Here is a 112,500-nt window from a genome sequence, read left to right on the forward strand (position 1 = left end):
CTCCGGAGTGAACAACTCGACATTCGCCAGATGCGCAACATCGAACGACGTAAATTCAGTCATGGTCTAGATCCCGCCGTCTGTGGTCGCCATCGGTGTACTCCTGTTGTGTGACGTATCGCACGCCGAGGTCGGCGAGCACGCCGCGCAGGTCGTTGCGGTCGAGGCTGAGGTCGCCGTTCAGATACGCGGCTCGAGCGGCCGCTTCTTTCTCGACCCGGGCATCCGATGCGGTCAGAGCGGTATCGGCCTCGCCGCGGGGCACGCAGAGCACGCCGTCATCGTCGGCCACCACCACGTCACCCGGCCGGATGATCGCGCCGCCGACCACGATCGGCACGTTGACCGAGCCTGCTGTGGCCTTCACCGTGCCCTGCGCGTTCTGGGCACCGGCCCACGCCGGAAAGTTCATCGCACGGAGATCGACGACGTCGCGCACACCACCGGTGGTGACGACACCGCGGACTCCGCGGTAGGTCAGTGCCGTCGCGAACAGTTCGCCGAACGAACCGTCGAGCGAGGGTGAGGTGGTGGAGACGACGAGAATGTCGCCAGCCTGGCACTGCTCGACCGCCGCATGGATCATCAGGTTGTCACCGGGCCAGCACAGCACGGTGACGGCAGAACCGGCGATGCGCGCACCCTGCTGAACCGGGTGCACCGACGGCCCGACCAGGCCGACGCGCCCCATCGCCTCATGCACGGTCGCGACACCGTGCACGGCGAGAGCATCGATCGTCGTCTGGTCGGCCCGAACGATATCGGTGACGATGACGCTGCTCATTCCAGCACCCCTGTCACCTGGGGGTAGTACCGCATGTACGCCTCGCCCATGGTCTCGTGCGGCAACCCGAGATTCGGGCCGGCGTTGCGTTTGACCTGCACCCCGCGACGAATCGCGAGCGACGTGTAGTACTCCCACATGTGCTTCTGCGCGGGCAGGCACTCCATCGCCTTGCGCTTGAGCGCAAAGGCGTCGGTGATGTCGAGCAGCACGTTCGGCTTGAAGTCGCTCTGCTCGGGCTGGTGCGGTTCGAAGAAGAACACCGGCGGAGCCCCGATGATCTCGTCGATACTGGGGTACTCGCCGTCGACGGCGACACCGATCGCTTGGGCCAGAACCCGGGCCTGCAGCGCCATACGCGCGGCGGCGGGGTGATCGCCGTTGTACGGATCTGACAACGGATGCGTCAGCACGACCGTCGGCTGAACACGGCGGTACACGTCGATGAGGCGCTCCACCGCCTCGGGCGACTCCAGCAGGGGGTAGTCGCCCAGGTCGAGGAACTCGATGTCGGCCCCGAGTTCGCCGGCGGCAGCCTCGGCCTCGTCACGGCGGATCTTCTTGATCTCTTCAAGCGGTCTGCCCTGCAGCCACTGGCTCGCCGACTCGCCTCGCTCGCCGTATGACAGGCAGGCTATCGTCGCACGTTCACCGCGCATCGTCGCCGCCGCAATCGCGCCGCCCGCGCGCCACACGAAATCTCCTGCATGGGCGCTCACCACGAGAAGCGCCGGTTGAACATCTTTCATGACTTTCCGATCTATGGGAGTTCGTTTGTGCTCGAGCTTCGGTGCTAGGCGAAAACGATGGTTTGATTCTCGTGACGCACCACTCGGTCTTCCGCGTGCCATTCGACTGCCCGTGACAGTACTGCTCGCTCGACGTAGGCTCCACGCCTCTGCAGGTGAGCCGTGCTGTGCGTATGGTCGACCCGTGCAACGTCTTGCTCGATGATCGGGCCCTCGTCGAGCTCTGCTGTGACGTAGTGCGCGGTCGCTCCGATGAGCTTCACTCCGCGCTCCTTGGCCTTCCGGTAGGGAGCTGCGCCGATGAACGCCGGCAGAAACGAGTGGTGGATGTTGATCACAGGCACGCCGACGGAGTTCAAGAACTCCGTCGACAGAATCTGCATGTACCGGGCGAGCACGATGAAGTCGACCTTGTCGGAGAGCAGCTTCAGAATGGTCGCCTCGGCTGCCGACTTGTCTGGCCCGGTCGACTCGACCAGGTGGAAGGGTATGCCGAATGAGCGAACGTCGGCGCTCGTCGTCGAATGGTTGGCGATGACCATGGGTATCTCGACGGGCAGCTCTCCACGCCGATGGCGCCACAGCAGTTCGAGAAGACAGTGGTCGGCCGTCGACGCGAGTATCGCCATGCGCTTTGGTTTCGATCGATCAGTCAGCCGCCACTGCATCCCCAGAGGTTCGAGCGTCTGCTCGAGATCTGCCTCGATCTCGGGCAACGCCCCGACCAAGAATGGTCGATCGAAGACGACGCGCTGAAAGAAATGCCCGCCCTCCGGATTGTCGGTGTATTGATCGAGCGACACGATATTGCCGCCGTTGCGCGAGATGAGGGTGGCGACGGATGCGACGATGCCGGGTTGGTCTGGCCCGCTCACGATGAGACACGCCTGGTCGCGCATGCTCTGCAGCACGTCGCTCATCGTGCCTTCTCGCTCACATAATCGGCCGCCCATGCTGCGGTCGCCGCGAGACCGCCGAAGGCGTAGAAGTGCAACCGCACATCGCCGGACTGCGGCCGTTCGGCCAGCGCCGTGGCCAGGTCAGACACGAATCGGTCGGGGCCGGCCGTTCCCATCAGGTTCGTCAGCGAGAAGCCGTACTTCTTCACGATCATCGCATTCGCGCCGATGCCGAACCTGCGGGCGAACGTCAGCAGTCGCTTGACGCCTGCCGGGCCGGGGGTTCCGATGCGAATGGGCGCCAGGATGCCCCGCGAACGAACCTCGTCGATCCAGTCCACGACCGGTGCGCTGTCGAACGCGAACTGCGTCAGGATGACGCACTCCAGGCCCTGTTCTGCGAGCAGTGCCGTCTTGTCTTCGAGCGCACCCCACAACCGATCGCTCGAGATAGCGGGATGCCCCTCTGGATATCCCGCTATGGCGACCTCACGAACACTGTGAGGCGCGAGCCGTCCCGTCGCGATCACGCCCAACGAGTCGTCGAAAGGACCGTCGGGGCTCGTCGGATCGCCGCCGACGGCGAAGACGTGCTCTGACGCGCCCGCAGCCTCCAGCTGTGTCACGAACTCCTCGAGTTCGGCAAGCGAGCGGAGCCGGCGCGCGGAGATGTGCGGAACCGGAATGAAGCCGTGAGAGATCACAGCCCGCGCGGCGGTCAGCCGCATGGGCAGGTCCTCGGTTCCGAGGAACGTCACATTGACTCGAGTGCCGGGCGGAATGCGCGCCGCCGCCTCGTCGAGCTGACCGAGGTCTTTTCCGGTCATTTCGATCGAATAGTCGGTGACCAGTTCGCGGGCAGCCGCTGTGGGCTGTTCGGTGATGTGTGCCATGCGATTCGCCGGCTCAGTTCTTGCGGTAGTTCTCGCGGGCGAACGCCGAATAGGGAGCCGGTTCGACTGTTGCCCGAATCCCGATCTGGCGGTGCTCCTCGACAGCCGGCTTGGTCGAATTGGGCTGCTCGCCCCACACCACGACCACCTCGGTGCCAGGAGCCGCATAGTCGAGGTCGATGCTGGCCAGCGACACGAAGGCGTGCTCGTTGCTGATGTAGCCCACGTCGTGCGAGATACCGACATCCGTGCCATCGACGACCACGCGGTCCATCTGGTAGAGACCGTATCGGGCCTTCGGGAACTCGATGAACTTGGCCGGAACACCGGGCTCATACAGCGTGCGCTGCGCCGCGGCGACGTCTTCGGGCTGCCACACGAGCGTGACCTTCTGACGGTTCTGCACCTTCTCACGCTGCTCGAGCGCCTCGCGACCAATGAAATCGTGGTCGAAGGCGACCACTCGCCCGTATCCGATGTCGTACGGAGTCAGGTAGTAGTTCTCGATATTGTCTGCCGAGTAGCTTCCGGCCAGCGACCCGATGCGTTCTGCCGGCAGCCAGGCGAGATATTCCTCGGTCTGCTTTCCTGTGAAGACGGCGGGGATCGGCGAAGGAACCCACGCAGATTCAAGGTTCGCCGTCGAGTAGGCGCGGGAGCCGGCCAGAACCAAGCCGAACTCTTCGCCGTTGCGAACGATCGCCTCGCGTACCGTGAGCCGTTCGTTCCATGGCCCGAACAGCTCGAACCCGGGCTGGCCGGCCATGCCGTGCCGAAGCGAACGCACGGTCACGCCGTCGATCTCGAACGTCGCCATTCCGAAGAACTTGGTCGGCGGCACTTCATGCCCGATGATCTTCTCCACGAGCGCCAGCGCGCGCGGCCCTTGAATCTCGTAGCGGTAGAGCTTGGGGTCTTCACCGTTGCGCATCAGGGAGTTGGCGTCGCGCTCGAAAGTCACGTCGTAGCCGCCGGTCTCGCCGATGAACTGCACCCAATCGAGCACCATGTACCAGCCGACGAGATCGAACGAGTTCTCGTCGAGGTAGAACAGCACGGCGTCGCCGATGAGGTAGCCCTCGTGATTCACCCCGACGAACTGCTTGGCTTCGTCGACACGAAAGTTCGCGAAGCTGTTCACTCCGGTGTCAGAGAGGAGCTTCAGGGCGTCGGGGCCTGAGATGAACAGATCGGTCATGTGGTGCGATTGATCGAGAAGGGCCACCGAGTCCCGCCATGCGCGCTGCTCAGAGCGCCAGTTCGTGAACTCCGGGGTGACCGGAAAGATGGCCGGCTTGGCCGTCGAGTTGCGAAGGGCAGCGACGACGCTGCCGACGCGAGAAATAGCTTGCGCTGCTGACTCAGACATGAAACTCCTTCGTTCGATGCTCGGGCGTGAGCGAGTCGGATCGACATTCATGCTACTTAGATCAGTGACAACAGGAGATGAAAGCATCTAATATCGTTCTAGCAATCTTCCTTATGAGTCAGGCAGAACGATGGACATGAATCTCGTGCGCGTCTTCGTCACCATCTATGAGACGCAGAACCTCACGGCGGCGAGCGAGCGGCTCTTCGTGACGCAGTCTGCGGTGAGTCAGGCTCTCGCGCGCCTTCGAGACGAGCTGCACGATCCGCTTTTTGAGAGAACGGGCAGAGGTGTTCGCCCGACTTCCGTCGCCGACGCGATATTTCCGCGATTCAGGGAGAGTCTGGGTGGAATCGACCGCGTGCTCGACAACGTGCGCGCGTTCGACCCCATGACGACAGAGCGCACCTTTCGTCTCGCACTGTCTGAACTGGGTGAGATCGGATGGCTGCCCAGAATCTTCGACACCATGCATGCGCAAGCGCCGAATGCCCGTGTCGAGGTCGTGCATCTCGAGTCGGAGGAGCTTCCACGGTGGCTGTCGCGAGGCACTGTCGATCTCGCCATCACCGCGGCGAACCTCCCCACCGAGTTCGAAAGAACGCTCGTGAAGGTCGAGGGATACCGCGTCGTGATGTCGGCGTCGAATCCGCTCGCCGACCAGGCGATGACTCAGGATGCCTACAGACGCGCTCCGCGCGTCGCCGTCGGTGGGGACTCAGGAGCTGAGCTGCTCGAGGCCGCGCATCGCCGAGCCGACGCAATGCCAGAGCCCCTGCTCAGCGTGCAGCATTTCGCCACCCTTCCGGCGCTGCTGGTGCGAAGTGGCGACCTGATCGCCACGATCCCCGAGACCATCGCGGCGGGCTGGTCAGCATCCTGGCCCATCGTGGTGAAGGACGTTCCACTCGACATGCCGCCGATCGAACTGAACCTGTATCACCGGAGTGCCCCGCATCATGCGAGCGACGTGGACTGGTTCCTGACTGCCGTGTCGGATGCCGTCACCGCTACGCCAGGCGAGTTCTCGGCGATTCATGGCGAAGTGTCCGTTCAAGCCGCCGAATGACGAACGAAAACGCCGGATCCCCTCTGATTGGCGGTTTCCGGCCGTAGAGTTCACTGTTTGGCTCGTGTCATGACGGTTTTCGACGGAGAAAGAGATCGAGGCGTTCGGCCGCCGGTCGACGGTGAGCTCGCGGCCGTGCTCAACTCGTTTCCCGCTGACGCCCTGAAGTCGGTTCTTCCTGAGGCGATAGAAGGGCTGCGTCGAACCATCGCAGCCAAGTGCCCGACTCCGCGCGACCTGCAGAGAATGGGCGTCATCGTGCATGACGTGCAGGCGCCGGCGCGGCATGGTGAGGGGGTGGTCCCCCTCACCATCCTCCAGTCGCCGCACGCAACTGGGCCCCGCCCGTGCGTGTACCTCATCCACGGCGGGGGCATGATCGCGGGAACGCGGATGCTGCGCCTCGACGCGCTCGCCGAGTGGGTGCTCGAGTTCGGTGTCACAGTGGTTTCGGTCGACTACCGCCTCGCGCCCGAGCATCCATTCCCTGCCGGAATCGATGACTGCTACGCCGGCCTGACCTGGATTCACGACAACGCAGCAGCATTCTCGATCGACACCGACTTCGTGATCGTCAATGGCGCCAGCGCCGGAGGGGGCCTTGCCTTCGCCGTCGCGCTCATGGCTCGCGACCTCGGCGCGCCCGCGATCAGTCACCTCATCGTGCAATGCCCGATGCTCGACGACCGCAACGAATCGCCGTCGAGTTGGGAACTCGACGGCGATGGGCCGTGGGATCGCCGTTCCAACCTCACAGCGTGGCACGCTCTTCTCGGGGACGCCGCCGGAGGGCCCGATACCTCCCCCTACGCTGCTCCAGCACGAGCGCATGACCTCGGGGGCCTGCCGCCCACCTACCTCGACGTGGGCCAAGTCGAGACCTTCAGAGATGAGACCCTTCAGTTCGCCACTCGGTTGTCGCAGGCCGGTGTCGTGCTGGAATTCCATCTGTGGCCCGGCGCGTGGCACGGGTTCGACTATTCGGCGCCGCATGCGGCCGTGTCACAGCTGTCGAACACGACGCGCGCCGCCTACCTGTCGCGTGCCATAGACCCGTCTCGCGCGGGCCTGGAGAACCTCACGCACAGCCAGAACTGATCCGCCAAGTGGTGAAATCCGCCCTCGAATCCGAGGTGATTGGCGGTCGTGAGCGCGACCGTGGTTCGACATCGTTAGCAGAGGGCATTCCTTTCGATGTTGACAAGCCCTATCCGATGGAGGATGACAAGTGACCTATCCGGCACGTTCACGAGCGGTAGCCGTCGTTGACTACGAGTCGCCGCTGCAGGTCATAGAACTCGATGTTCCGGCGCTGATAGACGACGCGATGCTCGTTCAGATCGAGGCCGCCACAGCCTGCGGTACCGATATGCACATCGCGAATGGCGACATGCGCGACGTTCCCACCTGCAGAGTGCCCCTGGTGCTCGGCCACGAGATGGTGGGCAGAGTCGTGGCACTGGGCAAGGGCCGCCGCACTGATTCGCTCGGCCGCCCCTTGACCGAGGGCGATCTCGTGGCCTGGGCCTCGCCGTGGTGCGACCGGTGCTACTGGTGTACCGTCGCCAAGCAGCCCACCCTCTGCGTGAACGCGAACCTGAACGGCTTCGGGCCACTGACCTCGTTCCCCTACCTGACGGGCGGATTCGCGGAGTACTGCTATGTTCCGCCCCGCTCGCGCGCGGTCTTAGTGCCTGAGGGTCTCTCGCCGGCCCTCGCTTCGTCTGCGACCTGTGCGTTCCGCACAGTGGTGCACGCCTTCGAGACGGTGGGCAGGCTGAAGCCCACCGACACCATAGTGATTCAAGGCTCGGGAGCCGTCGGTCTCTACGCAACGGCCTACGCCAAGATCATGGGCATTCCGCAGATCGTCGTCATCGGGGCGCCGGCAGACCGCCTGCACGTCGCCCGCCGCTGGGGCGCTACGACGGTGATCGACGTGATGTCGACGACCGTCGAGGAGCGCCGCGACACGGTGCTCTCCCTCACAGATGGCAGGGGCGCCGACATCATCGCCGAGTGCAGCGGGGTCGCACCGGCGTTCACCGAGAGTCTGTCGCTGGCGCGACGCGGGGGGCACGTCTTGGTCGTGGGCGCATCCGACCCGCGCCCGAGCCAGGTGCACGCCACGAACTTCAACATGCGGCAGATCTCGGTCTCCGGCAGCGTTTCCGCCGACATCTCCCACTTCTGGCGGGCGTTCCAGATTCTCAAGCATCACTCTTCGGAATTCGACTTCGAGGCCGTGCTCGGTGACGAGTTCACTCTCGACTCGGTCGGGGATGCTCTCGCGGCCATAGCCGCAGGCTCCATGAAGCCCGTGATTCGGCCGCACACCTCCACACCTGCCCACGACACGAAAGAACTGAGCGAAGCGCGATGAGCACACTGACACGAGCCGAAGCGATGGCGGCAGATCCGCGCATCGTCATCATCGGCGCCGGCCTGGGCGGCATTGCGGTTGCTCGCGAGCTCTTGGAGCGCGGCATCGACGACTTCGTCATGGTCGACAGGCAGGCAGGCTTCGGGGGCACCTGGCTTCGGCACCACTATCCCAACGTCGCCTGCGACACTCCCGTACAGCTCTACAGTTTCGAGTTCGCACCGAACCCTGATTGGTCTTCCAATTTCGCGCCGGGAGCCGAGATTCTGGAGTACATCGAGAAGGTGGCCGATGAGGCGGCCCTCACCTCGCACCTGCTCGCCGATACGGCTGTCGTCTCCTGCGTCTGGGATGAAGCGGATGCACGGTGGGAGGTTCGCACTGCGGGTGACATCACCTGGACGCCGCAGTACGTCATCGCCGCTGTCGGGCGTTTCTCTCAGCCCGACACTCGGCCGATCCCGGGTGCCGAGCACTTCACGGGGAGCGTCTTCCACGCCGCCGACTGGCCAGACGATCTGGATGTGACCGGGCAGCGAGTCGCCGTTGTCGGCGGGGGCGCCACATCCATTCAGGTCGTGCCCTGGGCGGTGCAGAACGCTGCCGAGGTCGTCGCTTTCATTCCCACGCCCTCTCACGTGCTGCACAAACCCGAGCAGGTCTACGGTGCCGAAGACCACCAGCGTTTCCGGGATTCTCCCGAGGTGCTGGAGGCGATGAGAGAAGAGTGGCACGAGTACTACGACGTCGCCGCGCGCAGCCGCTTTCCGTTCGACGCCGCCGCCAACGCCACTGCGGTAGCAGCTTGGCGTAAGGAGTTCGAGGCGATCGTCACGCAACCGGCCCTGCGTGAGATTCTCACCCCCGACTATGCTCTGGGATGCCGCCGCCTGCTGTTCAGCAACGATTACTACCAGTCCCTGATTCAGCCGCAGGTGACCGTCGTCGGAGAACGTCTGGCCGCGCTCCGGCCGCATGCCGCCGTGGACTCAGATGGAACCGAGTACCCCGTGGACACCGTGATTCTCGCCACGGGCTATCAGACGAACGCGTGGCTTTCCGACGTCGAGGTCGTCGGGGCAGACGGCCGTACCCTCCGAGACGAATGGGCCGAAGGCCCGTCAGCATATCTCGGCATGATGGTCAACGGATTCCCGAACATGTTCCTCGTCGACGGGCCGAACGTGCAGATCCCCTTCATCACCGAAGTGCTGACCGCCCACGCCCGTTACATCGCAACCTGTGTGCAGGAGGCGGGTCGGGTAGACGCGGATCTCATCGAGGTGCGCAGATCGAGCGAAGACGAGTTCAATCGGCAGCTCGACGTGCGGCTGGACCGCAGCGTGCTGGCTCGCTGCGACAGCTATTACCGCGTCGGCCACAACGGCCGTATCACCAGCCACTGGCCGGGGACCCCGACGGAAATCGGGGAGATCCTGGCACACATCGACCATTCCGCCATCGACTACCGCTCAGCCGGGATGGCGAAAGAAGAGAGGGACTCTGCTCATGCTTGAAACTACAGCACCGTCGATCCCGGGTTCAGACGCGCCTGCTGTCGGCGAGTACGAGCGAAACCTCAAGCGCGTGTCGACGCTTCTCGACCGGAACTGGCGAATGCTCATCGACGGCGAGCTCGTCGATGCGACGGGCGAAGCGACGTTTCAGATCTCGTCGCCGGCGACGGAGCAGGTGATAGCCCGTGCACCACGGGCTTCGGGCGACGACGTCGAACGTGCGGTCGCCGCGGCTGTGCGTGCCTTCCCCGCCTGGTCGCAGGTCGATCCGACGGAGCGGGCGGAGCGGGTTCGTCGCATCGGAGACATCATCGAGGAGCACAAGAGCGACCTCGCGCTGCTCGACGCCGTCGATGGGGGTGCCCCGATCGGGGTGATGGCCTCTGATGTCGAGCATTCCGCTCGCGTGTGCCGCTACTTCGCAGGTCTCGCCCTCGAGATGAAGGGGTACAGCCTCCCGGTCTCGACCGGTACGCACTTCACGGTACGTGAACCCTTCGGAGTGGTGGCGGCCATCGTTCCGTTCAACCACCCGATCTTGTTCGCCGTCACAAAGCTGGCTGCTCCTCTCGTCGCCGGGAATTGCGTCATCTTGAAGCCCGCCGACGTCACCCCGCTCTCCGCGCTGTACCTCGCCGAACTCATCGCCACTCTGTTCCCCCCGGGGGTGGTGCAGATCCTGACCTCAGAGGGGCCGGATGTTCCCCGCGCCCTCGTGCGGCATTCCGACGTGGCTCGCATCGCCTTCACCGGTAGCGAGAAGACGGGTCGCTCGATTCTGCGCGATGCCGCCGATACGGGCGTCAAAGAGGTGACCCTCGAGCTCGGCGGAAAGAACGCGCTGATCGCCTATCCCGACGCCGACCCTGTCGAAGTCGGCTCCGCCGCGGTGCGCGGCATGAACTTCGCCTGGTCGGGCCAGTCGTGCGGATCGACCTCCCGACTTCTCGTGCACGACTCGATAGCCGACGACGTCATCACGACCATCCGTCGCTCTCTTCAGGGTAGGAAGATCGGCTCTCCCCTCGATCCGGCGAGTGCGCAGGGCCCGCTGGTCAATGGCCTTCAATACACGCGCGTTCTCGACTACATCCAGTCCGCCCAGGCCGACGGGGCAGAGGTCGTGGCCGGTGGGGGCCGCCCGGCCGGCCAGCCCACCGGCTACTTCATCGAACCGACCATTCTCGATCGGGTCGACAAGGCCGCTCGCGTCGCCACGGAGGAGATCTTCGGCCCCGTTCTCTCGATCATCCGCTGGAGCGACAGCGACGATCCCGTGGCCATCGCCAACAGCCTGCCCTACGGGCTTACGGCGAGTGTGTTCACCAACGACGTGCGCCGGGCCCTTTCTGTGGCCAGAGCCCTACGGGCTGGATACGTGTGGGTGAACGGGGTAGGCCAACACTTCATCGGCATGCCCTTCGGGGGCTACAAGTCTTCGGGCCAGGGCCGGGAGGAGTCTATAGAAGAACTCCTGAGCTACACCGAGACCAAGTCCATTCACATCGTCGATCAGCGCCGTTAGGTGTACGACTCGGGTCGTCACCCGAAGGAGAGGCCATGCAGGAACTGCTGGGACGACTCCGCGAACTCGATTCGAGTGCAGCCGATGCCGTCAGCGTCATCACGTACTTCGACTCGCTCATCGAGAGTAAAGCCGGTATCCAGGCTTTCGTACGGGGAGCAGCCGCGCTCTCGCACTGCGTCGTCGGGCTCGAAGACGAGTCTCGCCATCTGCTGGTGCGCGTCTCACCGCACGGCGTAGCGCTTGATCCTCGCCCCCGCGGCCCATGGCAGAGCACGACGATCGGCTCGTCGGGTACGGCGCACGTGTGGCTGGAACGATCCGGCGTCGCGGAGCCGTCAGACAAGATGATCCTCGAAAGACTCAGCGCTGGGGTGCGGCCGGTGCTCGAGCGAACGAGGCACACCGACACACATGATACCGCCAGCGTCGAAGTTCTGCTCGACCCGACAACCAGCGAAGCCGACCAGCTCGGTGCAGCGCGACGGATCGGACTCGACCCCTCCCGTTCGGCGCGCGTGATTGCAGTGCTGGGCGCGGCAGGCTCGAGCGACGCGCAGAACCCACGGCGACCGCCACGCGCCATGCGCGTCGGCAACGTTCTTGCGCAGATCGTGCAAAACGATGGGCTCGACGCAGCAGAATACGCTCGAGCAGGCATCGGGCCCGAAAGAGAGCTGGCCACCCTCGCCGAATCCTGGCGACTGGCCCTTCTGGCGCTGCGCTTCACAGGTGATGGAACACCCGATAATCCTGGTCCGATGCGGATTGCGTACGAGAGTCTCGGAACTCTCGCAGCGTTAGCCGAGGTGACTCCCGACGCAGGCGCGGCGCAGAGCGACATCGCGAGGCTCACCGAGCTGGAAGAGAGCCAGCCCGGTACCCTGCTGATTCTGCAGACGCTCGTCGAGTGCGAGAGCCTTCGGCAGGCTGCATCGAAACTGCACATTCATCACTCGACACTGCAAGCACGCGTTCCCCGGCTCGAATCAGCACTCGGCTATGTCTTAGACCCCATCGGCAGGTCTCGTCTGTTCGCATCGCTCACCGTCAGGCGCATCCGCCTGAACGACTCCCTGTAAGGAGAACTCACATGTCATCTCTGCCCGTTGGCGAAACAACCACGTCGGAGGCACTCAACCCGCGAGCGTTTCGCAGGATCGTCGCGCTTGTCACGATCGGAAACGTGCTGGAGTGGTTCGACTTCTCGGTCTACGCCGTCGTCGCCGTGTATATCGCGGCCACCTTCTTCAACACCAGCGACCCCATCGCAGCTCTGCTGCCGACGTTCGCCATTTTCGGCGCAGCGTTCCTGGCACGGCCTCTCGGTGCGGTGGTTCTCGGCCGTCTGATGGACCGTCGTGGCCGCAAGTCGGTCATGTTGATCTCCATGTTCCTCATGGCAGGTGGCAGTGTACTGATCGGCGTCGCTCCGGGGTACGCCGCGATCGGTGTGGCCGGTGCGGTCATCGTCGTGATAGGTCGCCTGCTGCAGGGATTCTCGGCGGGCGGAGAGTTCGGCAGCTCCGCCGTCTTCCTTTCAGAATCCGCAAATCGCGGCCGTCGGGGGTTCTACACCAGCTTCAGCCAGGTGGCCACGAGCGCGGGACTCATTCTGGGGCTGCTCTTCGCGTTCGCGCTCACCGCGCTGCTCGGAGCAGGCAGTATGGCTGCGTGGGGGTGGCGCGTGCCTTTCGTCTTCGGCGGAATCCTCGCCGTCGTCGTCTTCGTTCTTCGTCGCAGAATGGGAGAGTCGCCGGCCTTTGTCGCCCTGCAGGCGCGAGGCGAAGGGGCAGCCACTCAGGAGCCCGATGCCGCGAAAGACTCTGGCGACGTGCGAAGCTTCCTCCTCAATCTCGGCGTCGTCTGCCTCTGGACGATGGCCGCCTTCATCACCCTCAACTACATGCCGACCTATGCGGTGACGTTCGCGAAGGCAGACCAGCAGTCCGCTCTCATTGCGACCCTCTTCGGTGCTGCTCTCACGGTGGTGCTCATTCCTGTCGCCGGAATGCTCTCCGACAGGTTCGGCCGTCGTCCGCTGTTGATCATCGGCGCCGTCGGATACGTGGTGCTGGCATATCCCGCGTTCTCTCTGCTTCTCTCCATGCAGTCGCTCATCGGACTCATTGTCTTCCAGCTCATCATGGCGCCGTTGTATGCCATCGTGGCCGGCGTCGGGCCGGCTACCATCACCGAACTCTACGGAACACGGCGTCGGGGATCACTGGTATCGACCGCCTCCGCTGTGGCGACCGCCCTGGCGGGCGGCTTCGCGCCCTACATCTCAACCTGGCTCATCCAGGTGACAGGCAACACCATCGCGCCTGCCTTCTACCTGATCGCGGGCGCGCTCGTGTCGCTCGTTGCCGCTGTCTTCCTGCCCAAGCGCATCGGCCTTGACGACCTCAGAGAGTGAGTTGACGATGGCCTTGAACGATCCAACCCTATGAAGACAGGAATCAGCGTGTCTGGCAGCGACGAACGAAGCGAGCTTGCGCTTGCCAACAGAATCCTCTATTCGAAGCACGTTCTCGATGCTTTCGGACACGTGAGCGTTCGGAGTGCGGCTCGACCAGACCGCTTCCTACTGGCGCGAAACCGAGCGCCGGCGCTCGTGGAGGAGTCCGACGTTCAAGAGTTCGACCTTGTCGGCGTGACAGAAGATCCACGCCCTGTCTACCTCGAACGGTTCATCCATGCCGCCGTGTATGCGCGACGGCCTGACGTCGGCGCCATCGTACACAGTCACGCGCCGGTGGTCATTCCCTTCACCGCACCCGAAGTCCAGCTCAAGCCGATGACGCACGTCGCGGGATTCCTCTCCAGAGGTGTCAGTAAATTCGATATTCGCAGCGTCGCGGGAGACGGAACTGATCTCCTCATCCGCGACCTCGGGCTCGGCGAGTCGCTCGCTGACACGCTTGATTCGTCGTCTCTGGTTCTGATGCGCGGACACGGATTCGTGACGGTGGCACCCGATCTGCGGCAGGCGGTCTTCCAATCCGTGCAGCTTCAGGTGAACGCGCAGATTCAACTTGCGGCGGCCGCCTTGGGCGCGGATTCATCGCTCTCGATCAACGAAGGGCTTGCGGCAGCGAACTCGAATGCGACACAGGTCTTCCGAGCGTGGGAGCTGTGGGCCAGGGAAGCTGGCGCGGGTCAATGAGAGGCGACCTGGGGGGCGGCGCTCGAGGATCGAAGAACGTCGACGAATGCCGCAAGGCCGTTCTCCCGCGACCTGGGCACCTCGATGCCGAGTGCTTGAACCGCCCGGGTCGCGTCGATCGGTTCATCTCTTCCAGGAGGGGACATGCCCTGCGAGCTGTCATCGACGCGAACACTGACCTCGGGAAACAGTTTTCGAAGTGTCTCTGCCAGCTCGTCGGCCGTCGTCGTCTGCTGCGATCCCAGAATGAACCGCTCGAACGATGCGGCGAGCTGAACCGACGCTGCGGCTGCAAGCGCTGCGGCGGCGTCATCGACGTAGAGCAGTTCGGTCTGAGACAGCAGATTCCGTGGAATGACAACGTCTCGTCCGCCCAACGCCTCGATCACGATCGTCTCGATCGCCTGGCTGCCGAGCGCTCCTCCGAGATGAGGCCCGTACCCGTACATCACCGAAGGGCGGACGATGACGACCTCGAGGTCGGTGGCTGCCTCCACTGCCCCCAACAGCTCCTCCATCGCCATCTTCGTTGCTCCGTAGTAGGTGAGATGCTGTGAGACGATCGCAGAGTCCTCGTCGAACGGCCCTCGGGCATCCATGTCGTGTACGCCCCAGGTGCTGACCGCAATGAACCGTCGGGCCCCGACGCCCGCGGCCCACAGCGCGAGTCGGAAGGTGGCACGGACGTTTATGTCCAGTGCCGCCAGTGGATCGCTCTGCGCCCTGGCGGCGATGAGCGCGGCGGTATGGATCACGACCTCGGGCTCAGGCAGAGTCGCCCACACGCTCTCTGAAAGCAGATCCCCTTCGATGAGGGTGAGCCTCGACGAATGACCGACGACGTCTGCCAGGTAGGTGCGATGAAGCGTGCGATCGACGAGCACGACCTCCCAGCCCGCATCCAGCAGACGTCGTGCTGTGTGGGCACCGAGCATCCCGGCGCCGGTGATCAGGGCGATTCGATTGTTCACGCGGGCGATCCCTTCCATCTGTCCGAATGAACTTTCGCAGTACTCGGCCACCCACAGAACCGCCGCGTGCCGGGACTTCGGTGATGGCGCCAACCAATTGGCGGAAGTGCCCGAGCGTCATTCCGATACTCCGAGCAGTTCGAATCTCACGCTCTCCGCTGTTTTTCCCGGAGTAAAGGGAGCAGTGCGTCGTCGACCAGACGTTCCAGCGTGTGTCGGTCCAGGCCGCCGCCCAGAAGGAGGGTCTCGGTGAAGAGGGCGGAGAAGGCGAGATCGAGAACGGCGTCGGAGCGGGTGGGGTCGAGCTCCTCGCCGCGAGTCACGGCGCGAGCGCAGATGACGCGCCCGACGTCGTGGCCGCGTTCTCGCACCTGCCCGCGGATGATCTCGCGCAGCGTGTCATCGTCACGGATGGCTTCGATCATGCCGATCAACGACGGCCCGGATGGCCTGACGAGTGTCTGCTGGATCTGCTCGACCGTGGCGAGAAGGTCTCCTCGCAGTGAGCCGGTATCGGGTACCTCGGCGTCTGCGCTCTCGGCTCGGCGGCGGAGTGCATCGGCGACGAGCTCAGCCTTACCGGGCCAGCGACGATACATCGTGGTCTTCGACGAGCGAGCCCGAGCAGCGATGGCATCGACCGTCACTTTCTCATAGCCGAGTTCTCCGATCAACTCGCTCGCGGCATCCAGAATCGCCTGCTCGCGGGCGGCACCCCGCCGAGGCGAGGGAATCCCCGTCATGTCAGCAGTGCAAATGTGCTGCGGATGTCGTCGACCAGCGTCGCCGGCTGCTCGAGAGCGAAGAAATGACCGCCCTCAGCGGGCTCGTTGAAGAACACGATGTCAGCGTAGCGCCGCTCGAGCTGGCGGCGGGACTTCCGCACGGCTTCTTCGGGTGGCATGGTGAAGCCCACCGGCACGGTGAGAGGATGCTCGATCGACGCGGGCGACGACCATCCCGATTGCGTCATCTCCCAGTACAGCCGGGCAGATGAGGCGCCGGAGTTGGGCAGCCAATACATCATGATGTCGTCGAGCATCTCATCGAGGGTGAACGAACCCTCGGCGTCACCCGGCGTTCCGCAGGTGTCTTGGAACATCGTATAGATCCAGGCAGCCTGACCCACCGGTGAGTCGGCCAGCGAGTAGCCGATCGTCTCGGGGCGGGTCTGCTGTTCTTTGGCGTAGCCAGAGAGGTTGTCCCAGAAGTACTTCGCGTCGCGGAGGGCCTTCTGCTCCTGCTCGGTCGCATCGGCGATCTCGTCGGGGGTGGGCCCGAACATCGCGAAGTTCAGGTGCGTGCCGATCAGGCCGGCCGGGTTCAGCCTGGCGATCTCGTCAGTGACCGCGCAGCCGAGATCGCCGCCCTGTGCGCCCCAGCGGTCGTAGCCGAGGCGGTGCATCAGCGCGATCCATGCCTCCGCGATGCGGGGGGTGGTCCATCCGGTGGCACCGGGCTTCGCCGAGAACCCGAAACCAGGCAGGCTCGGAATGACCAGATGGAAGGCGCGCCGGGGGTCGCCGCCGTGCGCTCCAGGATCCGTGAGCGGCCCGATCACCTTGCGAAATTCGAGAATCGATCCCGGCCACCCGTGGGTCATCACGAGAGGCAGCGCGTCTGCCTCGGGGGAGCGGATGTGCAGGAAGTCGATGTCGAGCCCGTCGATCGTCGTGCGAAACATCCCCCACGCGTTCAACTCGGCCTCCACGTTCCGCCAGTCGTAGCCGTTGCGCCAGCGTTCGGTCAACGCCTGCATCTTCCCGAGGGTGGGTCCTTGGCTGGTGTCTGAGACAGTCTGACCAGCCGGCCAGCGGACGGCATCGAGACGTCTCCTGAGGTCGTCCAGCTGTACCTGTGGAACCTCGATCGTGATGGATTCGATCGCCTCGGTCATGAGTCAGCCTCTCGTAAGTGTACGAAACAGTATCGTACACTTGCTGCAGGCCGAAAGTGGTCTCAGCCTGGATCGGGACCGCGGATGCGTTGGCCCGATCATCCAGCGGCGGGGGAGACGAATGCTGAGATCTGTGCCGCTGCGTTGTTGCCGACCGTCAGACTGGTCGCGGTTCTGCCTACGCGAGCCTGGCTCGCAGCGATCTTGACCGTTACGACAACCGATGCGCCGTTGTAGAAGAGATTGCCGTTCACGGTCGTGACGGATCCGTCGGCGTTCACTGCCGTTACGAGGCCGACGTGGTCTGCCGATGAACCACCGCGATAGTTGTAGACGACCGCATCACCGACTTGCGGCACATAACCCCCGTCTGTGTGCACAACAGAGCCGTTCTGCCCGGCAGCCGAGATGAAGGTACCCGACGCAGCGCTGAGGCCATCGGTGCGAAAGCCTGAGTTGGCCCAGACCCATTTGGCGAAGTCGGCACACCAGGCTTCGCCGCAGCTGGTGTAGTAGCCGGCTCCTCCCATCGAATTCGTTTGGCAGGCCGTTCGGCCGAGGTTCGCGTTCGCGAGGGATGCGATCGCAGCAGTGTTACCGCCGCCGCCGCCGCCCCCGCCGCCCCCGCCGCCGCCTGCGCACTGCGGCTCGCCGGGTAACGGTCCGTTCACGCCCGTTTCGAGGTCGACGTCGGGTACGAAGTTGGTGTCGATCAGCTGGTGCCACATGTTGCCTTGGCCGAAGTAGCCGGTGACGGTTTGTCCGTAGGTGTAGCAGGTCAGCCCGAGTACCTTGCCTGCAGGGTAGGTTGCGCGCTGGGTCGATTGGAGAGTTGCGGATGACATGCCTTGGGTGCCGCCGGCCGGCTTGACCGTTGCGAACCCGACCACGGATCGAGACCAGAGGGGCGTCGACCCTTGGTAGACCACGAGGTTGGAGTCGTCTTGGAGGGCGAGGATGGCGGTAGCACCGATCGAGGTGTTGCTCGACCACGCCGCTCCGCCTCCGTTGTGGTAGACGACCAGGTTCCCATCGGTTTGCATGGACACGAAGTTGTCGCCGGAAGTTCCGGTCGACCACAGCGCGGTGCCGCCGTTGTACTCGACGAGGTTGCCATCCGTCTGCATCACCAACTGATACTGGGCATTCGGGGATTGGAGGTACTGTGCGGCACGCAATTCTTCACCGGGATTGAGCTGGGTCGCTCCGAGCACCGCGCTCGTCGCCGCTGATGTTGTCCCTGCGTCGAAATATCCCGTCTTGGTGCCGGTCACCGTCACGGTGATCGTGGAGCCGAGTTGGCTGGAGGTCGGAGTGAACGTCGATGCCGTCGCTCCGCTGACGGCACTCCCGTTGCTGCTCCATTGATAGCTGAAGGAGTCTGGTGTGGGCGACCATGAGCCGGGGTCAGCGGTCAGAGTGACACCGACTCGAGCTGAGCCGACGATACCGGGGGTCGGTGTGCTGCTGAAGGTCAATGTGGAGATCACGGCACCGGTGGCGGCGCTGGTCTTCGTCACCGACTGGTAGCCGGCCTTGGTGGCGGTGATTGTCACAGCGATGGTCTTGCCTCCGTCGGCGACGACGGGCACGTACGTCGAGTTCTTGGCGCCGATGATGACGGTTCCGGAGGCTTTCCACTGGTAGCTGAACGTGACTGGTGCGGGTGACCAGGTGCCTGTGATGGCGGTCAGGGTCTGCCCGACGACTGGACTTCCGATGATGGTCGGTTGAGGCGTCGAGGTGAGAACTCCTGCGAGCACGGCTGCGGTGCTCGCGCTGGTTCTGCTGGTTCTTGCGTATCCCGCGTGGGTTGCGGCGACGGTGGCAGTGATGGTCTTTCCGACATCGGCTGGCACGGGCGCATAGGTGGCGCTGGTTGCGCCGGTGATCGGGATGCCTCCTGCTTTCCACTGGTAGGTGAAGGCGGCCGTCGGCTTCCAGGTGCCGGTGCTGAGCGTCAGGGTCTGACCGACTTGCGGCGTCCCGGTCACGGTCGGCGTGGGGGTCGTGGAGAAGGCCGCACCGAGAACCGTGGCGGTCGGAACGCTTGTTCTGGAAGCGGGTAGGTATCCGGTCTTCGTGCCGGTGATGGTGACGGTGATGGTCTTACCGATGTCGGCGGCGACGGGAGTGTAGCTCGACGTGTTCGCTCCGCTGACGGCTACGCCTGCAACTCTCCACTGGTAAGCGAAGGTCACCGGAGAAGGTGCCCAGGTTCCGGTCGATGCGGTCAGCTGCACGCCGGCGCGGGCGACACCCGAGATGACGGGGGCTGAAGTCGCGGTGAGCAACGACAGCACGGGGCTCGTGGCTGTACTGGTGTGGGTCTGGCTGAGGTATCCATCCACTGCGCCGGTGACGGTGACGGTGATCGTCTTCCCGGCATCGGTCGCCTGAGGTAAGTAGGAGGAGTGTGTGGCGCCGGTGATCGCGGAGCCTGCGAGCCGCCATTGATAGGTGAATGTCACTGGCCCGGGCGCCCAGGTTCCGGCGACCGCGGTCAGCGTCTGACCAACGACAGGCGATCCTGCAATGGTCGGGCTGGGCGCGGCGCTGAGCACGCCCGCCCCGATGGTAGCCGTCGGCGCACTCGCTTTCGTGATGGTGGTGTAACCCGACTTCGTGCCACTGACGGCGACGGTGACGGTGTTGCCGCGAGCCAGCACGGGGAGCACGAAGGTGGCGCTGGTGGCGCCTGCGACGGGAGTGCCGCTGATCATCCACTGGTACGACAACGTGGCGGCGGGTGCCCAGGTGCCGGTCGCGACCGTCAACGTCTGCCCGACTTTCGCGTTACCACTGATGGTGGGAACCGGCGCTGTCGTGAACGGGATCGTGGCGACGGTTGCGGTGGCCGAGCTGGATTTGACGACCGACAAGTAGCCGCTTCTAGCTGCCGTCACGCGCACGGTGATCGCCTTCCCGGCGTCGGCAGCTGTCGGTGTGTAGGTGCTCGCGGTTGCACCGCTGAGAGCGACTCCGCCGGCCAACCATTGATACGTCAGCGTCGTCGGTGTGGGGTTCCACGTACCGGCTTTCGCGGTGAGCTGCAGACCGACTCTGCCGGTGCCAACGACCGTCGGGGTCGGTGTGCTGGCGAATACTGAGAGAACCGCACCGGTCGCGGCGCTGGTCTTGGTCTGGCTGAGGTAGCCTGCGGTCGAGCCAGTCACCGCGACGGTGATCGTTTTGCCCGCGTCGGCGGCGACTGGCGAGTACGTCGCAGCTGTTGCGCCGGCGACGGTGACGCCACCGATCTTCCACGCATATGAGAAGGTGACCGGGCCGGGCGTCCAGGTGCCGGGGATCACGGTGAGCTTCTGCCCCACGGCCGGAGAGCCGGTGATCGTCGGCGACGGTGCTGCGGTGAGCACCCCCGAACCCACGGTCGTGGTAGCGACGGACGTCTTCGATGTGGTGGTGTAACCCGACTTCGACCCGGTCACCGTGACAGTGATCGTCTTTCCGACCGCGCTCGGCGGCGTCACGAACGTCGAAGAGGTCGCGCCGCTCACCGGGCTGCCAGAGATTTTCCACTGGTACGCGAGCGTTGCGGTCGGTGACCAGGCGCCGGGCGTTGCGGTCAGGGTCTGACCGACCTTGACGGTGCCGGCGATCGTCGGCACTGGAGCGGCCGTGAAGGCCGTCTTATCGCTGTAGGTGAATCCGGCGGCGCTGAGGTTGAGGGTGGGGGTGGTGTATTTCAGGCCGGTGGGGTTTGCGTAGACGGTGCCGTCGGCGAGGTAGGAGATCTGGCCGTTTGCTGCAGCGACCTCGACTTCGGTGATGGTGATCGGTCCGGGTGCCCAGGTTGCCGGATCCATGGTCGCTGTTGCGGTTCCTGAGAGAGCGCCGGTTCCACCCCATTGGATCAGGTGTTGGGCGCCGAGGGTGTCGACGGCGTAGACGTAGACGCCGGTCGCGGGGGTGTCTTTCACCGTCCACGCGTAGCTGACGGTCGCGTTGCTCGCCACCGTCGCCGGCGACGTGCGGCTGACGCTGACCAATGACGACGCCACCGAAATATCCGGTTGACCGGGTGTTGCGGTGAGGGTGAATCCGGCGGCGCTGAGGTTGAGGGTGGGGGTGGTGTATTTCAGGCCGGTGGGGTTTGCGTAGACGGTGCCGTCGGCGAGGTAGGAGATCTGGCCGTTTGCTGCAGCGACCTCGACTTCGGTGATGGTGATCGGTCCGGGTGCCCAGGTTGCCGGATCCATGGTCGCTGTTGCGGTTCCTGAGAGAGCGCCGGTTCCACCCCATTGGATCAGGTGTTGGGCGCCGAGGGTGTCGACGGCGTAGACGTAGACGCCGGTCGCGGGGGTGTCTTTCACCGTCCACGCGTAGCTGACGGTCGCGTTGCTCGCCACCGTCGCCGGCGACGTGCGGGCAACACTGACCAACGACGACGCCACCGAAATATCCGCAGCAGAAGCGGAGGCCAGACTCAGCGGTGCAAGCGCCGACATAGCCAGAGCGACCAAAGCGACTGCCGAAGGCAGCGCGAGGCCGCGACGACTAGCGAACATGATGATTCCCCTCAGCACTGATTTGCTACAGGCTAGTGGTGAGGCGGGGAACCTGGATATCACCCGAATGAGGGCCGAGAATGGTCTAAGGGACTCGGAGGCTTCCCCACCATGACAGGTGAATGAGGCTTATCGGTTGAAGATTCCGCCTACCGGGCGGGAGCATCCGGGTGCTGCGCGTCGTAGGTCGCGCTGTCGACCGCAACCCGGGAATCGTCGGTCGGGTCGACGCGTACCGGGATGCTCAACCCCACCTCGCCGAGCCGTCGCCGCCTCTCGTCGGAGCGGAACCCGACACGGGTCTGCGCCTCGTACGTGCTGCCGTCTGCGCGGGTCACGGTGAGACTGAGATCCCAGAGCGAGGCGTCGGCGCCGGGGAGCATCGCCTGGGGAACGTCGACACGGGCCGCAGCGCGTATGGTCGCCTCCGCGGGTGTGCCGGTGCGCTGCAGTTCGGCGGCCTCGGCAGACGAGAGGTGGCCGCCCCCACCCACGGTCATGTGTTTCTTCACCCCGTTTTCGTCGACATCGACAGAGATCGGTGTGCCCAGGGCTGCCGCGACCTGCTCGGCGATGGTGCCCGACGCCGTCGGGTCGGTGAAGGCGATGCCGACAGCATCCGTCTCTCCTGCGACGTGGTTCGCCAGGCCGGTGGTCATCAGCTGCTGCACGACTTGGGCGTCAGCGTCACCCCGTACGGCTGCGACCTTCTGTTGCGTTGCGGGGGTGCCCCACTGCACCCGAACCGTGAGTGGATCGCGCGAAGTGATCTCTGCGGGCACGACCTCGCCGACCTGCGGAGGAGCGTCCATTCCGAAGGTCTGCTCGACGCTCATCGCCACCGGAGGAACACCATCTGCCTGCACGATGCCTGCGATGTGCATCCGCACCCGCGGCATACCATTCAGCACAAGCCGGCCGACACCGTCGACCCGCGTCACGCTCGTCACGCGGAACGTTCCGGTCGCCAGGGGCTTTCTCGAGAACCACCTCATCGTCTGCCAGCCTACGCGCACCGCGACCCTGGCCGACGGATGCTGCGGTCGCCCTCTGAGCGCCGGCTCACGATGAGGCCCGCTGACGCCGGCGCGGGTTCACGCGTGCAGGTGCACCTGGTCGAATGCGGCCCGGGTGTCAGCGACGAGGGTCTGCGGGTTGTTCGCGCGACGTCGTGCGGTCTGGGCGCAGGCCAGAGCGATCTGGGCGGCGAAGATGGCGACGGATTCTTCTGTTCCCCGGGCGATGAGAAGGTCGCTCAACCGATCGGCGATGAGTTGCGTCTTGAGTGCGTCGCGCGCCCGGAGTTCGAGGTGTTTCGCGATCAGCTCGTAGTGCAGCGTGCATCCGGCGGGGTCGGCACTCGCGCTCCTGCACAGTTCGAGCACGATGGGCCTCAGCTGGTCGAGGGCGTCGGCGGCGGTGTGAGCAGGTTCGACCGAGTCACTCGTCGCACGTTCGGTGATCAGGTCGAGCATCCGTTGTTCCTGAGCGAAGACGACTTCGGCCTTGTCGCCGAAATAGCGGAAGAACGTCGTGCGGCCGACCTCTGCTCGCGAGGCGATGTCGGTGACCGAAACGTTCTCGAAGCCGTGGGCGCGGAAGAGTTCGTCGGCGGCCTCGACAATGCTCTGCTGAGCACGACGTTTCTTGCGCACGGTCAGCGGCTCAGCTGCGGCAACGGTGTCAGACATGGCCCCAGCCTACATCGACAGGTACGCATACCCGTAAGGTACTCAGTGTGTTACGGTACGCAGTACCACTTACGAACTGAGGATACGATCATGCTGAACACAGACGACCGCTACGAGATCACCGAGACCCTCGCGCTGCACGCCCACATCTCAGACGAGAACCAGCTGGAGCGCCTCGACGAACTGTTCACCCCCGACGCGGTCTACGACATGACCGCGTCAGGCATGGGAGCGTTCGCGGGGATGGATGCCATTCGCACTGCAGCGGCAGGACTGGCCCAGAGCGGCCATGCCCCTCTGGCGCATTTCGTGACGAACATCGTCATCACCGGCAGTGACGAGAACGAGGCTGCTGCGCTCTCCAAGGGCCTGATGATCATGGCCGACGGCTCGCCGCATGCCGTCACCTACGCCGACACCCTCCGGCGTTACGACGGCCGCTGGCGGATCAGCCACCGCATCATCACTCCGGCACGCGCACCTCAGCGGTGACCCACGATACGCGCGGCCCGGGCGTTCGTGCGTAGCCCTCTCATGCATACCCGCGCACGAGCGCCGGGGTTCGACCAGCCAGTAGGTTAGAGCCACGCCTCACTTCACCGAGGAGTGGGAGTGCCGAGTAGTCGCGCCGGCTCAGCCTGGTTCGACATGACTGAGGAGGTTCGATCATGCCTTTTGTGACCACAGAAGACGGCGTAGAGATCTACTACAAAGACTGGGGCAGCCCCGACGCCCAGCCCATCGTGTTCCATCACGGCTGGCCCCTCTCTGCAGACGACTGGGATGCCCAGATGCTCTTCTTCCTTTCGAAGGGGTACCGGGTCATCGCCAGCGACCGACGTGGGCACGGGCGTTCGTCGCAGGTCGGCACGGGGCACGACATGGACCACTACGCGAGCGACGTCGACGCCGTGGTGCAGCACCTCGACCTGCAGAACGCGATCCACATCGGCCACTCCACCGGAGGCGGCCAGGTCGCTCGTTACGTCGCGAAGTTCGGTGAGCCTCAGGGCCGGGTCGCGAAAGCGATCCTCGTGTCGTCGGTGCCCCCGCTGATGGTGAAGACCGACAGCAACCCCGAGGGCACCCCCATCTCGGTCTTCGACGATTTCCGGAGTGCGCTGGCGGCGAATCGTGCCGAGTTCTTCCAGGCCGTGGCGTCGGGACCGTTCTACGGCTTCAACCGCGAGGGCGTCACCCCCTCTGAGCCTGTCATCGCGAACTGGTGGCGGCAGGGCATGACCGGCAGTGCCCTTGCGCACTATGAAGGAATCAAGGCGTTCTCTGAGACCGACCAGACAGAAGACCTGAAGGCGATCTCGGTTCCGGTGCTGGTGACCCAGGGCGACGACGACCAGATCGTGCCCTACAAGGATGCCTCACTGAAGCAGCACGAACTGCTCAGCAACTCGACCCTCAAGATCTACGAGGGCTACCCGCACGGCATGCTGACCACTCACGCCGACGTCATCAATCCCGACCTTCTCGCCTTCATCGAGCAGTAGGAGAGCGCGCAGACGAATCGCGGAAGGCGCATCCCGAGTTCATCGGGGTGCGCTTGCCGCTCGGTCGCTGAATGAGCACGACGACCGGATGCACGAGCTGCCGTGCGACGGCGTCACGACGTGCGCGGGTCGTCGCCCCTTCCGGCCGCCGCCATGTGTTCGGTCAGCCGTTCGGTGGCCTCCCGCAGAACGCGAATCGCCGTGCGCGTGTCGGCGTCAGACGTCGGCCCGAATGCGATGGCGCGGATCTCTGCGATCGGATCGGGCAGTTTCGCCCAGAGTTCGGTGCCCGCAGCAGTCAGCTCGAGCATCCGTTGTCGGCGGTCTCCGGCACCCTCGACCTGATCGACGAGGTTCTTGCGCACCAGCGTGGTGACGATCCCGCTCAGGGTCGCGCGCTCGAGGTGGAGGAGCTGCGCGAGGTCGCGTTGCATGGTCGGGCCGTCGTTCGCGAGCTGGTAGAGCACGTACCACTGGGTTGAACCGAGCCCGAACGGGCGCAAGGCTGACTCGAGCGCTTCGCGGTTGGTGAAGTAGTACCGCTTCGCCCAGGCGCCCACGCCCTCGTGCTGGCCTGCCTCGTGTTGGCTCGCCTCGGGCTGGCTCACCACGGGATGGCCGCGTTCTCCCAGCGGGTGAACGTGCCCGAGGGGCCGTCGGGGCCGAGAAGGACGACCCGGATGACCTCGCGTGAGCCGTCTTCGACCGACTCCGTGCCGGCGAAGTTGTTGAGGTTCGTGGCGGTGAACGCCGGCGAGACCAGGTTGACCTTGATGTCGGTGTTCTCGAGTTCGATCATGATCGCCAGGGTCACGGCGTTCTCGGCGGCCTTCGAGGCCGGGTAGATGACGCCGAACATCGAGTGGTACGGGTAGGCCGGATCAGCGTTGGCCGTCAGCGAGCCGACCCCGCTCGAGACGTTGACGATGCGGGCATCCACCCCGCGCCGCAGCAGGGGGAGCATCGCCTGGTAGACCGCCAGCGTTCCGAACACATTGACATCCCAGACCGCCCGCATCTCGTCGAGTGACGCCCGGCTGGCCAGACCGGCCTGCGTGTACTCCTCGAAGAAGGCCGGATCGGCGAGCTGCTCAGTAGAGGCCGCCGCCCGGCGGGTGTTCGAGATGCCTGCGTTGTTGACGAGGAGGTCGAGCCGACCCTGCTCTGCGCCGATCCGCTCGGCGGCCGCGGCGATCGACTCGGCGTCTGTGATGTCGATCTGGAGGGGGATCGCGCCTTCGCCGATCTCGGCCGCCGCTGCTCGGCCGCGGTCGAAGTCGCGCGAGCCGAGGTAGACGGTTGCCCCACTCTCGGCGAGGGCCTTGGCTACCTGATAGCCCACGCCCTGGTTCGCCCCGGTCACCAATGCGATGCATGATGTGGCCATGTTGCACTCCTCAGTTTGTTCGTTACCTGACGATTATCGTCTGGAAGCTAACGATAATCAAGAGCGACCCCAATAGCCGCCAGAGCGAACCGGCGGGGCCTCGTAGTGCCGCGTCACTCGGCGTATCGTTCCTTCATGACCGAATCTGCTGCGATCACCATCACGCCCATCGAGGTCGGCGAGCTGCGGGCGGCGGGCGACGGCATGCCGATCTACGTGCACGTCATCGACCACCCGCAGGGTCGCGTGCTGGTCGACACCGGCCTGACACAGCTGCATCCCGCGGTGGAAGACCTCGATCCGCACCTGCGACCGCTCGACGAGCAGGGCTTCGACCTCGACAGCATCGACGTCGTGGTCAACACCCACCTGCACTTCGACCACTGCGGCGGCAATCACCTGTTCGCCGGCACGCCGATCTACGTGCAACGCACCGAGCTCGACGACGCTCGCACCGAGAGCGACTACACGATCGTCGAGTGGGTGGATGCGCCCGGGGTGCAGTACGCGCCCGTCGACGGCGAGTTCGAGTTGCTGCCCAGGATACGCCTCCTCCCGGCGCCCGGCCACACCCGCGGAACGCAGATCGTCGTCGTCGAGCAGGGCGCGCACCCCGTGGTCATCGCGGGTGATGCGGCGGTCTGGCCCGGCGAACTCGACGAGCCGACCACCGAGGGCCAGCTGCTGATCCGCTCCCTCGAACCCGAGGCGGTCTGGATGTCGCATGCGCACGAGCCGTGGAGGCCGTAACCCGGTTGCCTTTTCGGCGGCGGCTCTGAGATAGTTGGGGTACTGACAATATCCTGCATTGAGCAAGGGAGCCCGCATGCAGTTCTATCTCGACGGTTACCGCCCCGGCGATCCGACAGTTCGTGCTGCCGCCGCAGACCCGTACATCGCCGGCACCCCGCTTCCTGACGAGGTCGACGTTCTGATCGTCGGAACGGGGCCCGCGGGATGCGTTCTGGGAGCCCAGCTCGCAGCCTTCCCCGACATCAGGGTGCGCATCGTCGAGCGTCGCGACGGCCCGCTCACCCGAGGGCGGGCCGATGGGGTGGCCTGTCGTACGGTCGAGATGTTCCAGGCGTTCGGGCTCGCGAACACCTTGCTCGACGAGGCGTACTGGGTCAATGAGAGCGTCTTCTGGGGCCCGGGCGAGGTCGAGCCGTCGGGGATCGTGCGCACGGGACGCGTGCGCGACACCGAGGAGGGCCTGTCTGAGATGCCGCACGTCATCGTGAACCAGGCGCGCCTGCAGCAGTACCTGCTCGACACGATGCTGAAGTCGCCGAGCAGGCTCGAGCCCGACTACGGCGTCGAATTCGTCTCGCTCGACGTCGAACCCGAGGGCGATCATCCGGTGCTCGTCACCCTCAGCGCGAACGGCCGACACTTTCAGGTGCGCGCCACCTACGTCGTCGGCGCCGACGGCGCCCGAAGCGGGGTACGCGCGGCCATCGGCCGAACCCTGCACGGCGACACCGCCAATCACGCCTGGGGCGTGCTCGACATTCTCGCCGTGACCGACTTTCCCGACTGGCGGCTGAAGTCGCTCATCCAGTCGGCGCACGCAGGCAACATTCTGCTCATTCCCCGCGAGGGTGGAAACCTGGTGCGCCTCTACGTCGACCTCGGCGAGGTCGACGACCGCGAGACGGTGAAACAGATCACGGCCGAGCAGGTCATCGAGACCGCGCGGCGCGTGCTGCATCCGTACACGCTCGATGTTCGCGAGACGGTGTGGTTCTCGGTGTACGAGGTGGGCCAGCGCCTGGCCGACACATTCGACGATGTTTCGGCCGACGAGCTGGGCGGGCGCCTGCCGCACGTCTTCATCGCGGGCGATGCCTGCCACACCCACAGCGCGAAGGCCGGCCAGGGCATGAACGTCTCGATGCAAGACGGCTTCAACCTCGGCTGGAAGCTGGCTGCGGTGCTCGAGGGCCGCAGCGCCCCCGAACTGCTGCGCACGTACTCGGCCGAGCGCCACGCGATCGCGCACGATCTCATCGAGTTCGACAAGCGGTGGTCGGCGACGATCGCCGAGCCGCCACTCGACCCCGAGCATCCCGAACGGGGCGGCATCGGGCCCGGCGAGCTGCAGGTGGCCTTCGTCGAGTCTGGGCGGTACACGGCCGGCCTCGCGACCCGGTACGAGCCGTCGCTGCTCACCGGTTCGGCAGAACACCAGTCGCTCGCGACCGGCTTTCCGATCGGAATGCGCTTTCACTCGGCCCCGGTGCGTCGGGTGGCCGACGCGAAGCCGTTACAGCTCGGGCACACCCACGAAGCGGATGGCCGGTGGCGCCTCTATGCGTTCGCCGATGCATCCGGCGCACGCGCTGCGGCCCTGTTCGACCACCTCGAGCGGGTCGTCGTGCCGAGGTTCACGCCAGCAGGCGCGGATGCGGATTCGGTGCTCGACGTGCGCGCCGTCTTCCAGGGCGCCCACACCGAGGTCAGCATCGCCGACCTGCCCGAGCTGCTGCGACCGCTGAAGGGCAGCCTGCGTCTGCGCGACTACGAGAAGGTGTTCGCCGCCGACGCCGAGCGCCTGGCGGATGCCGGGGTGGGCGGGGCCCCCGGCATCGGCGACATCTTCGACGAGCGGGGCATCGACCGGGCGGCAGGTACTCTTGTGCTCGTGCGCCCCGATCAATACGTTGCGACTGTGCTGCCGCTCGACGCGTTCGATGAGCTCGACGCGTTTCTCGGCGGCATCCTGCTCGAGGCCCGATGACCGACGAAGAAGAACCGCTTCGCCACACCGGGCACCTCATTCGCCGCGCACAGCAGCGGCACGCCGCACTGTGGCAGGAGCACGTCTCTGCCCAGGTCTCGAGCGTGCAGTACGCGGCGCTCGCCGTGCTCGAGCGGATGCCCGGCGCGAGCCAGAGCGAACTCGGCGCCGCTCTCGACCTCGACCGCTCGACCATCGCCGACATCGTCGTGCGCCTCGAGCGACGGGGGGTGCTCGAGCGGCGGCCGCACGAGAGCGACGGGCGACGCTACTCGTTGCACCTCACGGCGACCGGGGTCTCAGAGGTCGACCTGCTGCGCCCGCGCGTCTTCGAGGCGAACGTGATGCTCACCGAGAGCCTGAGCTCTGACGAGGTCGAGACTCTGCGCAGGCTGTTGAAGCGCATGCTCGAGATCTAGTCGGCCTGCGTGCCCAGCTCGTCGGTGAGGTGCCGGTTCGGCACGGTTCTCGACGCAACCGCGCGCATCCGCTCGCTGTAGAGGGGAACGTCGAGACCGAACAGGTTCCACCGGGGCAGGTATGACAGCAGAAAATCGTTGCAGCCCAGCAGCGAGAGCTCGCCGACCTCTCCCGCGAGCAGCAGTTCGCGCTCCTCGGCCGTGAGGTCGAAGAGGTCGAGTGCGGCCTCGGGTGCCTCGATCGCGAGATCGCGCACGTCGCTGTTCATGAGGCAGCTGCGACAGAACTTCGCCACCTGGTATGTGCTCATGCGAGCCTCCAAAAACCGTATCCGTGTCCGAACTGAGTGTGAATGTCGAGGGTCGTCGGTGCGCCGCCGCCGATCGCTCCGAGCATGGCGATCCAGTTGAGCAGCTCTCCGCCGACGTTGCCGGCCGCTGCCATCTGCGCCCGGCTGGCGTTGGCGACCAGCGACTCGTGGTCGCCCGCCTCGAGAAAGCGCGCCACCTGTCCGACCCATTCCGGAGCTGGTACGCCGAAGATCTTCTGCGGCTCGATGTAATGGCCGCCCACATCGAGCGAGAAGCTGCCGCTGCCCAAGACCGCGACCCGGGCATCCTCGGGCCAGCTCGCGATCGTCGCGCCGACCGTTCTGCCGAGCGACAGCGCCCGCCTGGCCGTGGGGATCGGCGGAATGTGACTGTTGACGAAGATCGGCACGATGGCGAGGTCGGCGGCGGGCCGGATGAACTGCAGCGGTACGAGCCACGAGTGGTCGAGCGTGAACTCCTGGGTCTGCGAGACGTCGAAGTCGGCGATGGTGGTGTCGATGCGGATGCTCTCGGCCAGGTCGCGACAAACCGGCAGTTCGACGTGTCTGAGGCCCGGGGTGCCGTCGTTCGGGCCGCTGGTCTGGGTGGCCACCCCCACACTCAGGGCGGGGTAGTTGTCGAGGAAGAACGTGTTGAGATGATCAGTCGAGAACATCACCACGATATCGGCGTCGACGGCGTCGAGCTGCTCTGCGATGCGCGCGTATGCCACGGCGGTCTCGTCGTCGGGATCGCCGGCCGTCACATTGGCGGCGAAGGCCGGTGTATGGGGTACGCCGATTCCGGCGACGATCGTGGCCATGTCTCTCACCTTCTGGAGCAACTGCGCTGTCTGAATATCTTTATAGCAGAAATGCATTCTGTTGTAGAGATTCATGAAGATGCCGAGTGTTTCAATACAAGAGCTGATTTGGCGTATATTTCTGCTGTGCAGAAAATTTCCCAGAAGCGCGCCGATGTCACGGCGCCGGCGGTTCCGCAGTATCCCATCGACTCGGTCGACAACGCGCTGAAGCTCATTCTGCTGCTCGGTGAGCAGCCGGAGATTCGCCTGACCGATGCCAGCACCTATCTCGAGGTGGCGTCGTCGACCGCCCACCGGCTGCTGGCGATGCTGCAGTATCGCGGATTCGTGCGGCAGGATGCGCAGACCAAGGCGTACGGCCCGGGCCCCGCTCTCACCGGGGTCGCCTTCTCGGTGATCGGCCGCATGAACATCAATCAGCTCGGTCGCCCGTTTCTGCAGGAGCTCAACGACCTTCTCGACGAGACGATCCACCTCGGAATGCTCGAAGGCGCCAATGTGCGCTTCATGGACGGCATCGAGAGCCGCAAGGCGGTTCGCGTGGCGTCGCGCCTGGGCAAATCTCTGCCCGCGCACGTCACGTCGATCGGCAAGGCCATGCTGGCCGAGCTCGATCCGGCCGAGCTGCGGCGACTGTATCCCGAGGACGTTCTTCCCCGGGTGACAGACAAGTCGATCACCACGTTCGACCGTCTCGAGAAGCAGCTGGCGATGACGAAGAGCTCGGGTTACGCCACGAATCGCGAGGAGAGCGAGGAGGGCGTGGCCTCGGTCTCGGTGGCGGTGCCGACGAGCGTTCCCGGGCTGCGGCTCGCGCTGAGCGTCTCGGCGCCGGTGAACCGCCTGCCGGCCAAGGCGGCACGGGACATGGCCGCGATTCTGATTCCCGTCGCCAGGCGGTTCGGCGAGGCGCTCGGCTGAGTGCCACCGCAACGGCTTCCGGCAGGGCCCTCGCCGATCCGTCTTCTTGACGGGTGCCGGACAACGGCCTAAAGTCTGCAGAATGGACTTCTGCAGAACAGATAATGACGTCTCGAGCCCTCCATCCTCCGTCGTCGACCGGCCCTGGCGCATCCTCGCCGGCGGCGACCCCGTCGAGACGGTGGCGACGTACGAGATCGAGAACCCCAGCACCGGTAGGAAGCTCGCGGATGCGCCGGATGCCAGCGCCGAGGAGGTCGACCGGGCGGTGCGCGCCGCAGCGCTGGCCCAGCCGGCGTGGGCGGCGCTGACTCCGCGCGAGCGAGCCGGCAGGGTGCGGCGACTCGGGGCGCTGATGATCGAGCACCGCGAAGAGCTCGCGACGCTCGATTCGCTCGACATGGGGGCGCCGCTGCGCTCGACGCGGCTCGATGTCGACGGCGCAGTCGAACTCATGAACATCTTCGCCGACTATGCCCTCGAACTCGGCGGCCGCACCATTCCGGTCAGCGCCAATCTGCACTACACGACGAGCGAGCCGTACGGAGTCGTCGCGCGCATCGGAGCGTTCAATCATCCGTTGTTCTTCGCTGCGTCGAAGGCCGCCGCACCACTCATCGCGGGCAACGCCGTCATTCTGAAGGCACCCGACCAGGCTCCGCTGTCGACACTGCGGTTCGCCGAGCTGGCGGCCGAGGTGCTTCCTCCCGATGTGCTGATCGCGATCTCGGGCAGGGGAGGGGTGAGTGGTCGCGCCATCGTGGCTCACCCGCTCATCCGCCGCATCGGCTTCATCGGCTCGGCCGCGACCGGGCGCAGCATCCAGAAGGATGCCGCCGACGCGGGCGTCAAGCATGTCACCCTCGAACTAGGCGGCAAGAACGCTCAGATCGTGCTTGCTGATGCCGACCTGGCCGCCGCCGCGGCAGGGGTCGTGGCGGGCATGAACTTCACCATGTCGGCAGGGCAGAGCTGTGGCTCCACAAGCCGACTGTTGCTGCACGAGTCGGTCGCAGAGGAGGTGCAGACGCGCGTCGCGGCCATTCTCGACGCCATCCGCGTCGGCGACCCGATCGACGAGAGCAACGACATGGGCAGCCTGGTCTCGAAGGCCCAGTACGACAAATCCCTGCACTACATCGACGTGGGTGTCGCAGAGGGGGGCACGGTGTTGTCGGGAGGCGGTCGGCCGAGCACGGTGGGCCCCGAGGGCTGGTTCGTGTCACCGACCCTCATCACGCAGGTCGCCCCCGACAGCACGCTCGGCCAGCAGGAGGTCTTCGGCCCGGTGCTCGCGGCGATGACCTTCAGTACGGTGAGCGAGGCGATCGAGATCACGAATGCTGTGGAGTACGGCCTCACCGCGTCGGTGTACACCTCTGACCTGACCACGGCGCACCGGATAGCGCGCGACCTCAAGGTGGGCCATGTGCTCATCAACAGCCCGAGCCGGCACTTCTGGGGCCTTCCGTTCGGAGGAACGAAATCGTCGGGCTTCGGTCGCGAAGAGTGCCTCGAAGAACTGCTCTCGTACGCCGAGACCAAGACGACGACGGTGATGCTGCCATGAGCGCGGGCGAACCGGAGTGGGGCAGCGATGTCGTCGCCGACTTCCTACGCCAGGCCGATGTACGATATCTCTCGCTGAATCCCGGCGCGAGCTACCGCGGTCTGCACGACAGCCTGGTCAACTATCTCGGCGCCGAAGACCCGTCGATTCTGATGTGCCTGCACGAAGAGCATGCCGTCGCGCTCGCACACGGCTATGCCAAGGTCACCGGCTCGCCGATGGCGGTGGCGCTGCACAGCAACGTGGGGCTGATGCACGCGAGCATGGCGATCTACAACGCCTGGGCAGACCGTGTGCCGGTGTTCATCATCGGCGCGAACGGCCCGATGGATGCCTCCCGCCGGCGCCCGTGGATCGATTGGATCCATTCGTCGGCCGATCAGGCCGCGCTCGTTCGCAACTACGTGAAGTGGGACGACCAGCCGGTCTCGGTGCAGGCGACGCTCGACTCGCTGGTGCGGGCGTGGGAGATCGTGCGAACCCCTCCCCACGCTCCGACGTATGTGGTGCTCGACACCACGATGCAGGAGTCGAAGCTCGAGCGGCCGGTGCCGATTCCCGAGCTCGCCGAGATGCCCGTCGTCGCGCCGCAGGTCGCTCCGGCCGACGCCATCGAGCAGGTCACCGGGGCGCTGCTGTCGGCGACGTCGCCCGTGCTGCTGATGGGCAGGATGAGTAAGAACCTCGATGACTGGAACAGGCGGGTGAAGCTCGCAGAGGCCGTCGGCGCCCGGGTCATCACCGATCTGAAGGCGGGCGCGTCTTTTCCCATGACGCATGCGGCCCACGTGGCCGGCCCGTCGTTCTTTCTGACCGGCGAGGGTGCCCGCGTGCTGCGAGCCGCCGACGTCGTGGTGGCCTTCGACTGGATCGATCTCGGCGGCACCCTGGCGCAGGCCCCCGCCGACGCAGAGCGACTGGTGGTGAACGTGAGCCAGGATGCCCAACTGCACAACGGCTGGAGCAAAGACCACTTCATGCGCATCCCGGCCGACCTCACGCTGCCGATCGGCCCCGACACCGGCGTGGCCCAACTGGTGGCGGCGCTGCCCGAGGGCACAGCGGTCGACGCCGAGGCTCCGGATGCCGCGCCCGCGCCCGAGGCGACGTCGAACCGCATCACCCTCCCGCTGCTCGCGTGGACCGTGCGCGACATCATGCGTGATGAGCAGGTCACTCTGGCGCGCCTGCCGCTCGGCTGGGACGGCGACTTCTGGCCGTTCGAGCATCCACTCGACAGTCTCGGCTACGACGGCGGCGGCGGCATCGGATCGGGCCCCGGCATGCTCGTGGGGGCCGCGCTCGCGCTGCGCGGGTCCGACCGCATTCCGATCGGCGTGCTCGGCGACGGCGACTACCTGATGGGCGTGCAGGCGCTCTGGACTGCAGCGCGCTACTCGATACCGCTGATCGCCGTCGTCTCGAACAACCGCTCGTATTTCAACGACGAGGTGCACCAGCAGAAGGTCGCCGAGACGCGCGGGCGCGACGTCTCGCGCAAGTGGATCGGCCAGCGCATCGACGACCCCGCTCCTGATCTCGCCGGTCTCGCCAGGGCGCAGGGGCTCGAGGGAATCGGCCCGGTCACCGAGCCGGCTGAGCTGAGACGCGCTCTGACCGAGGCGCTGCGCCTCTACCGTGAGGGCCGCGCGGTCGTGGTCGACGTCGTCGTCGAGACCGGCTACAGCCCGGCGATGGCTGCTGGTCTCTCGCGGGAGAGCTGACGAGACAATCGGTCGTCGACTTTCTCTGCTGAACAGATAAGAGTTCTTGACAGTAGGACGATGGCTCACTAGTTTTGCAGAGAAGGGTTCTGCACAAAAGAGCAGCTCGATAACGGTGTCGGGCAGCAGACTGCGACAGCACCTGTGAGAAAGGACATCCAATGGCGGACGATCCGCGTGAACTGGTCGGCACAGCATCACGAATACTCGCGCGCGCCGGGCACAACGATCTCGTCTGGGGCCATGCATCAGCACGCGATTCGGCTGATCGCGGTGTGTGGCTGAAGGCGGCCACCTGGGGGCTCGACGAGATCACTCCCGACCGCGTGCATCTCGTGGGCTGGGACGGCACCCTGCTCGAGGGCGGCGGCCAACGTCACCACGAGTACCCGATCCACACCGAGATCATGGCGAGGCGGCCTGACGTCGGAGGCATCGTGCACGTGCACAGCCCCTACTCGGTCGCACTGGCTGCCTCGGGTGTCGACCTCCTGCCGGTCAGCCACTCGGCGAACTTCTTCGCACCTCTCGGTGTGCCGCGCTTCACCGAGACGACCGATCTGATTCTGACCGAGCAGCTCGGCCAGGCCGTCGCAGCGCAACTCGGCGACGCCCGGGCGATCTTTCTGGTCAACCACGGCATTGTGACGGTCGGCGCAGATGTGCGCGAGGCGACGATCGCCGCGATCCTGCTCGAGATGGCGTGCCAGCAGCAGCTCATCACCAGCGGGTTCCACTCGTGGCCGACCTGGACAGGCGACGTCGAGTCACTCGTCAAGCGCGACCACATCTACCCTCCCACCGCAGTTCGAAGCGTGTGGGACTACCTCGAGCGCGGTCTCAGCGCGCAGACGAAAGGCTGACGACACCATGGCAATCCACCACTCCGAAGGAAAGGTCGCCGTCGTGACCGGGTCGGCCCAGGGCATCGGCCGGGCCTACGCGATCCGCCTGGCCCAGGAGGGCTACGCGATCGCGCTGGCCGACATCGCCGACAGTGCAGAGACTGCCCGGCAGATCGGCGACGCCGGCGGAACGGCGCAGTCGTTCCGGGTCGACGTCAGCGACCCCACGAGCGTGTCGGAGCTCGGCGACGATGTGCTCGCCGCTCTCGGGCGTTGCGATGTACTGGTCAACAATGCCGGCATCTACCCCTTCCAGACCTGGGACGACATCGAGTTCGCCGACTGGCGACGACTCATCTCGGTCAATCTCGACTCGATGTTCCTCATGGCCAAGGCCTTCACGCCCGGCATGCGCGAACGCAACTGGGGTCGGGTGATCAACCAGGCATCCGATGTCTTCGGCATCGTCATCAAGGGTGTCGCGCACTACTCGGCGTCGAAGGGCGGAGTCATCGGCTTCACCCGCGCACTGGCGACCGAGCTGGGCGACCAGGGAGTGACCGTCAACGCCATCGCCCCCGGCCTGACCCGCACGCCGGGCACGATGTCTCGCCAGCCCGACCCGAACGCTGTCGAAGACCCCGACGAGATGGTCGAGTTCGCACAGGGACAAGCCATTCCGAGGGTCGAGCGCCCCGAAGACCTCGCAGGCGTTCTCGCCTTCCTCGCATCTGAAGACTCGAGTTTCGTGACCGGCCAGACCATCTGGGTGGACGGAGGCCTCGTTCGCGTATAACCGACCTCGCTGAACATCATTCCTCCCAATCAGAGTCGATAGGAAAACAATGAAGACCACAGCTCGCGGCGCCATACTGGTCACCGCCCTGGCGCTCGTCGCCGCCTCACTCGCCGGATGCAGCACCGACACGGCATCCACCTCGTCGTCGTCGTCATCGGGCTCGGCGGCCCCCACTCTCACCTATGACGGTGTCGAGGCCGGCCTGCCCACCTCGTACGGCGCCCCCACCGGCCTTCCCGCGAACTTCACGGTGGGCTACCAGAACATCTACTCGGCCATCCCCTCGCTGCAGGCCGGTGAGGCCGCGTCGAAGGCCGAAGTCGAGAAGATGGGCGGCACGTTCATCTCGAAGGACGACCAGCTCGACGTCACGACCCAGGTCAACAACTGCAACACGTTCATCGCCCAGCACGTCAACGCCATTCTGATCTACCCCCTCGACCCGTCGTCGCTCACGCCCTGCTTCGCGGAGGCGGCTGCGGCCGGCATCATCGTGATTCCGCAGAACGCCCCAGTGGCCGCAGACCAGCCGCTGATCGCCGGGCTGCCGACAGACATCATCCAGGGCTTCGACTATGACGCGTTCCTGCGCGCACAGGCGGTCGCCCAGGCCGACCCCGGCAGCTCGTATGCCGTCATCGGGCTCGCCGCTCCCGTCGCCGGTCTGACGTATTTCGCGAAACAGCAGCAGTACTGGGCAGACAAGTTCGGTCTCACCTTCCTCGGCGAGATCGACGCGCAGACCGACAACGCCGCAGGTGCCGCGACAGCCACCACCTCGCTGCTCGCCAAGTACCCCACAGTGAAGACGATCTTCGCGTACAACGACAACACCGGTCTCGCCGCAGCGTCGACGGTGCGCGGCACCGGTCAGACGGGCATCCGTATTGTGGCCAGCGACGGCCAGCCCGACGCGATCGCAGGGGTCAAGAGCGGGTTGCTCTGGGGCGTCACCGAGATCGACTTCACGACCATCGGCACGAACCAGGCGGATGCCGCGATGACCCTCATCGCGAACCCCAAAGCCACTCTGCCGACCTTCGTCACCACCCCGGCCAAGTTCATCACGATGGACAACGTCGACTCGGCCGGATTCTGACACCGACGATGACCGACACAGTGACGCCTTCTCCGCTGCTCGTGATGGAGGGCATCGAGAAGAACTACGGCGGGGTGCGCGCGCTCCGGGATGGTCGGCTGACCATCGGGCGACCGGGCACAGTTCACGGACTCATCGGTGAGAACGGTTCTGGCAAGTCGACCATCCTGGGCATCCTGTCGGGGCAGATCCGCCCCGACGGCGGCGCGCTTCTCGTCGAAGGGCGGTCGGTGAGCTTCTCGTCGCCCGTCGATGCGTTGCGCAGCGGAATCGCAATGGTCTCGCAGGAGACCGCACTCGCGCCACTGCTGTCGGTCACCGAGAACATCCTTCTCGGCCGCAGGCTCGTGCGTGGCCGCGCGGGAATCGACTGGAAGCGTTCGCACGAACGCGCCCGCTCGGTTCTCGACCGGCTCGGGCTCAGCTACGACCCGCGTGCTCCGGTCGGCAGCCTGCGGCCCGACCAGCGGCAGATGGTCGAGATCGCCCGGGCCCTGTCGCTCGACTCTCGCGTTCTGATTCTCGATGAGCCGACGAGTTCGCTCAGCGAAGACGAGGTGGCGTCGATCTTCCAGGTCATCCGCAACCTCAGTTCGGCGGGCGTCTCGACCATTCTCGTGACGCACCGGCTCAGCGAACTCTTCGAGATCTGCGACGAGATCACCGTGCTGCGCGACGGCCGCACGGTCGCCTCGGGCACGGCGGAATCCTTCAGTCCGGCGACGCTCGTCGCGGCGATGGTCGGCGACACGGCCGCCGAGACGCGGGTGAGGGGGGAGCGCGCACCGCTCTCCCAGGCGATGCTGGATGCACCCCCGGTGCTGACCGCCCTGAACGTGTCATCCGAACCCGACCTGCACGACGTGGAGCTCTCACTGCGACCCGGCGAGATCGTCGGTCTTGCCGGCCTTGTCGGAGCGGGGCGCAGCGACCTGCTCGAAGCCATCTTCGGGGCCCGCCCCCGGTCGGGCGACGTGCTGGTCGAGAATGTGCCGCTGGCGCCCGGCCGCCCGTCGGCCGCCATCACCAGCGGAATCGGCTATGTACCACCCGACCGCAAGACAGAGGGCGTGGTGCTCGGCATGAGCGTGGTCGACAACGCGATGATGGTCGCCAGCAGCGGCCGCTTTCGCCTCCGGCCCCCGCGAACCCGGCGCGACGTGCAGGCGGTGAGCGACATCGGTGCGTCGATCCGCATCCGCACCCGCGATCTCGGGGTGGCGGTCAGCACCCTGAGCGGCGGCAACCAGCAGAAGGTCGCCCTCAGCAAGTGGCTCATCGATCCGCCTCGAGTGCTGTTGCTCGATGAGCCGACCCGCGGCGTCGACGTCGCCGCCAAGGCCGAGATCCACCAGATCCTCGTCGACCTCGCCGACCGGGGAGTAGCCCTGCTCGTGAGTTCGTCGGAGAACGACGAACTGCTGAACATCTGCGACCGGATCGTGGTAATGCTCCGCGGCCGCGTCGTCGCCACCGTAGCGAGAAAAGACGCCGATGAGGCCAGGCTCTCGCGCCTATCAGGAGGACACCTTGACGACTGAACACTTCACCCAGCCCTCGATCGGGGCGCGCCTGTGGAAGGGATCGCGCCCATTCCGCCCGGTCTTCGTGGTGCTCGTCGTGGTCTTCGTGGTTCTCGCGATCGCGCAGCCGGTCTTCGCGTCGGCGCAGAACCTGCAGAATCTGCTGACGTCGATCTCGGTTCTCTGGATCGTCGCGATGGGCATGACGCTGGTGCTGATCACGGCCGGCGCAGACCTCTCGGTCGCTCCGATCGGGGCGCTGGCGGGCATCCTGCTGGCGAAGCTGCTGCAGGCCGGCGTGCCGGTGTGGCTCGCGATCATCATCAGCCTGCTCGGCGGCGCGGCTCTGGGCGGCTTCGTCAACGGCACCCTGATCGGCCGCTTCAACGTCTCGTTCTTCGTCGTGACGCTCGGTACCCTCACGGCCTTCACGGGAATCGTGAACCTCTGGTCGAACACCGAGTCGATTCCCGTGACCGAACCGGCGATCATCAATCTGGCCGTGACCCGGTTTCTCGGCCTCTCGGGGCCGGTCTGGATCATGATCATCATCTTCGTCGTGACCCTGTTCATTCAGCAGCGCACCTTCTTCGGCCGCGACGTCTACGCGGTGGGCGGCAGCATCAGCGCGGCGCGGCTCTCGGGCATCCGCGTGCCGCGAACCATCATCATGGTCTATGCGTTCTCGGGGCTCTGCGCGGCGATCGCTGGAATCGTCGCGATCTCGCGCATCGGTGTCGCCTCACCGCAGGTCGACGCGAACCTGCCGCTGCAGGCGATCGCGGCGGTGCTGCTCGGTGGAACGGCACTCAGCGGCGGTACCGGCGGCGTCGTCGGAACCGCCTTCGGCGTGCTCTTCATCGGCGTGCTGTCGAACGGCCTGAGCATCGCCGGGGTGCCGAGCTTCTGGCAGCAGATCGTCACCGGCGTGATTCTCGTGGTCGCCGTGCTCGCCGACCGCATCGGGCTGCGGCGCCGCACGAAGGCAACCGCAGAGACGGGATCGACACCACCGCCGGAGTCGACGCCTGTGCACCCCGAGACCGCAGCCAAGACCTCGCACTAGAACCGCCCGACGCAGCACCCGCTCGTGACACTCCACGACCCCGCCACTCCAACAGAAAAGGAACGCATCGCATGCAAGGACTACAAGACAAAATCATCATCGTCGCCGGTGGGGCGACCGGCATCGGCGCGGCGGTCGCCGACCGCCTGTCGCGGGAGGGCGCGAAGGTCGTGATCGGCGACGTGAACATCGAGAAGGCCGAGGCGACGGCGAAGCGACTCAGCGACGCCGGCGGTGCTGTCACCGCCACCGCATTCGACATCACCGACGACGAGTCTGTCGCGGCGCTCATCGAGAGCGTGATGCAGCAGCACGGGCGCCTCGACGGCCTGCATGCCAACGCCGCAGACCTGTCGGCCCGCACCTTCGGGCGCGACGACAACGCCACGAACACGCCCGACGACGTATGGGATCGCACCCTCGACGTCGCGCTCAAGGGTCACTTCTACCTCGTGCGGCACGCCGTTCCCGCGATGCTGGCGAACGGCGGCGGCGCGATTGTGCACACGTCATCGACGGCGGCGTTCATGGGTGAGCCGACGAAGGTCGCCTACGGCGTCGCGAAGGCGGGGGTGACCGCGCTGATGCGTCACACCTCTGCCCGGTGGGGTAAAGAGGGCATCCGCTCGAACGCCGTGGCTCCCGGCCTCACCCGCACCGAGATCGTGCTGGCCGAGGCGTCAGAGCGACCCGAGTGGCACGAGAAGGTGCGCAACACGATCCACTCGGATCGGCTCGGGCTGCCCGAAGACATCGCGTCGGCCGTCTCCTTCCTGCTCTCTGAAGACGCCTCCTGGATCACGGGCCAGGTCTACAGCGTCGACGGCGGCCAGCTGCTGCGCTGACGAACCGATTCAGGAGGAGCACCAGATGGATCTCGGACTCGACGGCAGAGTCGTTCTCGTGACCGGCGCCGCCCGCGGAATCGGGCACGCGATCGTCAGGGCGTTCGCGGCGGAGGGCGCCCAGGTGGTGGCCGGCGACCTGAATGAACCCGTCGAGACGGTCGCCGCGGCACGCCCGCCGGTCTTCACGAGCCTCGATTTCACCGACCCGCAACAGATCGACTCGTGGGTGGCCGACGCCGTCGGGCGGTTCGGCGCAATCGACGTGCTGGTCAACAACGTCGGGCTCGCACCGTATCGCGACGGCTTCCTGAGCGTCACCGACGCCGACTGGAAGGGGCTGCTCGAGATCAACCTGTTCGCCATGATCCGCACGAGTCGCGCGGTGATCCCGCACATGATCGAGGCCGGCGGTGGCGCGATCGTCAACCTGGCCAGCGACGCGGGCCGTCAGCCCGATCCGTTCTTCGTCGACTACGCGGTGACGAAGTCGGCGGTGCTGAGCCTGTCGAAGTCGCTGTCGATCGAGTTCGGGCCGGCGGGCATCCGTTCGAACTGCATCTCGCCCGGGCCCACAGCCACCCCGGCCATGGACGACTTTCTGGTCAGCATGTCGAACGAACTGGGTCTGACCTTCGACGAGACGAAGACGCACTTCGCGCGCGACATGCGACAGCTTCCGCTCGGCCGGATGAACGAACCCGACGATGTGGCTGCGGTCGCGGTCTTTCTCGCTTCGGCCCCCGCCCGCCAGATCACCGGAGCGGCCTACCCGGTCGACGCCGGGTCGCACCGCTACGTCTGACACCACCCCGATAGGAGAATCGCATGGCCCACCTGGCGAAATTCGTCTACCTGAAACTCCGGCCCGAGCGCCGTGACGACTTCATGGCTCTCATCGAAGCGAACCGTCTGCACACTCAGAACGAACCGGGCACCCTCGATTGGACCCTGCTCAGCGTGGTCGGCGAGCCCGACAGCATCGCGATGTACGAGATCTACGACGGGCAACAGGGCTCAGACGAGCACGACGAGTCACCGGCTCTGGCCGCGGTGCTGGCCGCGCTCGGCGACAGCGTGACCAGCGAGCCCGTGATCATGAACCTGGTCGTCGACCGCTACCAGAACGACACCTGGCCCGCGCCAGGCGCAGCCTGAGGTCTGACGCGTCAGTACCCGCTCTCGTCGAGGGCGGCATGCGGTTCGGCGGTGCGTCGGGCCGCACGCCGCGCGAGCTGGCGCGGCAGTTGCGAGATGGTCGCGACTCCGACGATCACGACCGCGCCCCCGAGCAGCTCGGCGGGGATCGGGCGCTCGCCGAGCCAGACCCAGGCGATGAACACGGCGACCGGCGGCACGAGGTACAGCAGTGACGTCGACGCGGCCACGGGCATCCGTGCCACCGCATATGCCCAGAGCACGAACCCCGCCGCCGACGGCAGCAGCCCGAGGTAGATCGCCGCCAGCCACGGCGCCGGCCCCGCGCCGAGAAGACCGCCCACGTCGAACGGCATGAGCGGCAGCGTCATCATGGTGCCGGCGATCATGGCGTAGCAGGCCACCTCGACGCTGGTGTACCGCTTCAGCAGCGGCCTCTGCAGCGGGTGGTAGATGCCCTGCACCACCATGGCGGCGACGACGAGCCCAACCGCCCCCGACAGCGAGACGCCCGCCCGCGACAGGCAGACGATCGCGACGCCACCGAGGGCGACCGCGCTGCCCACCATGGTGGCCCACGACACGCGCTCAGAGAAGAGGATGCGCGCGACCGCCACCGAGACGAGAGGCGCAGCGGCGACGATGATGCTCGCGGTGCCGGCCGGCACCGTCAACTCGCCGGCGTTCAGCAGCAGCTGGTAGGCGGCCATGCCGAAGAAGCCGCACGACGCGATCCAGCCGAGGTCGCGAAGACGGGGCAGCCTCGCCCCCACCATCAGGGCGATGACGACCAGAGCCACGGTCGCCACGGCCAGTCGCACGAACGACAACCCGATCACCCCCATCGCTGGCGCGGCCACCCGGATGGCCGGAAAGGCGGACGCCCACAGGATGACGACGCCAAGGCCGGCGAGAAGTGGTTTGTTGACGCTCATGGTGCGATCATGCCAAGCTGAGGGAATCATCACCACTGACGGGTTATTATTGTACCCATAAGCGCTGTTTACTGATGGAGACGACGTGATCGACGTGCGCAAGCTGCGACTGCTCGTCGCGCTGCAGCGGCTCGGCACGATTGCCGCCGTTGCCGACGAGCTGCACCTCAGCGCCCCCGGCGTCTCGATGCAGTTGTCGGCGCTCGAGCGAGAGCTCGGCCTGCGGCTGACCCAGCGCCAGGGGCGCGGCGTCGTGCTGACGGCCGCCGGCGCTGCGCTCGCCGCCCACGGGCGCGACATTCTCGACCGGCTGTCGCTCGCCGAACTCGAGCTCGACTCTCTGCGCACCGGAACCGTCGGGCGCTACACCCTGACCGCGTTCCCCTCTGCGGCGCGAACCTTCGTGGCAGACGCGTGCCGCGAGATCAGGCTGCCGGGCCACGGGGTGGCCCTCGACCTGCGACTCACCACGCTCGAGCCCGGAGGCGCCATCGAAGCCCTCTCGTCGGGTGCCGCCGATCTCGCGGTCATCCACTCGTACTCGAATGTGCCGCGAGACCTGCCGCCCGGCATCCAGGCCCGGCCCCTCGGCAGTGAACCGGTGTGGCTGGCGGTGCCGACTGGCGGGGCGGGCGCGGGTGCGGCGGCGGGCGCAGGTGCGGCGTCGGGAGCGGGTGTGGGTGCGGCGGCGGGTGTGGTGGATGCGGCGGCGGGTCTGGCAGGCGCGGCGACGGCGACGGCGGTGTCGCTCGCCGACTACGAGACGACCCCGTGGATCGCGCCGACGGCCGACGCGACCTGCTTCGCGATGATGGAGCGGGCCTGCGGTCTCGCCGGATTCCGCCCGCAGATCGTGGCACAGTCGATGGACTTCGCCGTGCAACTCGAGCTCGTCGCTGCCGGTGTCGGCGTCGCTCTCGTTCCGGCGCTGACGATCGCCCAGCTGCCGGCCGGGGTGGCGCTGCTCGAGCTCGCCGCCCCCGTGCGGCGCGCCATCCACCTCGCCGCCCGTGCCCCTGACTTCGCTGACCCGGGCATCCTGACCCTCGCCGGCGTGCTCACCGAGGCCGCGTCTGCCCGCCTTTCGGCCCAGTTCGTTTCGGCCGGCTGAGGGGAGCCCTCCGGGGCGCGGCAGCGGCTCAGGCGGCGAGTCGATGCGACGACGGTTCAGGCGGCGAGCGGATGCGACGACGGTTCGAGGCGAGCCAGCACTTCGCCGAGGTCGGGGTGCCCGATGATGAGGGCGGTGGTCATGGGTAGAACACGTCGAGACCCTCGACTCTCGAATAGCGGTGATGCGTCTGCTGAACAGCGCCCCCGTCATCGACGGCGTCATCACCGAGACGCTCGACGACGGCGCGCTGTGCCGACTTCGCGACGACCTGCACCGCGTCATCCGCAATGAGGCCGAGCCGTCGATTCTGGGTTCGTACCTGAAGGGTTTCGCCGAGCATCCGTCGATCGACGACGGCGGTGTGAGCTGGGCGCTGGTCGGCCCGGCAGATCGACACGCCGCTCGCCGAGATGGTGCTCGAGTGGTCACCTGTGCACACCGACCTGCCCGGCCGGCTGCGCACCTGCGGCAACCCGGAGTGCAACAAGTTCTTGATCGACCACAGCAAGCCGAACACGGCCCGGTGGTGCTCGATGGCCTCGTGCGGCAACCGCATGAAGGCGCGGCGTTTTCAGGCCCGGCGGGCCGGCGTGGGCGCAGACGCGGGCGCAGGGTCGGGCGCAGACACGGGTGCTGCGAGCGACGCGAGCAAAGCAAGCTTCTCGGCGCTGCCGGTGCCGGGTGCGGCGTGGTAGACGACCAGCACCAGCCCATCGTCGCCCCCGATCGCAAGACGCTCCTTGTGCAGCGTCAGGTCGCCCACGAGCGGGTGGTGCATCGGAGTCTCTGACCCTTCGCGCACCTGAACATCATGCCGTGCCCACAGCCGGCGAAAGCTCTCGCTGGCGATCGAGAGCTCGCCGACGAGCTCGACGAAGCGCGGGTCGTCGGTGTCGGCGCCCACCGACTGCCGGAACGCCGCGACCATATGCGCCATAGCCAGCTCGTAGTTCGGGCAGAGCGCCTGTTCGGCCGGGTCGAGAAAGATGGCGCGCAGGCGGTTCACGCCCACCTGAAGGTTGGGCGAGAACGCGAGCGCCAGGTCGTTCGCCGCCAGCACGTCGAAGTACCGGCCCTCGACGAACGCCGGCACGCTCAGGGTGTCGAGCAGGTGCAGGATGCCCGGCGGCACGGTCTGCGTGCGCCGGCGCCGCACCCGGCGGGCGGTCTGCGGCGCAGCCAATCCGATGAGATACGCCGTGGCGGTCTCGTCGAGTCGCAGCACCCGCGCCAGCGACTCGAGCACCTGCACAGAGGGGTTGTGGTCGCGCCCCTGTTCGAGTCGCAGGTAGTAGTCAGAGCTGATTCCCGCCAGCAGCGCCACTTCTTCGCGTCGCAGGCCGGCCACCCGCCGTTGCCCGAGCGTCGGCAGCCCGATGTCTTCGGGGCGCACGAGCTCACGCCTGGCCCTCAGGTAGGCGCCGATGCGGTTGTCGGTGGTCATGGTCTTCACGGTACTCCGGATGCCCGGGGTGCTGACTGGGGCTGCTGATCCCAGGATGCCCGGGGCACTGCCGGGCCGGCCGCCCGACGGCGCAGTCTTGCCGCATGACAGACACATCACTTCCCGGCGGAACCTTCGCGCTCGCGCCAGACCTCGTGGTCACCCGATTCGGTTACGGTGCGATGCAGCTGGCCGGCCCCGGCGTGATGGGGCCGCCCGCCGACCACGCCGAAGCACTCCGAGTGCTGCGCGAGGCGGTCTCGCTCGGCATCACGCACATCGACACCAGCGACGCCTACGGCCCGCACGTGACGAATGCCCTCATCAGGGAGGCGCTGCATCCCTACGCCCGGTCGCTGCACGTCATCACGAAGGTGGGCGCGCTGCGTGACGCTGAGGGCGGCTGGCCCCCGGCGCGCTCACCGGCGCAGCTGCGGGCATCCGTTCACTCGAATCTGACGGGCCTCGGGCTCGACGTGCTCGACATGGTGAACCTGCGCGCCGGCGGCCCGATGGGACCGGTCGCCGGCTCGGTCGAAGAGGCCTTCACGACGCTGGTCGAGCTGCAGGGCGAGGGACTGATTCGCCACCTCGGTGTCAGCAACATGCTGCCCGACCAGGTCGCCGAGGCACGGTCGATCGCCCCGATCGTCAGCGTGCAGAACTTCTACAACCTGGCGAACCGGTACGACGACGAGCTGATCGACGCGCTCGCGGCCGACGGCGTCGCGTATGTGCCGTTCTTTCCGCTCGGCGGGTTCTCTCCGCTGCAATCCGACGTGCTGAGCGCGGTGGCGACCAGACTCGAGGCGACGCCTGCGGCGGTCGCACTGGCCTGGCTGTTGCGGCGCTCGCCGAACATCCTGCTGATTGCGGGCACGTCGTCGGTCGCACACCTGCGCGAGAATGTCGCGGGCGCTGGGCTGGTGCTGTCAGACACCGACTTCGCCGAGCTCAGCGCCATCGCGGGCGCGTGAAACTTCTACTGAGGTGTAGGTATGGAATAGGGTTTGGAGATCACACGCCACGAGCTGGGGAGATCTATGACCGTCTACTCGACCGCTGCGCCCGATCGGCGCCAGCGTCGCTGGCACGACGTGCACGACCGGCTGTACGACGCAGCGTGTGAGCTCTTTCTCGAGTCGGGCTACGTCGGAACGTCGATGGATGAGATCGCCGACCGGGCAGACGTCGTTCGCAAGACGGCGTTCAACCACTTTCCACGCAAGCGTGACTTCATCGGCGAGTGGGGAAGCCGCCGGCGGCAGCAGGTGCTGGCGGCCCTGTCGCCTGTACTGATGGCCGATCCGAAGCTCGAGGTGGTACTGCGGCACTATTTCGCCGAGCTGGCTTCGATCAACGCCGAGCAACGGGCTCTCACGATCAGCATGTCGCTGGGCTGGCGAGAACAGGGTGGTCCGTTCGACGCCGACCCCCACGAGCTTATGGATGTCTTCCAGGGGTTTCTGCGCGACGCCGTCGATCGCGGCGAGATCTCGAGGAACGTCGATGTCGAGCGGATGGCGACCGTGCTGTACAGCAGCTACTTCGGGCTGCTCTACGACTGGTGCAAGGGGCCGGATGACGTGCCCCCGTTCGACCTGAACACGGCCTTCACCCACTTTCTCGACGTGGTTCTGGCGGGGCTGCGCACCGTCTGAACGTTTGGCGTTGACACCGCTTCGGCACAGACGGTACAACTAATTTACATCCTAGTGTAAATATGTGGTCGCTCAGGTCGACCGCCGAACGGAGGAGGTCTGAGCATGACGACACTCGTATGCGGCGTGGGAGGTATCACCGGCGACACGGTTGTGGCCTTTCTCGCTGAGCAGGGGTTCCCGGTGCGTGCCCTGGTGCATCGGGAGGCGCGGCGAGAGGCGGCAGTCGCGCGGGGCGCTGAGAGCGTCGTCGTGGGCGACTATGACGATGCTGAAGCGCTGACGGCGGCCATGAGCGGCGTGCGCGAGGTGTTCTTCGTGGCCCCGTCGTACCAGGAGGCAGAACCGCGATGGGTATCCGCCGCGCTGGCCGCGGCCGAGGCCGCAGGTGTTGATCGTTTCGTCTACCAATCGGTGCTGCATTCCTTCACGCCCTCGATGCCCCACCACCTGCGAAAGGCGCAGTCGGAGGTCGCAGTTCGAGCGTCGCGGCTCGCGTGGAGCATCCTGCAGCCCGCTATGTACGCGCAGACCGTGTTGCGGGTGAGGCAACGATCTGCCGAGGGGCTGATCAGTGTGCCGTATGACCCGGATGCCCGGTTCGCCGTGGTCGACGTTCGCGACGTCGCGGCGTGTGTGGGCGCCGTTCTGGCGGATGATCGACACGTCTTCGGGGGCTACGAGATCGTCGGTACCGAAGTGCAGAGCCTGCGCGAGCTGGCCCAGACGATGAACCGCGTTCTGGGCGAAGAGCGCGACGTCGTTCACGTCGACCCCGGCTCGCTGCCTCTCCCGCCGACGTGGGGGCCGCGGCAGCGAGAGGAGTACGCGCTGATGTGCCGAGAGTATGGCGCGCACGGACTGTTGGGCTCGAACAGCACGACGGCCGCTCTGCTGGGGCGCGCCCCTACCTCGTTCGCGGAGGTTGTGGCCCGCGAGATGCTCGGGGCTGGAGCGGGCACTCGCACAGACTGACGGCATCCACCACTTGACACGGACACGCTCGAACCGCATTATTTACATTGCAGTGTAAATACGACCCTCAATGAGGAGGAACCATGAGCTTTGGAAAGACCATTCGTTACCCGGCACTGGGCTCGATGCTCATCGCCGCCACGCTGATCATGGCCGGGTGCGCAGGCACCGACGGCACCAGCGCCGGCTCCACATCGTCGGCTTCCGGCGTCGACGTGGCACAGGCGAAAACCGACCTCGACACGGTCATCAACGAGTCTTCGACAATCGACGTGCCGCCCATCACCGGAACGATTCCCAAGAACCAGACCATCGACTACCTCGCGTGCGCCCTGGCAGTCTGCACGAACGTGGGCATCGGCGTGAAAGACGCGGCGACCGCTCTCGGCTGGAATGTGAACGTCGTCTCGAGCGACTCGACGACGGCGGGCTACCAGGATGCCTGGAACCAGATCGCGCAGAACCCCGGCGAGGGCGTCGTCAACTCGAGCCCGGTGTTGCCGTACTCATCGATCGCCGCCCAGACGGAGAAGGCAAACGTTCCGATCGTCTCGTCGACGTCACCCGACCCCGTCGGCGGCCATCTGATCGGTGTCGTCGCCAGCACTGACGACATCAAACGCCAGGGCGGCACCGAGGCGAACTGGGTGATCGAAGATGCTGCGGCTCCGGTGAATTCGGTGTTCGTCTACGACCCCTCCATTCCGGCGCTGGCCAGCGCGCTGCCCGGTTATCAGGAGGCCATGGCGAAGAACTGCTCGGCCTGCCATGTCGACGTGCTCGAGGTGAGTGCTTCGCAGATCGGCCCGGCGCTCGCGCAGCAGATCGTCAGTTACCTTCAGGCGAACCCCGACACGAAGTACGTGGCATTCGGTCTGGGTGACCTCGCCACCGGCGTGCCGGCTGCCATCCAGACGTCGGGGCTCCAGAACCAGGTCAAGCTCACGACACGCGCCGCGACCCCGACGAATCTCGCCGACGTACAGAGTGGTGGCATGGCTTCGGCCTTCACTGCAGAGCTCTTCGAGTCGGGCTGGCGCTCGATCGACATGCTGCTGCGTCAGCTGACCGGTACGCCGATCACCGACCAGTACCCCCTGGGGCTGACCCGGCTGATCACCAAAGACGATCTGCCGTCAGATCTCACGGTTCCGTACAGCGTTCCCGACTACCAGGCGCCGTTCGAGGCGGCCTGGGGCGTCAAGTGACCTCTGAGTTAGCACCGCCGCGGCTGGTCGTGGAAGGTCTGTCGAAGACCTTCCCCGGCCAGCGGGCCCTCGAAGACGCGTCGCTGACGGTGGCTGCCGGCGAGGTGCACGCGCTGCTCGGCCAGAACGGTTCGGGCAAGTCGACGCTGATCAAGGTTCTGGCCGGCTACCACCAGCCCGACCCGGGTGCCACGGCGGCGATGGATGGGCAGCCGCTCGAGCTCGGTAGCGCTGCGGCAGCCCACGCCGCGGGGATCCGCTTCATCCATCAGGATCTGGCGCTGATCGCCGACCTGAGTGTCACCGACAATCTCGCGCTGGGAGGCAGCTACCGGTCGAAGGGTTGGATCAGCGACCGCCGGGAGACCGCCGCCGCACAGCAGCTGCTCGACGAGTGGGGTGTGAGTGTCGACGCAAAGGCGCCCCTGCGCACCCTGGGCCAGGCCGATCGCACGATGGTGGCTATCGTGCGCGCGGTACGCGACGGCGTGCAGGGCGGCGGCATGGTGGTGCTCGATGAACCGACCGCGTCACTGCCGAGCCACGAAGTCGAATACGTCTCTTCGCTGGTGCGTCAGCTGCGCGACCGGGGCACGTCGATTCTCTATGTGACGCACCGGCTCAGTGAGGTCTTTCAGCTCGCCGACACCGTGACGGTGCTGCGAGACGGCCGGGTGACGGGGTCACGCGCGGTGGCGGGAATGGATCACGACGGGCTCGTCGCCATGATCATCGGACGGTCGCTCGGCAATATCTATCCTGAGGTGCCCCAGCCGCTGGAGAATGCGGTGCTGACCGTCGAGAACATTCGCGGCGCATCCGTTCGCCACCTCTCGCTGCAGGTTCGAGAGCGCGAGATCGTTGGCATCGCCGGTCTCACCGGGTCGGGTCGCGAGGCAGTGACCGATCTGGTCTTCGGCATGCAGAGCCGCGACGAGGGCACCGTGCGCGTCAGCGACGCCATCGTGCCTGCCGACAGCCCGAAGCGCTCGATCGCCGCCGGCCTCGCCCTGCTGCCCGCCGACCGGAAGGGTCTCGGGTCGATACCGGAACTGACGGTCAGAGAGAATGTGACGCTGCCGGGAATCAGCACCGGGCCCGGGTTCTGGTTGAGCACCCGGGCCGAGAGCCGCGAGGTCGGCGACTGGCTCAAGAAGCTGGGCGTCGTGCCGGGCGACCCGGAGCGGCCGCTGGCTACGCTCAGCGGCGGAAACCAGCAGCGCGCGCTCATCACCCGGTGGTTGCGCTGCAAGTCGAAGGTCTTTCTGATGGACGAGCCCACCCAAGGCGTCGACATCCAGGCCAAAGTTGCGATCTACGGCGCCATCCGCGACGCCGCACACGACGGAGCGAGCGTGCTCGTCGCCTCGACCGACAACGACGAGCTGGCCGCGATCTGCGACCGCGTCATTGTGATGCGCGACGGTCTGGCGGCGATCACGCTCACCGGGGATCGGCTCACGTCTGAGGCGATTCTCGAGCACAGCATCGAACGCGCGCTAATCAAGGAGGGCAAGTAATGAACCGGCTAGTCTCACGGCTCGGAGTCGAGCGCTACAGCGGAATCTATGTGTTCGTGGTCTTCGTCGTCGTGTATTCGATCTGGCTGCCGCACACCTTTCCCACTGTCACGACCGCCCAGAACATTGCGAGCAACCAGGCGATCACAGGCGTGGCCGCGCTCGGTCTCGTCTGCGCGCTCGCGGTGGGTGCTTTCGATCTCTCGATCGCCGCAGTGCTCGGGCTGAGTTCCACGCTGGCAGCGGCGCTGATGGTGCGATTCAACCTCTCGCCCACGCTGTCGATCGTGCTTGTGCTGCTCATGGGGGTCATCGTCGGACTTGTGAACGGGCTTCTCGTGGTGCGCTTCCGCATACCGAGCGTCGTCGCGACCCTCGGTATGAGTTCGATTCTCGCGGCCTTCGACCTGTTCATCACCAACGGGCAGTTCATCACCCCGCTTCCGACGTCGTTCACCGATCTCACCCGTGGGGCACCCGCCGGCATCCCGATCTCGTTCATCGTGCTGATCGTCATCGCGCTGGTCACCTGGTACGTGCTCGAGCACACCCCCCTAGGTCGCAGGATGACGGCGACGGGGGCCGGTGCAGATGCCGCACGCCTGGCAGGCACGAACACCGGTCAGGCGGTGGTGGTCGGGCTGGTCATCTCGAGCACCCTTGGAAGCCTGGCTGGGCTGATGCTCGTCTCGACCGTCGGGTCGGCTGCGCCGAACTCTGGCCCGGCGTACCTGCTGCCGCTGTTCGCGGCTGTCTATCTCGGTTCGACCCAGATCAAACCGGGTCGATTCAACATCTGGGGCACCATCATCGCCCTCTTCGTGCTGGCGACGGGAGTGAAGGGGTTGCAGTTGGCCGGCGGGCAGCTCTGGGTCTCGTACCTGTTCAACGGCGCGGCCCTGATTCTCGCTGTCGGCGTCGCGATCTCGGCGCAGAGCCGTCGTCGTTCGACATCGCGGCGGGTCAGATCGCGCGGTGGAGGGGCAGCAGTCGCGTCGGGCGGTGACAGCTCATCTACGGTCGAGCTCGAACCCGTGCTCGAAACGGCCGATCGGCCTTCATGACAGCCGTGAGCGTGGCACGAGACGAGGCGGCCGCATCGACACTCGACGAGCTGCTGGCCGAGGCAGTGGCGCACGACGACGTTCCGTTCGTGGTGGCCATGGTAGCGAACAGCGCCGGTATCGTGTGGCAGGGCCGCGCGGGCAACGGGAATGGCACCGAGCCCGTTCAGACCGACGCCGTGTTCCGCATCTACTCGCAGACGAAGGCCATCGGTGCGGCCGCGGCGATGATCCTCGTCGACCGCGGTTTGCTCTCGCTCGACACGCCAGTGGTGTCGGTGCTGCCGGAGTTCGGGCAGCTGCCGCTGCTCGAATCAATGGGGCCGAGCGGGCCGGTACTGCGCGCCCCACGCGAGGTCTGCACGCTGCGGCACCTGCTCACCCACACGTCGGGACTTGCCTACGAAGGCATGGATGAACGCATGACGGCGTATCGCGATTTCACCGGGCATCCCGTCGTGGCGGTCTCGTCGATGGAGGTGCTGCTCAGGTACCCGCACATCTTCGAGCCGGGCACCGGGTTCGCCTACGGCGTCGGCCTCGATTGGGTGGGCCTCATGATCGAGCGCATCGATGGTCGCCGCATCGACCAGTTCTGCCGCGAGGAGCTGTTCGAACCGCTCGGGATGATCGACACGGTCTTCGAACCCGACGACCGCCGCGAACGCATCCCCGATCTGCGCTGGCGCTCGGCCGACGGCGATTTCGTCGTGGCCGACGTGGCGCCGCCACCCCATCCGGAGTTCTACGGTCTCGGCATCTGCCTCTATGGCACGGCGGGCGACTACCTTCGTTTTCTGCGCATGATTCTGAACGGCGGTGAACTCGACGGCCGTCGCGTGCTCAGCGAACGGGCCGTGCAACGGATGCTGCAGAACCAGATGCCCGAGGGCGTGAGCGTCTCGCCGATCGTGTCGAGCGACCACGGCTGGTCTCACGACATCGACTTTCTCGCCGGAACGCGAAAGACCTGGACGGCCGGGTTCCTGCGTAATGAGCAGGCGATCGAAGGGCGCCGCGCCGCCGGATCGCTTGCCTGGGCGGGCATCTTCAACAGCCACTACTGGCTCGACCCCGCCAGCGATCTTGCTGCCGTGTACATGACGCAATCGCTTCCATTCGTCGAACCTCGTGTCATGGAGCGTTTCGACGAATTCGAACGCGCAGTCTACGCGCGCTTCTCCGGCTGACTTGACACATGCCAGGCTCATCTGCATTATTTACATTGGAGTGTAAATTACTCCTCGATTGTAGAACGGACTACAACATGAAACTTGTTCGAGCAGAACGGCGAGTACCGCCGACCGACTCGTCGCAGGCGCCTCGCTTCGCCTTGCTCCACGATGACCGCCTTCATCTGTTGCCACAGACGTGGAGCTTTGCAGAGGCTCTTGCTGCACTCGCCCGTCTCGATGAAGCCTCGGTGACCGATACAGAACCGGCCGACCTCACCGACTGGCGGCTTCTCGCCCCCGTGCCCACCCCGGCCAGCCTGCGTGACTGTGTCGGATTCTTCCAGCACATTCGTAACACCCGGCGCAGCCGCGGCGAGGTCGCGCCGTTGCTGCCGGTGTGGCATGAGCGGCCCGGGTTTTACTTCGCCAACCCGAACTCCCTGCGGTCGGCCACCGACGACATCGCCATTCCGGCGGGCAGCGGAGCATTCGACTTCGAGCTCGAGATCGCTGCCGTTATCGGGAGGGGCGGCAGCGACCTCACGGCCACCGAGGCGGCCGACGCGATCGCCGGGTATGTGCTGTTCTGCGACTGGAGCGCACGAGACATCCAAGCGCAGGAGCGCACGATGCAGATCGGCCTCGGCAAAGGCAAAGACGCCGCTATTTCACTCGGCCCGTGGATTCTCTCGGCGAGCGACGCGGCGTCGATCCGCCTCCCCGACGGCCTCGACATCGCAGTCAGCGCGAAAGTCAACGGCGAGCTCGTCACCGACGAGAATGCGCGTTACACCGGCATGGACTGGACCTTCGAAGAGATCGTGGCCTACGCCTCACTCGGCGCCGAACTCGTCGCCGGCGACGTGATCGCCGTCGGTACCGTGCCCACCGGATGCCTGCTCGAGCGCAGCGCCGATGCCGACTTCCGCGGCTGGCTCACGGGTGGAGACGACGTTCGCCTTTCGGCGGGCCCCCTCGGTGACATCACCAGCCGCATCGTGACCGGCACCGCGCCGACCGACTGGCGCCGAGCATGAGCGCGTCGCACGAGCGGGAGTCAGGCCCGAGCAGCTTCACCGAGGTGGCCGCGGGCGTGTACGCGTTCATTCAGCAAGACGGTACCTGGTGGATCAACAATGCCGGCCTCGTGGTCGGCGATGATTCGGCCCTGCTGGTTGACACCTGCACAACAGAACGCCGCACGCGCGAGCTGCTGACCGCATCGGCAGCCGCGAGCGGCGGCAGGCCGCTGCAGTACGCAGTGAATACGCACCACCACGGTGACCACACGTTCGGCAACTCACTTCTGCCAGCAGGCACCTCCGTCATCGGCCATCACCGCATGCGTGAGGGGCTGCTGGCCGAGCACACCCTCGAGACTTTTCCGCCGTACTGGGAGCCGAAGCCCGACTTCGGTGACCTGACCAAGCGCGTGCCCGACCTGACCGTCGACTCTGACGCAGCCGTGCACCTGGGCGGCCGTCACGTCGAGCTGCATCACCCGGGCTATGTAGCACACACCGGGGGCGACCTCGTCGCCTGGGTACCGGATGTTCGGGTGCTCTTCGTCGGTGACCTGCTGTTCCCCGGGCACACGCCGATGATCCTCGCCGGAGCGCCGACTGGCGCGATCCGCGTGCTCGAGTGGATCGCCGCGTTCGATGCCGAGACGATCGTTCCCGGACACGGCGAGGTGATCGACTCGAGTCGCATCGCCGAGGTGCTCGCTGAGCATCGCCGGTATTACGACTTCGTGTTGGCTGCGGCGGCGAGGGGGCTTGCCGACCACGCGACCCCGCTGGAGGTCGCCCAATCGACCGATCTGGGCGAGTTCGCAGGCTGGCTCGACCCCGAGCGCTTCGTGCTCAACCTGCACAGCGCCTACGCCGAGGCCGCTGGTACCCGGGCCGACCGCGCTGCGGCCTTCATCGACGTCATGACCTTTCTCGGGTCGCCCATCCATACGAAGGTATGAGCGTGTTGCAGCGGCAGAGCCGCAAGATCAGGTCGTCGATCGCCGACGAACTCAGAGCCGTGCTGACTGACGGTGCCACCGTGGCTGTGGGCGGCTTCGGGCTGAGCGGCAGCCCGTTCGGGCTGCTCGAGGCGGTCCACGATTCGGGTGTCACAGGTCTCACGCTCATTGCCAACAATGTCGGAACCGACGGCAAGGGCCTGGGCCGGCTCATCGAGAACGGCCAGGTCGCCAAGATGATCGCGTCGTACGTCGGTGAGAACAAGACCGTGGCGCGCAAGTACCTCGACGGTGAACTCGACATCGACTTCGTGCCCCAGGGCACGCTGGCCGAGCGGCTGCGTGCCGGGGGCGCAGGCATCGCCGGGTTCTACACCCGCACGGGTGTGGGCACGGTGGTGGCCGAAGGCAAGCCGCACGAGCAGTTCGATGGGCACACCTACCTTCTCGAGCGGGGCATTGTGGCCGACATCGCGCTCGTCAAGGCGCACCGTGCCGACCCCGCAGGCAACCTCGTGTACCGCAAGACGGCACGCAACTTCAATCCGGTCGTCGCCACGGCGGGCCGAGTGACGTTCGCCGAGGTCGATCACTGCGAGGCGCAGTACCTTGACCCCGACACCGTCGGCACCCCGGGAATCTTCGTCGACTACGTTGTCGAGGCGATGCCGCGCGAACCCGAGATCGAGCACCGAACCGTGCGCGTTCGGCCTACTGTCGAAAGTGGTGACTGAGATGTGGACCCGAGACGAGATGGCCGCCCGCGCAGCCGGCGAACTGTTCGACGGCGCCTACGTGAACCTCGGCATCGGTATCCCGACCCTGGTCGTCGACCACCTGCCTGAGGGCATCACGGTCACGCTGCACAGCGAGAACGGGCTGCTCGGCATGGGGCCATTTCCCTTTGAGGGCGACGAGGATGCCGACCTGATCAACGCCGGCAAGCAGACCGTCACGGCCGTGCCGGGCGCGAGCTTCTTCGACTCCGCTGCCTCATTCGGCATGATTCGCGGCGGCCACATCGATGTCGCCATCCTCGGAGCGATGCAGGTGTCGGCCCTTGGCGACCTGGCCAACTGGACCATTCCCGGCAAGCTCGTCAAAGGAATGGGGGGCGCTATGGATCTCGTAGTGGGGGCAAAGCGCCTGCTCGTGCTGACCGACCATGTCGCCAAAGACGGCAGCCCGAAGATCGTCGACACCTGCACTCTGCCGCTCACCGGCCAGCGGGTCATCCACCGCATCATCACCGACCGAGCCGACTTCACCGTCGACGACCACGGCCTCGTGCTGACCGAGCTTGCGCCCGGTGTCGACCTTGACGACGTTGAACGACTCACGGCGGCGCCGTTCCGCGTGGCGCTGCCGACCACGAAAGTAAAGGAACTCCTTCCGTGACCTCCTCGTCACTGACAGATGTACACATCACCGGCTGGGCCCACTCGGCCTTCGGCAAGCTGCCCTCGACACTCGAAGAGCTTGTCGTCGAGGTGACCCGTAACGCCCTGGCCTCTGCAGAGGTCGATGCCACAGACATCGACGCCATCTACTACGGGCAGTACAACGCCGGGATGCACCCGCTCACCTTCGGCTCGTCTTTGCCACTGCAGGCGTCCGACGAGCTGTGGGGCGTTCCCGCCACCCGCGTCGAGAACGCCTGCGCCTCGGGTGCCGCTGCCGTTCAGCAGGGCATCCTGGCACTGAGGGCCGGAGTCGCGCGCAACGTGCTCGTCGTCGGCGTGGAGAAGATGACCCAGGCCGGTACCGAGGGGGTGCGCGAGGCACTCATCGGGGCCGACTACGAGATGGCCGGCACTCCCTATGAGACCGGATTCGCCGGCCGTTTCGCCCTCGTTGCCGACGAGTACGGCGAGCGGTACGGCGATCCTGGTGACACGCTCGCCCGCATCGCAGCGAAAAGCCACCAGAACGCCCGGGCGAACCCCTACGCTCACCTGCGTAAAGACCTCGACGTGGAGTTCTGCCGAACCGTGTCGGCCGCGAACCCGCTGGTCGCGGGCATGCTGCGCCGAACCGACTGCTCACCGGTGTCGGACGGCGCAGCTGCGCTGGTGCTCTCGGCGGGGTCCGTGCCGCACAGCAGTACTCACGAATCCGTTCGCTTTCTCGGAATCGGGCAGGCGACCGACTTCTTTCCCGAAACCAAGCGTGACCGGGTCGCCTTCGCCGCCAGCAGGCTGGCCTGGGACCGTGCGCTCGGCATGGCCGAGGTCGAGGTGGCTGACTTGTCGTTCGTCGAACTTCACGACTGCTTCACGATCGCCGAGCTCGCGCTCTACGAGACGCTCGGCCTCGCGCCGCAGGGCCAGGGCTGCCGGCTGCTCGATGACGGAACCGTCTACCGCGACGGGCGGATGCCCGTGAATCCGTCGGGTGGATTGAAGTCGAAGGGGCATCCGGTGGGCGCCACCGGGGTGAGCCAGCACGTGCTCGCCGCCATGCAGTTGACGGGTACCGCGGGTGGCATGCAAGTGCCGAACGCGAGTATCGCCGCCGTTCACAACATGGGCGGGCTGGGAATCGCGAATTATGTCAGCGTTCTGAGAGCGGGTTGAATCTATGAGTGACAGCGACGAGACACGCGACGGAGCTCTGACCAGGGGAAGCTACGAGACCATCGTCACCTCCGACCTGACGGAGCGCGAGGTGTACCGGCTCTCGACGGGCATCGTCGTGCCGCGGCCGATCGCCTGGATCACGACACGCAGCGAAGACGGCGGGGTCAATCTTGCGCCGTTCAGCGCGTTCGTCATTCTGGCCAACGACCCGATGCTGATCGGCGTCTCGATCGGTCGGCGGGGTGCGGTTCTGAAAGACACCGCACGCAACATCCTGCGCACCGGCCAGTTCGTGATCAATTCGCCGCATGTGTCGCAAGCCGAACTCGTTCACCGCAGCTCTGAAGAGCTGGCGCACGAGGTGAGCGAGGTCGAGCAGCTCGGGCTGACGACCATCCCGAGCCAGTCGATCGACGTGCCGCGCCTGGCCGACGTAGCTGTCGCGATGGAATGCGAATACGTGCAATCGATCGGATTCGGCCGCACGAAGACCGAGTTGATCGTCGGGGAGGTGAAGGTCGTGCATGTCAGGGAGGGGCTGCTCGACAATGGAAAGATCGACACCGCCGCCCTGCAGCCACTAGGCCGGGTAGCCGGCCCTCGGTACGCGGGCATCGGCTCGGTGAGCACGTTCCGCGGCCTGCAGCACACCCTCTATACCGAGCGCGAGGGTGCCTGACCGGCCGCCTCGCTTATCCCACCACCACCCGCCCGACCCACCACCTGCCCGCTCGTCTAGGACCGACCTTCCGTCTTCAGCCCACCCAGGAGATTCCCCGTGGTTTTCACCGTCGCTCAGCCCCGTCAGATGATCATCGGAGGTGGCGCTCGTCACGACATCGGTGAGCTGATCGCGTCACTCGGCGTACAGCGGCCCCTCCTCGTGACCGACTCGTTCTTGAACGGCAACGGATCTGCCGGCGGGTTGATCGACCGGATGGTCGGGGCGGGCCTGCAGCTGGCACTGTGGCCCGAGACCGTTCCTGACCCGACGACCGACTCTCTGCGAAGCGGCGTGACAGCGGTCGCCGAGCACGGCGCCGACCTCGTGATCGGCTTCGGCGGCGGCAGCCCGATCGACACCGCTAAGGCGATCGCCCTGCTCGCCGTGCAGGGGGGCGAGATGAGCGACTACAGAGCCCCACGGCGCAACGACGGCGTAGCGCTGCCCATCGTCGCGATTCCCACGACCGCCGGCAGCGGCTCCGAGGCCACCCAGTTCACCATCATCACCGACACGGCCTCTGAAGAGAAGATGCTCTGCACCGGGCCCGCCTTCCTGCCGGCTGCGGCGGTCATCGACTTCGAGCTGACACTGTCGATGCCGGCCCGCCTCACCGCAGACACGGGAGTCGACGCTCTGACCCACGCGGTCGAGGCCTATGTGAGCCACCGGGCGAACGGATTCTCCGACGGGCTCGCGCTCACCGCCATCTCGGCGATCGGCAGGCATCTGCGGCGGGTCTACGCCGACGGCGCCGACCGTGATGCGCGCGAGGCGATGATGCTCGCGGCTACGCAGGCCGGCATCGCCTTCTCGAACTCGAGTGTCGCCCTCGTGCACGGCATGAGCCGCCCTATCGGCGCTCACTTCCACGTCGCTCATGGCCTGTCGAACGCGATGCTCTTCGCGGCGGTGACGAGGTTCTCTATTCCCGCGGCAGAGTCGCGCTACGCCGACTGCGCCCGGGCGCTGGGCTGCGCCTCGGCTGCCGACGGCGACGCAGAGGCGGCCAGGATGCTCGTCGATGAGCTCGAGGCGCTCTGCCGCGACCTGGCCGTACCGACCCCCGAGTCCTTCGGCATCGCCGAGGAGGCCTGGCAGCGTGCCATTCCGGTCATGGTGGAACAGGCGCTCGCATCGGGTTCGCCGAACAACAACCCGCGCGTACCGACGCCCGACGACGTCGCCTCGATCTACACCGCCATCTTCCGATGAATGGAACACCGCACTCATGAACGAGGTAACGCCCGACTGCGTTTACGGCCTGCGCGAAGGAGGCCTCGCGCGAATCGTGCTCGACAGGCCGCGAGCCCTGAACGCCCTCACCCTGCCGATGGTGCGCCGCATCCGCGACCTGCTCGAGGGCTGGCGCCCGGAGCCTCCGCGCGTCGTCGTGATCGAGAGCTCGACCGGCGGGGTGTTCTCTGCGGGCGGCGACATCAGGCAGATCCGGCAGAACAGCCTCGATGACGCCACTGCGGCGAGCGACGAGTTCTTCGAGACCGAGTACCGCGTCGACGAACTGCTGGCCACCTATCCAGTGCCGGTCGTGGCCCTCATCGACGGTGTCTGCATGGGCGGCGGCCTCGGGCTTTCGATTCACGGAGCCTTCCGCGTTGTCACCGAGCGGGCCGTGCTCGCCATGCCTGAGACGATGATCGGATTCTTTCCGGATGTGGGGGCGTCGTACTTCCTGTCAAGGCTGCCTGGAGCGTTGGGCACCTACCTCGGGCTGACCGGCGTGCGACTAGACGACGTCGACGCCGTCGCGGTCGGCCTCGCCACCCACCGCGTGCGCTCCAAAGACCTCGCGGCCCTCGTGACTGCGCTCGCCGACGATGAGGCCGGGCCGGTGGAGGCCGTACTACGGCGGTTCGCCTCAGCGCCGGAGCGGGCATCCGCCCTCACCGAGCGGCGTCGAGCGATCGACGAGGTGTTCTCGGCTACGAGCATCGAACAGATCATCGAGCGCCTCGATACCGAGGGCGGCGTATGGGCGGCCGAGACCCACGAGGCCCTGAATAGGCGCTCGCCGCAGAGCCTCGCTCTCACCCTCGACCTGCTGTTGTGGGGCAGCCAGCGCTCGCTGCACGACTGCCTGCGGGCAGAGCGGGAGGCCGGCCACCACGTTACTCGGAGCCCGGATTTCATCGAGGGGGTGCGAGCTGCGCTCGTCGACAAAGACCGCGCTCCGGTCTGGGGCGCCTCGCGCTACCGGGGCATGTCGGCCGAAGGGGAGGTGCTCTGGAGCACCACGGGCCGGGTATCCGGCGGCTCCGGACGTTGTGAGCCCGCCGAGATCTTCGGCTCGGTCGGAGTCTGGCTGACGCGCCGGATGCCACCCGACGAGCTCATCGACGTCGCGCGCACGGCGGAGGGCCTCGGCTTCGGAACGGTGTGGATCGCCGGTGGCGGAACGCCTGGCGTGTTCGAGCAGGTGGCAGCCGTTCTCGACGCAACCGAGAGGATCGTGGTCGGCACATCGATCGCGAACATGTACAGCGAATCACCTGCCGCGGCGACGGCGGCGACGAACGAGTTCGAGTCGCGGCACCCGCGGCGCTTCTATCTCGGGGTGGGGCCGAGCCACGCCCGGGTGGTCGAACAGAATACCGACGAGACCTACGAGAAGCCGCTGGTGAAGTCTCGGGAGTACCTCGCCGCTCTCGACGAACAGAACGACCCGGTGCCGCACGACCGCATTCTGCTCTCGGCGCTCGGGCCGCTCTCCCTGCGTCTGGCCGGCAGGCGCACGCTCGGCTCCATTCCGTACCTCGGCCCGGTGGCGCACACCCGCTTCGCCCGCGATGCTCTTGGCGAGGGGCCAGCCCTCATGCCCGAGCTGACGGTGGTGCTCGAGACCGGGCCCGGGGCGGCCCGGGCCGTGGCACGCACCTTTCTGTCGCGCTACCTCGACCTGCCCAACTACACGAGCGTGTTCATCCGGGCCGGCTTCACAGATGAAGATCTCGAGAACGGCGGCAGCGGCCGACTCGTCGACGCGGTGGTAGCGACGGGCGACGCCAGTCAGTTGGGTCGTCGCATCGACGAACACCTGGCGGCGGGCGCCGACCACGTTGCGCTGCAGGTGCTGCCGTCAGCCGGCCAGCGAACCATCGACGTTCTTCGGGCCATCGCAGCAGAGCGTGGCCTCGTTCCATCTCTCGACAACCCCGCACGATAGGAAGAAAAGCCAATGCAATCGAACACAGTGCACGCCGACAGTATGGAGGACAAGCTGCGCGAGGTGGGAAACCCTGCGCTGCTCTACCGCAATCGCCCCTTCACGCGCACCCCGTTCCCGTTTCCGGCCGAGTACACCGGCTGGCCAGACGAGCAGCGCGCCTGGCGCGACGGCGTGACGCTCTTCGACCAGTCGCACATCATGACCGATGTGTTCTTCGAGGGTCCCGACGTAAAGCGGCTGTTCAGCGACTTCGGCGTCAACAGCATGGCCACCTTCGGCGCGGGACGAGCGAAGCAATACGTCGCGTGCAACCCCGACGGCATGGTCATCGGTGACGCCGTACTGTTCGCGCTGGCCGACGACCGCTACGACCTGGTCGGCAACGCCGACGGCCACATTGCGAAGTGGCTGATGTTCCAGATCGAGGCAGGCGACTACGACGTCGCCATCACGCTCGACCCGGCTTCACCGCGGCTGAGCGACCGCACGTACTTTCGTTACCAGTTGAACGGTCCACTGACGCGGAAGGTGATCGAGGCTGCGGCAAAGGGGAGCATCGACAGTATTGGTTTCTTCCGCATCGGTGAGATGACGATCGCTGGGCGTCGCGTTCATGCCCTCAACCACACGATGGCCGGTGTTCCGGGCGACGAGCTGACGGGATTGGAGCTGTTCGGCCCGGCAGAAGACGGACCCGAGGTTCTCGCCGCCCTGATCGCGGCGGGCAAGCCGTTCGATCTGCGCCTCGGCGGCTCGCGAGCCTACCCGTCGTCGGCGGCCGAATCGGGCTGGATCGCCCGCCCCGTGCCCGCAATCTACTCCGGGGAGGCAATGCGGCCCTACCGGGAGTGGCTCTCGGCCGCCGACCAGCAGGCGAACCCGTCGATGCAGGGCAGCTTCACCTCCGACGACATCGCCGACTACTACGCGACGCCGTGGGCGCTCGGGTACGGCCGCTTCATCGCGTACGACCACGACTTCGTCGGCCGCGATGCCCTCGAACGGCTGCAGGAGCGGCCCAAACGACAGAAAGTATGGCTGGTGTGGAACCAGGAGGATGTGATGCGCGTCATGCGCGACTCCCTGTTCGCCGAAGAGAGATCGCGGCCGCGCATCATCGACCTTCCGATGAGCTATCGCAACTACCACTACGACGCGGTGCTCGATCAGGCCGGTGCATCCGTCGGTCTCTCGATGTATGTGGTGTACACCGTCAACCTCGGTGATTTCGTCTCGCTCACGATGCTCGACGAATCGCTCGCGGTCGACGGCACCGAGGTCACAGTGGTGTGGGGGCAAGGCGATGGCGGCGCATCGAATCCGTTCACACTGCCCCATGTACAGACGACGGTACGGGCGACAGTGTCGACGCGCCCGCTGGTCTGACGACAGAGAGACGAAAACCTCAATGGCACACAGCACCCCCGCGCCCGACCGGCAAGCGGCCCGAGACCTGGTGGCGCACTTCTCGCTCGAGATGACAGGCAAAGACGTCGGCGCATTGCATGCGGCGCGCGACGTGATTCCGCCCGGCACCCGCATCAACGTCACCTTTCTGGGCAACGAAGACCTCCAGTTGAGAGTGGATGCCGCGGCCCTGGTGAGGCGGTTGGGCTTCGTTCCGGTACCGCACATCTCGGCTCGCCGACTCGGTTCGAGGCGGCAGCTCGAGGAGTTCCTCAGCCGGCTCCAGGAAGTGGGAGCCGCTGATTCGGTATTCGTCGTCGGCGGCGACCCCGCAGAACCCGAGGGACCTTACGCAGACACGCTCACGGTCATCCGAACCGGCGTCTTGCAGCAGTTCGGTGTAAGGCAGGTGTCGGTCGCGGGGTACCCGGAAGGGCATCCCGACATCAGCACCGACACCCTGTGGCGCCACCTCGAGGACAAGACCGCTGAACTGCGCGAGCAAGGTCTCTCTGCGGTGATCCTGACGCAGTTCGCCTTCGACACCGACCCCGTGATCGACTGGATAGCGTCGGTTCGCGCTCGCGACATCGACAGTACGATTCGCATCGGCACGCCGGGGCCCGCCGGTATTCGGCGGCTGCTCGGCTTCGCACGCCGATTCGGCATCGGCGCCAATGCAACCATTGTGAAGAAGTACGGGTTCTCGCTCGGCAACCTGATGGGAACGGCCGGACCCGATCGGTTCGTGACCGATCTGTCTGGCCGAGTAGCCGCAGACCCGTCAGCCGGCGATGTGAAGCTGCACTTCTACACGTTCGGCGGGCTGCTCGCGACGTCGCAGTGGGCGCGCGACTACGTCGCAGCGCAATCGTGAGCGGCGCGGGCGGCGTGGGCCGACGCAGGGCCGCCGTCGGGTGGCCCTCGAGTGAAGACAGAAATGATGTGCCGGAGGAGCAACAGAGATGACAGGTCAGAACACCACCCTCGACGACCGTGCCTGCCTCATCGTGCACGGCCCCGACCAGCCGGGACTGGTGGCGGCGGTGGCCGGCGTCATCTCTCGCACCGGGGGCAACATCGCCAGTCTCGACCAGTACTCCGACGACGCGAATGGGGGCGCGTTCTTCCAGCGGGTCGTGTTCCACAGGCCGGGGCTGACGGCGGCCCGGCCCGGCATCGAAGCAGAGCTTCAGAAGACGCTGGAACCATACGAGATGTCGTGGCATCTCAGCGAGCAGTCGACACCGAAACGTATGGCGATTCTGGCCTCGACCTCTGACCACTGCCTGCTCGAGCTGTTGTGGCAGCACCGCCGCGGTGAGCTGCCCGTCACCATTCCGATGGTCATCTCGAACCACACCACCACTGCAGACGACGTGCGTTCGTTCGGCGTGCCGTTCTTCCACGTTCCGTCGCAGGGCGCCGACAAGACCGCAGCAGAGGAGCGCATTCTCGAACTGCTCACAGGCAACGTCGACTTCATCGTGCTCGCTCGCTACATGCAGATTTTGTCGGAGTCGTTCATCGAGCGGGTCGGTGTGCCGGTCATCAACATCCACCACTCGTTTCTGCCGGCCTTCATCGGGGCGGGGCCCTACAAGAAGGCCAAAGAGCGCGGGGTGAAGCTGATCGGCGCCACCAGCCACTATGTGACGGCTGATCTCGACGAGGGGCCCATCATCGAACAGGATGTGACCCGGGTCGATCACTCACAGTCAGCCGCCGACCTGCAGACCCGCGGTGCCGAGGTCGAGCGGGCGGTGCTTGCCCGGGCGGTGCGGTGGCATGCCGAAGACCGCGTCATTCGATACGGCAACCAGACGATCGTCTTCTGAGACGGGCACCGGGCTTGCTGAGACTCAGGCCCCGGTCGGCCCGCTGAACGGCTCGGCCTGCCCGGTTGCCGCCCCGCCGAACGGCCCGCCGGCGCCGAAGGCGTACGCGGCGAACCGCTCGCCGATGAGGCGGTGGGTGGCCGGGTCGGGGTGCAGGTCGTCGGGCAGGGGCAGGTCGACCGAGTCGGCCTCGCCGTAGAGCTCGGTGCCGTCGAGGAAGTGCAGGTGGGCATCGGCCGACCGGCGCTCGGCGAGCGAGCGCAGTTCGCGGCGGATGACGCCCAGCGTGAGGCGCCCCTGGCTCTCGTCGCCCGGGGTACCGGTGGCGAGGAACTTCACCTGCGGCGTGCCGAGGCTCGCCGGGTCGATGCCGCCCGGGCCGGGAGTGTGCTCGTGGATGCCGCAGAAGATCGGCGAGATCAGCACCAGCGGTGTGGTCGGATGCCCGTCGCGGATGGTGTCGAGAAAGCCGTGCACGGCCGGCACGAAGGCGCGCAGGCGCATCGCGTCGAAATTCACCACGTTGATGCCGAGCTTGACGCTGATGAGGTCGGCCGGGGCATCGCGCATGACGCGGGCGAGAAACGGGTCGACCACGGCGCTGCCGCCGAGCCCGAGGTTGCGCAGCTCGACACCGCCGAGGCGTGCGGCGACGGCGGGCCAGATCTCGCTGGGGGCTGCGGCGTTCGAGCCGTGGCTGATCGAGCTGCCGTGGTGCATCCAGAGCCGCGGATGATCGGGCACCTCGCCGAGCGCGGCGTCGGAGTTCAACGCGACGACCTCGACCGTCTCGTTGTGGGGCAGCCACAGCTCGATTCGCTTCTCGTGGGCGGGCAGCCCGGCGAGCACGGTGGTGTGCGACGCACCGGAGACGGGTATGGCCGACCCGGTCTGCAGGTCGAGCTGCATCGCGTCGCCGCCCGTGAGCACGTCTCGCAGGGCGAGTCGGCCGTCGACGTAGGCGTCGATTGCGCCGCGTGGCCGGTCGGTGCCGACGTAGACGACCCGGGTGGGGTGGGTGACGAGCTCGATGCGGGTGGCCGCCGTGACGAAGGCGATGCGCACGCCGGAGGGCTGGGCCTCGGCGCCCAGCAACTGCGGGTCGGGGAACTGCTGCCGAATCCAGGTGGGAAGGCGGTGCGGGCGCACGCCGCGGTCGGTCGGCTCGAGTTCGGCGGCGCCGGAGACGAGGCCGAGGGTGAGGGGGGTGGTGATCATGCGTGCGGTTCTCTTTCTGCTTCGGCGATTGCTTCGGCTGCTTCGGTGACTGCCTCGGCTGCCTCGGCTGCCTCGGTGACGTCTCCTGGCCATGACGCGAGGGCGCCGTCGAGCACGTCGATCGCCCGCTGCCACGACACGTCGGAGTCGGGGCTGCGGTGATCGAAGGCGCCGACGCGCTCGAGCGCGAGAAAGCCGTTGATGGTTGCGCCGACCAGCCGGGTCGCGTGCACGAGTTCGCCCTCGTCGAGGTGGTAGCCCCGGAACACGGCCCAAGTCAGAGCGACGAGGCGCCGGGCATCCGCAGACTCGACGGTCGACGGCCCCGCGGGGGTCTGCAGCGCCGCCCAGCGGCCCGGTCGTTCGCGGGCGAAGTCGCGGTAGGCGCGAACGAGACCGACGAGCGCCTCGCGACCGGAACGCCCGGCGATCTCGGTACCGAGGCGGTCGGCCAGTTCGCCGAGCGCAAGCTCGTGGATGCCCTCGAGCACGGCCGCGCGGTCGCGAACGTGCGAGTACAGGCTCGCCGGCTGAACGCCCAGGTGACGGGCGAGTTCTGACACAGTGACAGCGTCGTAGCCGTCTCTGTCGGCCAGCTCGGCCGCTGCCGCGAGCACCGCTCGCCGGTTCAGATTCATCCGTGCCATGCCTCAAACCTACATGCTGTAGGCAGAAACCGATACACAGTCGGCAAGCGCCCAGCTGCAGCGGCACCGAACCGCGAGAAGAACCATCGCATTTCTCGGAATGGCAAGATCGGCCGATTCTGGCAGTTCTGAGTGGCCGAATGAGGCCGCGCTCGGCAGTGTGCGCTGTTACTGTACAGAACGGTCCTCGCCGAGATCGCGTCCAGTGCCGCATCCGGCTGCAAGTCGACCGCCCCAATCGTGCGTCGAAGGAGACCACTATGCGTATCGGTGTCGTTGCAGAGACGGCCGACGGCGAGACCCGTGTCGCCGCCACGCCGTCGACCGTCGTGCAGCTGCTGAAGCTGGGCTATGAGGTGAGTGTGCAGGCGGGCGCCGGCGAGGCGTCGGCCTACCCCGATGTTGACTACGCCGCGGCCGGCGCGGTGATCGTCGACCGCATCGATGCCTGGAGCGCCGAGGTGGTGCTGACGGTGAATGCGCCGTCGGATGCCGAACTCGCCCTGCTCGCCGAGCGTGCGACGCTCGTGTCGTGGCTCTCGTCGGGTCTGAACCCGGGTGTGGTCGAAAAGCTCGTGGCCCTGCCGATCACGGCTCTGGCGGTCGATGCGGTGCCGCGTATCTCGCGCGCGCAGTCGATGGATGTGCTGTCGTCGACCGCGAACATCTCGGGCTACCGGGCAGTGGTGGAGGCGGCGAACCGGTTCGGCCGGTTCTTCACCGGTCAGGTCACGGCGGCGGGCAAGGTGCCACCGGCGAAGGTGCTGGTCGCCGGCGCCGGTGTCGCCGGTCTGGCCGCGATCGGCGCCGCTTCGAGCATGGGCGCCATCGTTCGGGCAACGGACCCGCGCCCCGAGGTAGCCGAGCAGGTGAAGTCGATCGGCGGAACGTATCTCGCCGTCGAGGTCGCCGAGCAGACGCAATCCTCGAGCGACGGGTACGCCAAGGCCACCAGCGAGGCCTACAACGCGCGGGCTGCGGAGATCTATTCAGAGCAGGCCGCAGATGTCGACATCATCATCACCACCGCGAACATCCCGGGCCGCAGGGCGCCGGTGCTCATCACAGCGGCGGATGTCGCGGCCATGAAGTCGGGCAGCGTCATCGGCTACACCGATCTCGCCCGCCGGCTGCCCGCGCAGGCGTCGCAGCTGTACGGTCAGAACCTCGTCAACCTGCTCAAGCTGCTCACCCCGGGTAAAGACGGCCGGCTGGTCCTCGATCACAGCGATGTCGTGCAGCGCGCCATCACCGTCGCGCAGAACGGTGAGAAGCTGTGGCCACCGCCCCCCGTGCAGGTCTCGGCGGCCCCGGCCGCCGCCGCGGCATCCCCAGTTCTGACCGCGCCGGCGAAGAAGACTGGGATGTCGCGAACGGCCAAGGCTGTTCTGACGGTCGTCGGTATCGCGGTGTTGTTCGGCGTGGTCGCGGTCGCGCCGGAGCCGCTGCCGCAGCACATCACCGTGCTCGTGCTCGCGGTCGTGATCGGGTTCTACGTGATCGGCAAGGTGCACCACGCCCTGCACACCCCGCTGATGAGCGTGACGAACGCGATCTCGGGCATCGTCGTGGTCGGCGCCATGCTGCAGCTCACGATCGACGACCCGGCGACCCGTATCCTCGCGAGCGTCGCCGTGCTGCTGGCCAGCATCAACATCTTCGGCGGCTTCGCCGTCTCCCGCCGCATGCTGCGCATGTTCTCGAAGGACTGATCAATGACACCCGACTCTCTTTCAACGCTCACCCTGGCCATTTCGGGGGCGGCGTACCTCGTCGCCGCCTTGCTGTTCATCCTCAGTCTCGCCGGGCTCTCGCGGCACGAGACCGCCCGGCGCGGCCTCGGTTACGGTATCGCCGGCATGATCATCGCCCTCGTCGCCACCATCGTGCTCGTGGTGCAGAACGCGAGCGTCGCCGCGATCATCCTGCTCGTTCTCGCCCTCGTCGTGGGTGGTGCGATCGGGTTGTGGCGGGCCGCCCGGGTGCAGATGACGGGGATGCCGCAGTTCATCGCCCTGCTGCACTCGTTCGTCGGCCTCGCCGCCGTGCTCATCGGCTGGAACGGCTACCTCGAGACGGCCGACGTCGCGCCCGACCTCGTCGGCGTCCACCGCGGAGAGATCTTCGTCGGCATCTTCATCGGCGCCGTCACCTTCACCGGATCGATCATCGCGTACCTGAAGCTCTCGGCCCGCATCAAGAGCGCGCCACTCGTGCTGCCCGGCCGCAACATCTTCAACCTGGCCGCGCTGGGCCTGTTCGTCGTTCTCACGGCGTGGTTCGTGATCACCCCCGACCTCTGGCTGCTGATCGCGGTCACCGTTCTGGCGCTGCTGCTCGGCCTGCACCTCGTCGCCTCCATCGGCGGCGGCGACATGCCCGTGGTGGTCTCGATGCTGAACAGCTATTCGGGCTGGGCTGCCGCAGCGAGCGGGTTCCTGCTCAACAACGACCTGCTCATCATCACAGGCGCCCTCGTAGGCTCGTCGGGTGCGTACCTGAGCTACATCATGTGCAAAGCCATGAACCGGTCGTTCATCTCGGTCATCGCCGGTGGTTTCGGTATCGCCGCACCCAGCCAGAGCGCTGAAGAGACCGGCGAACACCACGAGATCACCGCCGACGAGACGGCCCAGCTGCTCGACGAGGCGAAGTCTGTCGTGATCACCCCGGGATTCGGCATGGCGGTCGCCCAGGCCCAGTACCCCGTCGCCGAACTCGCCCGCGCGCTGCGTGACCGAGGCGTGACCGTGCGGTTCGGCATCCACCCCGTCGCGGGCCGCCTGCCCGGGCACATGAACGTGCTGCTCGCCGAGGCCAAGGTGCCCTACGACATCGTGCTCGAGATGGACGAGATCAACGACGACCTGCCCGGCACCTCGGTCGTGCTCGTCATCGGCGCCAACGACACCGTGAACCCCGCAGCCGCCCTCGACCCTGGCAGCCCCATCGCCGGCATGCCCGTGCTGAAGGTGTGGGAGGCCGAAGAGGTCATCGTGTTCAAGCGCTCGATGGCGTCGGGCTATGCCGGTGTCGCCAACCCGCTGTTCTACCGCGACAACACCCGCATGCTCTTCGGCGACGCCAAAGACCGCGTCGAAGAGATCGTTCGCGCCCTCAGCGAGGTGCGGGCGTGAGGTGTCAGGGCGCGCTGCGGCCTGGTCGCCGTTCGGCGATCGCGTCGGGGCCCGGCCGCCGGGTCGTCGGTTGCTGGTAGTCTGAAGGTCTGACTGGCCACGTTGGCTCGTGTGGTCGAGGCTGAGAACGCCTCCGATCCGAGGCTCGAAACCTCCGGCATCCGTAAAAAGAACCCGGAGGTTTTTTTCTTGTCATCGACCCCTTCGACCGCCACCGCATCGCACCCCGTGGCGTCGCCCGCGAACCGCAACCGGTGGCGCGCCCTGTTCGTGCTCGCGCTCACCCAGCTCGTCGTCGTGCTCGACGGCACGATCGTCAACATCGCCCTGCCCCAGGCTCAGATCGACCTCGGCATGACCGACACCGAGCGGCAGTGGGTGGTGACCGCGTACGCCCTGGCGTTCGGTTCGCTGCTGCTGCTCGGCGGCCGCATCGCCGACTACTGGGGGCGCAGGCGAGCGTTCATGGTCGGCATGCTCGGGTTCGGTGCGGCATCCGTTCTCGGCGGCCTCGCCCAGAACAACACCGAGCTGATCGTCGCGCGGGGGTTGCAGGGGGCGTTCGCCGCGTTGCTCGCCCCGGCCGCGCTGGCGCTGCTCACCGTCACCTTCACGCACGGCAGAGAGCGCAACACAGCCTTCGCGGTGTTCGGCACGGTGGCCGGCGCGGGCGCCGCCGTCGGCCTCGTGCTGGGCGGGGTGCTCACCGAGTTCGCCAGCTGGCGCTGGTGCCTGCTGGTCAACGTGTTCTTCGTCATCGTGGGCCTTGTGGGCGCGCTGCTGTTCGTGACCGAGAGCAAGGCCGAGGGCGACAACCGCTACGACCTGCTCGGTGCGATCACGGTCACGCTCGGCCTCGGCTCACTGGTCTACGGCTTCAGCCTCGCCGAAGGCGGCTGGGGCACGCCGCAGACCATCGGCTTTCTGACGGCCGGTGTCATTCTGCTCGTGCTGTTCGTCGTGGTCGAGTCGAAGGTGGCGCAGCCGCTGCTGCCCCTGCGCGTGGTGGTGAACCGTGTTCGAGGTGGCGCGTTCCTGATGCAGGCCATCGCGGGCAGCGTCATGATCGGCGCGATGCTCTACCTCACGTTCCACCTGCAGATCGTGCTCGGCATGGCCCCGCTGGTGGCGGGGCTGGCCACGCTGCCCCTGCCGATCGCCATCACGGCGGTGGCCCCGGTCGCGACGAGGCTGCTCGCCTCGGTCGGCCCTCGACCGCTGATGATCGTCGGGCCAGTCATCGTGGCGGCGGGGCTGTTCTACCTGAGCTTCATCACCGCCGACGGCGGCTACGTCGCGCAGGTTCTGCCGGGAATGGTGCTGCTCGGCATCGGAATGGCGTTCATCTTCATTCCGCTGCAGAACGTCGCCCTGAGCGGCATCGCACCACACGACGCCGGTGCCGCTTCGGCGACGGTGAACGCGGCGATGCAGATCGGCGGGTCGATCGGGTTGTCGATCTTCACGGCGATCTACGTCTCGGCAAGCACGCACACGGCGGCCACGACGCCCGGGCTGCCGGCCCTCACGGCCGGGTATTCGGCCATCTTCGTCGCGGCGGCGATCGCGATGCTGGCCGCTGCGGTGATCGCCGTCGTCTTCATTCGGGGCCCGAAGGCAGAGCTGATGCCGGAGGGCGCCCCCGACCTGGTGCACATCGGCTGACCCCTGTCGTCTCGCCTGACCCGACTGACAGAATCGAGAGAAGGCAGACGACGAGTACAGGGGGTTCGGCATGTCGAACGGTGCAGACGACTCCGAGCGCGACCTCGGGCGGCTGGTCACGTTCACCGATGCGGTGGTGGCCATCGCGATCACCCTGATCGTGCTGCCGCTGGTCGAGTCGGCTCGTGAGCACGCGACCGAGCCGGCGATCGCGTACCTGCGCTCCGACGCGCTGAACATTCTGGCGGCCGCGCTGAGCTTCCTCGTGATCGCCACGTTCTGGAAGCAGCATCACCGGCTGTACAAGCACGTCGACATGCCCACCCACGGGCTGGTGAACGCCAACCTGCTGTGGGTCGCCGGCATCATCTTCCTGCCGGTGCCGTCGGTGCTGAACCTGGGCAACCCCGACGCGGATGCCCTGGGCTCGGCGATCTACATCGTCACCATCATCGTCACTCAGGTGGGCGTGCGCATCCAGGAGCTGCTGCTGGTGCGTGCGAACTGCTTCGAGCCGGGCTATGCGCCGGTGGCCCGGTACCTCTGGGCGCACTGGATCACGGTCGCCCTCACCGTGGTCGCCCTCGTGCTGACCATCGTGTTTCCGAACCTGGGGCCGCTGAGCCTCGCGGTGCTACTCTTGGCGCGCCCGATCAATCGGGCGGTGCGACGGGGCGAGACCCCGATCGAACGCAGCCAGCGCATTCTCTGAACGAAGGAGTCAGCATGCCTGACGTCACCGGCATCGGCGGCCTCTTCTTTCGCAGTCGCGACGCCGACGCGCGGGCGGCGTGGTACCGCGAACACCTCGGCGTCGACGCCGGCTACGGCGGGTGGCAGCACCAGGCGGGAACCACGGTGTTCGCACCGTTCCCCGCCGACTCCGACTATTTCGAGGCCGATCAGCCGTTCATGCTCAACCTGCGGGTGAGCGAGCTCGACGCGCTCGCCGCCCGGCTCGAGGCAGCCGGCATCGCCGTCGAGCGTCGCGACGAGTGGAACGCCGGTGAGTACGGGCGGTTCGCGCGCATCCACGACCCGGAGGGTCTGCCCATCGAGCTGTGGCAGCCGCCCGGCGCCTGACGCGCGCTCAGAGACGGTCGCGCTGGCGTTCCTGGGCCACCACGGCCGCACGGTCGGGCAGCCGGCGCAGCGCCGCATAGGGCATGCGAAGGCGCGGGTTCGACGCCAGCACCGGCTCGGTGCGGTCGAGGAACGCCCAGTATCCCGCGGTGAACGGGCAGGCATCCTCGCCGAGGCGCACCTTCGGATCGAACCGGCAGCCCCCGCAGTGATCGCTCATCGAGTGGATGTACGCGCCCCCCGACGCGTACGGCTTGGTCGCCACGATGCCCCCGTCGGCGTGCTGCGACATGCCGATCACGTTCGCCGCCATCACCCACGGGGTGCCGTCGACGAACATGTCGGCGAACCACGCGCTGAGCGCCGCCGGATCGTAGCCGCGCTGCAGCGCCCAGTTGCCGATCACCATCAGGCGCTGGATGTGGTGCGCCCAGCCGTGCTCGTGCAGCCCCTCGATGGCGTGGCTGAGGCAGTTCGCCTCGATGGCGGCGAAGTCGAGCTCGGTGAACTCGCGCGGCAGCGGAGCGGTGGCGCCGAGCGCGTTGTTCGTGGTCGTGTACTGCTCGCCGAGGTGCCAGTAGAGGTGCCAGATGTAGTCGCGCCAGCCGATGATCTGCCGCACGAACCCTTCCACGCTCGCCAGCGGTGCACGCCCTGCCTCATACTCGTGGGCGACCGCATCCACGACCTCGCGGGGGTCGAGCAGCCCCAGGTTCAGCGGAGCGCTCAGCAGCGAGTGCGCCATGGTCCAGTCGCCCGTCAGGGTGGCGTCTTCGAACGGGCCGAAGTCGTTCAGGCGGCTGCCGATGAAGTCGTCGAGCGCCAGGTTCGCCTCGGCTTCGGTGACGGCGAACCGCCGTGGGGCATCCGCCCCCACCAGCCGCACGAGCCCGGCGGCCTGCCAACGGTCGAGGTCGGCGCGCACCCCGGCGTCGATGTCGTCTTCGGTGGGCCACCACGGGTCGGGCAGTCCGAGCGTCACGGCACCCTTCGGCGGGGAGTGCCGGTTCTGGGCGTCGTAGTTCCACTCGCCGCCGGCCGGTGTCTCGCCCTGCATCAGGATGCCCGTGCGCTGCCGCACCGAGCGGTAGAAGTCTTCGAGCAGTAGCCTGCGCCCGCCGCGGCTGCCGGCCCAGAGCGCGAAGTCGGCCTCGCTGGTGACGAACCCCCGGCTGGGCAGCACAGTTGCACCGATGCGTCTGACGTAGCGCCGGGCGCGGTACGACGTGGGGTCGACGACCTCAAGGTCGGTGCGGCCCCGCACGACGTCGCCGTACCGCTCGACCTGGTGGAACTCGGCCCGGTCGCCGAGCTCGGCGGCGCGATGCCGAAGCGCCGAGAGAATCAGGTGCGCCTTCGCACGGTGCAGGGGGCGCCGGCCGAACACCGAGCGCGCCTCGATGAGCAGCACGGGGCCGCCGTCGTCGAACTGCGAACCCAGCTGACCGGCGAACAGCCAGCGACGCCTAGCCGGCATTCGGCAACAACACCTCGACCTGGCCGTCGGTGACGCGCACGTCGAACCGCGGCTGGGGGCTGGTGGCCGGGCCATGCACAACCTCGCCCGTGTCGAGCGAGAAGACGCTGCTGTGCCAGGGGCAGGTCACGCAGGCCTCGCCTCCGCCGACGTCGGTGACGGCACCGCCGTCGCCCAAGCTCAGCTCACCTTCGTCGAGCGGGCCCGACAGGTGGCTGCAGACGTTCGAGAGCACGTCGACCCGGTCGCCCCTCCGGTAGACGAGCAGCGGCTGGTCGGCCACGACGCGCCGCGCGAGCTCGTTGTCGGGAAGATCGTCGAGCGCGGCGAGCGCCTGCCAGCCGGTGGGGAAGACGTGCGGCACGTCTTCGGCGTGGTTCGCGCCGGCGGCCTGTCGGTAGCTGAGGTGCCCGCCGAGAAAACCGGCACCCGACACGGTGGCGAGGCCGGCGAGGGCGAGCAGCTTGCCGCTGCCCTGCTTGCCGCGCGAGCGCTGTACGAAGGAGGCGGTGTAGAGGCCGGTGGCGATGATGTTCGCGGCGGCGTGCACCAACCCCACGCGCATCTGCTGCTCGTGCAGCTCAGACCAGTCTGTCCAGCCCGACACCGCGGCCGGCAGTACGCTCAGCACACCGACGCCGATGAGCGCCTGTGCCGCCGTGTCGGTGCCGCGCACGGGCAGCAGGTCGAGGATCGCGGCCGAAGTGAAGGCCCCGACGGGTATCTGCACCTCGACCGGGTGCAGCGGATGCCCGAACGGCACGCCGTGCAGCAGGTCGCGCAGTGCCTGGGGCCGGATGACCGACCGCACGACGCCCTGAACGCGGCCGACGAGCGGATCGAGCGCGCTCGCATTCTCGACCGCCGTGATCGCCTTGACGAAGCGGAGCTCTTTCATCGCCGTACCTCTCTGTTGGTGGTTCTCCTGCTGGTAAATGCCGCACGGTAGCGGCGCGGAACACTCCAATGGCTGCCGAACTCGGCGTCGAACGACACCGGATCGAACGGGCTGTCGCCGCCGGCCGGGTAACTCGTCAGTTCGCCGACGACTACGCGGTCGGGCAGGTGATAGAGGTCGACCCGCACGAAGTCGGTGTCGCGGGCCAGCGTCTCGGCCAGCTCGATCATCTCCGCGAGCCGCCGCGGCCGGGGCCGCGGGGTCGCCGCCCAGGGCGGGCCACCGCTCAGCGGCAGGTGGTGCCAGTCGGGGCGGTAGAAGTCTTGCGTTCGATCGCCGAACCGCCCGGCATCCACCTGGATGTACTGGCACGTCTGGTGGAAGACGAAGAATTTGTAGTCGTCGGGAATCGACCCGTCGGGGGCGGCGAGTACCTCTTCGACGATGACGCGCGGGGTCACGCGGCTGTAGGCCCATTCATGGTTCGGGCCGCGCCCATAGAGCTTCTGCAGCCACGATGCGGCGGTGGCCACGAGCGCATCGATGTTCGCGTGCGGCGCCTGCACGTGCTGGTACACCCAGCCCCAGTCGGGTCGGGTGAGCCGCGCCGTCTCGGGAGCATCGGGCGACACCACGACGACCGCGCCGCTGCCGTGGGTGGGCTTCACGACGAAGCTCTCGGGCAGGTCGACCGTTCGCAGCCCCTCCGCGTCGTCGAGCACGGCGATGCAGCGCGGCAGGTGGTGGTCGCCGACGGCGGCCGTGACATAGTCGCGCACCGCGGCCTTGTCGGCGAAGGTGACCAGCAGGTCGCGGTGGTCGCGCAGCATCTTGTACCGCACCTTCTCGGTGAAGGTGCGCGGGTTTCTCGTACGCAGCAACTGCCACGCGCGACCGGCCATGCTTCGTCTCCCTCTGCGGCGCCGTCAGCAGAGCGACGGTTCGATCATCCTGCTCGCTTCGTCGACCTTTCGGCAGGGGTTGCGCCGGGCGGCCCGAAAGTGGCGGCCGGCGCGCGGCGCCGCTGCGCGAGGGTCGCTACACACAGAACCCCGGCGATGGCCAGCCCCTGTGGTGGGCGGATGCGCGACCTAGGCTGCTTGCGGTCACAACCGCGCCGACCGGCCGGCGACCCGCACGGCACTCGTGCACCAGCAGCACCTATCGAAGGACGCCACGTCATGCTCGGTCTCATCATCAGCCTCATCGTCATCGGACTGATCGCCGGCGCCCTTGCGCGGCTCATCATTCCCGGTCGCCAGAACATCTCCATTCCGATGACCATCCTGCTCGGCATCGTCGGTTCGTTCGTGGGCGGCTTTCTCGGCTTCCTGATCTTTCAGCACGACCCGATGGACGGCTTCTTCCAGCCCGCGGGCATCATCGGTTCGGTCATCGGCGCCGTGATCGTGCTCTTCATCTGGACACGGTTCGCCGGGCGCTCCGCGGCACACCGGTAGTCCGGTGGGCAAACTCATCTACGACGGCATGGAAGTCGAGTTCGACGACCGTGCCCTCGTGCACCTGCAGATCGTCATCGGCTCGAAGCTGCGACGCGGCGAGGGGTTCTTCTTCTCGTGGCACGACTCGAGCAGCATCGGCGACGGGCGGTCGAGCGTGTGGCTGCACGACAACATCCCGCTGTACTTCAAGTACTACGGCAGCAAGACGCCGGCGCTCAACCGTGACTGGCTCGAGGCGTTGACGAGTTCGGCGAACAGCGGCCAGGGGCTGCTGCTCATGGCCGAGCCCGTGCCGGCCGCGGGCGCGGCGCCAGACGCAGGCTCGGGGCCCGACGCGGAGTGACGGCGGCTGGCTCAGGCTGGGCGCGGGGCGGTTCGGGCCAGCAGGCCGGACCCGGCTGGCGCGGGGCTGGCTCGGGCCCCGCCACCGGTCACGAACCTCCGATGAGCTCTACAGGGTCGTCGTCGATGAAGGGCGCGTCATCTTCGAGGCGCTCGCGCGCGACAGGCGTCGCCATGCCGCCGACCGGCGGGAACTCCGGCGCCGGAAAGAGGGCCGCCTCGTCTTCGGCGCTCGACCCGTCGATGTCGGAGATGCCGAGCTGAGTCGCCGCGCTCACGATCAGTGTGTGGTTCTGCACCGTGCCGTTCGACTCGAGCACCGGAATCTCGACGGGCACCGCCGCGCTCATCCCCGCGACGTGAGTCACGTAGTGCACCAGGCCGTCGACGACATCGCTGCCGGTGACGAGCGTTTCGCCGTTGTACGTGATTCGCTTCATCCGTCGACCCTACGACTCGAATTCCTGGGCCAGTACCCCTATCGTCGGGGGTCGATGCCGGGGTAGGGGCGATCCGCGACGCCGAACGGCCGCCCCCCGCTCCCACCGCCATAACCCCAAGTGGCGGGTTTGGCTACCGCTTGTTGTAACTCTTGTGCGCGCGCACGCTCCACTGTGGGAGCCGCCCCGGCCCCGCACACCCACGAGGGAGCACCACCATGTATTTTCACGTGCAGAGCTACATCAACGAGATCGCCGCAGACGAGCCCGATCCCGGCGCCGCGAACGCACTGCAGGAAGGGCTCGGCGGCCAGTTCGGCGAGATGCGCACCATGATGCAGTACCTCTTTCAGTCGATGAACTTCCGCGGTCCGTCGGGCAAGCCGTACCGCGACCTGATCCAGGGCGTCGGCACCGAGGAGATCAGCCACGTCGAGCTGATCGGCACCACCATCTCGCGGCTGCTGGATGGGTCGCCGAAGTACACCGGCAAGCCGACCGATCCGCTCGACACCCCCGGGGCTGGCGGCGCCATCCCGCTGAACATCGCCCTCTCTGAGGGCAACATCCACCACTACCTGGTGGGTGCCCAGGGCGCGCTGCCCGTCGACTCGGTCGGCAACCCGTGGAGCGGCAGCTACGTGTACAACTCCGGCAACCTCTCACTCGACCTTCTCTACAACCTCATGCTCGAGTCGACGGGGCGCCTGCAGAAGTGCCGCGTCTACGAGATGACCGAGAACAAGACGGCACGGTCGACGCTCGCGTACCTCATCGTTCGCGACCAGGCGCACGAGAACGCCTTCGCGAAGGCGCTGGAGTCGCTCGGCGTGGCGTGGAACACCCTGCTGCCCATTCCGAAGACCAACGCCGAGAAGTTCCCCGAGGTCAAGAAGCTGCTCGACCTCGGCCTCCAGAGCAAGCAGTACAGCTTCGACCTGCGCGGGCAGTCAGAGGCCGGCAAGATCTTCCAGGGGCCGTCACCCTCGAACGACGGCACCATGCTCGACGCCAGCGAGCAGGCCCCCGAGGGTGTGCCGTCGACCATCTCTGTCGAGCGTTTCGAGGAGTTCGCACCCGGACTCGATCCTGCACTGCTCGAACTGATCCAGGCGACGGCCGACATGGAGTTGGCCGACGTCGAGAACCTCTTCGGACCGGTCGACTCGGGTGCGGCGAAGGCTCCGGCCAAGGCGCCCGCCACGGCGAAAGCTGCTGCCGCGCCGAAGACGGCGGCCCCAGCCCGGGCCCCGCGCAAGGCCGCCCCGAAGAAGGCCTGAACCGAAGGCTGCGGGCGGGCATCCTGACACACAGGCGGCGGGCGGGCATCCTGAACCGGATGCCCGCCCGCCGATCGTCGTGGTGAGGCGTTCACGCCCCGCCGTGAGACGCCCCGCCCTGAGACGCCCCGAGTGCTACGCCTCGACGTCGCCGCGCCACGCGCCGTCGGGGGTGCCCTTCGACTCGATGTACTCCTTGAAGTTCTTCAGGTCTTTCTTGATGGCGTGGTTGTCGGCTCCGAGGGTGGCGCCGACCTTCTCGAGCAGGCCCTTGGCCTCCCAGTCGATCTGCACGGTGACCCGCGTCTCGTTGTCGCTCAGCTTGTGGAACGTCACGACGCCGGCGTGGTCGACCTCGCCACCCGTGCTGGTCCACGCGACACGCTCGTCGGGGTGCTGCTCGGTGATGTTGGCTTCGAATTCGCGCTCGACGGGGCCGACCTTGACCTTCCACACCGTGAGGGTGTCGGTCGGCTGCGTGATCGACTCGACCTCGTCGAGAAACTTCGGAAACTCTTCGAACTGGGTCCACTGGTTGTAGGCCACGGAGACCGGCACGTTCACGTCGACTGTTTCGATCGCTTGAGGCATGTGAAACTCCTTCTGTTGGTGGTGACGTTACGAACGTAGGTCGGCGCCGTCGACCTGAACAGGCCTTCACACGCACCGCGAAACGCGCTAGCAGCGCACGCGCCGCCGGCCCGACGCGAAACCCGGGCCGGTCAAGCCCTGCCCGCCGTGGCCGGTGTCGGCGACACTGGCAGCATGAGAATCGTCGTCGTCGGGGCCACAGGCAATCTCGGAACAGCGACGCTCGAGCGCCTGCACGACGCCCCCGAGGTGACCGAGCTCGTCGGCGTCGCCCGGCGACTGCCCGACGACTCCCGCGCGCCGTACGCCGGGGTCGAGTGGCACGCGGTCGATGTGGGGGCTCCGGATGCCGCCGCTGAACTCCTTCCTCTCCTGGCCGGTGCCGACGCCGTCGTTCATCTGGCCTGGGCGCTGCAGCCGAACCATGACGAGGCCGCCATGTGGGCGACCAACGTCGAGGGCACGGCAGCCGTCTTCGCGGCGGCCGCGGCGGCAGGGGTGCGGCACATTCTGACCGCGTCGTCGGTCGGGGCCTACAGCCCCGGGCCGAAACACCGGCGGGTGGATGAGGCGTGGCCCACCGGCGGCATCCACACCTCGCACTACAGCAGGCAGAAGGCGGCCAACGAGCGGGCGATCGACCTGTTCGAGAGCGAGCATCCGGGCATCCTGGTCACCCGCATGCGGCCCGGACTGGTCTTTCAGCGCCGGGCGGCGGCCGAGATCGCGGGGCTGTTCCTCGGCCCGTTGCTGCCCACGGGGTGGCTGACGGTGGTGCGGCCGCCGATCGTTCCGCTGCCGTCGCAGACCATCTTTCAGGCCGTGCACGCCTCCGACGTCGCCGACGCGTTCTGGCGGGCGATCGACCGCGGGGCGCCCGGTGCGTTCAACCTGGCTGCAGAGCCGGTGCTCGACCCGCCGACCATCGCCCGGGCGATTGGCGCTCGCCGCAGCATCCCGGTGCGTGCCGGCGTTGCCCGGCTGCTGGTCGGCCTCACCTGGCGGCTGCACCTGCAGCCCACCAACCCGGGCTGGATCGACATCGCCACCACCGTTCCCCTGATGTCGACCGACCGGGCGCGCACCGTGCTCGGCTGGGTGCCGACCGTCTCGTCGACAGACGCCCTCGCCGAGATCGTCGAGGGTGTGGGCGAGCACTCGCGCCTGATCTCCTCCCCGCCGCTGCGCGGCCTCTGACCCGCCCACTCCACCCCACCCCGCTCCAGGCCACCCGCCCCCCGTTCCACTTTCATCTAGCGGGTTTCATCTAACGGGCGCCATGCCCAGCCCTGCCCCCACTCCGCCACCCACCCCATCGAATGTGCGCGAAGGCATGGAATGGCGCTGCTTAGCGTGTCTTTGCGCACAGCGGCGAAGAAGGGGCGGAGCAGCGCATGTGGTGGAGCGGCGCATGGGGGCGTGCGAGGCCGCGCCGGTGAGCGGGCGAAGGAGGGGTGCCTGTGGATAACTTCGGGGGTCACGCGCGCGGGTGAGGCACGATTGGGCCATGCGTCGACGAGAGCCCCTTCCGGCATCCCTCCGCGCCGCGGGTTTCAGCGTGGCCGAAGCCCGGGCGGTGAACGTCGGGCGCGCGCGCCTGCGAAATCACGAGCTGGTTCGCCCGTTCCACGGGGTGCGTGCCGAAGCGCACGCGCTGGTCAGCCCGATCGCGGCGTTCGCCCCACGGCTGCGGGCCGACGAGTGGTTCAGCCACGAATCCGCGGCGCGGCTCTGGCGGGTGCCGCTGCCCGAGTATGAGCATCCCACCGACGTGGTGCACGTCACCATCGCTGCCCCCGGCGCGGCGTCTCGGGCCCGCGGCGTGTGCGGCCACCAGGCCACACACGCCCACGCCCACGTCGTTCGCCGCTTCGGACTCGCCTGCAGCGACCCGGCCGACACGTGGCTGGGGCTCGCCGCGCACACTGACCTGGCCGAGCTCGTCGTCGCGGGCGACCACTTCGTGCTCGAGCCCGAGGTGCTCGATCCACTAGACCTGCGCCCCTACGTTGGCCTCGATCATTTGCGCGCCAGAACGCGGGAGTTTCACGGGCCCGGCAAGGCACGGGCATCCGCGGCTCTCGAGCTGATCAGGCCGGGAGCCGAGTCGCGCCCCGAGACCCTGCTGCGTCTTCTGGTTCAGGATGCCCGGCTGCCCGAGCCCGAGGTGAATCCGGTGATCGCCGACGGGTCGGGTCGGCGCATCGGCAGGGCCGATCTCGTGTTTCGGCAGTTTCGGGTGATCGTCGAGTACGACGGCGACCAGCACCGCACCGACAAGCAGCAGTATCGACGTGACGTCGTTCGGTGGCAGCGTTTCGCGCGCAATCGGTGGGACGTGCTGCGCTTTCACGACGTCGACCTCTTCGGGCGACCCGCCCGCACGGTGGCGCAGATCGCCGAGGCCCTCACGCTCGGCGGATGGGACGGGCGGGTCAGTGGGTGGGGCGGGGAGAGCGGCCGGGTCAGTGGGTGGGGCGTGGGGCGCGGCCGGGTCAGTGGGTGGGGCGCGGGGCGCGGCCGCGCAGAACGGCGAGGAGGCTGACGGCCGAGACAATGGCCCACACGCCCTCGAGCAGCAGGAAGCCCCACTGCTGGCCGATGACGGCGTCGACGGCGAGGATGGCCGAGCCGACCGTGTTGAGCACGAGGTAGCGCTTCGACTTCAGGTCGAGCACGCCCCACTGGGCGAGCGCGAAGCCGAGCAGCACGAGGAGCGAGCCTGCGATCTGGATGACGATGCCCATGATGACCTCCGGGAATGTGGCACCGTCGTCACACCGGGTACGCTGCCGCTCGTCCAGAGGCTGTTCGCCTTCCGAACGCCTGCGGCCAGCGTAGCAACGGCGGGTGTGCAGACGCTGTGCAACCCGGCCCCTGCGCGACGAGCCGTCGACCTCGCGGCCACCGGCTTTGCGCAGAAGCACGCCCTGCGGGCTCAGAACGTGAATCGGCGCGAACCCGGCGGAGGAGGGGGAGAGGTGGGGAGGCCGGGAGGCTCCGGGCTACTGGGTGCGCGTCGAGCGGCTCACCCGCGCCCTGAACCCACCGCTCACCTGGATGAGCGCCGGTACCTGCACGCCGAGCAGCGCGTCGAGGTGACGCAGTTGCTGCGAGATCAGCGTGGTGACGTCCTGCGGCGAGATGCCGCGTCGGCACGTTACCGAGACCTTCAGCACCGAACGCTTGGCGACGCGGTAGGTCGACACGTTCGACGTGATGAACTCGGGCCGGTCGGCGAGGGCATCCTGAAGCACCTGCTCGGCGAGGCCCGACTCGACGACGGTCTGCCCGTCGTCGGTGGCCGGCTCGGTCAGCAGCAGCGAGGTGTGCCCGCGGCCCTGCCGAGAGATGAAGACGACGAGCAGAACGGCGAGCAGCACGAGGGCCGCCAGGCCGACGAGCCAGAGCCAGCTGGTCTGCGGGCCGCCGAGCGGGGTCTGCTGCAGCCAGCCGTCGAGGGTGCGGGTCGCGGTGGCGTTGCCGTCGGCCCAGCCGTCACGGATGACCGTGGGCAGGCCGACCGCCAGGGCCACCGCGCCCAGCAGCAGAATGATGAGGCCGGTGACGCCGATGACGAGGCGGTTGGCCGCCCGGTTGGTGCTGTTCATGCTCCGACCTTTCCGCTGCGCGAGATGTGGACGGTCGCGGTCACGGCGGGCCGCAGTTCGATGGCCGCGAGCTTCGTCGTGACGACCTGGAGTACGGCCGTCGCGTCGACGGGCTGGCCCGAGGTGGGCGTGATGTCGACGCGGGCCCGGCGGTGCGTCACCGTGACCGAGGTGTTGTCGGGGTCGACGTCGGCGGCACGCGCGGCGAAGCGGGCGAGTGCCGAGGCGATGACCTCGTTGTCGACCACGACGGCGGCCCGGTCATCCACCAGCAGGTGCCGCGCACGGCGGCCGCCCGTCAGTGCGATGACGATGAGCACGATGCCGACGAGAGCGGTGATGCTGCCCACCACCAGCACGGCGCCGGTCGGGTAGGTGTCGGCCGCGCCGATCGCCGTGGCCACCTGGCTGGGGCTCGCGACGAGCGCCGGCTGGCCGAGCATGTTCAGCACGATCTCGACGCCGGCGTACACGAAGAGCAGCACGATCAGAACGGCGAGTACGATCGCCAGCAGCGACCGCGGTGAGTGCAGCTCGCGGCGCGAGATGCGCCGGTAGAGCCGCTCGGTCACCGCTGGTGAGTCGGCCGTGCCGCCGCCCGGGCGGTCAACGGCGCCCGCTGCGGTGCCGGTGCGGGCGACCGACTGAGCGTCGGTTGCGCCCGCGGTGGTTCGGGTGATGCTCATTTGACGCGCTCCTGGTGTCTGATCTCGGCGCCGTTCAGGCGGATCGTGACCGAGTGGATGCTCGACCCCGTCAGGTACTGGGCCTGTTCGCGCACGACCGACTGGGCTCGTTCGGCCCGCTCCAGAACCGTTCCGCCCGAACGCAGCACCGCATTGTCGTCGCCGCCGATCTGGTTCAGCGACACCACACGGATGGGGCTGCTGATCGACACGGCCAAGGCGCCGTCATGATCGCTGAGGCTGACCGAGACCCGGCTCGGGGCCACGTCGAGGGCGGTTGCGGCGAGGGCGGTGACGACGCGTGTCAGCGCCCTCGCCGTGACCTGGGTGCGGCCGCGGCCGGCGCTCACGAGGAGGAGCGTTTCCCTTGGAACGCTCCCACAAGGGCGCGCACGTCGATGCGACCGTCGACGATGCGGCCGATGACGGCCCCGATCGCCATGGCGACGAGCACGAAGACGAACGCCCAGAATCCGAGGACGATCCACACGAGGGCGAGAACCGCCCCGGCGAGTATGCCGAACTTGGTCGCGGTCACTGTACGCGCGCCTCTGCCGGCTCGTCGGTGTCTTCTGAGGCGATGAACACGTCGTTGACGGTCACGTTGACTTCGGTGACCTCCATGCCGATGATGGTCTCGATCGCCTCGATGACGGCGGAGCGAACGTCGGCCGCGACATCCTGCAACGGCACCGGGTACTCGGCGACGATGGCGACGTCGACGGCGACCTGGGTCTCGCCCACCTCGACGCTGATGCCCTGCGACAGGTCGGTGTTGCCGATCACGTTGCGGATGGCGCCGAGCGCGCGGGCTGCCCCGCCGCCGAGCGCGTGCACTCCGGCCGCCTCGCGGGCGGCGATGCCGGCGACCTTCGCAACGACGCTGTCGTTGATGACCGTCTTGCCGAGAACGGTCTCAGTGGCGAGCGGCGTGCCTGCCGCGATGGTGGCGGGTGTCACGGGGGTGGATGAGCTGGCCATGTCAAGGCTCCTTGGTTCTAGTGGTCGTCTTCTCCACGATGCGTGAAGATGAGGTGTTGCCAGTAAGACGTACCTCGAACCGGATTCGTCACGCTCGCTGCAGAAGTTTTCTCGAGAGGCGATATCGGTGGCTGATTTCACAGCGTCGAAGCGCACGTCGCTCGCCGAAGCCGATGACAGAACCCTCGCGGGTCGCGCGGCCGACGGTGACGTAGCGGCCTTCGAGGTGCTCGTGCGTCGGTACGGACCGCTGATGCGCGGGTACTCCACCCGGCTGCTGGGTTCGACTGACGAGGTCGACGATGTGGTGCAGGCCGCGTTCATCACGGCCTGGCAGCAGCTGCCGACGCTGGCCGACGGGGCCGCGGTGAAGAGCTGGCTGTTGCGGGTGGTCAACCGCAAGGCCCTCGACCGCATCCGTGCCCGTCGACCGCACGACGACCTCGACGACGAGACGCGACCGGCGCTCACGGCCGACCGGTCGGTGTCGCCCGAGGCCCTCGCCGAGCATCACGCGGTGCAGTCGGCGTTGTCGACGGTGCTGGCGTCGCTGCCCGAGCGACAACGTCAGTGCTGGCTGATGAAGGAGATCGCGGGATACTCTTACGACCAGATCGCCGACGAACTCGACCTGCCACCCAGCACCGTGCGCGGCCTGCTCTCCCGGGCCCGCACGAGCGTGATCGCACGAATGGAGCCATGGCGATGACCACCCCCATCGACGACGCCACGCCAGGCGACGAAGTACTCGTGCTCGGCGACGTGCAGTTGCGCAGCGCCGACCTGGCCGGCCACACCATCGACGACCTCGTCGACTACTACGACGCAGGGCTGCTGCCTCCGGATGCCTCGATCGACTCGTCTGCCGGCTGCCAGATCGCCCTCTCGGCCATCGCCCGGCTGCGCGCCCTGACCGCCCGGCTCGTCGAAGACGACACGGCCGACCAGCCGCCGGTGAACGAGAGCTGGATCTCGGGCCTGCTCGGCCAGATCGGCAGCCAGGCCCAGGCGGGACGCGACATTCCGCTGTTCGGCAGCGTGGCCGATGGCGGCCTGGTGATCACCGAGGGGGCGGTTCGGGCGATCATCCGTGGCGCCGGCGACCGCATCGACGGCCTGTTCATCGGCCGGTGCCGATTCGCGGGAGACGTGACGGTGGCAGAGGCGCCGGTCGAGATCGACGTCGACGTGAGCGTGCTGTGGGGCCAGAACATCGCCGAGACGGCGGCGCTCGTGCAGCTGGCGATCGTCGACGAGCTGCAGCGCCACACCCGGCTGAACATCACGGCGGTCAACGTCACGGTGCACGATGTTCAGCGCCTCGCCGAACCCGATGGCGCGACAGGCACCGACGGCGCGACAGGCACCGGCGGCGCAGTGGGCACCGACGGCGCGACGGGCACCGACGAAGAGGGGGCGTCATGATCGACAGCACCGAAGCCGACAGTGCTGCAGCCGGCAGCATCGCGGCGAGCCTCGCCGAGATCGGCGGCACCCGCGACGGCAGCACCGCGATGACCGACAGTGTCGCCGTCGCGGTCGAACGCCTGCTGCGCGAGGTGCCCGGCGTGACCGCGATCTACCCGAGCGCCCCGCTGCCCGCCCTCGTGGTCGGCACCGTTCTGGCCACGCACTCCGTCGCCCAGGCGCCACCCCTGGTCACCGTCTCGGTATCGGGCGGCCAACTGCGGGTGACGGCGCTCATCGGCGTCGACGCGGCCGTCCCCGCACAGGCGACGGGCCGCGACGCCCACGATCGCATCGCCGACTATCTGGCCTCAACCGGCGTCGCCGCCGCGCCGACCGCCCGCGTGACGGTTCGCATCGGCATGGTCGGCTAGCTGCCGCAGCCCCTCGACGAAGAGCCGAACGCCGAATGCGAACGCGGCCGCGCTGTCGTCGGGGGTCTCGGGGCCGGCGGCCACCCCCATGCTGTCGTACTGCATGCGCTGCTGTTCGTGTGAGACGTGCCCCAGAACAAAGTGCAGCAGGGCAGTGGATGCCCGGCTCGTGGTCTCGTCGTCGAACCCGCCGAGGCGCACGGCGTTCTCGAGCCGCTCGAGCGGAACCGAGGCGCCGAGCCCCAGTGCGAAGCTGCTCGACACCACCTCGGCGCCATCGCGGTAGGTGAGCAGCGCGTCACGCAGGCCGGTCGCCTCGGCGGCGGTGACGAGCATCCAGTCGGCCGACGTGTCGGGCAGTGCCCGGCCCCTGGAGGCGATGCGGTCGGAGAGTTCGGCGAGCAGGGTCTGCTTGTTCGGAAAGTGCCAGTACAGGGCACTCGGCTGCACGTCGAGGGCGGCCGCGAGGCGGCGCATCGTGAGGTCGGGCAGACCGTGCTCGTCGAGGATGCGCAGGGCGGTCTCGGCCACGTCGTCGCGGGAGTGCCGTACCGATCGAGGGGCCGGCGCCGGCACCGGCTCGTGCGCTGTCGTCATGATGCCACTATAGTGAACACCGTTCAGGTGAACAGCGTTCAGGAGACACGACATGACCCCGCAGCTCGAGGCCACCCCGCGAGAATCGGCGAGCCGCTGGCGCATCGACGCCACCGACATCGCCCGCATCGCCGTGTTCGCAGCGATCACCGCTGTGCTCGGCCTGCCGGGCGGGTTCGCCGTGTTCGGGTCGGTGCCGATCACCGCACAGACGCTCGGCGTGATGCTCGCCGGTGCGGTGCTCGGGGCCTGGCGCGGCGCCCTCTCGATGCTGGTCTTCCTCGCCCTCGTCGCGCTCGGGCTGCCGCTGCTGGCCGGCGGTCACGGCGGCATCGGGGTCTTCGCCGGTCCGACCGCCGGTTACCTCGTCGGCTGGGTGGTGGGTGCGTTCGTGGTGGGCGCGATCGTGCACGCCGGCCGTCGCCGGCTCACCTGGCTGCGTACGAGCGTGGGCGTGGTGGTCGGCGGAATCCTGGTGGTCTACGCGATCGGCGTGCCCGTCTCGGCCTTCGTGCTGCGCCTGCCGCTCGGCCAGACCATTCTGCAGAGTCTCGTCTTCGTGCCGGGCGACCTCGTGAAGGCCGTCATCGCCGTCGTCATCACGATGACGCTCGTTCGCGCCTACCCGCGGGCGTTCCGGTCGCGATGACCGAATCGATGACGACCGACTCGATCGAGGTCAGCGACCTGTCGGTGCGCCTCGGCGACCGCCTGGCCCTCGACTCGGTCACCCTCACTCTCGAGGCGCGGCGCATCGCCGTGATCGGTGCGAACGGGTCGGGCAAGTCGACGTTCGCACGGGTGCTCGGCGGCCTGATCGCTCCGACGTCGGGCAGCCTGTCGGTGCTCGGAGTCGACCCGGTGGCCGAGCGTACGCAGTTGCGGCGCCTGGTGAGCCTCGTGTTCAGCAACCCCGACGCCCAGATCATCATGCCCACGGTCGCCGAAGACGCCGCGTTCTCGCTGCGCAGTGCCCGACTGCCGCGGTCCGAGGTCGCCGAGAGGGTACGCGAGGCACTCGACCAGTTCGGCCTGACCGAGCTCGCCGACCGGGCCGCGCACGATCTCTCGGGCGGGCAGAAGCAGCTGCTCGCGCTCTGCGGCGCCGTCATCCGCCGACCGCAGCTGCTGATCGCCGACGAGCCCACCGCCTACCTGGATGCCCGCAACAGTCGCCTGATCGCCGACCACCTGCTCGCACCGAGCGACCGCCGGCTCGTTCTGGTCAGCCACGACCTGGCGCTGGCCGAGCGCTGCGACGTGGCCGTGCTCTTCGAAGACGGCCGGATGCTCGGCCTCGGCGACCCCGCCGACATCGTGTCGCGCTACGAAGCGAGTCTGGCGTGCTGACGCTCTACCGCCCCGACACCGGCTGGCTGCACCGTGCCCCCGCGGGCCCCAAGGCGTTCGTGCTGCTCGTGATCGTGCTGGCAGTGTCGCTGCTGCCGTCGACCTATCTCTCGGCCGCCATCGCCGCAGCCGTCACGATCGCGGCGTACCTGCTCTCGAGGCTGGGGCTGGCCGAGCTGGGGCGGCAGGTCGTCGCCGTGCGGTGGATCATCGTGGTCACCTTCGGCTTTCAGGTGCTGTTTCTGCCGATGGAGTCTGCCGTTGCGAACACCTCGAGGGTGGTCGCCGCCATCGTCATCGCCGCCCTGCTGGTGCTGACGACCCGCGTGGCCGATCTGCTCGACGCGTTCGAGCGCGGGCTGGGCGTGTTTTGCCGGTTCGGACTCGATCCGGCACGGGTGGCGCTGGTGCTGGCCGTGGCGATCACCACCGTTCCTGTGCTCACCCGGCTCGCCGTGGGCGTGCGCGAGGCCCAGCGCGCCAGGGGTGCCCGGGCCGGCGTGCGCTCGTTCGTCATCCCGTTTCTGGTGGTGTCGCTGAAGCACGCCGACGAGCTGGGTGACGCGCTCACCGCCCGGGGCGTGGCGTGATGCGGGTGCTCGGCCCGACCGTCGACGACCAGACCCGGTGCGTGCACTATCGCAGCGAGCTCGACGTCATCGCCATCAGGTTCGCCTGCTGCGGGGAGTACTATCCCTGTCATCTGTGCCACGCCGAGAACGCCGGCCACGACGCGCGCACCTGGCCCGCCGGCCGGCGCAACGAGCGCGCGGTGCTCTGCGGGGTGTGCCACACCGAGCTGACGATCGCCGAGTACCTCGGGGTCGACGCCTGCCCCCACTGCGCCGCCGCCTTCAACCCCGGCTGCCGGCTGCATTCGCACCTCTACTTCGCCTGACCCGCGCTCGGCGCGTCACACTGATCGCGCTTCGCCTGCCCTCGACGCGACGCCTGTCAGATGTCGAGCGCGGTCGCGCGCGCCGGCGGCGGCCCCACCACCACGAGGTCGAGCTCGGCCTGCGCCCGCCCGAAGCCCTCGGCCGGAAAGAAGAACTCGCCGCCCTCGGGGTAGACCGGGTCGGTCGTGGGCTCGTTCATGTAGTCGAAGAACTTCTCGAAGATCGACGGCGCGAGAAAGCCGATCATCTGCGTGTGGTTCGAGTCGAGCGCGAACGAGTGGATGGTGCCGGCCGGCGCGTGAACGAAGTCGCCCTTGGTGAGCAGCACCTCTCTACCGTTCACGTACAACCAGAGCCGCCCCTCGAGGCAGAGGAAGTTCTCGGTGTGCCGCTGATGGAAGTGCAGTGGAATGTAGCCCGCCTTCGCCCCCGACGTGTGCATGGCGAAGTAGTCAGACCCGGTGTTCTCGCCGCGGGAGAGAAATGTGTTGAGCTGGTTGAACGTGCGGGTGTGCTCACCCTCGCCCTGGCTCAGGTAGAACGGCACCACTCCTGACGGGCGCTCCGAGTCGTGCTGCAGCGTCGGCTCGCTCTTGTCGAGCGACGCGAACTGCACCCCGAACTCCGGGCCGACGGCGGCGAGTTCGTCGACCGAGACGACCCGGTTGGCGCGGGCCGGATGCACGTGGCTGTCGACCGCGAGCCCCACCCTCGGCAGCAGCCCGATCGACGCTCCGCCTGCCGACCAGAACAGCAGCCGGGTGTAGTTGCTCAGAAAGCGGTAGGCGAACGGAGTGCCGGCGGGAATGGCCACGGTGTCGCCCGGGGCCAGGATGCGGGCATCCTGACCGAGCCAGAACTGCACCAGACCGTCGAACACGACCACCGTCTGGTGCTCGTTCGCGTGGGTCGCGAACGGTGCCTCGGCACCCCGGCCTCCTGACACGTAGTGCGACGAGAACAGCCCGCCCGTGTCGTCGGGCCGGGCGATCACGGTGTAGAGCTTCGCGTCGATCTCGTAGCGGGCGCCTTCGCCCGCGGCCATGACGTAGGGCGCCACCTCTCCGGGCAGGGCGTTGACGACGGGGGCGGGGGGTGTGGGAGACATCGGTGCCTTTTCTGTCAGTTCTCGGTGGTGATGGTGTTCGCGGGAATGGCGATGTGCGCCTGCACGGGCCGGCTGTGGCCGAGCTGCGCGCGCAGGAACGTCTCGATCAGGTCGAAGGATGCCGGAACGAACGCCTCGCCCTCCGCCGGCGGGTGACGCAGCACCTCTGCGCTCGCGTTCGGCTCGGCCTCGAGGCGCCCGGCGTCGATCGGCGGACCCGCCAGCTCGTTCGACCCGGCCGGGTTGAAGAACCCGTGCCCGAACCCTTCGATGACGTACAGCGTGGCCGGTACTCCCTGCGCCGCCAGCGCCTCGAACAGCGCGACGCTCTGGCTCGCCGGAACGAGCGGGTCGGCCGCCCCGTGCATGATCAGAAAGGGCGGTGCGTCGTCGCGCGCCTGGCGTGCCGGGCTGGCCGCCACCGCGAGCTCTTCGTGCTCGGCCACGGGCCCGCCGAGCAGCCCCTCGGTGGGCGGCACCGACTGGTCGGGCGCGAGCAGGTCGCCCGCGCCGTAGCCGTCGACCACCGCCTGAACCGCCGCCGACGTGCCCGAGGGGGTCTCACCGGGCAGCGTCGCGACGCCGCCGAGCACCCCGGCGAGGGCTCCGAGATGACCGCCGGCCGACGACCCCCACAACCCGATCGCATCGCCGTCGAACCCGTAGTCGTCGGCGTGCTCGCGCACCCAGCGGATGGCCGTGCGAACGTCGAACAGCTGTGCCGGAAAGACGGCCTCGCCGCTCAGCCGGTAGTCGATGCTCACCATTGCGAACCCGCTGTCGGCGAAGTAGCGGTGCAGGTCGGGCGCGAGCCGGCGGTCGCCCATGCGCCATGCGCCGCCGTGCAGCCAGACGATCACGGGCAGGGGCATCAGGGTGTCGTCTGGCAGCACGATGTCGAGCAGCAGGCCCGGCGCGAACTCGATATCGAGTAACTCGGTCATGACAGTCCCAGCTTTCTGTAGCGCTCGAGGCGTCGGCCGAACCGGTCGTGCGGCTCTTCTGCCGCGAGTCTTGCGAGCGAGTATTCCACTGCGGCGCCCGCGCGGCGAGAGAAGCGATCTGCTTCGTCGGCGGCATCCGGATGTTCGGGAACGATCAGGTCGACGATTCCGGCCCGTTTCATCGCCACCGAGTCGACGCCCTGCTGCGCCGCGAGCTCGGGCGCGTGAGTGGTGTCGCGGTGCAGAATCGCGCTGGCACCCTCGGGCGGCAGCGGCGAGAGCCAGCCGTGCTGGGCCGCCAGTGTCACGTCGGCGGGCACCAGGGCGAGTGCCCCGCCGCCCGTGCCCTCGCCGAGAATGAGCGAGACCGTGACGCTCTTCAGCATTACCAGCTCGGCGAGGCAGCGGGCGATCTCGCCGGCGAGTCCGCCCTCCTCCGCCTCGCGCGACAGGGCTGCGCCGGGGGTGTCGATGACGGTGACGAGCGGAAGGCCGAGTTCCTGCGACAGCCGGATGCCCCGCCGCGCCTCGCGCAGCGCCGCCGGCCCGAGCGGGGCGCTCGACCGCTTCGGCAGGCGGTCGTGGCCGAGCAGCACGCACGGCTGTGCACCGAACCGGGCCAGCGCGAGCAGCAGGCCGGGGTCGTTCTCGCCCTGCGCGGTTCCATTCAGCGGCAGCACGTCGGTGGCCGCGGCGCGCAGCAGGGCGCGCACGCCGGGGCGGTCGGGGCGGCGCGACCGGGTCACCGAGTCCCAGGTCGAGACGAGCTCGCCGTCGAACGACTGCGGGAGAGCGGGCGGTTCGGCGGCGGGCGGGGCGAGCAGCACGCTGAGGGCACGGTCGATCACCCCGGGCAGGGCGTGCGGCGGCAGTACGGCATCCACGAGGCCGTGCCGGAAGATGTTCTCTGCGGTCTGCACGTCGCCGGGAAACGGAGTGCCGTAGAGCGCCTCGTAGACCCGCGGGCCCAGAAAGCCGATGAGCGCGCCGGGCTCAGCGACGGTGACGTGCCCGAGCGACGCCCACGAGGCGAGTACGCCACCGGTGGTCGGGTGACGCAGATACACCAGGTAGGGCAGGCCGGCCTCTTTGTGCGCCGCGACCGCCGCCGCGATCTTCGCCATGCCGAGAAATGCGATCGTGCCCTCTTGCATGCGCGTGCCGCCCGAGGCGGGGCCGGCCAGAATCGCACACCGCTCGCGGGTGGCCCGTTCGATGGCGAGCACCAGCCGCTCGGCGGCGGCGACCCCGATCGAGCCGGCGAGAAACGTGAACTCGCTGACCAGCAGGGCGACGCGCCGACCCCGGATGAGTGCGGCGCCCGTCAGCACCGACTCGTCGACCCCGCTGCGCTCGCGGGCCTTCTGCAGCGCGGCGGCGTACTCGGCGTCGGGATGCACGTCGACGGGCGGTTCGTCCCACGACTCGAAGGTTCCGTCGTCGGCCACGATCTCGATGAGGTCGCGTGCCGTCAGCCGCGGGGCCGGCCGGATGCCCGGCCCCGATGTCACGCCCGGTGCAGCCATTCGCGCACCGCCTCGCCGTGTTGGTCGAGGGTGGGCGGTGCGGTGTGCCGGCGGCGTGTGGTCTCGACCTCGGCCTCGCCGCTCGCGTCGAAGAAGCGCAGCGGCGCACCGGGCAGCTCGATGGGCCCGAGTACCTCGTGGTCGACGGTCACGACCAGGTTCTGCGACCGCACCTGGTTCCAGGCGTAGACCTCGTCGAGGGTGCGAACCGTGCCGGCGGGAACGCCGGCCGATTCAAGCAGCGCCAGCAGGGCATCCGCCTCGAAGGGGGCGAAGGCACGCTCGACCAGCTCGATGGTGGCCGCCCGGTTGGCCACCCGGTCGCCGTTGGTGGCGAAACCGGGTGCGGCCGGGTCGAGGTCGAACAGAGCGCAGAACTTCTGCCACAGGCCCTCGCTGCCGAGGCTGATCTGCACGGCGCCGCCACGCGCGCAGTGGAACAGGCCGTACGGCGCGATCGACGGGTGATGGTTGCCCTGGGCGCGTGGAACCTGTCCCGCCACCGTCGCCCGGGTGCCCTGGAAGGCGTGCACCCCCACGACCGAGGCGAGTAGCGACGTGCGAACGATCTGGCCGCGGCCGGTGCGCTCCCGTTCGAGCAGCGCCGCCAGAACGCCGGTCGCGCCGTAGATGCCCGACAGCAGGTCGGCGATCGGCACGCCGACGCGCTGCGGGTCGTCGGGCCCCGACCCGGTGAGGGACATGAGCCCTGCCTCGCCCTGCACGATCTGGTCGTAGCCGGCCCGGCCGCCCTCGGGGCCGTCGTGCCCGAAACCGGTGATCGAGAGCACCACCAACCGCGGGTTGAGCTCGGTGAGGCGCTGGTTCGAGAAGCCGAGCCGTGCCATGACCCCGGTGCGGAAATTCTCGATCAGCACGTCGGCGCGCGTCACCAGGTCGGTCAGCAGGGCGACGCCGTCGGCGCTCTTCAGGTCGAGCGCGACCGACTCTTTGTTGCGGTTGCAGGAGAGGAAGTAGGTGGCCTGCCGGTCGTCATCAGGCCCGACGAAGGGCGGCCCCCAGCCGCGGGTGTCGTCACCGGCGCCCGGGGTCTCGAGCTTGATGACGCGGGCGCCGAGGTCGCCGAGCATCATGGCCCCGTGCGGTCCGGCGAGGGCGCGGCTGAGGTCGATGACCAGGGTGCCGGCGAGCGGGCCGCCGCCGCCCAGCTCAGCGTCTGCGGCGGTGTCGTCGGTGAGGGCGGCGGTGCGGGCATCCGTCATCGGGTGACCTGCCTGCCGTACTTCTGCCACGCGATCGCCCGGCCGTAGTCGTTGGCGTTCGGTGTGCGGATGACCGTGTGGATGTGAAAGTCGCCCGGGTCGTCGTTGCTCAGGAAGACCCCGGTGTGGTGGTCGAGTTCGAGCATCGCGACCGGGCTCTGGAGGCGGAAGTAGAAGGGTTCGGCGCCCTCGAACCCGCCGATCCACGAGAACCAGGTGTCGTCGAGGTGCGCTTCGATCTCGGCCAGCCGGGCGGCGGCAGCACCGGCGGGCATGAACGCCAGGAACTGGCGCACCAGGTCGAGAACGAGCTGCTGCTGGCCGGGTGCGAACTCGGTCACCTGCACACCCTCGTAGGGCACCACGCGGTTGTCTTGGAAGCAGCCGCCCAGGTGCCGCTCGTCGCCGGCGTGCAGGCGGCCCGCGGGCATGGCGTCGTCGACCATCTGCTCGTACACGACCACGCGGTCGCGCAGCCCGCTGTCGAGGCCGGCCATCAGCGCTCGGGCGGTGGCGATGCGGTCGCCGAACACCCGCAGGCCGGCGCGCGGCCCGTCGTCGACCGAGCTCGGCTCGGCACCGAGGAAGACGGGCGAGAGCACCAGCTGGTCGCCGGCCAGCAAGGCGTTGAGGGCGACGTGGTGGCCGAACAGGTGCCAGCCCCACGGTTCGTCGACCGAGGGATCGCCGAACAGGGCGAAGTTGTAGCTGCGATCGTTCATCAGGGCCGGCAGCTCGACCACCTGGCCGAGGTAGCCGTTGATGTACATCAGGTCGCGCACGAGGGCGTAACCCTCGGGGCTGAGGCTGGCCTCGACCACCGCGAGGATGGCCGCGGCCGTGGGCTCGTCGACCTCGTCGAGGCGCAGGCCGGTGTCGTGCTGCAGAAACTCAGGATTCGCCCAGCTGCGCCACTCGTGCGCGTCGAGCGGGTACCGCAGACGGGCCGCCTGCTCGCCGCCGACCGTCTCGAGAAGACGGATGGCCGCGTCGACCATGGCCGTCGCCGGTGCGTTCTCGTCACGCAGCTCGAACAGGTCGGGTACGATCCGTCCGTCGGTGGTGATTCCGACGTAGGGCTTCGGGTACAGCTCGGCCCAGCCCACGATCATCGGTCCGGCGAACGAGTCGCTCTTCACCGCCTCGGCGTACTCGTGGGCGTCGAGGCCGCGGATGCCGGCGACGCGCGGGTCGTCGGGGGCGTAGACGTAGTCGCGAAAGTTCGAGGTGGTCATCGGCGGGCTCCGTGCGTGAGGGCGGGTGCCGCGGTCGCGGCTGCGGCCTCAGGTGCGGCGGTTTCGGTCGCCCCGGGTTCGGCTGCAGCGGGTTCGGCTGCAGCGCCCCAGCCGGCGGCAAGGTCGAGGGCGGCGGGCACGTCGGCGAGCGAGCTGCCGCGCCAGGCCACGTGCTGGTCGGGGCGCACGAGAACGGCGGGCGCGCCCCACAGGTCGAAGAGGGCGGGGGCGTCGAGCTCGACGACGGTGACGGGCACGCCGTGCGGCGACTCGAGACCGTCGAGCGGCTGCCGGGCATCCAGGGCCGTGCGGGCGTCGACGAGCAGGGTGAACCCCGTGTCGACGAGCAGGTCGTAGACCGAACGGCCGTCGGCGAGCCAACCGTGCGGCAGCAGCATGCCGGGGTGGGCCGACGGCACGTAGGTGATCGGGTCTTCGGCCGGAGCGGCACCGGGTTCTCGAGCGACGATCGGCGAGTCGGCGTACGAGTAGCCGAGCACCAGGCCGAGAGAGCTGAACTCGCTGCGCTTCACCTCGAGCGCGTCGTGGGCCGCCGCGCGCAGGGCCTCGCCCGCCGCCGAGTCGACTCCGAGAACGGCGTCGGCGAAGTCGTTCGCGAGCCGGCCGCCGTTGTTCGCCGCGTCACTGATCGTGCGGGCGGCGACCGGGCGCCGCTCGAGCTCGTAGCTGTCGAGCAGCGCTTCACCGGCCCAGCCCTGGATGCCCGCCGCGATCTTCCACGCCAGGTTCACGGCGTCGGCCACGCAGGTGTTGAATCCGTGGCCGCCCCACGGAGGGTTGAGGTGCGCCGCGTCGCCGACGAGGAACGAGCCGCCGGCAGAGGTGCCCGACCCGTAGTGCTCGGCCAGCAGCATCCGGGCCGTCCACGGGTCGGTCGCGATGACGTCGACCGCCACATCTGCCCCCACCATGGTGCGAACGAGCGCCACGGGGTCGAGGTCGGGTGCCGTCACGTCGACACCCTGGATGATGGCCCACCACGTATCGTCGAGGTCGGCCCGCCCGATGATGCCCGAGGCGCCGGGGGCCATCACCCAGTACTGCACCGCATCGTCGAGGGCGACGCGCTCGGCCAGCCCGGGCGAGCGGAAGAGCACATTGAGGTTCGAGCGTGCCGCCGAACCGCCCTGCAGCGCGATGCCGAGGCTGCGCCGCACCGCCGAGCCGCTGCCGTCGGCGCCGACGATGAAGTCGGCGGTGACCTCGCGGGCGCGACCGGGCTCGGTGCTGGCCGGCGTGGCCACCGTGACGGCCCGCCCGTCGACCGACGTCACCGACAGGCCCGTCGCGAAGGTGATGAGCGGTGAGGCGACGACGGCCGCTCGCAGCACCTCTTCGACGATCGGCTGGGCGACCTGCTGGCCGGCCTCAGGCTGCAGCTCGTAGCGCTCGCGGTGCAGCTGGAAGGCGTGCTCGAACCGGCGAACCTCGAACCCGAGCAGGTGCGAGCAGAAGATCACCGTCTCTGAGTAGTCGGCGCTCAGCGGGGCGGCGGCCCGCAGCGCGTCGGCCAGGCCGAGCCGGCGCAGGTGCGTCATCGTGCGGGCGTTCGTGGTCTTCGCCCGCGGCCGGTTCGGGTCGACACCGACCCGCGGTTCGACGACCAGGCTCGGGATGCCCCGGTGGGCGAGTTCGAGCGCACAGACCAGCCCGCTCGGGCCGCCGCCGCTGACGAGCACCCGCACGTGGGGCGGAAGCGCGTCGAGGTCGAACACGGCAGCAGACATCAGGCACCCACGCGGGCCTCGGCACCGCCGATGGGCGTGACGAGCGTGCCGAGGCGGTCGATCTCGACCTCCACCACGTCGCCCTCGCCGAGGTACCACGGCGGCGTGCGAACGTAGCCGACGCCCTCGGGGGTGCCGCTGACGATCACGTCACCGGGGTGCAGGGTCATCGTCTTGCTGATCAGGGCGATGATGTTCTCGACCGAGAAGATCATGTCGCGGGTGTTGCCGTTCTGCACCTCGACACCGTTGACGCGGGTGCGCACCTGCAGGCCGTCGGCCAGGCTGCCCACCTCGTCAGCCGACACCAGGTGCCCGGCGGGGCCGCTCTTGTCGGCGTTCTTGCCCAGGGTCCACTGAGCGGTGAGCTTCTGCGCGCGCCGGGCGGTGAGGTCGTTGAAGGTCGAGTAGCCGAAGACCGCCTCTGCGGCCTCGGCCTCGTCGACGTTCCACACGGGGGTGGCGATGTAGGCGGCGACCTCGGCCTCCCAGTCGAGACCGCGTTCGCCGAGCGGCAGTGGCACGGCGGTATCGGTCACCGAGAGCGATGTCGTCCAGCGGCCGAAGATGGTGGGGAACTCGGGCGGGGTGAAGCCGCCCTCGGCCGCGTGCGCCCGGTAGTTCAGCCCGATGCAGAAGATGCGGGCCGACGCCGGCACGAACGGGATCTCTTTCACCGTGTCACGCGGCAGGCTCTGGCCGGGGGCGGTGGCCGCACGCTCGAGCCAGCCCCGGGCATCCGCCCAGAACTCGGTCACCGTGGCGAGCGGCAGAACGCCGCCCTCGTCGAGCCGGCCGACCCAGGGGGTTTTGTCGATGTCGAGACCGATGAACTTCATCACGGTTCCGTTCTCTGGCGTCTCTGCCAGCTGGGCGAGCTCCGTCGAGGAGACGGTGGCGATTAGTTATAACCATTTCACGATAGGTCGCGGCTCATGGATTGTCAAACGGGTCAGGCTCGGTGCGCGTGCCGTACGGCGGCCTCCCGGGCCAGGCCGACATCGCCCGACTCGATCGCCTCGATCAGCCCGACGTGCAGCTCGATGCGGTGCGCGAAGTACGACGGGTCGTCGGCCGTGCTCTCTCGCGTCGCGGCGACGGCCCGCGACTCGACGTACTCGACGAGACCGAGGTAGGTGGTGCGCAGCACGTCGTTCTTGGCGATCGCCGCGATGCGCCGGTGCAGGTCCCAAATGCGATGGATGAACCGGTCGGCGTCACCCGTGGCCTCCTCGATCGCCGCGGCCAGCCGGCGCAGCTCACGCAGGTCGCTCGTGGTTCGGTGGGTCGCCGCCTGCGCCATGATCAGCCCCTCGAGCTCTTCGCGCACCTCGATGGCGTCGGCGATCGAGGAACTCGAGTCTTCGACGCTCAGCAGGGTGCGCCCGAGGCGCACGATGGGATGCTGGGCGGCAACGAACAGGCCACCGCCCGGGCCCGGCTTCGGCACGACCATCCCACGGTCCTGCAGCAGCCGAACGGCCTCGTTCACCGTGGCCCTGGCCATGCCGGACGAGACGCGCAGCTCTTCTTTGTTCGTGATCCAGTCGTCGGGTTTGAGGCCGCGCTCGCGAATGTCGGCCTCGACCCGTTCGACCAGGGTCTCGGCCCGGGTCAGTGTGCTGCGAGTGGCCATGATCTGACGCTACCGCGTGCCGAGGTGCCGGCGCAGAAACGCGGTACCGAGCTCGATCAGCGGAACCGGGTCTGCACCCACGAACACGTGGTCGGCGCCGGCGACGGTGACCAGTTCGACGGGTATGCCGCTCGCGGTGAGCCGCTCATGCAGCTCGGTGCTCTGGGCGTGCGGCACGACCGTGTCGGCATCGCCGTGCACCAGCAGGAAGGGCGGCGCGTTCGGCGAGATCCACGTGACCGGCGACGCGCTCGTGGCACGCTGCGCCTCGGGCAGCGGCGACCCGGCCAGCAGAACCTGCATCGGATCGGGCGGCAGGTCGCCCCCCATAGCTTCGAGCTGGGTGATCCACTCGGGCGGAAACGACTCGAGCAGTGAGGGCATGGTGACCAGGTTGCTCACCCCGTAGAAGTCGACGATGGCCGAGACGGCGCTGCTCGGCCCGACGATGCCGTCGTCGCCCTCGAGTTCGGCGATGTCGCCGGTCAGCGCCACGAGGGCGGCGAGGTGACCGCCGGCCGACTCCCCCCACACCCCGATGCGGTCGGGGTCGATGCCGAAGTCGTCGGCGAACGCCCGCAGGTAGCGCACGGCGGCCTTCGCGTCGTGCAGCTGGGCGGGAAAGGGCGCTTCTCGCGAGTGGCGGTAGTCGATGCTGGCCACCGCGAGCCCGGCGTCGATGAGCGACTGGAAGAGCGAGCCCTCGGGCCAGTACTCAGGCAGGTTGACGCGGCTGCCGAAGAGCCAGGCGCCGCCGTGCATCCACACCACCAGGCCGACGGGCGACGGATGCCCGGTCGGCACGTGCACGTCGAGCTCGAGTTCGCGGTAGCCGGCGATCGCCGAGTACACCAGGCCCCACCAGCTTCGGGCGCCGACGGGTGCGGCTGGGGTGTCGGCCGCGCCGGGTGCCCGGAACGTGGGAGGCATCGGCGGGGCGGGCGGCAGATCTTCGATCGACATCATCATCTCCTTCGACGGTCATCCCACCATAAATGACGGAGGACTAAACAGTTATAACCTTTTGTGCTAGAACTTGTCGTGAAGACTTCATCACCGTGATGGGTCGCGATGCAAAGGTGCCCGCAAACATGACTATTCCCGTGTCTCCCGACGCAGCCGCCGCGGCGGCGGCGACCTCTGCGGAGGATGCCCCTCTCGGAGGCTGGCAGAACCCGCGCCGAGGATTCCTGTTCTTCTTCGGCTTCGCCGCGATCGGCGCCGGCATGGCCCAGCTGGTGCCCGCCGTGCTCACCGTCTCGCTGAAGGCGACCATCATCGACCCGGCGAACGCCGGCACGATTCTCTCCATCGCCATCGGAATCGGTGCGGTGGTCGCCCTCATCGCCTTTCCGCTCTTCGGCCGGCTGAGCGACCGCATCACCTGGCGCACGGGGCGCCGCCGGCCGCTGTTCGTCATCGGTGCGGTGCTCTTCGCTATCGGAGCCGTGCTCACCAACCTGGCCGACTCGACCGGGCCGCTGGTGATCGCCAGCGTCTTCACCCAGGTCGGATTCGCCGCCACCACAGTCGGGCTCACCGCGGTCATTCCCGACCAGTTCGAGCCGCTGAAGCGTGGTCCGGCGTCGGCGATCGCGGGGTTGAGCCTGCCGATCGGCGCGGTGGTGGGGCTGTTCATCGCGCAGTTGCTCTCGCCGAACCTCACCGCGATGATCCTGGTTCCTGCGGCGGTGTCGGTCGTCGGCATCCTGCTGTTCGCGGTGATGCTCAGAGAGCGTCCGTTTCCCAAAGAACTGCGCCCCGCCTTCACGCTCGTGTCGTTCTTCAGCACGTTCTGGGTCAACCCGGTCAAGCACCCGCCGTTCGCCTGGGCGTGGTGGAGCCGCTTTCTGCTGTTCTTCGGTGTCGCCGCGGTGCAGGCCTACCAGGCGCTGTACCTGATCTTCGTGCTGCACTTCGACCCCGTGTCGGTGGCCGGCGCGGTGTTCGTCTCGACGCTGGTGCTCACGGTGATGGCGCTCATCTTCGCCGCGATCGCCAGCAAGGTCTCTGACCGCATCGGGCGCCGCAAGCCGTTCGTGATGGCAGCGTCGCTGATCTTCGCCGTCGGTCTCATTGTGGCTTCGGTGGCGACGTCGTTCCCGGTGTTCCTGGTCGCGATCGCGATCGTCGGAATCGGCCAGGGCGTCTACTTCGCCGTCGACCTCGCCCTGGTCAGCCAGATTCTGCCCGACTCGAAGAATCCGGCCAAAGACATGGGCGTGATCGGCCTGGCTAGCACCCTGCCGTCGTCGATCGTTCCCGCCATCGCGCCGGCAGTGCTGGCGATCGGCGCCACTGCGGCGATGACCCAGAACTACGCGGCTCTGTTCGTCGCCGGGGCGATCGCGGCCCTGATCGGCGCTCTGCTGATCATCCCGATTCGCGGGGTCAAGTAGCGCAGAGCGAAGAAGGGCGGGGCGCGGGCAGGGGCAGGGGCCGGCCTAGAGGTCGAGGCCGTAGCCGAGGGGGAAGAGGGGGTCGGTGGTCGCGGCCGGCACGTCGGCCAGCGCGGCGTCGACCGCCGCCTCAGACGAGGGCACCTCGATAGGCAGGCGCCCCTGGGGCGGCACGACTCCCAGCACCGCGTCGAGCCAGGCGTCGTCTGAGGTTCCCCAGTGGGCCGTGACGGCGGCCGCGGCCGCGGTGATGCGGGCGAGCATGGCCGGCCGCTCGAGGTAGACGTCGACGATGGTGGGCACCGCGGCCGCGAGCGTGAGCACGGCCTTCTCCAGCTCGGGGTCGAACGTCAGCGTGCCGGCGTGGAAGAACGCCTCGAGTGCATAGTCGTCGCGCGGGGTGAATGGAGCCGCCAGTCGTACGAGGGCGACCTCGGCCGTGGCGGCATCGTCGACGACCTCGAACCCGCGTGCCCGCAGAACCTCGGGGTCGAGCCCGGTCGCGACGACGCGGGCGCCGGGCGCGAGCCGCAGCGGCAGGATGCGTTCGTTCGTCACGGCGCCGAGCGCGCGGTTGCTCAGAACGGTGACCGAACGGGACTGCGCCGAGCGGGCATCCCGAACGAAGTCGGCGCGCCCCACGATGCTCTCGGCCGCAGCCTCGTCGACGAAGGGATCATCGAACAGCCCGAGCCTGAACTTCACGAGCAGCAGCCGCAGCACCGACTCGTCGAGCCGCGACTCGTCGATCACGCCGTCGTCGACCAGCTCGATGAGCAGCTGGGTGCAGGTCTCGCCGCCGATCTGGTCGACGCCGGCCTCGATGAGGGCAGCCACCCGTTCGCGCGGCGTCAGGTGCTCGACACCCCACGCGCGACCGATCGAGCGCCGGCCGAACATGACGCCGTCGGTGACGACAGTGAAGTCGGTCAGAACCACCCCGTCGAAGCTGAGGGCGTCGCGCAGAATCTCCTGCAGCACCACCCGGTTGAACGCGAACCCCACCTCGGGCACGGGTGTGCCCTGCCAGGTGAGCCCGACCGGCATGCCGTAGTAGGGCATGATCGCCGACGTTCCGGCCGCAATGGCCGCCCGGAACGGCTGCAGGTGGTCTTCGAAGCGGCCACCGGGGTAGACCTGCTCGCGCCCGTACACGAAGTGCGGGTCTTCGCCGTCGCGCTGCGCCCCACCGCCCGGAAAGTGCTTGGTCGTACAGGCGATGCTCTGCGGGCCGAGCTCGGGCGACCGCTGCAACCCGTCGAGGTACGCCACCACGAGCCGTGAGGCGAGCTGCGGGTCGACGCCGAGCGTGTTGTACTGCCGCGCCCAGCGCGGGTGCGTGGGCAGGTCGACCTGCGGGTGCAGGGCGGCGCGGATGCCCGTGGCAGCGTATTCCTGCCGGGCGACATCGGCGTACCGCCGTACCACCTGCTCATCACGCAGGGCCGCGAGCCCCAGCGTCTCGGGCCACATCGAGAAGCCCTGCGAGGCCATGCCCGCCCCCGGGTTCGACGAGTACGAGTTGCGCCCGTCGGTCGACACGGTGACCGGAATGCCGAGGCGGGTCTCGGCCGCGGCCTCCTGCAGCCGGTTGTTCCACACCGCACCGATGCGCGGCGAGCTGAACGCGAACGTGTAGAGGTGGGTGATGTGCCGGTCGCGGATGAAGCTGCCGGTCGCCACGTCACCGGCCGGCGTCGGGCCCTCGACGAGCTCGCCCTCCTGACCGGCGGGCACGGCGGCCTGGAACATCAGCCCGGCCTTCTCGGCCACCGTCATCCGGCCCAGCAGGTCGCGGGCCCGCTGCTCGGGGGTGAGCCGCGGGTCTTCGTACGGCTCCATGGTGCCGTTGTGGTTGAGGTCGCGGTACCGCGTGCCGTCGGCGGCGGTTGACAGGATCAGGGGCATCATCGGCCTTTCATCGTGCGGGAGACTGGACTCACCGTAACACGAGCACCGACCATGTGTTAGGTAAAAGCCTGACGCCTGTAAGATGAACCCGAGGAGGTGCCCATGCCGCTCAGCGACGACGTGACGGTTCGGCGCAGGTCGAGCATCCAGAGCACGGCCACGCAGCTGCGGCGCGCGCAGATTCTCGACGCCGCGACCGAGGCGTTCATCGCCCAGGGCTACAACGCCACCTCGCTCAGAGACGTGGCCGGCCGTGCGGGGCTGTCGCACACCGGCCTGCTGCACCACTACCCCGACAAGGCCGCACTGCTCGAGGCGGTGCTCGACGACCGGCTCGAAGGGGTGTCGACGACGGTGCCGCTCGACGCCGCCGACGGCGAGACGTTTCTGCGCGCGCTGCTCGAGCTCGCGGCGCGAGACGTACAGAACCCGGCGACGATCAGGCTCGTGTCGGTGCTCGGCGCAGAGGCGGTCAACCCCGGGCATCCGGCCCACGGGTACTTCGTCGCCTGGTATGCGCTGGTGCGGCAGCACCTCACCCGGGCGCTCGACGATCTCGACCGGCGCGGGCTCTACCGGGCGGCGATACCCACCTCGGTCGCCGCGCTGCACCTGCTCACCATGCGCGACGGGCTCAACCTGCAGTGGCTGCTGTCGCCGGGCGGGGTCGACCTCGTAGAGACGATCCGCGCCCAGTTTCGGCTCTACGTCGACGTGGAGCTGTAGGCGCCCGTCGCGGGTGGCGTCGGCTACGGGTGTGCTGGCGAGCGGATGCCCGGCTCGTGGTCGGGTCGGCGGGGGCGCTGGCGGGTGCGCTGACGAGCGGATGCCGCGGTGAACCCGCCTACGGGTGCGCCGGCGAGCGGATGCCCGCGGTGAACGTGTGCGCACTGGTGCCGGCTGCGAGCGGCACAGTGCCCTGCGGCGTCACGAGTGCCGCCTCGACGCCGAACGGAACCGTGACCTCGATCTCCACCGTGTCGCCGATCTCGACTGTGTCGCCGGTCTCCACCGTGCCGCCGGTCTCCACCGTGTCGCCGGTCTCCACCGTGCCGCCGGTCTCCACCGTGTCGCCAGTGCGGCGCCAGTGCACGGCGAGGCGGCCGAACGGCGTCGTCACGCTCGCCTCGACCTCGTCGAGCCCGCAGTCGACGTCGGGAGCGATGCGCACAGAGCGGTAGGCGACCGCGGTCTGCTCGATTCCGGCGATGCGCCGGTACAGCCAGTCGTCGACGCAGCCGAAGGCGTAGTGGTTGAGCGAGGCGGCGCGCGCGGTGCCGTCGGGGGCGATAGCGTCCCACGACTCCCAGATCGTCGTGGCGCCGTGGTCGACCTCGTACAGCCACGACGGCACCTGCGCCTGCCAGAGCACCCGGCGGGCCAGGTCGTCGTGACCCGACTCCCAGAGCGCGTCGAGCAGGTACGGCACCGAGAGAAAGCCGGTGTCGAGCCGGTCGCCGTTCGCTTCGACCAGCTCGGCGAGCCGGTCGCCGAGGCGTTGCCGTAGCTCGCCGGGCGCCATGTCGAAGGCGAGCGCGAGCGCATAGGGGCCCTGCAGGCCGCCGTCGGTCTCGGCCGCGGCAGCCGCAGGGGCCGCCGTGACCGCTGGGGTCGTGGTGGGCGCGACGGGGTCGGAGTCGGCGGGGAGGTTGTGCTGGGTCGTGTGCTCGTCGGCGGGGAGTCCGTGCGGTGAAGGGTGCTCGTCGGCGGGAAGGTCGTGCGGTGTAGGGTGCTCGTCGGCGGGGAGGCTGTGCTGGGCCGGGTGCTTCTGGGCGGGGCGGCCGTGCAGGGCCAGGCGGCCGTCCGGGGTGACGTACTCCTCGGCGAAGGCGCGGCGCACGGCGGTGGCCCGGGCGGCGAAGTCTGCGGCGTCGGCCGTTCGACCGAGTACCTGCGCCATACGCGCCGCTAGGGTGAGCGTCTGCGCCTGGAACATCGGCCCCACGATCTCGCTCGTCAGGGCGGGGGCGATGCCGATCGCCTCGTGCATCGGGCGGTCGCGCAGCGTGCTCGGCGTCAGCCAGTCGCCGAAATGGTCACCCGTGTTGAAGAGCAGCGCGTGGTTCGCCCGGCGCCCGTCGTCGACCGACGCGGCCGTGGTCTCCGGGTCGTTCGACAGGGCGGCGGTCTCCCGGCCGCCCGATGCGTCCGAGCCCGCCGGGGTCTCCGGGTCGACCCAGACCGGAACGGCCCGGGCGGCCTCGGCTCGCTGGTACTCGATCCAGCGGGTGATGGCGTCGTAGTTCTCGGCCAGTACGCGGGTGTCGCCGTACTTCTCGTAGAGGGTCCAGGGCACGAACGCGATCGCATCGCTCCAGCCCGCCGACGCCACGATGCCCCCGATGCCGGCGGCGGCGGCCGCCGCCTGCGCGTCGAACGGCGAGTAGGGCGAGAAGATCGGCACGCGCCCGTCGGGCAGCTGGTCGGCGCGCAGGTTGCGCAGCCACCGGGTGAGAAACGGCGCCACGACCATGTTGTTGGCGCTCGCGGGTGCGAAGACCTGGATGTCGCCCGTCCACCCTGCGCGCTCCCGCTGCGGGCAGTCGGTCGGCACCGAGAAGAAGTTCGCACGCTGGCTCCACACGACGTTGTCGTGCAATCGGTTCAGCCGGGCATCCGAGGTTCTGAAGGAACCCGCCGCCTCGAGGTCGCTGCCGATGACCACGGCGACGATGTCGGCAGGGTCGGGTGCCCGGTCGAGGCCGCCCACCCGCACATACCGAAACCCGTGGAACGTGAAGGTCGGTTCGTACGTCTCCGCCCCATGGATGCCCGACCCCGCCGCCACGTACACATCGGCCTGCTCTTTGTTAATGCCGGCGATGTTCGCGAACCACGACCCGTCTGGGTTCAGGGTCTCGGTGTGCTCGAGAATGACCGTCTGGCCCGCCCGCAGCCCCCGCATCGTCAGGCGCACTCGCCCGGCGATCACCTGCCCGAAGTCGACGATGTACGCCGCCCCCGTCGCCTCCGTCGCCTCCGTCGCCTCCGTCGGCACCGCGTCCGTCGCCGGCACCGTGTCCGTCGCCGGCGAGGTGCCCGCATTCGGCAAGGTGTCCGCCGCCGGCGAGGTGCCCGCTGTCGGCGTCGTCGGCGCGGACTCGGCGGGCGGCTCCGCGGTGATCGTCACCGGGGTCAGCTCGAGCAGGCGCCGCACCGGCTCGCCCGAGAACGGCACGATCGTCGCGGTGCTCTCGCCCGAGGCCTCAGCGACGCTCCAGCCCGAATCGTCGAAGCCGGGCGTGCTCCAGCCGGCCATGGCGGCCGCCGTGCCGGCGTCGAACAGCTCGCCGACGAACAGGTCGGCGTACCGCCACGGCGCCGCGTGACAGGTCACGCCCCGCCTCCCACTGCCCGAGCCGCTGCCCGCGCCGCCCCCTGAGCCACCCGTCGGTGCGCCCGACGCCACCACGTCGACACGACCGTCGGCGTACTCCAGGTGCAGCTGCCAGATGGCCGACGTGCGGTCGCCCCACTGCGCGCTCGACCCTGTGATGCCGATGCGCCCGGCCCACCAGCCGTCGGCGAGCGCGATCCCGAGCACGTTCTCGCCAGAGCCGAGCAGCCCCGTCACGTCGTAGCACTGCGCCGAGACGCGGTGCCCGTAGCTGTCGAACCCCGGAGCCAGAACCTGGTCGTCGAGCGCCGCCCCGTTCACGGCCACCGTGTAGGTGCCGTGCGCCGTCGCGAACAGCCGTGCGCGCGTGAGGCCCGGTCTGACGGCGAACGACTGCCGGAGCAGCTGCGCGGGCCGCAGCCGACCGTCGGGGGTGCTGGCCGGCCCGCGCCCGAAGATCCAGTCGGCGAGGCTCCAGCGTTCGATCTCGGTGGGATGCTGAACCGGCGCCACCCACGAGGCCGTCCAATCGGCGGGCGAGAGCAGCGCGGTCTCGAAACGTGTTTCGGCCCAGTCGCCCGGCAGAGCATCCGGAGTCGTGAGCACCCGCACGCGCGAGGCGATGGCCTCCGAGCACCTGAAGGCCGTGATAGTGCAGGTCAGCGTCGACGACCAGATCGTCACGACCCAGGCGTTCGGCGACTCGATCACGGGCGTGCCTGCGACCACCGACATGCATTTCAGAAACGGCGCCGTCGCCTTCGAGTACGTCTCCACCCTGCTGCTCGAGTACGTCGACGAGGGCAAGGTCGGCCTCGACGACACCATCGACAGGTGGATGCCCGACCTCCCTGAAGCGAACCAGGTCACCCTGCGCATGCTGGCCAACCAGACGAGCGGCTACCCCGACTACGAGAAAGACCCGGGGTGGAATGCGTCGTACAACGCCAACCCGTTCCAGGTGTTCGACTTCGATCAGCGGCTGGGATACGCCTTCGACAGTCCCATGCAGTTCGCCCCCGGAACGAACTGGAGCTACTCCCACACCAACTTCATGATCCTCGGCCAGCTGCTCTCCGAGATCGGCGGCGCTCCCCTCGACCAGCTACTGCACGACAAGGTGCTGGCGCCGATGGGCCTCACGCAGACGGTGGCCTCCAGCTCGTCGATGGTGCCCGACCCGGCGCTGCATGCGTTCACCTCCGAGCGGCGGGTGGCACTGGGCATCCCGTCGACCACGCCATTCTACGAAGAGTCGACCTACTGGAACCCGGTGTGGGGCACCCCGATGGGCGCCGCCGAGACGACCGACATCGCTGACCTGACGAAGACTGCGATCGCGGTGGGCACGGGCAAGCTGCTGTCGCAGTCGAGTTATCACGCCATGACCGACTCTTCTCTCATCGGGTTCGGTTCGGCCCAGCCGCAGTGCGCCGGGTCGTGCTTCACCCAGGTCGACGGCTACAACTACGGCCTCGGCGTGGTGCGCTCGGGGTCGTGGCAGCTGCAGAACCCGCTGCTGAGCGGGTACAGCGCCACCGCCGCCTACCTGCCCAGCCAGAAGATCGCGATCTCGGTGGCCGCCACCTTCCAACCCGAGGCGTTCGCAGAAGACGGCGCGTATCCGAACGCCAGCGACAAGCTCTTCCGCCAGATCGGGGCGTACCTGGCCCCGACCGACCGGCCTCCGTCGAAGTAGGAGCTGTGCGAGCATCCGTCGCCAGATCGGCTGCCGCCCCACGCGTGACCGAACCGCATGCCCGCGCCTCCGTCGCAGGCCAAGGCCCCGCTTCGAGGTGACACGGCTCCCCGCGCGCATCCGTCGGCGACACGGATGCCCGCCGTAGGCTGCTCGTATGAGCCCCCTCTCCCGGCGCCAGTTCTTGCTCACGGCCGGCACCTCGGTCGCCGCAGCCACCCTGCTGGCGGCCTGCTCCTCGCCCACCCCGGCCCCGTCGACGTCGACGGCCACACCCACTCCCACCCCCGTCGGCCCTCCCGTCTGGACCGACCTCTCCGCGCAGGTGCAGGGCGCCCTCCTGCTGCCGGCCGACGCCGACTACGCCACCGCGAAGCTCACCGAGAACCCGCGCTACGACGACGCCCAGCCGCTCGCCATCCTGCAGGCGAGTTCGGCCGCCGACGTGGCCGCCGGGCTCGCCTTCGCCGCGAAGTACGCACTGCCGCTGGCGATGCGCGCGGGCGGCCACAACTACGAGGGCTGGTCAGCGGGCGGGGCTGCCGGGTCGGGGGTGCCGGCATCCTTCGTCATCAGCACCGCCACTCTCACCGACATCGCGCTCAGCGCCGACCAGAGCACCGTGCAGGTCGGCGCCGGCGCCAGCCTCGCCCAGGTCTACAACGCCGTCGGCTCGGCCGGCCGGGCCATCGCCGGCGGTTCGTGCGCCACGGTCGGCGTCACCGGGCTCACGCTCGGCGGGGGAGTGGGCGTGCTCGTGCGGGCGTTCGGCCTCGCCTGCGACCAGCTCACCGGCGTTCAGATCGTCACCGCCGACGGCACGGTGCACGAGACCAGCGCCCAGACCGACGCCGACCTGTTCTGGGCCTGCCAGGGCGGGGGCGGGGGCACCCTCGGCATCGTCACCGGGCTGACGTTCACCACCCGGGCCGCGCCCGACGTGACCACCTGGTACGTCGAGTGGCCCTGGTCGGCGGCGGCCGACGTGGTGGCGGCCTGGCAGACCTGGGCGCCGTCGGCCGACAACGACCTCTGGTCGACGCTGAAACTGCTCGGCGGCGAGTCGCACCAGGGCGACCCGAGCGTCTCCGTGTCGGGAACCTGGATCGGCGGCGGCTCGCTCGACGACCAGCTCGCCCCGCTGCTGAACGGCGTCAGCGCCTCGCCCACGGCCAACCAGTCGTTCTCGCACACCTACCTCGAGGCGATGATGACCGAGGCGGGCTGCCAAAACACCCCCATCGAGCAGTGCACCACCGGCCCGGGCGGGGCACTCACCCGCGAACCGTCGTCGGGAACATCCAACATCGGCTACACCACCCTCGACTCGGCAGGCATCGCCGACCTCATTGCGCAGGTCGACGCGGCGCAGAGCGTGTCGGGCATGACCGAGGGCGGCATCTCGATGGATGCCCTGGGCGGCGTCGTGGCAACCGTCGACCCCTCGGCGACGGCGTTCGTGCACCGCACGGCACTGATGACCGTGCAGTACACGGCGACCTTCGCCGTCGGAGCAGACCCGACCCCGTTCGACGCCTACGTGCGAACGTTCCGTTCGACGATGACGAACCACTGGCAGAACTGGGCCTACGTGAACTACTGCGACGCCACGGTACCGGATGCCCCCACCGCGTACTTCGGAGCGAACCTGCCGCGCCTCACCCAGCTCAAGCAGCAGTACGACCCGAGCGGCCGCTTCACCCAGCCCCAGTCGTACTGACGCGGGTTGCGGGCCCCGCCGGGCATCCGCTCGCCGCGTCGCGCCCGTTTTGCGCAGAGGGCCGCTATCGACGCTTTTCACGTGCCGTTGCGCAAAGCGGACGACCGGCGAGACGTCAGCAGTCGGCGTTGAAGTCCTGCGGCACCGAGATCGCGGTGATGACGCCGTTCGTGGCGGTCACGACGGTACCCTCCGTGCTCGACTCGCCGCCGGGCGTGACTGACTCGAGCACCGACGTGTACGTGCCGTCGTCGCGCGTGGGCTGGCTCGACGGAACCTTCGCGATGTACGTCGACCACGTGTCGCCGACACTCGCGCCGAGGGCGGTGGTCACGTCGACCGACGTCGGTGCGGTCTTCGCGTACAACGTGAACGTCTTATCGGCCGACGCGTCGCTGCCGAGGTAGGTCAGCTGCAGCGAGCCCCAGTCGTAGGTCGTCTGGTCGGCGTTGCACTTGCCCGCCGCGAGGAAGGTCGGCTGCACGGTTCCGAGCACGGCTGTCAGGGCGTCGATCGCGGGCTGCGCTCCGTCGAAGTAACCCGCCAGGATGGTGCCCTCGGGGGCCGTCACCGAGATGCCGTCGGCGTTCAGGGTGATGGCCTTAGCGGCCACCGGGTCTTCGGTGGGGGTAGACGTCACGGTCGCCGTGGCGGTGGGCGCCGGCGCGGTCACGGTGACGGTGGCGGCCGGGGTGCCGCCCCCCGAGCATCCGGCGAGCAGAACGGCTGACAGGGCGGCGGCGGTGGCTATCACGGCCAGGCGGGGGAGTCGGGTCACGGAGTTCAGTATGGCGTGAAACCGGCCACCGGCAGTCGAGCTGCCCATCGCGACGCGCGGAACGACCTGAAAGAGGCGGTGGATGCGTACGAGACGGCGCGAGAGCGCCGGCAGGCGCCCCGGAACGGCGCAACAGCGCCCGCCGGTCGCGGCGGGGCGCCCGCGAAGTGCCTGCCTCCCGCCCCAGACGGCGAAGGTAAGCTGGCCGCGTGCTTCTCAGTGACCGCGACATCAGGGCCGAACTCGACAGCGGGCGCGTCGGGCTGACGCCGTACGAGCCCGCGATGGTGCAGCCGTCGAGCGTCGACGTGCGGCTCGACCGGTTCTTCCGGCTCTTCGACAACCACAAGTACCCGTTCATCGACCCGGCCGAAGACCAGCCCGAGCTGACCCGGCTGATCGAGGCGAAGGGCGACGACCCGTTCATCCTGCACCCCGGTGAGTTCGTACTCGGCTCGACGTTCGAGCAGGTCACCCTGCCCGACGACATCGCGGCGCGCCTCGAGGGCAAGAGTTCGCTCGGCCGGCTCGGCCTGCTGACCCACTCGACGGCCGGCTTCATCGACCCCGGTTTCTCGGGGCATGTCACGCTCGAGCTGTCGAACGTCGCCACCCTGCCCATCAAACTCTGGCCCGGAATGAAGATCGGCCAGCTCTGCTTCTTCCAGCTCTCGTCGCCGGCCGAGCATCCATATGGCTCGGCGCAGTACAGCTCGCGGTACCAGGGCCAGCGCGGGCCGACGGCGTCGCGCTCGTACCTCAACTTCCACCGCACCGACGTCTCGGTCGACGTCACCGCCGAAACCGCTGCCGCTCCCGGCGCTGCCCCCTTCGTCGCCGCGACCCCCGCCACGCCGCCGCCCTCGACCGCGGCTCCCGCCGCCCGCCCCCGCACCGCAGACCCGGCGCTCGGCGGGCACGACTGAGCCGAGCCGCAGTGCCTCCCCCCGACGACGACGCCGAGACCGCCAGCCCGAGCGCCCCGGTCTCTAACCGCGCCGCCGCCGCGCACGACGCCGGGCTCGTGGCCCCGAGCCGGCCGGTCTCTGCCCGCGGCGCCGACGACGCCGAGACCGCGGCACTGACCCGGCAGGTGTACGCCCGCGACACCCCCGCCGACGAGCGTGAGGCCGCATCCGTTCGCCTGGCCGCACGGCAGGCGTCGTCGGCCGCCGCCCGCCAGGCCGACGAGGATGCCCGGGCGGCCCACCTCGCAGTCGAACGGGCCGCACGACGGCACCGTGCCGCCCGTCGACGGTGGATCACCCTGGGCGTCACCGCCGCCCTCCTCGTCACCGCCGGAACCTTCGGCGTCGCCCTCGCCTCCGGCTCCCTCTCACCCGCCCCGGGCCCCCTCGCCGCCTGCCCGACCGCCGCCCCCAGCGCCACCGCCACCGCTACCGCCGCCGCCGCCGACGCCGCTGCCGCGTCCGCTGCGTCTGGCTCGCAATCGCCGGCCGGCGGCACGCCGACCACCGTGCCCAGCCCCACCGGATCGCAGCGCGCCGATGAGGCGGGTGGCGCCGGGGGTACCGACCCCGTCACCTCCAGCGGGGGCGGGGGTACCGACTCCGCCACCTCCAGCGGCGCCGGGGGCTCCGACCCCGCCACCTTCACCACCCCTCCCGCCGGAGCCAACCTGCCCGTCGGCGCCTACGGGTCGTACGGCTCGTACGACGCCGCCCTCAGCCAGGGCGAGGGCCCCGGCGGCGCGGGCGCGGGCATGGCCGGTGTTCCCGCGACTCCCGGCACAGCCGGCGCGGGCGGCGCAGACGACTCGGCCTCTTTCGAGCCCGGCACCGGCGGCGGTTGTCTCGACTCCACGGGTTCGGTCACCTCGAACGGCTCCGGCGCAGGCTCCTCCGATGGTTCGGGTTCGGCAACCGGCTCCGCCGCGGGCACCACCGGCACCGGCACGTCGGGCACCGCGACATCCGGCACCCCCAGCACCGCCGGCTCGAGCACCACGTACTCCAATGCCACCGGCGCGCCCTCCGACGGATCCACGAACGCAGCCGGCACCCCCACCTCCGGCGCCGC

108 protein-coding genes and 3 pseudogenes (1 of these 111 only partly in view) are annotated in these 112,500 nt (G+C 67.9%); 67 read left to right on the forward strand and 44 right to left on the reverse strand.

The features are described 5' to 3' along the window. Window positions 1-55 precede the first annotated feature (55 nt). The 5 genes from V3W46_RS16995 to V3W46_RS17015 are packed head-to-tail and all read right to left on the reverse strand — an operon-like array spanning window position 56 to window position 4,694. Complete coding sequence (locus V3W46_RS16995; RefSeq protein WP_331784326.1) at window positions 56-784, reverse strand: 4-carboxy-4-hydroxy-2-oxoadipate aldolase/oxaloacetate decarboxylase; 729 nt, start codon at window positions 782-784, stop codon at window positions 56-58. Further along, complete coding sequence (locus V3W46_RS17000) at window positions 781-1,533, reverse strand: PIG-L deacetylase family protein (RefSeq protein WP_331784327.1); 753 nt, start codon at window positions 1,531-1,533, stop codon at window positions 781-783. Before V3W46_RS17000 ends, V3W46_RS16995 begins: the two co-directional genes overlap by 4 nt. A gap of 44 nt (window positions 1,534-1,577) precedes the next feature. Beyond that, window positions 1,578-2,453: a formyltetrahydrofolate deformylase gene (purU, locus tag V3W46_RS17005; protein ID WP_331784328.1), complete on the reverse strand. Its 876-nt coding sequence runs from the start codon at window positions 2,451-2,453 to the stop codon at window positions 1,578-1,580. After that, on the reverse strand, window positions 2,450-3,325 hold the full coding sequence (locus V3W46_RS17010; protein WP_331784329.1) for a methylenetetrahydrofolate reductase: 876 nt from the start codon (window positions 3,323-3,325) through the stop codon (window positions 2,450-2,452). Before V3W46_RS17010 ends, purU (V3W46_RS17005) begins: the two co-directional genes overlap by 4 nt. Window positions 3,326-3,338: 13 nt before the next feature. Continuing rightward, window positions 3,339-4,694: an aminomethyl transferase family protein gene (locus V3W46_RS17015; protein WP_331784330.1), complete on the reverse strand. Its 1,356-nt coding sequence runs from the start codon at window positions 4,692-4,694 to the stop codon at window positions 3,339-3,341. A 145-nt stretch (window positions 4,695-4,839) separates the two neighbouring features. Between V3W46_RS17015 and V3W46_RS17020 the strand changes: the two genes are divergently transcribed. From V3W46_RS17020 to V3W46_RS17055, 8 genes are all read left to right on the forward strand, one after another. Then, window positions 4,840-5,763, forward strand: a complete 924-nt coding sequence (locus V3W46_RS17020) for a LysR family transcriptional regulator (RefSeq protein ID WP_331784331.1) — start codon at window positions 4,840-4,842, stop codon at window positions 5,761-5,763. Between the two features lie 69 nt (window positions 5,764-5,832). Then, window positions 5,833-6,861 (forward strand): alpha/beta hydrolase, encoded by a 1,029-nt coding sequence (locus V3W46_RS17025; protein WP_331784332.1) that lies wholly within the window; start codon window positions 5,833-5,835, stop codon window positions 6,859-6,861. Between the two features lie 130 nt (window positions 6,862-6,991). Further along, window positions 6,992-8,146 (forward strand): zinc-binding dehydrogenase, encoded by a 1,155-nt coding sequence (locus V3W46_RS17030; RefSeq protein ID WP_331784333.1) that lies wholly within the window; start codon window positions 6,992-6,994, stop codon window positions 8,144-8,146. Further along, window positions 8,143-9,663 carry a flavin-containing monooxygenase gene (locus V3W46_RS17035; protein WP_331784334.1) on the forward strand — a complete coding sequence of 507 codons (1,521 nt, stop codon included), beginning with the start codon at window positions 8,143-8,145 and terminating at the stop codon, window positions 9,661-9,663. Before V3W46_RS17030 ends, V3W46_RS17035 begins: the two co-directional genes overlap by 4 nt. Continuing rightward, window positions 9,656-11,188: an aldehyde dehydrogenase family protein gene (locus V3W46_RS17040; protein ID WP_331784335.1), complete on the forward strand. Its 1,533-nt coding sequence runs from the start codon at window positions 9,656-9,658 to the stop codon at window positions 11,186-11,188. The genes V3W46_RS17035 and V3W46_RS17040 overlap by 8 nt, the downstream gene beginning before the upstream one ends. A 305-nt stretch (window positions 11,189-11,493) precedes the next feature. After that, window positions 11,494-12,270 carry a helix-turn-helix domain-containing protein gene (locus tag V3W46_RS17045; RefSeq protein WP_331784336.1) on the forward strand — a complete coding sequence of 259 codons (777 nt, stop codon included), beginning with the start codon at window positions 11,494-11,496 and terminating at the stop codon, window positions 12,268-12,270. An 11-nt stretch (window positions 12,271-12,281) separates the two neighbouring features. Beyond that, window positions 12,282-13,607, forward strand: a complete 1,326-nt coding sequence (locus tag V3W46_RS17050; RefSeq protein ID WP_331784337.1) for an MFS transporter — start codon at window positions 12,282-12,284, stop codon at window positions 13,605-13,607. A 30-nt stretch (window positions 13,608-13,637) separates the two neighbouring features. Next, window positions 13,638-14,357, forward strand: coding sequence for a class II aldolase/adducin family protein (locus V3W46_RS17055; RefSeq protein ID WP_331784338.1), 720 nt, complete (start codon window positions 13,638-13,640; stop codon window positions 14,355-14,357). Here the strand turns inward: V3W46_RS17055 and V3W46_RS17060 are convergent. From V3W46_RS17060 to V3W46_RS17085, 6 genes are all read right to left on the reverse strand, one after another. Beyond that, window positions 14,351-15,328 (reverse strand): NAD-dependent epimerase/dehydratase family protein, encoded by a 978-nt coding sequence (locus V3W46_RS17060; RefSeq protein WP_331784339.1) that lies wholly within the window; start codon window positions 15,326-15,328, stop codon window positions 14,351-14,353. The two genes, V3W46_RS17055 and V3W46_RS17060, sit on opposite strands and share 7 nt — an antisense overlap. Window positions 15,329-15,474: 146 nt before the next feature. Continuing rightward, window positions 15,475-16,071, reverse strand: a complete 597-nt coding sequence (locus tag V3W46_RS17065) for a TetR/AcrR family transcriptional regulator (protein ID WP_331784340.1) — start codon at window positions 16,069-16,071, stop codon at window positions 15,475-15,477. Then, complete coding sequence (locus V3W46_RS17070) at window positions 16,068-17,225, reverse strand: epoxide hydrolase family protein (RefSeq protein ID WP_331784341.1); 1,158 nt, start codon at window positions 17,223-17,225, stop codon at window positions 16,068-16,070. The genes V3W46_RS17065 and V3W46_RS17070 overlap by 4 nt, the downstream gene beginning before the upstream one ends. Before the next feature lie 98 nt (window positions 17,226-17,323). Further along, window positions 17,324-21,640, reverse strand: a complete 4,317-nt coding sequence (locus tag V3W46_RS17075; RefSeq protein ID WP_331784342.1) for a beta strand repeat-containing protein — start codon at window positions 21,638-21,640, stop codon at window positions 17,324-17,326. Window positions 21,641-21,903: 263 nt separating this feature from the next. Next, on the reverse strand, window positions 21,904-22,749 hold the full coding sequence (locus tag V3W46_RS17080; RefSeq protein WP_331784343.1) for a hypothetical protein: 846 nt from the start codon (window positions 22,747-22,749) through the stop codon (window positions 21,904-21,906). 99 nt (window positions 22,750-22,848) lie between these two features. Beyond that, a complete protein-coding gene (locus tag V3W46_RS17085; RefSeq protein WP_331784344.1) occupies window positions 22,849-23,445 on the reverse strand; it encodes a TetR/AcrR family transcriptional regulator in 597 nt (198 codons plus the stop codon). Between the two features lie 90 nt (window positions 23,446-23,535). Between V3W46_RS17085 and V3W46_RS17090 the strand changes: the two genes are divergently transcribed. Together V3W46_RS17090 and V3W46_RS17095 are read left to right on the forward strand one after the other, a co-directional pair. Beyond that, the gene (locus V3W46_RS17090; protein WP_331784345.1) at window positions 23,536-23,937 is read left to right on the forward strand and encodes a nuclear transport factor 2 family protein; all 402 of its coding nucleotides are present in this window, start codon (window positions 23,536-23,538) and stop codon (window positions 23,935-23,937) included. A 176-nt stretch (window positions 23,938-24,113) separates the two neighbouring features. After that, window positions 24,114-24,950 (forward strand): alpha/beta fold hydrolase, encoded by an 837-nt coding sequence (locus V3W46_RS17095; protein WP_331784346.1) that lies wholly within the window; start codon window positions 24,114-24,116, stop codon window positions 24,948-24,950. A 113-nt stretch (window positions 24,951-25,063) separates the two neighbouring features. Here the strand turns inward: V3W46_RS17095 and V3W46_RS17100 are convergent, their stop codons facing one another. Together V3W46_RS17100 and V3W46_RS17105 are read right to left on the reverse strand one after the other, a co-directional pair. Next, window positions 25,064-25,561 carry a MarR family winged helix-turn-helix transcriptional regulator gene (locus V3W46_RS17100; RefSeq protein ID WP_331784347.1) on the reverse strand — a complete coding sequence of 166 codons (498 nt, stop codon included), beginning with the start codon at window positions 25,559-25,561 and terminating at the stop codon, window positions 25,064-25,066. After that, the gene (locus V3W46_RS17105) at window positions 25,555-26,337 is read right to left on the reverse strand and encodes an SDR family NAD(P)-dependent oxidoreductase (RefSeq protein ID WP_331784348.1); all 783 of its coding nucleotides are present in this window, start codon (window positions 26,335-26,337) and stop codon (window positions 25,555-25,557) included. Before V3W46_RS17105 ends, V3W46_RS17100 begins: the two co-directional genes overlap by 7 nt. Window positions 26,338-26,472: 135 nt before the next feature. On the opposite strand from V3W46_RS17105, the gene V3W46_RS17110 reads away from it, so the two are divergent. The 3 genes from V3W46_RS17110 to V3W46_RS17120 all read left to right on the forward strand — a co-directional run bounded on the left by V3W46_RS17110 (window position 26,473) and on the right by V3W46_RS17120 (window position 29,496). After that, the gene (locus V3W46_RS17110) at window positions 26,473-27,087 is read left to right on the forward strand and encodes an MBL fold metallo-hydrolase (protein ID WP_331784349.1); all 615 of its coding nucleotides are present in this window, start codon (window positions 26,473-26,475) and stop codon (window positions 27,085-27,087) included. Window positions 27,088-27,163: 76 nt separating this feature from the next. After that, window positions 27,164-29,077 (forward strand): FAD-dependent monooxygenase, encoded by a 1,914-nt coding sequence (locus V3W46_RS17115; protein ID WP_331784350.1) that lies wholly within the window; start codon window positions 27,164-27,166, stop codon window positions 29,075-29,077. Beyond that, a complete protein-coding gene (locus V3W46_RS17120; protein WP_331784351.1) occupies window positions 29,074-29,496 on the forward strand; it encodes a MarR family winged helix-turn-helix transcriptional regulator in 423 nt (140 codons plus the stop codon). Before V3W46_RS17115 ends, V3W46_RS17120 begins: the two co-directional genes overlap by 4 nt. Here the strand turns inward: V3W46_RS17120 and V3W46_RS17125 are convergent. Then, the gene (locus V3W46_RS17125) at window positions 29,493-29,807 is read right to left on the reverse strand and encodes a hypothetical protein (protein ID WP_331784352.1); all 315 of its coding nucleotides are present in this window, start codon (window positions 29,805-29,807) and stop codon (window positions 29,493-29,495) included. The two genes, V3W46_RS17120 and V3W46_RS17125, sit on opposite strands and share 4 nt — an antisense overlap. Further along, window positions 29,804-30,631 carry a hypothetical protein gene (locus V3W46_RS17130; RefSeq protein ID WP_331784353.1) on the reverse strand — a complete coding sequence of 276 codons (828 nt, stop codon included), beginning with the start codon at window positions 30,629-30,631 and terminating at the stop codon, window positions 29,804-29,806. Before V3W46_RS17130 ends, V3W46_RS17125 begins: the two co-directional genes overlap by 4 nt. 126 nt (window positions 30,632-30,757) lie before the next feature. On the opposite strand from V3W46_RS17130, the gene V3W46_RS17135 reads away from it, so the two are divergent. The 11 genes from V3W46_RS17135 to V3W46_RS17185 all read left to right on the forward strand — a co-directional run bounded on the left by V3W46_RS17135 (window position 30,758) and on the right by V3W46_RS17185 (window position 42,184). Beyond that, the gene (locus V3W46_RS17135) at window positions 30,758-31,555 is read left to right on the forward strand and encodes an IclR family transcriptional regulator (RefSeq protein WP_331784354.1); all 798 of its coding nucleotides are present in this window, start codon (window positions 30,758-30,760) and stop codon (window positions 31,553-31,555) included. A gap of 82 nt (window positions 31,556-31,637) precedes the next feature. Next, window positions 31,638-33,125 carry an aldehyde dehydrogenase family protein gene (locus tag V3W46_RS17140; RefSeq protein ID WP_331784355.1) on the forward strand — a complete coding sequence of 496 codons (1,488 nt, stop codon included), beginning with the start codon at window positions 31,638-31,640 and terminating at the stop codon, window positions 33,123-33,125. Continuing rightward, on the forward strand, window positions 33,122-34,849 hold the full coding sequence (locus V3W46_RS17145; protein ID WP_331784356.1) for a thiamine pyrophosphate-binding protein: 1,728 nt from the start codon (window positions 33,122-33,124) through the stop codon (window positions 34,847-34,849). The genes V3W46_RS17140 and V3W46_RS17145 overlap by 4 nt, the downstream gene beginning before the upstream one ends. A 161-nt stretch (window positions 34,850-35,010) precedes the next feature. After that, window positions 35,011-35,712, forward strand: a complete 702-nt coding sequence (locus tag V3W46_RS17150; protein ID WP_331784357.1) for a class II aldolase/adducin family protein — start codon at window positions 35,011-35,013, stop codon at window positions 35,710-35,712. A 7-nt stretch (window positions 35,713-35,719) separates the two neighbouring features. Beyond that, window positions 35,720-36,490 carry an SDR family NAD(P)-dependent oxidoreductase gene (locus V3W46_RS17155; protein ID WP_331784358.1) on the forward strand — a complete coding sequence of 257 codons (771 nt, stop codon included), beginning with the start codon at window positions 35,720-35,722 and terminating at the stop codon, window positions 36,488-36,490. A 49-nt stretch (window positions 36,491-36,539) separates the two neighbouring features. Continuing rightward, complete coding sequence (locus V3W46_RS17160) at window positions 36,540-37,592, forward strand: sugar ABC transporter substrate-binding protein (RefSeq protein WP_331784359.1); 1,053 nt, start codon at window positions 36,540-36,542, stop codon at window positions 37,590-37,592. An 8-nt stretch (window positions 37,593-37,600) separates the two neighbouring features. Continuing rightward, window positions 37,601-39,133, forward strand: coding sequence for a sugar ABC transporter ATP-binding protein (locus V3W46_RS17165; protein ID WP_331784360.1), 1,533 nt, complete (start codon window positions 37,601-37,603; stop codon window positions 39,131-39,133). After that, window positions 39,123-40,181, forward strand: coding sequence for an ABC transporter permease (locus V3W46_RS17170; RefSeq protein ID WP_331784361.1), 1,059 nt, complete (start codon window positions 39,123-39,125; stop codon window positions 40,179-40,181). Before V3W46_RS17165 ends, V3W46_RS17170 begins: the two co-directional genes overlap by 11 nt. Window positions 40,182-40,252: 71 nt before the next feature. Beyond that, window positions 40,253-41,026 (forward strand): SDR family NAD(P)-dependent oxidoreductase, encoded by a 774-nt coding sequence (locus tag V3W46_RS17175; protein ID WP_331784362.1) that lies wholly within the window; start codon window positions 40,253-40,255, stop codon window positions 41,024-41,026. A gap of 25 nt (window positions 41,027-41,051) precedes the next feature. Then, window positions 41,052-41,831, forward strand: coding sequence for an SDR family NAD(P)-dependent oxidoreductase (locus tag V3W46_RS17180; RefSeq protein WP_331784363.1), 780 nt, complete (start codon window positions 41,052-41,054; stop codon window positions 41,829-41,831). Between the two features lie 23 nt (window positions 41,832-41,854). Next, a complete protein-coding gene (locus tag V3W46_RS17185) occupies window positions 41,855-42,184 on the forward strand; it encodes a putative quinol monooxygenase (RefSeq protein ID WP_331784364.1) in 330 nt (109 codons plus the stop codon). 11 nt (window positions 42,185-42,195) lie between these two features. Here the strand turns inward: V3W46_RS17185 and V3W46_RS17190 are convergent, their stop codons facing one another. Next, window positions 42,196-43,119, reverse strand: coding sequence for a DMT family transporter (locus tag V3W46_RS17190; protein WP_331784365.1), 924 nt, complete (start codon window positions 43,117-43,119; stop codon window positions 42,196-42,198). Between the two features lie 85 nt (window positions 43,120-43,204). On the opposite strand from V3W46_RS17190, the gene V3W46_RS17195 reads away from it, so the two are divergent. Next, on the forward strand, window positions 43,205-44,230 hold the full coding sequence (locus tag V3W46_RS17195) for a LysR family transcriptional regulator (protein WP_331784366.1): 1,026 nt from the start codon (window positions 43,205-43,207) through the stop codon (window positions 44,228-44,230). 139 nt (window positions 44,231-44,369) lie between these two features. On the opposite strand, the gene V3W46_RS17200 is transcribed toward V3W46_RS17195, so the two are convergent. Next, entirely contained in the window at window positions 44,370-44,630 is a 261-nt protein-coding gene (locus V3W46_RS17200; protein ID WP_331784367.1) for a hypothetical protein, read from the reverse strand. Window positions 44,631-44,643: 13 nt separating this feature from the next. Between V3W46_RS17200 and V3W46_RS17205 the strand changes: the two are divergent. Further along, window positions 44,644-44,757 (forward strand): annotated as a pseudogene (locus V3W46_RS17205) (CGNR zinc finger domain-containing protein); the annotation flags it as partial. Window positions 44,758-44,804: 47 nt separating this feature from the next. Here the strand turns inward: V3W46_RS17205 and V3W46_RS17210 are convergent. After that, a complete protein-coding gene (locus V3W46_RS17210; protein WP_331784368.1) occupies window positions 44,805-45,677 on the reverse strand; it encodes a helix-turn-helix transcriptional regulator in 873 nt (290 codons plus the stop codon). A 104-nt stretch (window positions 45,678-45,781) separates the two neighbouring features. Here V3W46_RS17210 and V3W46_RS17215 point away from each other — a divergent pair, with 104 nt between their 5' ends. The 18 genes from V3W46_RS17215 to purU (V3W46_RS17300) all read left to right on the forward strand — a co-directional run bounded on the left by V3W46_RS17215 (window position 45,782) and on the right by purU (V3W46_RS17300) (window position 64,990). After that, window positions 45,782-46,654: an oxidoreductase gene (locus tag V3W46_RS17215; protein ID WP_331784369.1), complete on the forward strand. Its 873-nt coding sequence runs from the start codon at window positions 45,782-45,784 to the stop codon at window positions 46,652-46,654. Between the two features lie 66 nt (window positions 46,655-46,720). Further along, a complete protein-coding gene (locus V3W46_RS17220) occupies window positions 46,721-47,338 on the forward strand; it encodes a TetR/AcrR family transcriptional regulator (protein ID WP_331784370.1) in 618 nt (205 codons plus the stop codon). Window positions 47,339-47,443: 105 nt separating this feature from the next. Continuing rightward, complete coding sequence (locus V3W46_RS17225; protein WP_331784371.1) at window positions 47,444-48,313, forward strand: NmrA family NAD(P)-binding protein; 870 nt, start codon at window positions 47,444-47,446, stop codon at window positions 48,311-48,313. Window positions 48,314-48,396: 83 nt separating this feature from the next. After that, window positions 48,397-49,521 (forward strand): sugar ABC transporter substrate-binding protein, encoded by a 1,125-nt coding sequence (locus V3W46_RS17230; RefSeq protein ID WP_331784372.1) that lies wholly within the window; start codon window positions 48,397-48,399, stop codon window positions 49,519-49,521. After that, window positions 49,518-51,041 (forward strand): sugar ABC transporter ATP-binding protein, encoded by a 1,524-nt coding sequence (locus tag V3W46_RS17235; RefSeq protein ID WP_331784373.1) that lies wholly within the window; start codon window positions 49,518-49,520, stop codon window positions 51,039-51,041. Before V3W46_RS17230 ends, V3W46_RS17235 begins: the two co-directional genes overlap by 4 nt. Continuing rightward, a complete protein-coding gene (locus tag V3W46_RS17240) occupies window positions 51,041-52,105 on the forward strand; it encodes an ABC transporter permease (protein ID WP_331784374.1) in 1,065 nt (354 codons plus the stop codon). Before V3W46_RS17235 ends, V3W46_RS17240 begins: the two co-directional genes overlap by 1 nt. Beyond that, window positions 52,102-53,295: a serine hydrolase domain-containing protein gene (locus V3W46_RS17245; RefSeq protein ID WP_331784375.1), complete on the forward strand. Its 1,194-nt coding sequence runs from the start codon at window positions 52,102-52,104 to the stop codon at window positions 53,293-53,295. The genes V3W46_RS17240 and V3W46_RS17245 overlap by 4 nt, the downstream gene beginning before the upstream one ends. Before the next feature lie 233 nt (window positions 53,296-53,528). After that, a complete protein-coding gene (locus tag V3W46_RS17250) occupies window positions 53,529-54,317 on the forward strand; it encodes a fumarylacetoacetate hydrolase family protein (protein WP_331784376.1) in 789 nt (262 codons plus the stop codon). Continuing rightward, window positions 54,314-55,255, forward strand: coding sequence for an MBL fold metallo-hydrolase (locus V3W46_RS17255; protein WP_331784377.1), 942 nt, complete (start codon window positions 54,314-54,316; stop codon window positions 55,253-55,255). Before V3W46_RS17250 ends, V3W46_RS17255 begins: the two co-directional genes overlap by 4 nt. After that, complete coding sequence (locus V3W46_RS17260) at window positions 55,252-55,989, forward strand: CoA transferase subunit A (RefSeq protein ID WP_331784378.1); 738 nt, start codon at window positions 55,252-55,254, stop codon at window positions 55,987-55,989. Before V3W46_RS17255 ends, V3W46_RS17260 begins: the two co-directional genes overlap by 4 nt. Window position 55,990: 1 nt before the next feature. Then, on the forward strand, window positions 55,991-56,653 hold the full coding sequence (locus V3W46_RS17265; RefSeq protein WP_331784447.1) for a CoA transferase subunit B: 663 nt from the start codon (window positions 55,991-55,993) through the stop codon (window positions 56,651-56,653). Then, complete coding sequence (locus V3W46_RS17270; protein ID WP_331784379.1) at window positions 56,650-57,831, forward strand: thiolase domain-containing protein; 1,182 nt, start codon at window positions 56,650-56,652, stop codon at window positions 57,829-57,831. The genes V3W46_RS17265 and V3W46_RS17270 overlap by 4 nt, the downstream gene beginning before the upstream one ends. A 4-nt stretch (window positions 57,832-57,835) precedes the next feature. Continuing rightward, a complete protein-coding gene (locus V3W46_RS17275; RefSeq protein ID WP_331784380.1) occupies window positions 57,836-58,513 on the forward strand; it encodes a flavin reductase family protein in 678 nt (225 codons plus the stop codon). Between the two features lie 99 nt (window positions 58,514-58,612). Further along, the gene (locus tag V3W46_RS17280) at window positions 58,613-59,773 is read left to right on the forward strand and encodes an iron-containing alcohol dehydrogenase (protein ID WP_331784381.1); all 1,161 of its coding nucleotides are present in this window, start codon (window positions 58,613-58,615) and stop codon (window positions 59,771-59,773) included. 16 nt (window positions 59,774-59,789) lie between these two features. After that, on the forward strand, window positions 59,790-61,742 hold the full coding sequence (locus V3W46_RS17285; RefSeq protein WP_331784382.1) for a 3-hydroxyisobutyryl-CoA hydrolase: 1,953 nt from the start codon (window positions 59,790-59,792) through the stop codon (window positions 61,740-61,742). Between the two features lie 12 nt (window positions 61,743-61,754). Beyond that, entirely contained in the window at window positions 61,755-63,131 is a 1,377-nt protein-coding gene (locus V3W46_RS17290) for an aminomethyl transferase family protein (RefSeq protein ID WP_331784383.1), read from the forward strand. A 22-nt stretch (window positions 63,132-63,153) separates the two neighbouring features. Continuing rightward, window positions 63,154-64,029: a methylenetetrahydrofolate reductase gene (locus V3W46_RS17295; RefSeq protein WP_331784384.1), complete on the forward strand. Its 876-nt coding sequence runs from the start codon at window positions 63,154-63,156 to the stop codon at window positions 64,027-64,029. Window positions 64,030-64,117: 88 nt separating this feature from the next. Then, window positions 64,118-64,990: a formyltetrahydrofolate deformylase gene (gene purU / locus V3W46_RS17300; RefSeq protein WP_331784385.1), complete on the forward strand. Its 873-nt coding sequence runs from the start codon at window positions 64,118-64,120 to the stop codon at window positions 64,988-64,990. 24 nt (window positions 64,991-65,014) lie between these two features. Here purU (V3W46_RS17300) and V3W46_RS17305 read toward each other — a convergent pair whose 3' ends face one another. Together V3W46_RS17305 and V3W46_RS17310 are read right to left on the reverse strand one after the other, a co-directional pair. Then, the gene (locus V3W46_RS17305; protein WP_331784386.1) at window positions 65,015-66,208 is read right to left on the reverse strand and encodes a GDSL-type esterase/lipase family protein; all 1,194 of its coding nucleotides are present in this window, start codon (window positions 66,206-66,208) and stop codon (window positions 65,015-65,017) included. Then, the gene (locus tag V3W46_RS17310) at window positions 66,205-66,855 is read right to left on the reverse strand and encodes a TetR/AcrR family transcriptional regulator (protein ID WP_331784387.1); all 651 of its coding nucleotides are present in this window, start codon (window positions 66,853-66,855) and stop codon (window positions 66,205-66,207) included. The genes V3W46_RS17305 and V3W46_RS17310 overlap by 4 nt, the downstream gene beginning before the upstream one ends. A gap of 260 nt (window positions 66,856-67,115) precedes the next feature. Between V3W46_RS17310 and V3W46_RS17315 the strand changes: the two genes are divergently transcribed. From V3W46_RS17315 to V3W46_RS17335, 5 genes are all read left to right on the forward strand, one after another. Beyond that, a complete protein-coding gene (locus V3W46_RS17315) occupies window positions 67,116-68,567 on the forward strand; it encodes a Re/Si-specific NAD(P)(+) transhydrogenase subunit alpha (protein WP_331784388.1) in 1,452 nt (483 codons plus the stop codon). Window positions 68,568-68,570: 3 nt separating this feature from the next. Further along, the gene (gene pntB / locus V3W46_RS17320; RefSeq protein WP_331784389.1) at window positions 68,571-69,992 is read left to right on the forward strand and encodes a Re/Si-specific NAD(P)(+) transhydrogenase subunit beta; all 1,422 of its coding nucleotides are present in this window, start codon (window positions 68,571-68,573) and stop codon (window positions 69,990-69,992) included. A 189-nt stretch (window positions 69,993-70,181) separates the two neighbouring features. Then, window positions 70,182-71,657, forward strand: coding sequence for an MFS transporter (locus V3W46_RS17325; protein ID WP_331784390.1), 1,476 nt, complete (start codon window positions 70,182-70,184; stop codon window positions 71,655-71,657). A gap of 70 nt (window positions 71,658-71,727) precedes the next feature. Then, the gene (locus tag V3W46_RS17330) at window positions 71,728-72,369 is read left to right on the forward strand and encodes a TMEM175 family protein (RefSeq protein ID WP_331784391.1); all 642 of its coding nucleotides are present in this window, start codon (window positions 71,728-71,730) and stop codon (window positions 72,367-72,369) included. 14 nt (window positions 72,370-72,383) lie between these two features. Further along, window positions 72,384-72,740, forward strand: a complete 357-nt coding sequence (locus V3W46_RS17335; protein WP_331784392.1) for a VOC family protein — start codon at window positions 72,384-72,386, stop codon at window positions 72,738-72,740. A 7-nt stretch (window positions 72,741-72,747) separates the two neighbouring features. On the opposite strand, the gene V3W46_RS17340 is transcribed toward V3W46_RS17335, so the two are convergent. Genes V3W46_RS17340 through V3W46_RS17350 form a run of 3 tightly spaced genes read right to left on the reverse strand, consistent with a single transcriptional unit; the run spans window position 72,748 to window position 76,017 of the window. After that, window positions 72,748-74,217 carry a cryptochrome/photolyase family protein gene (locus V3W46_RS17340; RefSeq protein ID WP_331784393.1) on the reverse strand — a complete coding sequence of 490 codons (1,470 nt, stop codon included), beginning with the start codon at window positions 74,215-74,217 and terminating at the stop codon, window positions 72,748-72,750. Further along, complete coding sequence (locus tag V3W46_RS17345; RefSeq protein ID WP_331784394.1) at window positions 74,207-75,115, reverse strand: Rieske 2Fe-2S domain-containing protein; 909 nt, start codon at window positions 75,113-75,115, stop codon at window positions 74,207-74,209. The genes V3W46_RS17340 and V3W46_RS17345 overlap by 11 nt, the downstream gene beginning before the upstream one ends. Continuing rightward, on the reverse strand, window positions 75,112-76,017 hold the full coding sequence (locus V3W46_RS17350; protein WP_331784395.1) for an ATP-grasp fold amidoligase family protein: 906 nt from the start codon (window positions 76,015-76,017) through the stop codon (window positions 75,112-75,114). Before V3W46_RS17350 ends, V3W46_RS17345 begins: the two co-directional genes overlap by 4 nt. Window positions 76,018-76,296: 279 nt before the next feature. Between V3W46_RS17350 and V3W46_RS17355 the strand changes: the two genes are divergently transcribed. Then, window positions 76,297-76,575, forward strand: coding sequence for a GlsB/YeaQ/YmgE family stress response membrane protein (locus V3W46_RS17355; RefSeq protein ID WP_331784396.1), 279 nt, complete (start codon window positions 76,297-76,299; stop codon window positions 76,573-76,575). Window positions 76,576-76,579: 4 nt separating this feature from the next. Beyond that, on the forward strand, window positions 76,580-76,921 hold the full coding sequence (locus V3W46_RS17360; protein ID WP_331784397.1) for a DUF7882 family protein: 342 nt from the start codon (window positions 76,580-76,582) through the stop codon (window positions 76,919-76,921). An 88-nt stretch (window positions 76,922-77,009) separates the two neighbouring features. On the opposite strand, the gene V3W46_RS17365 is transcribed toward V3W46_RS17360, so the two are convergent. Next, complete coding sequence (locus V3W46_RS17365; protein WP_331784398.1) at window positions 77,010-77,360, reverse strand: hypothetical protein; 351 nt, start codon at window positions 77,358-77,360, stop codon at window positions 77,010-77,012. Window positions 77,361-77,578: 218 nt separating this feature from the next. Here V3W46_RS17365 and V3W46_RS17370 point away from each other — a divergent pair. Then, window positions 77,579-78,520: pseudogene (locus V3W46_RS17370) on the forward strand (manganese catalase family protein); the annotation flags it as partial. A gap of 255 nt (window positions 78,521-78,775) precedes the next feature. Here the strand turns inward: V3W46_RS17370 and V3W46_RS17375 are convergent. After that, a complete protein-coding gene (locus V3W46_RS17375; RefSeq protein WP_331784400.1) occupies window positions 78,776-79,231 on the reverse strand; it encodes an SRPBCC family protein in 456 nt (151 codons plus the stop codon). 174 nt (window positions 79,232-79,405) lie between these two features. On the opposite strand from V3W46_RS17375, the gene V3W46_RS17380 reads away from it, so the two are divergent. Both V3W46_RS17380 and V3W46_RS17385 read left to right on the forward strand, forming a co-directional pair. After that, window positions 79,406-80,428, forward strand: a complete 1,023-nt coding sequence (locus tag V3W46_RS17380) for an NAD-dependent epimerase/dehydratase family protein (protein ID WP_331784401.1) — start codon at window positions 79,406-79,408, stop codon at window positions 80,426-80,428. 310 nt (window positions 80,429-80,738) lie between these two features. Further along, on the forward strand, window positions 80,739-81,776 hold the full coding sequence (locus V3W46_RS17385; protein WP_331784402.1) for an endonuclease domain-containing protein: 1,038 nt from the start codon (window positions 80,739-80,741) through the stop codon (window positions 81,774-81,776). Here V3W46_RS17385 and V3W46_RS17390 read toward each other — a convergent pair. From V3W46_RS17390 to V3W46_RS17415, 6 genes are all read right to left on the reverse strand, one after another. Then, a complete protein-coding gene (locus V3W46_RS17390) occupies window positions 81,727-81,978 on the reverse strand; it encodes a CBU_0592 family membrane protein (protein ID WP_331784403.1) in 252 nt (83 codons plus the stop codon). The genes V3W46_RS17385 and V3W46_RS17390 overlap by 50 nt on opposite strands. Before the next feature lie 258 nt (window positions 81,979-82,236). Further along, window positions 82,237-82,842 (reverse strand): hypothetical protein, encoded by a 606-nt coding sequence (locus tag V3W46_RS17395; protein WP_331784404.1) that lies wholly within the window; start codon window positions 82,840-82,842, stop codon window positions 82,237-82,239. Beyond that, entirely contained in the window at window positions 82,839-83,528 is a 690-nt protein-coding gene (locus V3W46_RS17400) for a hypothetical protein (protein WP_331784405.1), read from the reverse strand. Before V3W46_RS17400 ends, V3W46_RS17395 begins: the two co-directional genes overlap by 4 nt. After that, entirely contained in the window at window positions 83,525-83,878 is a 354-nt protein-coding gene (locus V3W46_RS17405; protein WP_331784406.1) for a hypothetical protein, read from the reverse strand. The genes V3W46_RS17400 and V3W46_RS17405 overlap by 4 nt, the downstream gene beginning before the upstream one ends. Next, the gene (locus V3W46_RS17410; RefSeq protein WP_331784407.1) at window positions 83,875-84,066 is read right to left on the reverse strand and encodes a DUF2273 domain-containing protein; all 192 of its coding nucleotides are present in this window, start codon (window positions 84,064-84,066) and stop codon (window positions 83,875-83,877) included. The genes V3W46_RS17405 and V3W46_RS17410 overlap by 4 nt, the downstream gene beginning before the upstream one ends. Further along, a complete protein-coding gene (locus tag V3W46_RS17415) occupies window positions 84,063-84,509 on the reverse strand; it encodes an Asp23/Gls24 family envelope stress response protein (protein WP_331784408.1) in 447 nt (148 codons plus the stop codon). Before V3W46_RS17415 ends, V3W46_RS17410 begins: the two co-directional genes overlap by 4 nt. A 127-nt stretch (window positions 84,510-84,636) precedes the next feature. Between V3W46_RS17415 and V3W46_RS17420 the strand changes: the two genes are divergently transcribed. Genes V3W46_RS17420 through V3W46_RS17430 form a run of 3 tightly spaced genes read left to right on the forward strand, consistent with a single transcriptional unit; the run spans window position 84,637 to window position 86,350 of the window. After that, the gene (locus tag V3W46_RS17420; protein WP_331784409.1) at window positions 84,637-85,218 is read left to right on the forward strand and encodes an RNA polymerase sigma factor; all 582 of its coding nucleotides are present in this window, start codon (window positions 84,637-84,639) and stop codon (window positions 85,216-85,218) included. Further along, entirely contained in the window at window positions 85,215-85,934 is a 720-nt protein-coding gene (locus tag V3W46_RS17425; protein WP_331784410.1) for an Asp23/Gls24 family envelope stress response protein, read from the forward strand. Before V3W46_RS17420 ends, V3W46_RS17425 begins: the two co-directional genes overlap by 4 nt. Continuing rightward, window positions 85,931-86,350 carry a hypothetical protein gene (locus V3W46_RS17430; protein WP_331784411.1) on the forward strand — a complete coding sequence of 140 codons (420 nt, stop codon included), beginning with the start codon at window positions 85,931-85,933 and terminating at the stop codon, window positions 86,348-86,350. Before V3W46_RS17425 ends, V3W46_RS17430 begins: the two co-directional genes overlap by 4 nt. On the opposite strand, the gene V3W46_RS17435 is transcribed toward V3W46_RS17430, so the two are convergent. Further along, entirely contained in the window at window positions 86,288-86,947 is a 660-nt protein-coding gene (locus tag V3W46_RS17435; protein WP_331784412.1) for a TetR/AcrR family transcriptional regulator C-terminal domain-containing protein, read from the reverse strand. The genes V3W46_RS17430 and V3W46_RS17435 overlap by 63 nt on opposite strands. Window positions 86,948-86,999: 52 nt before the next feature. Between V3W46_RS17435 and V3W46_RS17440 the strand changes: the two genes are divergently transcribed. The 4 genes from V3W46_RS17440 to V3W46_RS17455 are packed head-to-tail and all read left to right on the forward strand — an operon-like array spanning window position 87,000 to window position 89,195. Further along, window positions 87,000-87,596, forward strand: coding sequence for a biotin transporter BioY (locus tag V3W46_RS17440; protein ID WP_331784413.1), 597 nt, complete (start codon window positions 87,000-87,002; stop codon window positions 87,594-87,596). Between the two features lie 8 nt (window positions 87,597-87,604). Then, window positions 87,605-88,297, forward strand: coding sequence for an energy-coupling factor ABC transporter ATP-binding protein (locus tag V3W46_RS17445; RefSeq protein WP_331784414.1), 693 nt, complete (start codon window positions 87,605-87,607; stop codon window positions 88,295-88,297). Continuing rightward, window positions 88,291-88,887, forward strand: a complete 597-nt coding sequence (locus V3W46_RS17450) for an energy-coupling factor transporter transmembrane component T family protein (protein ID WP_331784415.1) — start codon at window positions 88,291-88,293, stop codon at window positions 88,885-88,887. The genes V3W46_RS17445 and V3W46_RS17450 overlap by 7 nt, the downstream gene beginning before the upstream one ends. Beyond that, window positions 88,887-89,195, forward strand: a complete 309-nt coding sequence (locus tag V3W46_RS17455; protein ID WP_331784416.1) for a CHY zinc finger protein — start codon at window positions 88,887-88,889, stop codon at window positions 89,193-89,195. Before V3W46_RS17450 ends, V3W46_RS17455 begins: the two co-directional genes overlap by 1 nt. A gap of 56 nt (window positions 89,196-89,251) precedes the next feature. On the opposite strand, the gene V3W46_RS17460 is transcribed toward V3W46_RS17455, so the two are convergent. The 9 genes from V3W46_RS17460 to V3W46_RS17500 form a co-directional block, all read right to left on the reverse strand. Next, a complete protein-coding gene (locus V3W46_RS17460; protein ID WP_331784417.1) occupies window positions 89,252-90,304 on the reverse strand; it encodes a quercetin 2,3-dioxygenase in 1,053 nt (350 codons plus the stop codon). A gap of 14 nt (window positions 90,305-90,318) precedes the next feature. Then, a complete protein-coding gene (locus V3W46_RS17465; protein WP_331784418.1) occupies window positions 90,319-91,248 on the reverse strand; it encodes an alpha/beta hydrolase in 930 nt (309 codons plus the stop codon). Beyond that, window positions 91,245-92,774: a carboxyl transferase domain-containing protein gene (locus tag V3W46_RS17470; protein WP_331784419.1), complete on the reverse strand. Its 1,530-nt coding sequence runs from the start codon at window positions 92,772-92,774 to the stop codon at window positions 91,245-91,247. Before V3W46_RS17470 ends, V3W46_RS17465 begins: the two co-directional genes overlap by 4 nt. Then, window positions 92,756-93,997, reverse strand: a complete 1,242-nt coding sequence (locus V3W46_RS17475) for a CaiB/BaiF CoA transferase family protein (protein ID WP_443070004.1) — start codon at window positions 93,995-93,997, stop codon at window positions 92,756-92,758. Before V3W46_RS17475 ends, V3W46_RS17470 begins: the two co-directional genes overlap by 19 nt. Then, complete coding sequence (locus V3W46_RS17480; protein WP_331784421.1) at window positions 93,994-95,232, reverse strand: DUF3500 domain-containing protein; 1,239 nt, start codon at window positions 95,230-95,232, stop codon at window positions 93,994-93,996. Before V3W46_RS17480 ends, V3W46_RS17475 begins: the two co-directional genes overlap by 4 nt. Continuing rightward, a complete protein-coding gene (locus V3W46_RS17485; protein ID WP_331784422.1) occupies window positions 95,229-96,980 on the reverse strand; it encodes an FAD-dependent monooxygenase in 1,752 nt (583 codons plus the stop codon). Before V3W46_RS17485 ends, V3W46_RS17480 begins: the two co-directional genes overlap by 4 nt. Then, the gene (locus V3W46_RS17490) at window positions 96,980-97,819 is read right to left on the reverse strand and encodes a fumarylacetoacetate hydrolase family protein (protein WP_331784448.1); all 840 of its coding nucleotides are present in this window, start codon (window positions 97,817-97,819) and stop codon (window positions 96,980-96,982) included. Before V3W46_RS17490 ends, V3W46_RS17485 begins: the two co-directional genes overlap by 1 nt. Before the next feature lie 113 nt (window positions 97,820-97,932). Continuing rightward, window positions 97,933-98,616: a FadR/GntR family transcriptional regulator gene (locus tag V3W46_RS17495; RefSeq protein ID WP_331784423.1), complete on the reverse strand. Its 684-nt coding sequence runs from the start codon at window positions 98,614-98,616 to the stop codon at window positions 97,933-97,935. 9 nt (window positions 98,617-98,625) lie between these two features. Next, complete coding sequence (locus V3W46_RS17500) at window positions 98,626-99,579, reverse strand: alpha/beta hydrolase (RefSeq protein ID WP_331784424.1); 954 nt, start codon at window positions 99,577-99,579, stop codon at window positions 98,626-98,628. 128 nt (window positions 99,580-99,707) lie between these two features. Here V3W46_RS17500 and V3W46_RS17505 point away from each other — a divergent pair, with 128 nt between their 5' ends. Next, window positions 99,708-101,015: an MFS transporter gene (locus tag V3W46_RS17505; protein ID WP_331784425.1), complete on the forward strand. Its 1,308-nt coding sequence runs from the start codon at window positions 99,708-99,710 to the stop codon at window positions 101,013-101,015. Between the two features lie 45 nt (window positions 101,016-101,060). Here V3W46_RS17505 and V3W46_RS17510 read toward each other — a convergent pair whose 3' ends face one another. Next, window positions 101,061-102,926 carry a glycoside hydrolase family 3 protein gene (locus tag V3W46_RS17510; RefSeq protein WP_331784426.1) on the reverse strand — a complete coding sequence of 622 codons (1,866 nt, stop codon included), beginning with the start codon at window positions 102,924-102,926 and terminating at the stop codon, window positions 101,061-101,063. Window positions 102,927-103,028: 102 nt separating this feature from the next. Between V3W46_RS17510 and V3W46_RS17515 the strand changes: the two genes are divergently transcribed. After that, complete coding sequence (locus V3W46_RS17515; protein WP_331784427.1) at window positions 103,029-103,652, forward strand: TetR/AcrR family transcriptional regulator; 624 nt, start codon at window positions 103,029-103,031, stop codon at window positions 103,650-103,652. Between the two features lie 118 nt (window positions 103,653-103,770). Here the strand turns inward: V3W46_RS17515 and V3W46_RS17520 are convergent, their stop codons facing one another. Then, on the reverse strand, window positions 103,771-106,875 hold the full coding sequence (locus V3W46_RS17520; RefSeq protein WP_331784428.1) for a family 78 glycoside hydrolase catalytic domain: 3,105 nt from the start codon (window positions 106,873-106,875) through the stop codon (window positions 103,771-103,773). On the opposite strand from V3W46_RS17520, the gene V3W46_RS17525 reads away from it, so the two are divergent. Further along, window positions 106,862-107,962 carry a serine hydrolase domain-containing protein gene (locus tag V3W46_RS17525; protein WP_331784429.1) on the forward strand — a complete coding sequence of 367 codons (1,101 nt, stop codon included), beginning with the start codon at window positions 106,862-106,864 and terminating at the stop codon, window positions 107,960-107,962. The two genes, V3W46_RS17520 and V3W46_RS17525, sit on opposite strands and share 14 nt — an antisense overlap. Window positions 107,963-108,119: 157 nt before the next feature. After that, complete coding sequence (locus V3W46_RS17530; RefSeq protein ID WP_331784430.1) at window positions 108,120-109,682, forward strand: FAD-dependent oxidoreductase; 1,563 nt, start codon at window positions 108,120-108,122, stop codon at window positions 109,680-109,682. Between the two features lie 115 nt (window positions 109,683-109,797). On the opposite strand, the gene V3W46_RS17535 is transcribed toward V3W46_RS17530, so the two are convergent. Then, window positions 109,798-110,460 (reverse strand): hypothetical protein, encoded by a 663-nt coding sequence (locus tag V3W46_RS17535; RefSeq protein ID WP_331784431.1) that lies wholly within the window; start codon window positions 110,458-110,460, stop codon window positions 109,798-109,800. Window positions 110,461-110,669: 209 nt separating this feature from the next. On the opposite strand from V3W46_RS17535, the pseudogene dcd reads away from it, so the two are divergent. Together dcd and V3W46_RS17545 are read left to right on the forward strand one after the other, a co-directional pair. Further along, window positions 110,670-111,245: pseudogene (gene dcd / locus V3W46_RS17540) on the forward strand (dCTP deaminase); the annotation flags it as partial. Between the two features lie 152 nt (window positions 111,246-111,397). Then, a protein-coding gene (locus V3W46_RS17545; protein WP_331784432.1) for a hypothetical protein crosses the window boundary here: on the forward strand, window positions 111,398-112,500 show its 5' portion. 523 nt of this gene lie beyond the right edge of the window; only the first 1,103 of its 1,626 coding nucleotides appear in the window; its start codon is at window positions 111,398-111,400; its stop codon lies off the right edge, out of view.

Origin of the sequence: Subtercola sp. YIM 133946, from assembly GCF_036553535.1 — a bacterium.
In the GTDB taxonomy this organism is placed as follows: domain Bacteria; phylum Actinomycetota; class Actinomycetes; order Actinomycetales; family Microbacteriaceae; genus Subtercola.

Excerpts from the sequence above, each read along its gene's own strand:
- V3W46_RS16995 (WP_331784326.1), bottom strand. The coding sequence starts at position 784 with ATGAGCAGCGTCATCGTCACCGATATCGTTCGGGCCGACCAGACGACG.
- V3W46_RS17000 (WP_331784327.1), bottom strand. The coding sequence starts at position 1,533 with ATGAAAGATGTTCAACCGGCGCTTCTCGTGGTGAGCGCCCATGCAGGA.
- purU (WP_331784328.1), bottom strand. The coding sequence starts at position 2,453 with ATGAGCGACGTGCTGCAGAGCATGCGCGACCAGGCGTGTCTCATCGTG.
- V3W46_RS17010 (WP_331784329.1), bottom strand. The coding sequence starts at position 3,325 with ATGGCACACATCACCGAACAGCCCACAGCGGCTGCCCGCGAACTGGTC.
- V3W46_RS17015 (WP_331784330.1), bottom strand. The coding sequence starts at position 4,694 with ATGTCTGAGTCAGCAGCGCAAGCTATTTCTCGCGTCGGCAGCGTCGTC.
- V3W46_RS17025 (WP_331784332.1), top strand. The coding sequence starts at position 5,833 with ATGACGGTTTTCGACGGAGAAAGAGATCGAGGCGTTCGGCCGCCGGTC.
- V3W46_RS17035 (WP_331784334.1), top strand. The coding sequence starts at position 8,143 with ATGAGCACACTGACACGAGCCGAAGCGATGGCGGCAGATCCGCGCATC.
- V3W46_RS17040 (WP_331784335.1), top strand. The coding sequence starts at position 9,656 with ATGCTTGAAACTACAGCACCGTCGATCCCGGGTTCAGACGCGCCTGCT.
- V3W46_RS17050 (WP_331784337.1), top strand. The coding sequence starts at position 12,282 with ATGTCATCTCTGCCCGTTGGCGAAACAACCACGTCGGAGGCACTCAAC.
- V3W46_RS17055 (WP_331784338.1), top strand. The coding sequence starts at position 13,638 with ATGAAGACAGGAATCAGCGTGTCTGGCAGCGACGAACGAAGCGAGCTT.
- V3W46_RS17065 (WP_331784340.1), bottom strand. The coding sequence starts at position 16,071 with ATGACGGGGATTCCCTCGCCTCGGCGGGGTGCCGCCCGCGAGCAGGCG.
- V3W46_RS17070 (WP_331784341.1), bottom strand. The coding sequence starts at position 17,225 with ATGACCGAGGCGATCGAATCCATCACGATCGAGGTTCCACAGGTACAG.
- V3W46_RS17080 (WP_331784343.1), bottom strand. The coding sequence starts at position 22,749 with ATGAGGTGGTTCTCGAGAAAGCCCCTGGCGACCGGAACGTTCCGCGTG.
- V3W46_RS17085 (WP_331784344.1), bottom strand. The coding sequence starts at position 23,445 with ATGTCTGACACCGTTGCCGCAGCTGAGCCGCTGACCGTGCGCAAGAAA.
- V3W46_RS17090 (WP_331784345.1), top strand. The coding sequence starts at position 23,536 with ATGCTGAACACAGACGACCGCTACGAGATCACCGAGACCCTCGCGCTG.
- V3W46_RS17095 (WP_331784346.1), top strand. The coding sequence starts at position 24,114 with ATGCCTTTTGTGACCACAGAAGACGGCGTAGAGATCTACTACAAAGAC.
- V3W46_RS17105 (WP_331784348.1), bottom strand. The coding sequence starts at position 26,337 with ATGGCCACATCATGCATCGCATTGGTGACCGGGGCGAACCAGGGCGTG.
- V3W46_RS17110 (WP_331784349.1), top strand. The coding sequence starts at position 26,473 with ATGACCGAATCTGCTGCGATCACCATCACGCCCATCGAGGTCGGCGAG.
- V3W46_RS17115 (WP_331784350.1), top strand. The coding sequence starts at position 27,164 with ATGCAGTTCTATCTCGACGGTTACCGCCCCGGCGATCCGACAGTTCGT.
- V3W46_RS17120 (WP_331784351.1), top strand. The coding sequence starts at position 29,074 with ATGACCGACGAAGAAGAACCGCTTCGCCACACCGGGCACCTCATTCGC.
- V3W46_RS17125 (WP_331784352.1), bottom strand. The coding sequence starts at position 29,807 with ATGAGCACATACCAGGTGGCGAAGTTCTGTCGCAGCTGCCTCATGAAC.
- V3W46_RS17130 (WP_331784353.1), bottom strand. The coding sequence starts at position 30,631 with ATGGCCACGATCGTCGCCGGAATCGGCGTACCCCATACACCGGCCTTC.
- V3W46_RS17140 (WP_331784355.1), top strand. The coding sequence starts at position 31,638 with ATGGACTTCTGCAGAACAGATAATGACGTCTCGAGCCCTCCATCCTCC.
- V3W46_RS17145 (WP_331784356.1), top strand. The coding sequence starts at position 33,122 with ATGAGCGCGGGCGAACCGGAGTGGGGCAGCGATGTCGTCGCCGACTTC.
- V3W46_RS17150 (WP_331784357.1), top strand. The coding sequence starts at position 35,011 with ATGGCGGACGATCCGCGTGAACTGGTCGGCACAGCATCACGAATACTC.
- V3W46_RS17155 (WP_331784358.1), top strand. The coding sequence starts at position 35,720 with ATGGCAATCCACCACTCCGAAGGAAAGGTCGCCGTCGTGACCGGGTCG.
- V3W46_RS17160 (WP_331784359.1), top strand. The coding sequence starts at position 36,540 with ATGAAGACCACAGCTCGCGGCGCCATACTGGTCACCGCCCTGGCGCTC.
- V3W46_RS17165 (WP_331784360.1), top strand. The coding sequence starts at position 37,601 with ATGACCGACACAGTGACGCCTTCTCCGCTGCTCGTGATGGAGGGCATC.
- V3W46_RS17175 (WP_331784362.1), top strand. The coding sequence starts at position 40,253 with ATGCAAGGACTACAAGACAAAATCATCATCGTCGCCGGTGGGGCGACC.
- V3W46_RS17180 (WP_331784363.1), top strand. The coding sequence starts at position 41,052 with ATGGATCTCGGACTCGACGGCAGAGTCGTTCTCGTGACCGGCGCCGCC.
- V3W46_RS17185 (WP_331784364.1), top strand. The coding sequence starts at position 41,855 with ATGGCCCACCTGGCGAAATTCGTCTACCTGAAACTCCGGCCCGAGCGC.
- V3W46_RS17190 (WP_331784365.1), bottom strand. The coding sequence starts at position 43,119 with ATGAGCGTCAACAAACCACTTCTCGCCGGCCTTGGCGTCGTCATCCTG.
- V3W46_RS17210 (WP_331784368.1), bottom strand. The coding sequence starts at position 45,677 with ATGACCACCGACAACCGCATCGGCGCCTACCTGAGGGCCAGGCGTGAG.
- V3W46_RS17215 (WP_331784369.1), top strand. The coding sequence starts at position 45,782 with ATGACAGACACATCACTTCCCGGCGGAACCTTCGCGCTCGCGCCAGAC.
- V3W46_RS17220 (WP_331784370.1), top strand. The coding sequence starts at position 46,721 with ATGACCGTCTACTCGACCGCTGCGCCCGATCGGCGCCAGCGTCGCTGG.
- V3W46_RS17225 (WP_331784371.1), top strand. The coding sequence starts at position 47,444 with ATGACGACACTCGTATGCGGCGTGGGAGGTATCACCGGCGACACGGTT.
- V3W46_RS17230 (WP_331784372.1), top strand. The coding sequence starts at position 48,397 with ATGAGCTTTGGAAAGACCATTCGTTACCCGGCACTGGGCTCGATGCTC.
- V3W46_RS17240 (WP_331784374.1), top strand. The coding sequence starts at position 51,041 with ATGAACCGGCTAGTCTCACGGCTCGGAGTCGAGCGCTACAGCGGAATC.
- V3W46_RS17245 (WP_331784375.1), top strand. The coding sequence starts at position 52,102 with ATGACAGCCGTGAGCGTGGCACGAGACGAGGCGGCCGCATCGACACTC.
- V3W46_RS17255 (WP_331784377.1), top strand. The coding sequence starts at position 54,314 with ATGAGCGCGTCGCACGAGCGGGAGTCAGGCCCGAGCAGCTTCACCGAG.
- V3W46_RS17260 (WP_331784378.1), top strand. The coding sequence starts at position 55,252 with ATGAGCGTGTTGCAGCGGCAGAGCCGCAAGATCAGGTCGTCGATCGCC.
- V3W46_RS17265 (WP_331784447.1), top strand. The coding sequence starts at position 55,991 with ATGTGGACCCGAGACGAGATGGCCGCCCGCGCAGCCGGCGAACTGTTC.
- V3W46_RS17275 (WP_331784380.1), top strand. The coding sequence starts at position 57,836 with ATGAGTGACAGCGACGAGACACGCGACGGAGCTCTGACCAGGGGAAGC.
- V3W46_RS17285 (WP_331784382.1), top strand. The coding sequence starts at position 59,790 with ATGAACGAGGTAACGCCCGACTGCGTTTACGGCCTGCGCGAAGGAGGC.
- V3W46_RS17290 (WP_331784383.1), top strand. The coding sequence starts at position 61,755 with ATGCAATCGAACACAGTGCACGCCGACAGTATGGAGGACAAGCTGCGC.
- V3W46_RS17295 (WP_331784384.1), top strand. The coding sequence starts at position 63,154 with ATGGCACACAGCACCCCCGCGCCCGACCGGCAAGCGGCCCGAGACCTG.
- purU (WP_331784385.1), top strand. The coding sequence starts at position 64,118 with ATGACAGGTCAGAACACCACCCTCGACGACCGTGCCTGCCTCATCGTG.
- V3W46_RS17305 (WP_331784386.1), bottom strand. The coding sequence starts at position 66,208 with ATGATCACCACCCCCCTCACCCTCGGCCTCGTCTCCGGCGCCGCCGAA.
- V3W46_RS17310 (WP_331784387.1), bottom strand. The coding sequence starts at position 66,855 with ATGGCACGGATGAATCTGAACCGGCGAGCGGTGCTCGCGGCAGCGGCC.
- V3W46_RS17315 (WP_331784388.1), top strand. The coding sequence starts at position 67,116 with ATGCGTATCGGTGTCGTTGCAGAGACGGCCGACGGCGAGACCCGTGTC.
- pntB (WP_331784389.1), top strand. The coding sequence starts at position 68,571 with ATGACACCCGACTCTCTTTCAACGCTCACCCTGGCCATTTCGGGGGCG.
- V3W46_RS17330 (WP_331784391.1), top strand. The coding sequence starts at position 71,728 with ATGTCGAACGGTGCAGACGACTCCGAGCGCGACCTCGGGCGGCTGGTC.
- V3W46_RS17335 (WP_331784392.1), top strand. The coding sequence starts at position 72,384 with ATGCCTGACGTCACCGGCATCGGCGGCCTCTTCTTTCGCAGTCGCGAC.
- V3W46_RS17340 (WP_331784393.1), bottom strand. The coding sequence starts at position 74,217 with ATGCCGGCTAGGCGTCGCTGGCTGTTCGCCGGTCAGCTGGGTTCGCAG.
- V3W46_RS17345 (WP_331784394.1), bottom strand. The coding sequence starts at position 75,115 with ATGAAAGAGCTCCGCTTCGTCAAGGCGATCACGGCGGTCGAGAATGCG.
- V3W46_RS17350 (WP_331784395.1), bottom strand. The coding sequence starts at position 76,017 with ATGGCCGGTCGCGCGTGGCAGTTGCTGCGTACGAGAAACCCGCGCACC.
- V3W46_RS17355 (WP_331784396.1), top strand. The coding sequence starts at position 76,297 with ATGCTCGGTCTCATCATCAGCCTCATCGTCATCGGACTGATCGCCGGC.
- V3W46_RS17365 (WP_331784398.1), bottom strand. The coding sequence starts at position 77,360 with ATGAAGCGAATCACGTACAACGGCGAAACGCTCGTCACCGGCAGCGAT.
- V3W46_RS17375 (WP_331784400.1), bottom strand. The coding sequence starts at position 79,231 with ATGCCTCAAGCGATCGAAACAGTCGACGTGAACGTGCCGGTCTCCGTG.
- V3W46_RS17380 (WP_331784401.1), top strand. The coding sequence starts at position 79,406 with ATGAGAATCGTCGTCGTCGGGGCCACAGGCAATCTCGGAACAGCGACG.
- V3W46_RS17385 (WP_331784402.1), top strand. The coding sequence starts at position 80,739 with ATGCGTCGACGAGAGCCCCTTCCGGCATCCCTCCGCGCCGCGGGTTTC.
- V3W46_RS17390 (WP_331784403.1), bottom strand. The coding sequence starts at position 81,978 with ATGGGCATCGTCATCCAGATCGCAGGCTCGCTCCTCGTGCTGCTCGGC.
- V3W46_RS17395 (WP_331784404.1), bottom strand. The coding sequence starts at position 82,842 with ATGAACAGCACCAACCGGGCGGCCAACCGCCTCGTCATCGGCGTCACC.
- V3W46_RS17400 (WP_331784405.1), bottom strand. The coding sequence starts at position 83,528 with ATGAGCATCACCCGAACCACCGCGGGCGCAACCGACGCTCAGTCGGTC.
- V3W46_RS17415 (WP_331784408.1), bottom strand. The coding sequence starts at position 84,509 with ATGGCCAGCTCATCCACCCCCGTGACACCCGCCACCATCGCGGCAGGC.
- V3W46_RS17425 (WP_331784410.1), top strand. The coding sequence starts at position 85,215 with ATGACCACCCCCATCGACGACGCCACGCCAGGCGACGAAGTACTCGTG.
- V3W46_RS17430 (WP_331784411.1), top strand. The coding sequence starts at position 85,931 with ATGATCGACAGCACCGAAGCCGACAGTGCTGCAGCCGGCAGCATCGCG.
- V3W46_RS17435 (WP_331784412.1), bottom strand. The coding sequence starts at position 86,947 with ATGACGACAGCGCACGAGCCGGTGCCGGCGCCGGCCCCTCGATCGGTA.
- V3W46_RS17440 (WP_331784413.1), top strand. The coding sequence starts at position 87,000 with ATGACCCCGCAGCTCGAGGCCACCCCGCGAGAATCGGCGAGCCGCTGG.
- V3W46_RS17445 (WP_331784414.1), top strand. The coding sequence starts at position 87,605 with ATGACGACCGACTCGATCGAGGTCAGCGACCTGTCGGTGCGCCTCGGC.
- V3W46_RS17455 (WP_331784416.1), top strand. The coding sequence starts at position 88,887 with ATGCGGGTGCTCGGCCCGACCGTCGACGACCAGACCCGGTGCGTGCAC.
- V3W46_RS17460 (WP_331784417.1), bottom strand. The coding sequence starts at position 90,304 with ATGTCTCCCACACCCCCCGCCCCCGTCGTCAACGCCCTGCCCGGAGAG.
- V3W46_RS17465 (WP_331784418.1), bottom strand. The coding sequence starts at position 91,248 with ATGACCGAGTTACTCGATATCGAGTTCGCGCCGGGCCTGCTGCTCGAC.
- V3W46_RS17470 (WP_331784419.1), bottom strand. The coding sequence starts at position 92,774 with ATGGCTGCACCGGGCGTGACATCGGGGCCGGGCATCCGGCCGGCCCCG.
- V3W46_RS17475 (WP_443070004.1), bottom strand. The coding sequence starts at position 93,997 with ATGACGGATGCCCGCACCGCCGCCCTCACCGACGACACCGCCGCAGAC.
- V3W46_RS17480 (WP_331784421.1), bottom strand. The coding sequence starts at position 95,232 with ATGACCACCTCGAACTTTCGCGACTACGTCTACGCCCCCGACGACCCG.
- V3W46_RS17485 (WP_331784422.1), bottom strand. The coding sequence starts at position 96,980 with ATGTCTGCTGCCGTGTTCGACCTCGACGCGCTTCCGCCCCACGTGCGG.
- V3W46_RS17490 (WP_331784448.1), bottom strand. The coding sequence starts at position 97,819 with ATGAAGTTCATCGGTCTCGACATCGACAAAACCCCCTGGGTCGGCCGG.
- V3W46_RS17495 (WP_331784423.1), bottom strand. The coding sequence starts at position 98,616 with ATGGCCACTCGCAGCACACTGACCCGGGCCGAGACCCTGGTCGAACGG.
- V3W46_RS17500 (WP_331784424.1), bottom strand. The coding sequence starts at position 99,579 with ATGTCGATCGAAGATCTGCCGCCCGCCCCGCCGATGCCTCCCACGTTC.
- V3W46_RS17505 (WP_331784425.1), top strand. The coding sequence starts at position 99,708 with ATGACTATTCCCGTGTCTCCCGACGCAGCCGCCGCGGCGGCGGCGACC.
- V3W46_RS17510 (WP_331784426.1), bottom strand. The coding sequence starts at position 102,926 with ATGATGCCCCTGATCCTGTCAACCGCCGCCGACGGCACGCGGTACCGC.
- V3W46_RS17515 (WP_331784427.1), top strand. The coding sequence starts at position 103,029 with ATGCCGCTCAGCGACGACGTGACGGTTCGGCGCAGGTCGAGCATCCAG.
- V3W46_RS17530 (WP_331784430.1), top strand. The coding sequence starts at position 108,120 with ATGAGCCCCCTCTCCCGGCGCCAGTTCTTGCTCACGGCCGGCACCTCG.